This is a genomic window from Anaerobiospirillum succiniciproducens DSM 6400, from assembly GCF_000482845.1.
Taxonomy (GTDB): Bacteria; Pseudomonadota; Gammaproteobacteria; order Enterobacterales; family Succinivibrionaceae; genus Anaerobiospirillum; species Anaerobiospirillum succiniciproducens.
Genome location: NZ_AXWV01000014.1, coordinates 1 through 92,107 on the forward strand (window position 1 = coordinate 1; position 92,107 = coordinate 92,107).

Sequence of the window (92,107 nt, forward strand, 5' to 3'; positions counted from 1 at the left end):
ACTAAGGCAAAGGCTACTACTGCAACCAAGGCCAGTGCAGCAAAGACCACCGCTACTAAGGCAAAGGCTACTACTGCAAATAAGGCCAGTGCAGCAAAGACCACTGCCACCAAGGCAAAGGCTACTGCAAGCAAGGCCACTGCAGCAAAGGCTAAGACCACAGCCGCTAAGACAAAGACTACTGCAAAAACTAAGAAGTAGTCTTGTATTAGAGCTTGAGCGGGCGATGGATTGATGCGCTGCCTTGAGCAAACTGTTTTTAAAAGGGGATAAGTAGTGCTTGGCCCCTTCATGCGTTTTGTTAGGAATGTAATTAATGCAACTGCAAAAGAAGAGTCGCAATCGTGAGCTTGTTTATGGCATCAGCGCTGTAGAGCAGGCTATCGAAACCTCTCCAGATATGATCCTTTCTGCATGGGTAGTAAAGGGACGTGAAGATGACAAGCGTATTAGTAAACTGATCCGTGATCTGTCCATCTACGGTATCGTGCCTCAGACTGCTATGCGCCACTTCATTGATGAGAAGGCCGAAGGCGGTGTGCATCAGGGCATCATCATTGAGATGAAGGCTACTCCTCCTAAGAATGAGCAAGATCTTTTAGATTACTTAGATGAGCTTGAGCAAAAGCAAGAAGTTCCATTCTTCGTGATCTTAGATGGCGTTACAGATCCTAGAAACTTAGGTGCCGTAATGCGTTCTGCTTGGGCTGGTGGTTGCCATGGTGTTATCGTGCCAAAGGACAAGTCAGCAAGCTTAAACCCTGCTGCACGTAAGGCTGCTGCAGGTGCTGCTAGTGCTGTACCTTTCTTTGCTATCACCAACTTAGCTCGCGTAATGGACGATCTTGAAGAGCGCTCAATCCGCTGCATTGGTATGGATGGTAGCGCTGAGCAGACTATTTATGAGACCGACTTTAACGGTGGCCTTGCTATCGTTATGGGCTCAGAAGATAGTGGCATGCGTCGTTTAACTCGTGAAAAGTGCGCCGCTTTAACCAAGATTCCTATGGCAGAGGGTGTAGATTCACTCAACGTATCTGTAGCAGCTGGTATTGCTGTCTTTGAGGCAGTACGTCAGCGTTCTGCTAAATAATTAAGCAAGCTAAACTAAGGTCACTATGCCTGTATTAGGCAAGGTGTAAGTTTAGATTGTTATTTCTTAAGCCGTCTTAGTCACATAAGGCGGCTTTGTTGTTTTTAGGTAATGTTATTTTGGGGGTAAGGCTTAAAGTTAAAGTCTGTCAAACGAGGTCGGAGCAATTAACAGATTTAAGATCTTATGATCTTATAAGCGTATTTTGCTTGCTTACAGATGTTAGTTTGCAGTGATCTTGGTGAGTTTTTAAGATCTTTTGGGTGTAAGTGGCAAGATCTTGTGGCGATCTTAAGGCTGTGATCTTTTTTAAAATGGCTTGTATATGATGGTTTTTACGCATCGGGGCTGTTGTAGGCTGGAACTTGCTAAAAAATGTGATTTATATCTTGCATTACGGCCAAAATCAGGTAGAATACAACGCACTTCAGTCATGTAAGCATACTCATGAAGGGATGCTACATCAGCTTCCTTGTCTAAAATACGACTGAAAATTTTAGACTTTTACCGTAAGGGGCATTTCATGCGTCACTACGAAATCATTTTCTTGGTTCACCCAGATCAGTCAGATCAGGTACCAGGCATGATCGAGCGTTACAAGGGCGAGATCGAGAAGACTGGCGGCAAGATTCACCGTCTTGAGGATTGGGGCCGTCGTCAGCTTGCTTACCCTATCTTAAAGCTTCACAAGGCACACTACGTTTTAATGAACGTAGAGGCTGAGCAAGAGGCTATTGACAGCATTGAGAACAACTTCCGTTTCAACGACGCTGTAATCCGTAACTTAGTCATCCGCACTTCAGGCCCAGTTACCGAGCCATCTCCAATGATGAAGGCTCGCGAGGACCGTCGTGCAGCTCGTGAGGACAACGACACCCGTCGCCGTGGCGACCGTGACGAGTCTTCTGATGCTGAAGTTTCAGCTGTAGAAGCTTAATTTGGAGGACTAGTAAATGGCCCGTTATTTCCATCGTCGTAAGTTCTGCCGTTTCACCGCTGAGGGTGTTTCCGAGATCGATTACAAGGACGTAGCTTTATTACGTAACTACGTAACCGAGTCTGGCAAGATCGTTCCAAGCCGCATTACTGGCACCAGCGCCAAGTACCAGCGTCAGCTTGCTACTGCTATCAAGCGTGCTCGCTTCTTAGCTCTGTTACCTTACACCGATCTTCACAGCCGTTAATTCACTCTTTGTTTTAATTGGCTTCAAAGATTAAAAGGAATTTTCTAAATGGAAGTTATTCTGCTCGATAAGATCGCCCACTTAGGCGGTCTCGGTGACAAGGTTAAGGTACGCAACGGTTACGCTCGTAACTTCCTGTTACCACAAAAGAAGGCTGTTTTAGCTAACGAAGAGAACTTAAAGAAGTTCGAAGAGGATCGCGTTAAGTACGCTGCTAAGATCGCTGAAGAGTTAGCTGCAGCTCAGGCTCGTGCTACTAAGCTCGAAGAGCTCGGTTCTGTTACCATCGGTTCTAACGCTGGTGACGAGGGCAAGTTATTCGGTTCTATCGGTACTCGTGACATCGCTGAGGCATTAACTGCTGCTGGCGTTGAGGCTCACAAGTCTGAGATCCGTATGCCAGAGGGCGTTATCCGCTCAATCGGCGAGTACGAGATTGCTGTACAGTTCCACGCTGACGTTAAGACTGTTGTTAAGGTTAACATCGTTCCTGCTAAGTAATAGCTCTTACGTAAAAGCGAACTAAAGAATTATAGATAAGGCAGAACCTGCAAAGGCTCTGCCTTATTTTTTGCCTGCAATAAATTATGTAATAATGGTTGTGTAATTTATTTTTATGATTGCACCGCTAAGCTAGTTTTGTAAATACAGCTTTTAAAGACTCTAATGCGTCGTGCACTAATGGAGAGTCGCAAAACATGCTTTAGTTAATTTTGTGGAGGGTAGTTTTTTGTTAGGCTAATTTTGCAAAGTGTGACAAACATTCAAGTTTTAGGCTATTATTATTGAGCCTTGGGGCAGGAACATTTCCAGCCTTATCAGGTTTAGAGCACTTTGTGCATGATTATTTATTTTGAAGCTGAAACCTATGTCATTAGAACACCTTGATAGCAAGACTCAAGAAGAGCTCGAAACTAAGTACATGACAGTTGAGGTTAGTGAAGAGGCTAAGAACTCTGACATGACCTTACCAAACCTCGAGACTATGCCGCCTATAAAGCTGGTTGCTTTAGATATGGACGGCACTACCTTAAGAGAGGATAAGACTTTCTCTGAGCGTCTCATTAAGGTTGTTCATAAGATTCAAGAAATGGGTGTTACTGTAGCCATTTGTACTGGTCGTGCACCTGAAAGTATTCAAGGCTTTGCTAAAACCTTGGGTCTTGATAAAGGTCATGGCTACTGTGTCTGCTTTAATGGCGGTTCCTTAATTAATCTTGATGACATCAATCAAGATCTCGAAGTTAGCTATCTTGCTGCTCAGGACATTATTGATCTTGAAGCTGCTGCACGCCGCGCTGATTGCGTTATCCACGCATACTCTACTCGACGCTTCCTCTTAACCGAGAGCAATATCATCTTTACTGAGATGGAAATTGCCTCCTCCATGCAACCTTTTGAGTTCATTGATTTCCCTGATGGCCTTAATAAGGAAGAAAAGGCTTACAAGGTCATTGCTGTAGGCGATGAGGATAAGCTTGATCGCATGAGAGAGTCACTCCCTGCAGACTTTGAAGAGCGTTTTACTATTGCCCGCACTCACCCAAACTTCCTTGAGTTTATGATCAAGGGCTGCAATAAGGGTACAACCTTAGCTAAGCTGTGCAAGATTCTTAATATCACCCTAGATAATGTAGCCGCCTTTGGTGATGCTGAGAATGATATTGAGATGGTGGCTGAGGCTGGTGTTGGTGTAGCAGTAAGTAACGCTATGCCTAAGCTTAAGGCTGTGGCTAAGTACCATACCTTCAACTACTTAGATGATGGTGTTGCTTGCTACTTAGAAAAGCTCTTTAAACTGCCACCACAGCTTTAATCATAACGTTCGATTTGTTATTTAGGTGAGCTTTTCTTACCTTACATGCCGCGCCGTTGAGCGCGGCTTTTTTCTATGTCGTACAAAAGAGCGGGGCATTTTGCCATGTCGTGCTAAAGAACAGGGCATTTTGCTGTGTAGTGCGAAAGAACTGGGCATTTTGCCGTGTCGTACTAAAGAGCGGGGCATTTTGCTGTGTGGTGCGAAAGAACTGGTGTTTTGAGGGCACATCTAAGGTGTAACTATCTTTGTTGTGGCACAATAGATTTCCTCAAACAGAACATATCCGTTTTTATGGACCATTCGCTGGTCTTGTAACCTTCTTAGTTGGAGAGAGTCTCGATGGGTGAGTCTCCTGAAAAGCTAGATTCAAAAGTAAGTGCTAGTGCCAATAGCGCAGCAAATACTGCAAGTGCTGCTCAAAAGAGCCAGGGCTATGGTACTGATAGTTTGCCACTGAAGATAACTTTAATAGCTTTCTGGCGTATGTTAGTGAGCTATTGGGGTTGCCGTGATTCTATGAAGTCATGGTTCTACTTAGTGTGTATCATTTCGCTCACAGGTGGCTCTGTCTATATCGCTACCTCTATCAACACTTGGTACAAAGACTTCTGGGATACCATTCAAAACTACGATATCGACGGCTTTAAGCAAAAGCTTGTAGTCTTTGCTACCTTGGCATCGATTCACGTGTTGGTAACAGTCTATAACGCTTATTTAAAGTCATGTCTTGCTATCAATTGGCGTAAGTGGCTGACCGGTAAGAGTATGGATCGTTGGCTGAGCAACGATAATTACTACAAGCTGCAGTTAACTGACAAAAAGACTGATAACCCTGATCAGCGTATCGCTGAAGATCTCAATCTCTTTGTTTCTTCAACTATTGGTTTGATCTTAGGTACTGCAACTGATTTAGCCATGATGGTTACTTTCGGTATTGTGCTGTGGAATTTATCCTCAGCTGTAGATATCACCGTCTTAGGCTATGAGCTCTCTTTGCCTGATGGCTATATGTGCTATTTAGCCTTGCTCTATGCCGTCATCGGTACTGCCTTAACCTTCTATTTAGGTAAGCCATTAGTTAAGCTCAACTTCAGACAACAGCGTTATGAAGCTGATTTCCGTTTCTCCTTGATTCGTGTACGTGAGAATAGCGAGTCTATCTCTATGTACAAGGGTGAGGAGGAAGAGAATAAGTACTTACGCCACAGCTTTAGTGATTTAGTAACTAACTATATCAAGCTGATTGTCTGCACCAAGCGCTTAGGCTTCTTAACCTTAGGCTATGCTCAGACTGCGGTGATCTTCCCAATGCTGATCTCAGCACCGCTCTACTTTGCCAAGATCATTACCATGGGTTCGATTATGCAGATTAGCTCTGCTTTTGGTCGGGTTCAGGATTCGTTATCTACCTTAGTTTCTAACTTCACTGCATGGGCCTCATGGAAGTCTGTAGTAGACCGTTTATCCTTGTTCTACATCTCTATAGAAGAGGCTGAAAAGCTTAAGTGCTTAAAGGTTGAGCGTGATAGCGACAAGATCGAGATTAAGAACTTAACCGTTAATAGCCCACGTCATCTGCTTCTGCTCGATAAGCTCAACTTAAGCTTAAGCTCAGGTGAGTCACTGTTAATTCGTGGTCCATCAGGCTGCGGTAAGTCCACCTTATTAAAGGCTGTGGCTGGTATTTGGCCTTATGCTGACGGTGAAGTGCATTACATTAAAGATTCAAGTTGCTTATTCTTAAGCCAAAAGCCTTATTTACCTCAAGGCTCCTTGCGTCTTGCTGCGTCCTACCCAAGTGTTCCTGAGACAGAGGGTAAGACCGAAATGTACTTCAAGCTCTTAGGTTTAGAGCATCTGATTGCGCACTTAGATGAGGTGGATACATGGAATCATATCCTCTCTTTAGGCGAGCAGCAGCGAGTTGCTATCGTGCGAGCCTTGCTCAACAAGCCAGACATTCTTTTCTTAGATGAGGCAAGCTCGGCTATGGATGAAAAGAGTGAGGCACTTGTTTATGACGTCTTAAAGCAAGAGCTCAAAGATACAGTGATTGTGTCAGTAGGCCACCGCTCTACTCTCATTAACAAGCACGATCGAGTCTTAACCTACACTAAAAACTCATCGTTTGAGCTCCAAAACAGCTCGGAGGCCGTAGCCCAATCCTTCTAGGCGTAAGCTACAAGGCTGCTCTTAGGCTGTAGCCGAGGCTTTATCGTATAAAGCTCTAAAACAGCACCGATGCTGTGGATCGATTCTTCTAGGCTAAAGCTCTAAAACAGCACCGATGCTGTGGATCGATTCTTCTAGGCTAAAGCTATAGAACAGCACCGATGCTGTGGCTCAGTCCTTCTAAGATAAAGCTCTAAAAGGCCGTCTGAGATCTTATGATCTGAGGCGGTCTTTTTGTTTTCAAAGCTATAATCTTAGCGATGCGCGTTTGCTGCGCTTGATATCAAACGTAGTTTTCTTGTATTCAAGCAAAATAGCCGTGATCTCACTAGCCTTATTAGATATGGATAGATCGATGTAACGCTCAAGGGATGCCTTAGTTTTAATCTTGCCACGCTTAATGAACTCAATTAATAATGATCCTAAGTTTTTGGTAATGCATTTAGATATAAGAGAGGACATAACTGCTGGTGCTATTTCTAAACAGTCAAAGATCTCAAACAAAAGATCAGAGTGCTCAGTAAGTAAGTTAGTAAGAATACGCTCAGAGAGGCGAATCTTGGCATTATCCTCGCGTAAGTAGCTTACTAATTGAGAAAGTCCATTATTTTGTGTTTGAATAGTGTGTTTAACGGCTTTTTCATAATCGTAATAAGGAAGATGCCCATCCACATAGCTGTAGAAATCAGTAAATACAGCTCCTTTAGTTCGCAAGAAAGACGCGATCTTTTGCTCCCCTTCCATCAATGCAAAGAAACACAGTATGCTTAGTTTTGCCTTATCGAGTATGAATCTTTGAATCAGCAGTTGTATACAGTCAATACGCTGCTCCTCACTTAAAGGATGGCGATCTCTAAGCTCGTCATTCTCTGTTACTGCGAGATCTTTAGACACGTCATATGAGCAAAAATGTGGATAGCCAGAGCAAAATAAATACAGCCTCGTATTGAGAAAATAATCAATGCTAGTAACCGGAGCTTCTTTGGTTTTTGCACTACAAAACTTCTGCGTATCAAGCAGGGCTTTTAGCTTATTGACGCCACCATAACGACAGGCTACAGCTAAGATCTGTGCTCCGTTATAGTGTGCTCTATGGCCATATTCCTTGTGTCGGCCCCAAAAGTCGTAATTTGAGGTATCCAGGGTAGTACGAACTTGCTCGTCAGTTCCATATATAACTGCATCAAACAGATATCTACATGCATCCTCTTCGCAACTTAATGGGCGGTCTTTTAAGAGCCATTTGTCCCATATGCTTTTGTATGCATCAATAACATTAGATAGCTTATGGCCAAGAGCGTATTTGTGCAGAAAAACTTCTTCCGTTGCTAAGATTTCTTGGCACTTGTGAGCTTGGACTTCATCAAAGAGTTGAGGCTCAAGGCAATAGCCTAAGGCTACTTGTCTTGAAACATAATTCTTCACCTCATCTAAGTTAAGCTTTGGCGCGATCAGTATGGCAGGAGGGGCGTCCTCATAGACTTCTTTTTCTCTAAGGTATTTATCGACGCGTGTGACATTAGGAAGATAAAGAGCCACAGTTTTGTTCTGAAGCTCCTTGGCGCAATAAACAGTTTTAGTAGAAAGAAAATCGCCATGAAACTCAGCTTTGATAAGCTTAGTTTTAAGGTATTGAACTGCAGCGTAGCTGATATTGCATTCTGCATCTTCAAAAACAATATTGGCTGTACTCTTAGATGGAACGCCTAACAAGTAGCGCTTATCTTTAGAATACAAAAGTCCATCACGTTCCGAGTAAACTACGTTATCCTCATGGACTTTGTAGCTTATAAGATAGGGCAATTGCATGTGGCACAGGTAGGCATAAAGATTATTATGCTGCGCACTTAGATCGGTTCGGCCCTCATCATAATATCTTTTTACGACCTTTTGCTCTTTTTCAGACCATTCAAAGACATAGCGATAATAATACGGACTGTAGTGATGGCCAATGAAGCTTTTAGGCAGAAAGATGCTCTTAATTCTAGTTTTGGAGCTAAAGACATCATGCTTAGCTATAAACTTAACGCCTTCAGGGATTACAACATCACCACCTTTGCCATGATATTTGATGAGCTCACCTTCAATAGTAATTTCAAAATCCATGATGCCCTCCGCGATGCCTAACGCAAGATGTAGATAGCGCCCCAAAATAACAGACTAACTGCCACCAAATAGTTAGTAATACGTTGCCAGCCTAGTAGAATCACTGCAGCCACGAGATGAGAGAGCCTGATGGCATTGCAGCAGATGCTTAACAAATGGTCTAGCTTCATTGTACAAATACAAAAGCCGCTATAAAAGCGGCTTTTGTATGCGCAGTGATTGCGCTTATGAATGAGAGAGTACTTAATTAATCGTTGCGATCGTTCTTCTCTTCGATGTAGTCTTTTGACATAGCACGACGCATTACAGCCTGCAGGTTGGCAAAGCGGTTAGTGAGTACTTCAGATGGACCAAATAATGGACGTACACCCTTTAAGTACTTATCGTCGTAGTCAGAGACCGCACGAGTTACTAGCTTATAAAGACCGATAACAGCCAGAATGTTAGGGATTACCATGAGGCCGTTAAACATGTCGGCAAGCTCCCACACTAAGTCTACTTCTAAGAATGAGCCCATTAATAAGAAGCACAGTACTAGAACTGAGAACATATTGAGGTTGCGGTAGCCGAAGATGTATTTGAAGTTTTGGGCTGCAAAGAAGTACCATCCAATAATGGTGGTAAAGGCCGCAAAGAACAGACACACGGCCACAAAGCCTGCACCTGCCTCACCCATGCCTTTAATGAAGGCAGTCTGGGTTAACACGATACCAGTGGTAGTGCCATCAAGAGAGCCAGTAACTAAGATTACTAAGGCAGTAGCGTTGAGCACGATGAAGGTATCAATTGTAAGGCCGATAATAGCAGCTAAGCCCTGCTCAGCTGGGTGATTTACACGAGCAACTGCGTGAGCGTGAGGGGTAGAACCCATACCAGCTTCGTTAGAGAACAGACCACGAGCTACACCATAGCGGATAGCTTCTTTAATGGAAGCACCGATAACACCACCAGTTGCTGCCTCAGGATTAAATGCACCAATGATAATGGCCTTAAATGCAGGCAGCACCATGTCATAGTTGATGAGCATGATGTAAACAGCGCCAAGAACGTATACACCTGCCATGAAAGGAACAATCTTCTCGGCAAAGGAAGCAATACGCTTAATACCGCCGATGAAGATAAAGCCAGCAAGACAGATTAAGATCATGCCGGAGAACCAGTTAGGTACGTTAAATGCGCTAGAGAAAGCTGTAGTAATGGAGTTTGCCTGCACCATGTTGCCGATAAAGCCTAAGGCAACAATGATGAGGATGGCGAAGATGATGGATAAGGACTTTAAGCCTAAGCCTTTATAGATGTAGTAAGAAGGACCGCCGGTGATATGACCTTGACCGTCACGAGTACGGTAAACCTGTGCTAGTACAGCCTCAGCAAAGATAGTAGCCATACCAAAGAATGCAGCAACCCACATCCAGAAGATAGCGCCTGGGCCGCCCATAACCATAGCAGTAGCCACACCAGCTAGGTTACCAGTACCAACTTGTGCAGCAATAGAAGTAGCTAAAGACTGGAATGAGGTCATACCATGTTGACCGGCCTTCTCACCACTAAAGGAGAAGTTGCCAAACACGTGTCTAAAGGCACGACCAAATTGTCTAACTTGAACAAAGCGGGTCTTAAAAGTAAAGAAGATACCGGTACCAACTAAGATAGGAATAAGGCACCAAGGTCCCCATAAGATAGAGTTAATATCACGGACTATTTCAGTAATCTGATCCATTGTCATAAGTAAGCTTTCCTAGATTTGTTAGGCGATCTTCTCTATTTCACAATTTTTAGGTAGTAAAAAGTCTATCGAGCAGGTGACATTAACAGTGCTACGTTTCGTGTAAACGTAACTTAATCCATGTACGCAAAGACTACGTATTGAAGAGAAACGTAGATAGCTCTTTGATAGAAGTTTTTACAAAGATGAAGATACAACCATGTCACAAACAGGAACAAGACCTCATGCACTATCCATCAACTCGATGGTATTAGTGCCCCTTATGCTGCGCCTTTCACCCGCATCAGTTAAGTACTGATTGCAAAAGGTATGGGTAGTTCCGAAATTTAGCGAAGTTTAGACGCTTAAGGTAAACAAGATGCTTAACACTGATGCGTCTTAGAAGTTCTTGCATAAGCCATCAAAGAGGCTTAAGAAGCGGGGCTAATGATACCACATGATCAAAAAGTATCACCAAGATGGTGCGGATTTGACTCGTAAATGCTAGCACTTTTGTTTTGTGATCAAAAAAGGTGCTAATAGCAAAAATAAGCGAAAAGTTCGCTTGAGACCTGTTAAAGATAGTGTGTATGCGGCCTGGATGAATTTTGTAAACCTTAACGTTAATTGTTAAGTGCAGTTTGGGTGAAATGAGCTATGCACTTCTGGGGCGCGAGATTAAGTGCTGCTGATGGCATTGGATTGGGCGTGAGATTAACAGCAGCCGATACCAATGGATAGGTATGTGCGGCTGATGACAACGGATGGAGGCATGAGAATAAATGCTACGGATGGCAAGGGATTGGTGCTTTGGGTTTGTAGTTGAGGTAGATATGAAAAAGCCGGCATGAGCCGGCTTTTTCAAAGTGCACGTGAGTACGTAAGCTTAGTTAGGCTTTTTGTTAACTGATACTGGCTTAGGAGTGCCAATTGAGGCAAAGTTCTTTTCTACTTTGTCTGCCTCTTTATGCTCAAGCTCGTCCTCAGATGCATCGCCTTTATCTGCACTTTGTGTTGAGGTTGTAGAGTCTTGCTTGGCAGCTTGCTTAGCAGCCTCTTGTCCAGTGCACTCGCATAAAGACTCGCCTTTAACAATCTTTGCAGCCTGCTCACGGGTAATTGGAGTAGTAGGCTCGCAATTGCAGTTAGAGTCATCAGAAAACTTTGACATCTTAGAGTGGAAACGCTTCTTTAAGTAAATGATGAGAACTACAGCAAATACTAAGAAGAGAGCTGCATAGATCATAGTCTGTACGTCTTTTACGTACTGCATTAACAGATCTAAGTTATCAGCAAAGAAGTAACCAAGATAGACCCATACTGGTACAGAGATAATTGCGGCAAAGCCGTCAATTAATACAAAGGTAAGATATGGGATACGGCGGCTCATACCGGCAACGAGGAAGATTGGGGATCTTAAACCAGGTAAGAAACGGGCAATGAATAATAAGGAAAGGCCGTATTGTTTAAACTTTCTTTGAATATGGGAGAAGCGGCGTGGGGATAAGATCTTTCTAAAGGTGCGAATACGTTGGATACGATAACCAAACACTCGTCCGGCAATAAACATAGTGCTATCGCCAATTAACACACCGGCAAGACCAACAATCACCATGGTATGAGGATTTGCTAAATCCAGACCTGCAATAACACCACCAGATACTAAGGTAATATCTTCAGGGACAGGGAGACCAAAGCCACAAAGAATTAAGATGCCAAATACGGCCATGTAGCCATAGTCAGTAAAGAAGGAGATTAAAAAGTCTAACACTTCAGATCCCTTTGAGCGAAACAGTAATCTACCCAATAGCAGCATGTAAGAGCGGGTATCGCATGAGTGTGAACAAGCGATAGCAACTCTACTTACTGCACTGTATACCTAAGCTACATCAACAAACTATCAAGGCTTTGCTTGAGATACTCATGATTAAAGTCATCATTAAAGCTGACCTTAACGAGCCGTGTGTTGAGTAAATGCTTAGCTTTATACAAAGCTAAACACCGGATACAGCATGCAAGCGGTCATTAGCAAACGCAATGATCAGGTTGCCACTCTAGCTTTTGTACCAGTGCTTAAGTTTTAAGAATTAAAACCACATTGGTATCTAACTAGTTTGAAAAAAGCATATCAACCTTAATAGTTTAGCGCACATTTGCCTAAGCTGTTAAATATTTGATGCAAAGCTACAGCGCTTTGCAGCTAAAAGTTGATATACAAGCGCATAACGACTCTTAAGTAGATGCCGTGATTCGAAGATGCAAAACAAACATAGGCATTAAAGCAATCATTAGAGCTAGTTATCTAAATAAATGCTCTTTTCAAACTGTAGCTTGAAAATAAGCTTGCCTTACAAGAGGACTGCAGTTTGATGCTTAATGCAAGCACAGTGCAGCTCTGAACATTAGAGCGTCAAAGCTTAGTGTTACGCGATTAATAAAAAGGTAACTTTCTGAGTTTATCAAGATTCGACACTAAAAACAGATTTTTCGTAAGTTTTTCATAAAAATCGACGTGTTCTAATGTGTTTTTACCAAAAATTTTTAAAAATTACACAACTTTTCATATTTCCATCAGGGCATGTAGCGTCATTTCTTTACTAAGAGTAAACAATCCTTTAACCACTCATCACTATATCTTGTGGTTAACTTTTGCCTTTAGCCCATAAAAGGCAAATTCATGTTTATTAAGCCATCAGAAAAGACTTATGAGCACGAAAGTTTAAGTAAGTTCACCACTGCTAGCCGTGAGTGCAAATTGAGATGTGTAGGTTGCTTTATACATGTAGTGTTACGGGCGTTGTTTATGTTGCAAGATTAAAAGGCATGTCGCTAGATAAGTGACTTTTTACATAATCTTGAAATTTGTTTGCAAAGTTGTGGGCGGATGCTGACTTTTACGGTGTCTTTGTTCTTTCTAAAGAGGCTAGGATGCCGTATACTTTTCAGTTTCAGAAAAAGCTTTAGGGCATTACTTTGCCTAAAGTTTTTTTCATGGATTTTTGTCAAAAGGTTTAGGCATGCGTCTTATGCAATAAAGCGCATGCCTAAGCGTTTTGTATCTTAGTGGTGATGCCAAGTCTAAGAAATACAAGCTACTTTTCTGGCTCTAAAGCACAGTGCTTTTTAGTTACAGCTTGTAAAGCTTAGATAACGGTATGACAAAGGTATCGGATAGGAGATTGAAGTATGGCTGCTTCACAAGGGGCGCATGAGAAGGGTGCTCAGCGTAGTCCACTACGCAAAGTGCTGTTCATGTTAAGTGTTGGACTGAGCTTATTATGTGTCTATTTCTGTTTAGACTTCCAAAGTGGCTCTTCTGCTCGTTTGAGTGGTGAGCTCATTGTAGGCAAGGTAGACACTGCAGGTTATGGCGATTCCGACTCCTCAGTAGCCAGCTTTTTCTTTGAGCATTTTGGTGCTCTTAGCTATCTGTTTTGTTTTGCTATTGTCTATGTGGGCTATTTCATTTTATTAAAGCCTGTAGATATCTGGCGTGCTGATTTTTACAAAGCAGGTCTGCGCATCTTAGGTTTTAACTGCGTGTTAATTGGCGCTGCAGGTATTCTCTCTCGCTTTGCCGATTTAGGCTCCACCGGTGCAGGTGGCTTGCTTGGCGACATGCTCAATATCTTCTTTGACCTCTTTGTTCCAAATATCCTCACTGTTTTAACTTTTGGTTTAGTGATGATAAGCGGCATTGCCTTTATGTCAGGTAGTACTCCGTTTGCTTTGTTTGAGCGCATTGGTGAGTTGTTCTTCAAGGTGGTGCCATCTGGCAGCGAAAAGACCAAGAAGCGTACTGAGATTACCGATACTGACAATGTGTCTTTAGATCCTGCCTTAACTGGTGCAGGTACTGTTGCAGCCCTTTCTGTAGGCGCAGCCATGGCAACAGATGCACATGCTAGCGACGAGTTATCCGATATTGTTGCTGACGGCGAGCTTGAGGATATTTATACCGATACCAACGAAGAACAGCCTCTTACTGAGCAAGAGCTCATGGAGCAACCAAACGCCTTTACTAGCGAGTACGACTCAGATCCTGATGAGATTGATACCTCTAAGTATGACTTTAGCAACAGCATGCAAGAAGGTGCTCAGGGCGGTATTGAGCCAGTCTTTGGCGATGATATGGCAGCTCAAGGTGCACAGGGCGGCGCTCCAGACTTCTTTGCTGGTGTAATGTCTAGCATCAATAATGAGCAGACATCCGACGATACAATGGGCGATGGTGCCCTTCAAGCTGATGGTTCTTACCAGGCACAAGATGGTGAGTTCCACTCTGAGGACAATTACCTCGGTGATGATGCTGCTTACCAAGCTCAAGACAGCGCTTATCAGTCTGATGACAATTACCCAGGTAATGATGCTGCTTACCAAGCTCAAAACTCCATGCCTTATCAGAATGATGTTGAGCCAGGATATGAGCAAGAGGGCAATGCTCAAAGCGATGCTTACTATGAGGCACAAGCTAGTGACTCACAACAGTATGCTCAGGAGCAGGGCGCTCAGGCTTATGAGCAGGGTGGTGAAGCTGCAGCTGATGAAAATGTAGGTAGCACTAGATCTAATCTGCGTTCACAAGATGATGCTTTTATGGAGCAGTCTTATGAGCAAGAAGATCTCGTACCTCCTATGCCAATCCCTGGTGATACTGATAGTGAAGCCATGCTTGATCCGGGCAGTGAGGTTGCTGATGCAAATAATGAGGCCGCCCCTGCCGTTGATATTAGAAATAACATGTTATCTTCAGATGAGAGTGAGCAAGGTGCTGCTTTAGCTGCAGCTGTACGCTCTGTTGCATCTGATGAAGGCTCAGACCTCTCTGCTGCTGAGGATATTGCAAGTGCAGTATCCCAAGAAGCTACTAGTGCTGCTTTAGCTTCTAGTGCCGCTATTCCTGCAGCTGCCAGTGTTGGTGCTCCTGCTGCCGCAGCAGGCGCAGCTATTCCAGCTGCAGCAGCAGCCACTGGCGCAGCTTTAGCTGCTTCTTCTGCAGCTATTGATAATGCTATGAGCGGTTTAAGCTCTGCTCTTAAGGGTGCTTTAGCAGCTGGTAATCAGTCTGCAACCGCTCAGCTCAAAGCTGCCGATGGTAAGGCAGAAGCAGCTGATGAGCAGGAAATGAGCAATGAAGAGCGCGAGGCGATTAACGAGAATCTACGTAAGGTAGTTTTAGCTGATGTATCCAAGGTAAAGTCATCTGGCGATCCATACGCAATTGCCCAAGAGCGCTTAAAAGCAAAAGACCAAGAGCAATCTCAAGAACAAGCTGCTTCACAAAAGAGCGATGCACAAGATAGCTCTGCTCAAAGTGACATTAGCGAAGACCGCCCATATGGTTATGGCACTTATGCCGCTAAGCACTTTGATGAGGATCCAGCTAAGGAAAGTGATAAGTCTCAGGACGATAAAGAAGAGGCCAAGGATAGCGCTGAGGAAGAAGAGGGTGTGGTTCATACCATCGTTCAGCGTACCGATCCTAAGGTCTTTGCAGCTCAATTAGAGGCTCAGAAGAAGGCTCGTGAAGAAAAAGAGCGTGCTGAGCGTGAAGAGGCTGAAGCAAAGGCTAAGGCTGAGCAAGAAGCAGCCGAGGCTCAGGCTGCCCAAGAGGCTGAAAAAGAGGCTAGTGCTGATCTTAAGAGTGAGGAAGATGACGGCCCTCACTATATTGGCACTTATGCCGATGGTATCGAGAAGGCTAAGGGCGAAGCTCCTAAGTACATCACTCCAGGTGTTGTTGATGAAGACAGCAAACATGAGGAGAAAGATGATGAGGAGGATAAGGGCCCTGGCACTATCATTCGTGATACTCGTAAAGAATTTGCTGCAGCTCAGGCTGCACGTGCCGCAGCCAAGGCTGAGCAAGAGCGTTTAGAAAAAGAGCGTTTAGCTAAGCAGTCTCAAGAAGAAGAGGCCAAGGCTCAAGAGCAGCATGCCCAAGAAGAGATAGAGCAAGCTACCGATTCAGACAAGAGTGTAGCTGAGGATAAGGCCGAAGATGAGCAGTCAAGCTCAAACGATGAGGCCAAGGCTAAGGATGAGGATAAGAGTGAAGATGATGGCCGTGTCTCCACTGTCATTACTCGTACTGTAATCACTCGTCAGATAGCTCCAGCTCCAGTTGAAGCCCCAAGCGCAACTAGCAACGAGGCTAATGCTGATGCAAATAAGGATGTAGGAGCAAGCGTTGATGCCGCTCCGGTTGCCGATAGCGCAGCTTCAAGTGAATCTAACGCAGCTTCAAGTGAAGCTACCGCAGCCGTATCTTTAGATGCAAAGAGTGCCAATGATGCTGCTCTTGCTGCAAGTGCCGCCGCCGCTCCAGATAAGGCTGATGTATTAAAGGCTTTAAGTTCTTTAGCTAGCGAGATTGATAGCGCCGCTGCAGGTGTAAAGCTCGCTCATGAAAGTGATAGTGCTTTAGATTTAGATAAGCAAGAGAGCTCAGATACCGATAGCTTTGAGCCTGAGCATGCTTATGACTTCTCTGATGGCCACAAGGCAGGTGCTGTTAATGTAGATTTAAGTCAGACTAGCGACTCTGATGAGGATGACTTTAGCGAGTTTGTCTCTGGTCATGTTCAAAAGAAGGCCAGCTCAAGCTTTGACTTTAGCCGCTTTAATAAGTCTGACAAGGGCTCATCTGATCACATCTTTAGTGAAGAGAGTAAGTTAGACGAACAGCCAACAGCTCTAGTCGATAACAGAGAGCACAATGACAACATTATCTCCTTTGATAATGTGAAGAGCTTTGAGGTTGGTGGTTTAAGCTCAGCCTTTATTCCAATGCCAGGCGAGGAAAGTGCCAAGGTACGTCACTCATTGCGTGATGATGATGCACAGCAAGCAGCTGTTAAGGCTGAACGCGAGGCTGCCGAACAAGCCGCACGCGAGGCAGCAGAGATGGCAGCACGTGAAGCAGCCGAGCAGGCAGAACGCGAGGCGGCCGAACAAGCTGCACGTCAGGCGGCCGAGCAAGCTGCACGTGAGGCAGCAGAGCAGGCAGAACGCGAGGCGGCCGAACAAGCCGCACGTGAAGCGGCTGCTCAGGCTGAGGCTCAACGATTAGCCCAAGAGCAAGCTGCTCGTGAGGCCGCTCAGCACAATGATTTACCAGCTTTTGGCCAAGAAGAGCCAATTGATGATCAAGCCTTTGGTGGCAGTGCAAACAATCATCGTGCCGACATAACTCGTGGCTTTAACTTCAGCCAGTTTGATAATGCTGAGGATGATGTTGAGATTGAAGACTCTTTTGGCAGCTCCGATAGCTCTAATGTCTTCAATAGCGCCCACGATGACTCTCTATTTGGCAAGTTCGATATTGATGATGAGTTTGGCTCCGATATTGTCTCCGGCAAGTCACAGCGTCAGGCTGGCTTTGGATCAAGAGAGCAAGAAGAGTCAGACAATCATGTGGCTGCAGGCTTTGGTGCAAGTCAGTCAAATGGCAAGCAAGAGCTTGCTGACCTCAACTCATTTATTTCCTCAGAAGATGATGAGGATGTTTATGACAATGAGTCTGAGTCCGATGACAATAGCGCTGATGAGAGCTATGAGAACAATGCCACTTCTGTAAATGAGCAGCAACAGGCTGATAATAGCTCCATGACAAATATGATGGGTCAGGGCTATCAGGGTATGCCTAACATGCCAATGCAGCAGATGCAGGGTATGAATCAAAATGGTATGCCAATGCAATCCATGCCTGGTATGGCTCCAAACGGTCAAATCATGCAGCTGCCAAATGGTCAGTATGTACAGGTAATGCCAAATGGCATGATGTACCCTGCTAATGGACAGGGCATGATGCCAAATATGGCTGCTATGGGCCAAATGGGTGTAGGCCCAATGGGGCAGTACATGCAGCTACCAAATGGTCAATTTGTCCCAATGATGCCTAATGGCATGCCGATGATGAATCAGATGGGCATGATGGCCAACAATGCTATGCAGCAAGGTATGCAGCAGGGCATGATGTATGGCAATAACATGGCTATGAACCCTCAAGCTAATGCTATGACTCCATTTGCCCAGGGCGATGCTCAGGCAATGGATAACTATCAAGCTGAGGATGTAGCTCAAGAGAGAGATGACCAGCATAACTATGAGAGCGCTCAGGAGAATGCTTTAAATAACTATGAGCAGCCTCAGCAGTTTGCTAGCCAAGAGCATACACAGAGCGTAGATCATGCAGGCCATGAGCAGCATGCTGACAATGCCGGTCATTTAAATCAGAACGTTGGGGTAAATGGCTACCAGGGCAATAATATGTCCGAGGCTGGCAATGCCTTTATGGGTGCTCACAATAGCTCGAGCTCTAATCTGCCATCTTATATGGCAGGTGTAACCCAAGCTCCAGTTGCAAGCTTTGAAGATACTGGCTCTAAGGCTTTATGCACAGTGCCACGTCATCGCTATGACTCTTGGCGTCCATCTTTAGATTTACTGGCTCGTTCTGGCAGCAAGGTAGAGATTCCACCTGAGGAACTTGAAAAGACTGCAGAGCGTATTAATGAAGTCTTAGCCTCTTACGGCGTTAAGGCTCAAGTTGCTGACTACTTAACTGGCCCAGTTATTACTCGCTTTGATTTAGAGCTGGCACCAGGTGTTAAGAGTAGCGCCATTTCATCAATTGAAACTGAGCTGTGCCGTAATCTTTTAGTGCCTAATGTACGTGTAGTGCCAATTATCGATGGCTCTTCATACGTAGGTCTTGAAGTACCAAACCATCAAAGACAGTTTATTACCTTAGCTGATATGGCCTCTTCTCGTGAGTTTGAAGAGACAAAGGCAGTACTGCCAATGTGCTTAGGCGCATCGGTAGTGGGTAATCCTGTGGTTAAGGATATGGCTGAAAGCCCTCACTTACTCGTGGCTGGTACCACTGGCTCTGGTAAGTCAGCTGGTCTTAACACCATGCTCATTTCCATGTTGCTCAAGAGATCCCCAGCTGAGTTAAGACTCATCTTAGTTGATCCTAAGCAGCTTGAGTTCTCCATTTACAAGGATCTGCCACACTTAATTACTCCTGTAATTACTGATGTAGCTGAGAAGACCCCAATTGCTCTGAATTGGTGTGTTGACGAAATGGAGCGCCGCTTCAAGTTAATGAGCTTATTAGGCGTAAGAAAGCTTGCTGAGTACAACGATCTGATCCGTGATGAGGCTGCCAAGGGTCGCTCCGTTCCAGATCCTTTATGGACTGCTGAAATGGGTGGTCACCCAACTGCACTTGAACCACTGCCATGGATTGTAGTTGTGGTTGAAGAGTTTGCTGACCTGATGGCACAAAGCGGTCGCAAGAAGGATAAGGATGGTACTCCAGAAAGCCTGATTGCTCGTTTAAGTGCTAAGTCTCGTGCTGCAGGTATTCACTTAGTACTAGTAACCCAGACTCCTCGCTCAGAGGTTGTTACCGGCATGATTAAGGCTAACTTCCCATCACGTGTGGCCTTTACCGTGCAAAACCGTATCGACTCAACTATTGTGCTCGATGAGAAGGGTGCTGAGTGTCTGCTTGGTAACGGCGATATGCTCTACAAGTTCACCGGATCAAGCACTGCAACACGTGCTCACGGTGCCTTCACTAGCAACGACGACGTTAAGGCGGTGGTTGATGCTTGGCGCGAGTATGCTGGTGCTCCAGAGTATCTTGAGGATGTTATTGCAGTACCTGAAGAGCCTGTTGAGGAAAGCGCTGATGAGAAGCCACAGAAGCTCGATGAGAAGTTTGATAAGGCTGTAGAGTTAGTCCGTGAGTTAGGTAAAGCTCCAACTGTTTCAGACTTACAAAGCTGTCTGTCAATTGGTTACCCACGCGCTAAGAAGCTCTTACGTCAATTAGTGCTTGAGGGCATTATCGACTAATTCAAGAGTGAACTAGCGCATTACATCAGTAGTGCTATTTTTTATAAAACCCGGATTAGAGGTGTACATCCTTGTCCGGGTTTTTTGTTATGAGACTAAGGTGAATGTGCTAAGCTTTTGCTAGGTATATCTTGTGTACAATGGCATCTTAAGCACTTGGTGATTATCTTTTATGATGGGGTCATAGCATATGATCGCTATGTGCTACCCATGTGATAGCAAGCATTAGCTGCAAAAGACCAAAGCTAATAAAAACACTTAATTTTTCTTAAGCGAACTAAATGAGGTAGGCGCTGTCTGTCATATCAATGCTAGGACGTGCGCTAATTATGATTATGACATCGATTCGTACTATGGCTTTAGCCGCTGTTGTTGGTGCTGCAGTTTGTCTTGCAGCTCCTGTAACCATTCAAAACGCATATGCTGCCAATGCAGCTGCCACAGTAAATGCTGAGCAAGCTAAGCAAGAGCTTAAAGATATGCTCTCAAAGTTAAGTGCATTTTCAGCCAAGTTTCGACAAGAGCTTAGCGATGGTAATGGTGGTTTAATTGCTGATGGTAGTGGTGAGCTGTACTTAAAACGCCCACATAGCTTCATCATGTACACCGACTCACCTGATGTCACCGTACTCTACACTAAGGATAAGGATATCTACTTTTACGATGAGGTCGTAAATCAGGTATCTATCTTCTCTACAACTGCCATTAGCTCCAATCCAATGATGTTACTTTCTGGCAACGATGAGAGTGTTTGGAACGATTACAATGTCACCCGCGATGGCAATCGTTTTACCTTAACTCCTGTTTCAGGTAGTGACATTCAAAGTCTGACCATCTCTTTTGTTACAGAGGCCAAAAGCAAAGGCTCAGTACAATTGCTTGAGTCTTTAACCTTACGCATGGATGATGGCAACACTAACTTCTATCTTTTCACCAAGCAGTCAGCAAATGCTGCTGATGAGAAGTTTGATTTCAAGCTGCCAAAAGACGTTGAGGTAGACGATCAGCGTTAAGACCCCGGGCAACTAAAGCAAGTGATACTCATCAATTGTCATCTTGCTGATGCGCGGGCGCTGCAATTGTGTATCCGGTGTGCTGCAATTGCTGATGCGCGGGCGCTGCAAATACTCTAAGCTTCAACGCTCAAGAGCTAAGCTGCAGCACTTGAGTAAGTGATGTGGCAGTGCTGCTAGATTAGCCTATCCTTAATAGGCATGAGTCCCATGGTCAAAGCCATGGGCAGTGGTCATTTTTTTAGGATGAATAGGTTTCGCAATGGATTCTCTCAAGGACTCTTTTCTTGGTGCTCTAGATGATGACCTCAGAGAGTCAGATAGCAATAGCTCTGCATTTAAAGGCTCATCAACTAGTAGTGCTAAAGTCTCTATGCCTGAGTTTACTGTGACTAATGGCAGTGGCGCTGGTATGAGCGAAATAGCGTCTGAAAAAGATAGCGCAGGTGCTGTTGCTACTAGTGCAATGGTGGATAAAGATGCAGCCTATGATCCTTTTGCCCCACTAGCAGCGCGTTTAAGACCACGTAATTTAGATGAGTACATTGGCCAAAGTCATTTAATTGGTCCTGGTAAGCCACTGCGTCGCGCTCTTGAGCGTGGACAGTGCTACTCCATGATCTTTTGGGGACCACCAGGTGTAGGTAAAACTACCTTGGCTCATATCATCGCTAATAGCTCTCATGCCGTACTAGAAGAAATCTCAGCTGTAGCTGCAGGTATCAAGGATATACGCGAGGCTGTAGAACGAGCTAAAGATCGCCGCCGCCGTGGTATACGTACCATGCTCTTTGTCGATGAGGTGCATCGTTTTAATAAAGCTCAGCAAGATGCTTTCTTGCCGCATATTGAGAACGGTACTGTCATCTTTATTGGCGCTACTACTGAAAACCCATCATTCCAAGTTAACTCAGCGCTCTTGTCACGTGCTCGCGTGTATGTCCTCAAAAAGCTTAGTGAAAAAGAGCTTTCAGACCTTATTGATTTGGCATTAAGCTCAGAGCATGGTCTTAAAAAAGAGAACCTTACTTTTGATGATCGCGTGCGTAATGCACTCATTCAGCTATGTGATGGCGATGGACGTAACTTACTAACAACCTTAGAGATGCTTGCTGATGACGCCTCTCCATTACCTGATGGGCGTAATGTCATTACTTATGCCATGGTAGGAGCAGTCGCAGGTCGTCGCCTCATTAGTTACGATAAAGGCGGTGATGCTTACTACGATCTCATCTCTGCTTTCCATAAGTCAGTACGCGGTAGTGCCCCTGATGCTGCTTTGTATTGGTATTCACGTATCTTAGAGGCTGGCGGTGATCCTCTGTATGTAGCAAGACGGCTGCTTGCGATCGCTACTGAAGATATTGGGCTTGCGGATCCTCAAGCTATGCAAGTGGGTCTTAACGCCTGGGATATCTTTACTCGTGTAGGTGAGGCCGAAGGCGAAAGAGCGATTGCTGAGGCAGCGGTCTATATGGCTATGGCTCCAAAGAGCAATCATCTGTATAACGCTTTTAATACGGCGCGTGCAGATGCTTCAACTCTGCCTTCATTTGATGTGCCGCTCTACATTCGTAATGCCCCAACCAAGCTCATGGAATCGCTTGGTTATCATGATGGCTATCGTTATGCCCATGACTATCCAAATGGCTACGCTCCGGGAGAGTGTTTTATGCCTGAGGAGTTACATGGCCGTACTTACTACACTCCAACTAATCGCGGCTACGAGCAGTATTTACTGCAGCGTTTAGATTACTTACGTAAGCTTGATGAAGCTGCTCCAAATGAACAGCGTTTTACTCGTGAACATGCCAAACACATGCTCTCAGAGCTTAAGCGCCGTTACCCTGACCTTTTTGGTGCTGACCAGCGCAAGCCTGGCCACGACTAACTTAGTTAACTCGTATCCATGGCCACGACTAACTTAGTTAACTCGTATCTATGGGCACGACTAGTTTAGTTAAATCGGATCCATGGCCACGACTTGCTTAGTTAAATCGTATCCATGCTCAAGACTAGCCTTATCCAATCGAAACAGGCTAAAAATGGTTGTGCTCAATTGGCTCTGTATTTCCGACAACTTTTGTTTAGTTTAGTTGTATGCCAAGGGGGGGGGGTACAAACTATGGTGGCAAAAATTAATAGAGGGATGGGTACAAGCTGTCAAACGGCGTGTAGAGTAGCTTGGCAAGCAATTGTTAAAAGCATGAGCTAGTAATTTTGTTGCACCTTAGTTTGTTGAATAGGAACTCGGGCGGGCTTTAGAGTCTAATTCGTGATAAAATTCTAAGATTTTATACGACAGGATGATCATCGCTATACATTTGAGCAGTATATGCACATATACATGCTTAATTTGTATGGGTCTATTGCCTAACTTTCTATGTAAAGTTAGACCTTCTTTAGGCATCTAAAGTGAGCCTGTGCAAAAGTTCGTCAAGGATGCAAGTTAGCTTGTAGCTAGTTGCAATGCGAGTTTTTGCACAGGAGCACTTAAGATGGCTTCTTGTCTCAACCTAGAGTTTTGAATTTATTCAGCGAGCTTGTCATGCTTGATTCTAAATATATCCGCAACGATTTAGCCAAGACCAAAGAGATCCTGGCAACTCGTAATTTCAACCTTGATGTTGATAAGTTAAGTGCTCTTGAGGAGCAGCGTAAAGACCTGATGGTTCGTACTCAAGATCTGCAGGCAAAGCGCAACTCATTATCCAAGTCCATCGGTCAGGCAATCCGCGAGGGCAAGGACGTAAGTGCTATCAAGGCTGAAGTTAGTGCTATTGGTGATGAGCTTGATACCACCAAGAAGCAGCAGGATGCAGTTTTAGCTGAGATCGAGTCTATCGCTCTTACTATTCCTAATCTCCCTCACGAGTCTGTTCCTGTTGGTGCAGATGAGGAGGCCAACGTTGAAGTTCGTCGTTGGGGCACTCCACGTACCTTTGATTTTGAAATCAAGGATCACGTTGCTTTAGGTGAGGGCTTAGGCCAGCTCGACTTTGAAAACGCACGTAAGATTTCTGGTGCTCGTTTTGCTCTCATGAAGGGCCCAATCTGCGCCCTGCACCGTGCTTTAGTGCAGCTGATGATTGATCTGCACTGCAACAAGCAAGGCTACACTGAGGTTTATGTTCCATACTTAGTGAACATGGACTCTTTATATGGCACCGGCCAGATGCCAAAGTTTGGTGAGGACTTATTCTTAACCAAGTTATCTGGCAATGCTGATGGCGATGATGTAAATCGTCAGTTTGCTCTGATTCCAACTGCTGAAGTTCCACTTACCAACATGGTTCGTGGCGAAATCATCCCAGAAGATGAGCTTCCAATTAAGGTAACCGCTCACACCCCTTGCTTCCGTTCAGAGGCAGGTTCAGCTGGTCGTGATACTCGTGGTCTTATCCGTATGCACCAGTTCGACAAGGTTGAGATGGTTCAGATCGTTCGCCCAGAGGACTCTTATGAGGCCTTAGAGCAGCTGACCAACGACGCTGAGTCTGTACTGCAGGCTTTAGAGCTGCCATATCGTGTCATCACCTTATCTACTGGTGACATGGGCTTCTCTGCTGCTATGACCCACGATCTTGAGGTTTGGTTACCAGCTCAGAACACATATCGTGAGATTTCTTCTTGCTCTAACTGCACAGACTTCCAAGCTCGCCGTATGCAAGCCCGTCTGCGTCGTAAGGATGGCAAGATTGAGCTTGTACACACTCTTAATGGTTCTGGTCTTGCTGTTGGCCGTACTTTGGTTGCAGTTATGGAAAACTATCAGAATGCTGATGGCTCTATCACTGTGCCTAAGGCTCTGCGTCCATACCTGAATGGTCTCGAGGTTATTTCTAAGTAATGCTCACAATAGCCGATTGGCTAATCCTCGGTGTTGTACTGATTTCAGGCGGCCTCTCATTATTAAGAGGCTTTGTTAAAGAGGCAATTTCACTAGTTGCTTGGGTGAGTGCCTTTATCGTGTCCAGCCGCTTCTATGAGGCGCTGGCACCTAAGCTTGAATTTATATCAGCCGACGATGTAGTCAGAAAATCAGTAGCCGCAGTGGTTCTGTTTATCGCCACCTTAATTGTGGTAGGTCTGTGCGGAGCCATTTTGCGTTCGATCATTGAAAAGGTCGGACTATCTGGAACCGATCGTCTTTTAGGCATGGTGTTTGGTATATTACGTGGCATTTTAGTTGTTTGCGTAATATTGGCACTGATGCAGATCGGCTTCAAACTCCATATCTTAAGTTTTGTTGCTGATTCACCTTTCTACAGAGATTCTTTATTTATCCCTGAGCTGCAGAGAATCGTTAACTGGTTCTTTGCTAACGGACCGACTGCCTCTAACGGCATCGACTTCAATTTAGGAGCCTAATATGTGCGGAGTAGTGGGCATTGTCTCCAACTCACCAGTTAACCTGACAATCTATGATGCCTTAACCGTTTTACAGCACCGTGGTCAGGATGCAGCTGGCATTATTACTCTTGATGAGGGTAACTTTAGACAGCGTAAGGCTAATGGCTTAGTTAGTGATGTCTTCGAGCAGAAGCACATGAGACGCCTCAAGGGTAACACCGGTATTGGTCACGTTCGTTATCCAACTGCTGGCTGTTCATCAGCTGCAGAAGCTCAGCCTTTCTACGTTAACTCACCATTCGGTATCGCTTTAGCGCACAACGGTAATTTAACAAACAGCCGTGAGTTAAAGGAAAAGTGCAATGGCATCTTCCGTCATGTAAATACTACCTCTGACTCCGAGATGTTATTAAACATCTTTGCTTGGCACTTACAGAAGATTACCGACTGCCAGAGACTGCCAACTCCTGAAGACATCTTCAATGCTATTCGTGGCGTTGATAAGGAGATTTCAGGTGGTTACGCTGTGATTTCTTTAATCATCGGTGTAGGCGTAGTTGCTTTCCGTGATCCATTTGGTATTCGTCCATTAGTCTTAGGTCAGCGCCAAGGCGAGGATGGCTTTACTGAGTACATGGTTGCATCTGAGTCTTGCGCTCTTACTGTATGTGGCTTTGAATTAGTACGTGACATTGCTCCAGGTGAGGCTGTTGTAATCGAAGAGAATGGCACCTTACACAGCAGCATGTGTGCAGACAATGCTAAGCTGCAGCCTTGTATTTTCGAGTACGTATACTTTGCACGTCCAGATTCAGTTATGAACGGTGTTTCAGTATATGCAGCTCGTGTCAGCATGGGTACTTTCCTTGCTGAGAAGATCAAGCGTGAGTTTAGCCACCTCGATATCGACGTTGTTATCCCAATTCCAGAGACTTCATGCGATATCGCTGTGCAGATTGCTCGTATCTTAGGTCTGCCATACCGTCAGGGCTTTGTGAAGAACCGCTATATCGGCCGTACTTTCATTATGCCTGGTCAGAAGCAGCGTAAGAAGTCAGTACGCAATAAGCTCAACCCAATTCCAGCAGAGTTTAAGGGTAAGCGTGTACTGCTTGTTGACGACTCTATCGTGCGCGGTACTACCTCAGGTCAGATCGTTGATATGGCCAAGGAAGCAGGTGCTGAGAAGGTTTACTTCGCTTCAGCTGCTCCAGAGGTGCGTTATGCCAACGTTTATGGCATCGACATGCCTACCAAGAAAGAGCTGATTGCTCATGAGCGTACCAATGAAGAAATCGCTCAGATGATTCATGCTGATGCCCTCATTTACCAAGACTTAAAGGATCTTGAGGCTGCAGTACGTCAAGAGAATCCAGCACTTACTGTATTTGAAGAGTCTGTATTCACTGGTGAGTACATTACTCCTGGTGTTGATGAAGAGTATTTTGAGTACCTTGATCGCCAGCGTTCAGATGACGCTAAGGCAGATAAGGCTTGGAAAGACTCCTCTGAAGATCTTGAGATCTACAACATCTAAGCTTTTTACAAGAGCTATGCATGACTTTCATCATGCATAAAGAAAAAAAAGGCCACCCCAGAGCAATCTAGGTTGGCCTTTTTTCTTTGGCTCATTTCAAGAGCCAATTTACGTGTTGAGCTTCATTTCATGAGGCCAACAAAAAAGCCGCAACCAATATGGAAGCGGCCTTTTGCGCTAATGAATATTAGCACTGAGCATAGGGCTTAGATAAACCTAACCGATAGGTTTAAATTTACCCAGCAGATAGGTTTAGATTAACCCTTCTGGATACGGTTGATCTGCTCGTTTAATAAGGTGATCTGCAGCTCATTCATCTTGCTAAGCTCATCACGGATAGCGTTCTGATCCTCTGGAGCAGCCTCAGCTAAACGTGCCTTTGCATCTTCGATGTCCAGCTTGATCTGAGCTAAGCACTCGTCGATCTGAGCATCAGATAACATGTCTGGGGTAGCAACCTCAGTACCCTGAGAGGCAGCAGCGGTTGGGCTTAAGAGCATGTTAGCGAGGAGAACACCAGCACCTGCACCAGCTAATGAGGAGATGAATGAACCACCCATACCCATGCCGCCAGTTGGGGCAGCCTGTGGGGCATTAGGAGTGTTCTGCTGGCCTGGACGCTGTGCGGTAGCTGCGTTGTTCTGAGCTGGGGCCTTGGTGTCAGCTACTGGACGCTTTTGTGCAGTACGAGTTGAGCTTACACTTCTCTTAGGAGCGCTTGAACGTGAAAAAGAACGGCTACCACCGCGACGTGCGTCGAACTGAACGGTAGCTGCGTCCTTAACAAAGCCTGAAACTAAGTCGGTAATTGGGTTTGCCTGTACACCTTGTGAAGTAAGGGCAAAAACAGCAGTTACAGCAGAGGCAATAAGAGTCTTCTTGAACATTCGTTAACCTAAAAAGTAATCTGGACTAACTAGACGATGGTGTGAGCATATCACAAGTGAATTAGTGAAGAATTAGGACTAATTTTATGTGTCGGTATGCCCTGAACTAAGCCATGAAAAGCATTGCTGTAGTAGCAGCTACGGCTAATATGATCAAAGCAACAAACACAAAAGCGAAAAACTTAAGCATCTCAATCCTAGTAGATAAGTTAGAGCCTTAGAACTATGTCTAAATTCAGCTCCGTAATTCTGTAGTGTTGCATAAGCACAGCACACATATATATGTGCACTTGCTAGATGCTAATAAGATTAGTAAAACCTTAACATTATAAAGAGAGTTGCACTAAGTCTAGGTGCATCGTTAGTCCAAAATAACAGATCAAAAACTGCATAAACTTAGTAAGCATGGATGCTAAGGCTGCCTTGTGCTTCATCACACACATCTTGTCTTAATAGATGAGTATCTAGAATCACAAGCCATGATGCAAGATTTTGCGCTCAAACTTGCTGACACGATCAAAAAGACTCGATTAATATGCACAAACTAAAAGTAATGCAACGCCATACAGAGGCTAAGGATAGGAAATAGTGGATATGAAATAGGGTGATAGGGAATATGAAGATAGGATTTTTGGACACAAAAAAACAGCACAGGCCCGCATCGGGGAATTTTGGGCACAAAAAAAAAACTGGCACAGGCCCGCATCGGGGAATTTTGGACACAAAAAAACCGGCTGAAGCCGGCATCGAGGAATTTTGGGCACAAAAAAACCGGCTGAAGCCGGCTGCGTGGATGGTGCGCCTTAGTGGACTCGAACCACCGACCCCCACCATGTCAAGGTGATGCTCTAACCAAGCTGAGCTAAAGGCGCATGTTTTAGAACCTAAGTTCAATCAACAGGAGTGCATTATATAGATGAGCATGGTGAGGTGCAAGAGTTTTTTTAAACTTTTTGCAATTGGATGTTAAGGATACGTTTGTCAATTGCTATTCATTTGCTTTACTTTGGCTTGCCGTTGCTGTTTAAAGCGCATAAATCGCTCTATTGTTCTTACCTTATTGATGGCAATCTATGATGGTTTTAGAGCATTGATAAAGGCAGTAAGCTATTCAATAGAGCATTGTTAAAGGCTGCACTGCCATGCAGTAGAGCGGGTATAAACGTGCGATCTGATGGCTTTCTAGCGTGGCTTATTTTATGGTCAGCTCTTAAGGTCGTCCTTTAGCAAGGTAGGGCGAGGTGGGTATTTGCATTGGTTTTTGAAATACGGTGATCTTATTGATTGGAAAACAGGAAAAAATCCACTTTGGTTAAGCGCAAAGGTCAATTGAGGCGTATACTGTACAGTCTGATGGTTCGCACGGGATGGCGCTAACGAGTTAGTTTGCGCATGGTTGCGTTCGATCGTTAATGTTTTTGTTTTTCTATTGAGGACCGTAAGGTGCATCGTTAGCACCGTCAGGTTGTTTAATATGCCAAAAATTACTCTTCCAAATGGCGCAGTCAAAGAGTTTGATAGCGCAGTCTCAATTGCTGACATTGCTGCCAGCATCGGCCCAGGTTTAGCTCGTAGCTGTGTTGCTGGTCGTATCGATGGCGTTTTACACGACGCTTGCGACTTAGTAACCGAAGATGCAAAAGTAGAGATTGTTACTCCAAAGGACAAGGATGGTCTTGAGATCATTCGTCACTCTTGCGCTCACTTATTAGGTCACGCCATCAAGCAGCTGTGGCCTGACACCAAGATGGCTATCGGCCCTGTAGTTGATAACGGCTTCTACTACGACGTAGATATCGACCGTAAGTTAACTACTGAGGATATGGAAGCTTTAGATGCACGTATGCACGAGCTTGCCAAGACTGACTACAAGGTCATCAAGGAAGTAGTTGATTGGCAACGCGCCCACGATGTTTTTGATGAGCGTTCCGAGCCTTACAAGAAGCTCATCTTAGAAGAGAACATCGAGAAGAGCGATCACCCAGCTTTATATCACCACGAAGAATACACCGACATGTGCCGTGGCCCTCACGTACCACACATGTCTTTCTGCCAGCACTTTAAGCTCACTCACTTTGCAGGTGCTTACTGGCGTGGTGATTCTAAGAACAAGATGCTCCAGCGTATCTACGGTACTGCTTGGGCTAGCAAGGAAGAACTTGCTGATTACATTAAGAAGCGTGAAGAGGCAGCTAAGCGCGATCACCGCGTATTAGGTAAGAAGCTTGATCTGTTCCACTTCCAACAGGAAGCTCCAGGCTTAGTATTCTGGCACAACGATGGTTGGACCATTTACCGCCTGATTGAGAACTACATGCGTACTCTCCTCCACAAGTACGGCTATATTGAGGTTAACACTCCTCAGATTATGGATCGTGTACTGTGGGAGCGTTCTGGTCACTGGGATAAGTATCAGGAGAACATGTTCACCACCTCTTCTGAGAACCGCGACTACGCTATTAAGCCAATGAACTGCCCAGGCGCAATTCAGATTTTCAATAGCCGTACTCGTTCTTATCGTGATCTGCCAATTCGTATGGCTGAGTTTGGTAAGGATCACCGTAATGAGCCTTCAGGCTCTCTGCACGGTCTTCTGCGTGTACGTGGTTTCGAGCAGGATGACGCTCACGTATTTATTACTGAGGATCAAATTCTTCAGGAAGTTACTGAGTGCATTAAGTTCGTTTACGAAGTTTATGATAACTTCGGCTTCCACAAGGTTGACGTTAAGCTCTCTACCCGTCCTGAGAAGCGTATTGGCTCTGATGAGATTTGGGATAAGTCTGAAAAGGACTTAGCTGATGCATTAGTAGCAAACGGTCTTGAGTTTGAACTGCAGCCAGGTGAAGGTGCTTTCTACGGTCCTAAGATCGAGTTCACCTTACACGACTCTTTAGGTCGTGCATGGCAGTGCGGTACCATTCAGCTCGACTTCTCGCTGCCACAGCGTTTAGATGCCCACTACGTAGGTGAGGATAACAAGGATCACGTTCCTGTTATGATTCACCGTGCAATGTTAGGTTCTTTAGAGCGCTTCATCGGTATTCTTACCGAAGAATTTGCTGGTGCATTCCCTGTATGGCTCTCTCCTGTTCAGGCAGTGGTTATGAACATCACTTCTAATCAGGTTGAGTACGTTAAGGAAGTTACTCGCAAGCTTGATGAGGCTGGCATCCGTGTACGTTCAGACTTACGTAACGACAAGGTTGGCTTCAAGATTCGCGAGCATACCTTAATGCATACCCCTTACATGCTTGTCTGTGGTGACAGAGAGGCAGAGAACGGTCAAGTAGCTGTTCGTACAAGAAAGGGTGTTGATTTAGGTGCAATGTCGATTGATGATTTGATCGCAATGATTAAATCTGATATCATGTCGCGCAAACTTTTTTCCAAGGCCGATGAAAAGCCTGAGGAAAAGAAGTAGCAAATAGCTGCATCAAGTCGCGTAAACATGGCTTTGATGTAACAAAAGAGCACTGAAAGTAAATATCCTTTTATGCTCTTTTGTTATGTGTCAGGCTCAACACATGTATGCAGCCTGATCAGTGATCTTTTTGGATAGTAGGAGTCTGCTATAAATAGCGCAAGAAAGACCGGTAGGCCACAGCCTAAGAACCGGGTAAATGGTGATATCAGATGCCGTGAAGTGCGTCTGCTTGGTCAGGATAACGAAGCAATTGGCGTTATGCCTACCGTAGAAGCTCTACGTTTAGCTCGTGAAGCTAATGTGGATCTTGTAGAAATCAGTCCTAATGCTGATCCGCCAGTTTGTCGCTTGATTGAGTATGGCAAGTACCTCTACGAAAAGAGCAAGGATCAGAAAAAGAAGAAGCAAAAGGTAGTTCAGATTAAGGAAATCAAATTCCGTCCTGCTACCGATGAAGGCGACTATCAGGTTAAACTACGCAACCTGGTCCGCTTCTTAGAAGAGGGCAACAAGGCTAAGGTGACCTTACGCTTCCGTGGACGCGAAATGGCTCACCAACACTTAGGTATTGAAGTCCTCAAGCGCGTAGAGCACGATCTATGCGAACAAATGGGTTTAGCTACAGTTGAAAGCGCCTCACGTGTTGAGGGTCGTCAGGCAACTATGGTTTTAGCCCCTAAAAAGAAATAAGGATTTTAAGGGACTACAAGCCTCACGTTCAGTTCCATAAAGCAGCCACTGACTAGTTTAGTGGCAGCTACTGACATGAGCTCCTTACTATCTTCATCATAACAATGCGGAGTTATAAATAATGGCTGGAAAAGTCAAGGTCAAGATGAAGACCGACCGTGGCGTTGCAAAGCGCTTCAAGAAGACCGGCAGCGGTCACTTCAAGTGCCGTCACCAGAACTTACGTCACATCCTCACCAAGAAGAGCCGTAAGCGTAAGCGTTCATTACGTGCTATGAACATCGTTCATAATTCAAATGTACGCGCAATTATGCGTCAGTTACCTTACGCCTAATCTTTGGAGGATATCTAAATGGCAAGAGTTAAGCGCGGTGTTACCGCACGTGCCCGTCACAAGAAGGTTTTAAAGGCAGCTAAGGGTTACTACGGTGCACGTTCCCGTACCTACCGTGTTGCCGTCCAGGCCGTTACCAAGGCTGGTCAGTACGCATACCGCGATCGTCGTCAGAAGAAGCGTCAGTTCCGCGCTCTGTGGATCGTTCGTATCAATGCTGCTGCTCGTCAGTACGGCTTAAGCTACAGCAAGTTCATGAACGGTTTAAAGAAGGCCAACATCGAGATCGACCGTAAGGTTCTCTCCGAGCTCGCTATCAACGAGAAGGCCGCATTCGAGACCATCGCTAACCAGGCTCGTGCTGCTTTAGGTCTGTAATCAGATTTAAAACAGCCACTTAGGTTGCAAAGAGGGGCCATAGCTCACGCTATGTCCCCTTTTTTATGCCCCAAAATCTATAGCACTTCACGCTGCAACTGCAGCAAACTCCCATCAAACGGACAAAAGGCCAGCATCTTGCCCACGTCCTTTTAACCCCTTCATCACTCATCCTCAAGCAGTCATATCTTTTAAGAAGCCACTAGAGCTTTGCAATCTCATGCACCTCTAAGCCTACATCTACTAAGGTTAATAATGTCTGCGCAGTGCATGCTGCTTCTAGAGCAAGAGCAAGAGCAAGAGCAAGAGCAAGAGCAAGAGCAAGAGCAAGAGCAAGAGCAAGAGCAAGAGCAATAGCTATGTTTATTTAGGCCCGTATCGCATCGCAAGCCATAGAGGTAGTAGCCTGTTTTAGGGGTGAGCGACGTATATGGTTCTTGAAGGGTGTATTCAAAATGCAAAAGCCCACGACTATGCGTGGGCTTTGATTAAACTATGTGCACTGAAAGCTAGTTAGAGATGTTTTGCTAGCTTAGGTAGCAAGTGGTTTGAGCTTGGGTTTAGCGCTCGTCCATGGCGATAACATGGCGCTCTGGAGCACCGATGTAAATCTGACGAGGACGACCGATACGGCTCTCTTCCATGTTCTGCATTTCGTTCCAGTGAGAAATCCAACCAATGGTACGTGACAGAGCAAAGATAACGGTAAACATAGAAACAGGAATACCGATAGCCTTGAGGATGATGCCTGAGTAGAAGTCAACGTTAGGGTAGAGGTTACGCTTAACGAAGTATTCATCACTCAGAGCAATCTGCTCAAGCTCAGTTGCAACCTTTAACAGTGGGTCATCAACAATCTTCAGCTCTTGTAAAACCTCATGGCAGGTCTCACGCATTACTAATGCACGTGGATCATAGGTCTTATAGACGCGGTGACCAAAGCCAGAGAGTCTGAATGGATCGTTCTTATCCTTAGCACGCTTAATGAACTCAGGAATACGCTCTACAGTACCGATCTGCTCAAGCATACGCAGACAGGCCTCGTTAGCACCACCGTGCGCTGGACCCCATAAGGAGGCAATACCAGCAGCGATACAGGCATATGGGTTAGCACCAGATGAACCTGCTAAACGTACAGAAGAGGTAGAGGCGTTCTGCTCGTGATCGGCGTGCAGAGTAAAGATACGATCAAGTGCTCTTTCGATTACAGGGTTTATCTCGTACTTCTCACATGGAGTTGCAAACATCATGTGCAGGAAGTTACCAGCGTAACTTAAGTCGTTACGTGGGTAGATGAATGGGTGACCGATAGAGTACTTATAAGCCATGGCAGCTAAGGTTGGGATCTTAGCAATCAGGCGAATTGCGGTAGCTTCACGGTGCTCAGGATCGTAAATGTCGAGGTTACCGTGATAGAAGGCAGACAGAGCGCCAGCGATACCACATAAAACAGCCATTGGGTGAGAGTCACGACGGAAAGCCTTGAACAGGGAAGAAATCTGCTCATGGATTAAGGTGTGGTGCTGAACTTTGTACTTCCAATCGTCGTATTCACGCTTGCTTGGCATCTCACCTTTGTACAGTAAGTGACAAACCTGAAGGAAGTCAGCCTTTCTAGCTAAGTCAGCAATTGGGTAACCACGATAGAGCAGTACACCTTTCTTACCGTCAATGAAAGTAATTCTGGAACTGCAAGCAGCAGTGGAGACAAAACCAGGGTCGTAAGTGAAGTAACCTTGCTTACCTAATTCGCGGATATCAATGCATTCGGGTCCTTCAGTGCCTCGTAACATAGGCAGCTGAATAGGATCATGTCCTGGGATATTTAAGATTGCTACTTTATCTAGGACGGTAATGTCTTGCATGACGTCGCTCATAGAATGCTCCTTTGCAAATAATTGCAGATTGACCAAAAAGAATATAACCGTTGATCAAACAAATGTGCTGTTTTTACTCAAAATGAACGTTTGTAGTGCAAGTGCTATATTCATCGCATTCTATGGTGCAATGGTGGGGCAAAAGTGCCCAAAAGTGCCGTAAACTTAGGTTTTATTTTGGTGCAGATATCGCGCCATAGCTCAAATATTTGTGTAAATTTGCCGACAAACTGATCCAAAAATGTGCATAATTAGCCTATGCAAACTAGCTTGTCACTACGTGTTTTGGCGATCTTTTGTCTTTTTTAGCTACCTGTATTGTCACTAAAGGATGTAAGAGGATGCTAATCAAAAGATAGAACACACTCGACATTCAAGCTTATTAATTGCTATACAGAGCTGAAATATGCAATTTAGCCACGTATGACCTAATGAAATGGATCACGATTGAGCAGCATATAGAAAATTTCCATCATGTATAAAAGCAGGCTCTGCTTTCTGGTAATATCAAAAGCTTAACATCAGATCTGATAGCTAAGTGGTGTCATTTTAGAGCCTGATCTTGCTATGAGCAGATAGCTCTTTTATCTACTTGCTGCCTATTAAGATCTAATTTGCATGTGCTTTTTCGCTTAGCTCTGTGGCAACAGCTAGGCGGTTAAATAAGTACATTAATTCAATCTCACTCCTAGACATACGAACAGATAATCCTAATTAGTTGTAGCGTACATTTATATCCAATGGCTCTTTAAGTGTTCGTTTTGTACATTAGGAATACTGTTAGGAGATGGGAATTGGGGATATGAACGATCCAGCGCTGGATTCCTGCAAGTCAGGTTCCGCAGGTATAGAAATGCAACAGAAGATTTTATTAACTGAGTGTACAGACGAAACTGGTTTGATTGCTAAGGTGTCAGCTACCTGTTTCGAGTTTGGCCTGAACATCATTCGTCAAGATGAGTTTGCCAGTGAAGACAATCGCTTCTTCATGCGTACTGTGCTTGAGGGTGACTTTAGCAAGAATCACGAGAGCAAGTTCTTACGTTGTGTTAGTGCAAAGCTGCCAGATGATGCTGTAGTCCGTTTAAAGGACAAAGGTACGCTCCCACGTATCGCTGTATTAGTTACCAAGGAAGCACACTGCCTTGGTGATCTGCTCATTAAGAGCTACTCAGGTTCTCTGCATGCTGAGATCGTGATGGTAGCTGGTAACTACCCAGACTTAGGTGACTTAGTTGCCAAGTTCAATATCCCTTATCACGTAGTTTCCCATGACGGTATCTCACGTGATGAGCAAGAAGAGCGCATGATGAAGGTTATTGATGAGTACGATGTTGACTACATCATCCTTGCTAAGTACATGCGTATCCTTTCACCTAAGATGGTTGCTCACTATCCTTTAGGTAAGCTCATCAACATTCACCACTCATTCTTACCAGCATTCATTGGTGCAAAACCTTACAAACAGGCCTACGATCGTGGCGTTAAGATCATCGGTGCTACCGCTCACTTTGTAACTGACAATCTCGATGAAGGCCCAATCATTCAGCAGGACGTTATTAAGGTTAACCACCGCTATAGTGCTGAGGACATGGCTAAGGCTGGTCGTGACGTTGAGCGTATCGTGCTCGTACGTGCCTTAAATAAGGTTTTTGATAACAAGGTATTCATCCACGGCAATAAGACCATTGTGTTCTAATCGCTAATGATCTTTTGCTAAGTTTTACACCTTGTAAACACAACAAAGCCCCACTAACAGCAATGTTTGTGGGGCTTTGTGCATTCTACAGCTAGCGATCTTATCCTTGTGCCATGATCTTGTGAGAGCCTTTAATGGCAGTTCTAGATAGGCCATGATCTTGCGTACACCATCGATGGCTGCTCTCGATAGTGCCGTGATCTTGCCTACACCATCGATGGCTGCTCTCGATAGTGCCGTGATCTTGCTAGGCACCATCGATGATTGTATTTAGCTTGGTGGCGTGATCTTGTTAGATGCCCTTAAGATCAGGTTTTTGATTGATGGCAGTAATGTGGAAAATAGGAAGCTCTGCTGCAGCACAGACCTTATCTAAACGGCGATCGCGGGCTTTGCGATCTGAGCGAAAATGGGTGGGATCATCAAGCTCAATGACGCAGGCAATGCGATCGGTGCCTTTTTCAATGAGCATAAAGTCGAAGCTCATATTGTGGCACTTTTGCGCAAAGGTACGGCGATCTTGGAGCGAGAGACTCGAAACATCAGGGTTAACGCCAAGAGCCGAGCCTACACTTACCTGGCAGTAAATCTCATAGCGGTCACCAAACCACAAACGCAGCTTTTCAAGGTACTGATGCTCAAAATCGGTAACTAAGAAAGATTTCTTTTTTACCGCGCCTGCCTTAAGCATGACAGTAAAGATTTTATCGAGCTCATCGACGTCTTTTTCTTTGAGATTACTGGCAGGTCCTGCCTTACGTAGCTCTTTGTAGTAGTCAGTGACCTTGCCATGTTTAAACTTTGTTATGCACTCATCTTGAGAGCTTAAAAAGTCTAATTTTGAGCCAAGATTATTGCCGTTATCGCTACGGCTCTTATCCTCATAGCCATTGATACTACGCTTACGCATCTTAGAGGCAGATGCATTTTTATTACTCTTAAAAAAGCCAAAACGTCCTTGCTTAGAGCTTGATCGCTCTTTGCTGCTATAAGCCTTCTTATTGTTTTTAGAAAAGGAAGAAAACCTTGTCTTAGCTTTAGAAGTGTAACGGGATGTTTTTGAGGTGCTCTTTGCACTAGTAGCCTTGCTACGCTTAGACGAGGTAAATAGTCCACGTGCTATACGTTTAAAGATCTCCGGTACTACTATAAGTAGCATGAGTACACCAACAGCTAAAGCTGCATATAAGACTAATATATGCAGTGGCTGTGACTTTAGAAAATCGAAGATCTCATTCATGAAAGCGTATCTCAAACCTATTACAAGGCAGCCTATGCTGCCTTAGGACGTATATGCTATCAGAATACTTTCTAATTGAATTGCCTGCTACTAGCGAAATTGCCTAGGATCCTGAAGATAATTCTTCTTTTAGGTTGTTTGTACGCTTGATAGCGTCTTAAGCTACAAGATAGATTGCTCAAGACGTGTAATCAATGATTTCTTGCCACTAAGGAGCAAGACGATGGGTAGTCCAAGTGCCGTCTTCTTGCAGATCATAGATAAAGCGATCGTGGAGTCGGTTTTCACGCCCTTGCCAAAACTCTACTTGATGGAAAAAGACACGGTAGCCGCCCCAAAAAGATGGTAGAGGCACTTCACCGTTTTTAAATTTCTCTTTCATCTGAGCAAACTTGCTCTCAAGAATAGAACGGGCAGAGATGCGTGAGGACTGATGCGAGGCCCAGGCACCTAATTGGCTATCACGTGGACGAGAATGGAAGTACTTTAAGACCTCAGGTAAGCTTAGCTTTTGTGCAGTGCCGACAAACATTACCTGTCTTTCAAGGTAGTACCATGGAAAGAGCATGCAGATCTTATTGTTCTGCTCAAGATGTTGAGCTTTACGTGAGCCTAAGTTAGTAAAGAACACTAAAGATTTTTCATCATAGTTCTTTAAAAGAACCATGCGGGAGTACGGTTGGCCAGTTGGATCGACGGTACTTACCACCACGCCGTTAGGATCGTAGAGCTTGGAATCAAGCATATCTTTAAGCCAGCGTTCAAATAATGGAATAGGTGTTTCAGTCAGATCCTTCTCATCTAATCCATTCATAGTATAGCTACGACGTAGAGGGCCAACATCAATCATCAGTAACTCCTTGCTAATAGCGAGAAAAATCGTGTCCACAAACAAGCAGATGCATAAGCAGATACACATACACATACACATACACATACACATGCACATGCAGATGCAGATGTCCTGAGCATGCAACTCACACCTTGCCGGAGTGATAAGTTTAGCGCTATTTGACCTCAAAGGTTTAGCTAATTGCGCTGCTGCCTATCCTTAATGCAAGTTTGCGCTTTGCAAGTGCAGACATGGCTCTTAATCAGCTCGTATTGCTAGCAGTCTACGACCTTGTGTCGTACATAACTTAATGCTTGATTTGGTGAAGTGTTATTGGCTTGCATCATCAAAACTTATACATAGCTATTTACTTGTCTGCATTGTGGGCGCAAATACGATAAATAAAGGTTTTTGTCCTTAGGTGGTCATTGTCTTGCTGTACTAATGGCAAAGATGTGAGTGGTCAGTTGTGCTGATGGCGGGCGGGATATTTGTCGGATTATTTGAGCTCTTGTAAGCCGTGGTGTATATCTTATTAATAAGCAAAACTTATGATTGCATTGTATAAAAATGGCATTTAATTTGACCGATGGCGTAGATACCGTATTTGCAAGATAAAGTTTGTGATAAAAATTTTTTGTGATTTAATATAGTGACTTATTAAATAGGGTTTAAGATAGATCATCTCATCAAAAAGTAGCGATCTGACTAGTAATAGTGCGGATATATCACTTTCTTGGCACAAGCAATGTGTTTTTCATTTGCCTGAATTGTGACAAGTGCATGATTTTAGCAAGGGAGTGCTATAAAACACCGATGCTATAATGAACGAATTAGCACCGCTTTTAAATCGTTGTTTAAGCCACTTTTCAGGTCTTCAATGATGAGCCTTAGGCTTTAATTAAGAGCGTTTAATTACCAAGCTTATGATCTTTTGCTCAAAGCTTTGGTATGAGCTTTCAGAATTCAGTCTCAATCTAGCGCTTTAATATGGTGCAAGATTAAAGACACCAAATTTATGAGTGGTTCTCTTATGAGAGCCATGATCTTTTTAAGTACAGCTATGCCACGCATCGTGACAAGTTTGGGTTTTGTTTAGTCATCTGGGTCTTTTATGTCTAACTGCGTTTCAAAGAGTGTATTAGTAATCAACTGCGGTAGCTCCTCAGTTAAGTTTGCCATTATGAATCCTGAGGATGGTCAGGTTTACTTAAGCGGTATTGCTGAGGCAATGAACCTGCCTGAGGCTTTCATCTCATGGCGTTTTGGTGATAGCGACAAGCAGAAGGCTGAGATCTCAGGTTACAACCACGAGCAGGCTTTATCCTACTTAGTTGACAACATCTTAAGCACCGATAAGCAGCTCCTCGAGTCTATCGTTGCTTGCGGCCACCGTATCGTTCACGGCGGCGAGTACTACAGCGCACCAACCTTAATTGATGACGAAGTTTTAAAGAACATCGAGAAGGTTATTCCTTTTGCTCCACTGCACAACCCAGCTCACATCCTGGGTATTAACGCAGCTCGTGCTTCTTTCCCTAACATTCCTCACGTTGCTGTATTCGACACCGCTTTCCACCAGACCATGCCTCCAGTAGCATACCGTTTTGCTATCCCAGAGGAGTACTACACCAAGGGTGGTATCCGTCGTTACGGCGCTCACGGTACCTCTCACATGTACTTAGCTCAGGAAGCTGCTCATTTACTCGGCAAGAAGCCTGAGGATACCAACGTAATTACCTGCCACTTAGGCGGCGGTGCTTCTGTTTGTGCTGTTAAGGGCGGCAAGTGCATGGATACCTCCATGGGCTTAACTCCACTTGATGGCCTCATCATGGGTACCCGTACTGGTGAGATCGATCCTTCAGTTGTATTCTTCTTATGCGATCCTAAGAACGACGGTCTGACTGTAGAAGAAGTTAAGGATATCTTCAACAAGAAGTCTGGCTTATTAGGTCTTTCTGGTATCTCTTCTGACATGCGTCCTATCTGTGAGGGCTACGAGAAGGGTGAAGAGAAGTGCACCTTAGCTTTAGAGGCTTTCTCATACCGTTTAGCTAAGTTCATCGCTTCTTACTTTGTTCCAGTTGGTCGCGTTGACGCTATCGTATTCTCTGGCGGTATCGGTGAGAACTGCTGGGAAGCTCGTAAGCTGACCATCGACTACTTAAAGGATTGCTTCGGTATCGAGCTTGATAACGACTTAAACCTCAAGGCTTTAGGCCGTTTAGGCTTCGAAGGTGGCTTAATCTCCACTCCAGAGTCTAAGATCCCAGTTATGATGATCCCAACTAACGAAGAGTTAGTTATCGCTCAGTCAGCTGTTAAGTTCACCAAGTAATAACAGCTACTAGTTACCTCGCCTAGCTGCTTATGCAGCAGGTTAAAAAAAAGCAGCCAAGTTAATCGCTTGAGCTGCTTTTTTTATGCCCCAATAAACCTCCCATACACAGATAAAGTGCCCATAAGCGGCTAAATAGCTCACAATACGGATAAAGTGCCAATAAGCGTCTAAGGAGCTCATAACGTTGTTAAAGTGACCAAACAGGGATGACGCGCAGATGCGTTTAACACCAATAGAGCGTTCAACAGCAATAGGCGGTCAAGATCAGCATCCAATTACAGATGGTCAATATGGTTGATGAGCTTTAGCGCGTGCACATTGGGTTGAGAGCGGAGTGCACATGGGGTTGAGAATGCTAGGCGAATGGTCATAGCCTTGATAGGCGGCTGTTGGCAGAGTGTCTAAGAATGTTTGATAAGTAAGGATGGGATTATTGGCAGGGATATGATTGGCAGGAGGTTAACAGGTGAACACTCCTGCCAGAAAGTAGAGCGTAAGAGCAATGGAGCTTAGCTATTGGCTCTTAGCTCTTAACACTTGATGATTAGTTGCTACTTTTCTTTGTCCTGTGAGGACTCGTTAGAGTCAGTAGACTTGGCACTAGCTTGAGGGTCAGACTCATTGTCGCTGGTAGAATCAGCTCTATTAGCATCATCTCTCTTAGCATCAGCCATCTTAGCGTCGGTAGCCTTGGTATCTTGTGCTGATGTCTTGGTAGCCTCTTCTCTTGCATTAGCCTTAACGCTGTTGACTGGAGCAAGCTTGATGGAGCGTCTCATTGGGTGGAACATCAGTGAGATGACAGCAAAGAATACTGGCACCATGATAAGACCAAGGGTAGTTGCTGCAACGGTACCACCAAATACACCAGTACCAATGGATTGCTGTGAGGCTGAGCCTGCACCATCAGCATTTAAGAGCGGTAGCACGCCTAATAAGAACGCAACTGAGGTCATCACAATAGGACGGAAACGTAATGCTGCAGCTTCTTGAGCAGCACGCAGTAAAGTACGTCCTTGCTGTCTAAACTGATGGGCGTATTCAACAATCAAGATAGCATTCTTAGCCGATAAGCCACCCGTCGTTAGCAGACCCACCTGTAGATAGATGTCGTTCTCCATGCCTCTAAAGTACACAAAGAGCAGTGCACCAAAGATACCAATAGGCACAATGAGAATAACTGCCATTGGGATAGACCATGACTCATACAGAGCAGCAAGACACAAGAATACCACTACAGCAGAAATTAAGAAGAGCATGCCTTGGTTTGAGCCGCTAAGCTTTTCTTGATAAGACAAGCCGCTCCAAGCATAACCATAGTTACCAGGGTGCTGTTCAATGATACGCGCGATTTCATCCATAGCCTCACCCGAGCTGACGCCTGGAGCAGGATCGCCTGAGAGTGAAATCGAGGAGATACCATTAAAGCGCTCTAATTGCTGTGGGCCATAAGTCCATTCGACCTTACCAAAGGTATCGAATGAAACCATCTTGCCCTCAGCGTTCTTAAAGTACAGTTTGTTAAGATCAGATGGCAGAGATCTAAACTGAGCATCAGATTGGACATAGACCTTCTTAACGCGACCACGGTCGATGAAGTCGTTAACGTAGGTACCACCCCAAGCAATTTGTAAGTTCTCATTGATGACCTGAGGATCGAGCAAGAATTGACCAGCTCTCTTATCATCAATGCGAATGTTCAGCTGCAATGCATCAGCCTGAGCATTAGAGCGTACGTTGTACAGACGTGGGTTTTCGCGAGCAATACGAACGATATCAGCGACATCTTTCATAAATTGATCGTGCGATGAACCCATGATGTTTTGTACATAGACGCTAAAGCCCGACGAGCCACCCATACCTGAAATTGAGGCTGGCAGATACATACGCACTTCGGCATCTGCGTAATTATCAAAATACTTCTTGGCGCGGGCGAGAATAGCTTGAGCGCTATTTTCTTGGCCTACACGCTGCTCCCATGGAATCAGACGGATGCTAGCGTTAGCAGTGGCTTGACCTTTAGAGCTACCGCCGGAACCTAACGAGAGCAACATGCCTTGAATATTATTGACCTCATGCTCGAGGAAGTAGTTTTCCACATCACGGCCTACCTTAGCTGTTTGGGCCATGGTAGATGAGGATGGCAAGATGATACGAACGGAAATTAAGCCTTGATCTTCTACAGGTAAGAAAGAGCTTGGGATCTTAGCAAAGAGCCAACCAGTAGCACCGCAAATAGCAAAGAAGAACACCATCATAAGCATCTTTTGATGCAAACAGAAAGCGTTGATCTTGACGTAGCCGCGATAGAGCACATTGAAGAACATATCAAACCAAGATAGCGGGCCTGAATGGACACGCTTGTGTGGATTGACCTTCTTAACCACCAAAATCGAGGCACATAAGGATGGGGTAATGATTACCGCAGTCACAATGGACATCAGCATTGAAGCAACAATAGTTACTGAGAACTGACGATAGATGTTGCCTGTAGCGCCAGAGAAGAATGCCATTGGAGTAAATACAGCAGCGATTACCAAGCCAACACCAAAGAGCGCTGAGGTAATTTCCTGCATGGACTTAACCGAGGCCTCATAAGGACTTAGACCCTCTGAGTACATAATACGGCTAACGTTCTCTACCACCACAATAGCGTCGTCTACTAAAAGACCAATGGCCAAGACCATGGCAAACATGGTGAGTGTATTAATCGAGTAGCCAAAGGCAAATAAGATTACTACAGTAGCAGCGAGCACAATTGGGATAGTCAGCGACACAATTAATGTGGAGCGGATATCTCGTAAGAAGAGCAAGATAACTAAAGACACCAAGATAAGAGCTTCAATTAAGGTTTTGCCCACCTCATACAAGGAGGCCTTAACAAAAGGAACGGTGTCATAAGGAATAGCGTACTCAAGATTTTTTGGAAAGAGCGGGCGCAGTCTTTCAAGCTCTTCGCTGACTAATTTCGCTACTTCTACAGCATTGGCACCATCTGCAAGGCTAACTTGCAAAGAGGCCATTGGGCTTTTATTGTAGTTACCAAAGTAGTTATAAGAGCTACGGCCCATTTCAATACGGGCAATATCTCTAAGGTAGACAGCAGCGCCTTCTGCTGTAACCTTAACCAAGATATTTTCAAAATCACCGATGTCTTTTAACAGCTCTCGAGACTTAACTGTTACGTTAATGGTTTGATCGGCAATGGCAGGAAGCGAGCCTAACTGACCTACAGAGATTTGCTTGTTTTGATTCTTAATCGATTGCACAACCTCAGATGGGTTGAGCTTGTATTGATTGAGTTTGTTTTGGTCAAGCCAGATACGGAGCGCATAGCCAGCACCAAAGATGGAGGCATCACCAACACCATTAATGCGCGAGATTGGATCTTGAATTGCGGTAACTAAGAAATCTGCAATGTCTTCTTGAGACATGGAGTCGTTTGTAGTGTAAAAGGCAATGGTCTGCAGTACGTCATCAGAGACCTTACGAACTCTTACACCCGATCGTTGCACAGGATCAGGCAGGCGCGAGAGCACGCCACTTAAACGGTTTTGCACCTGCATTTGTGCAATATCTACATCAATGCCAGTTTCAAATGACAGTCTAAAGCGAGCATTACCATCAGAGGTGGTAGAGGTAGAAAAGTAGATAAGGCCATCAAGACCCGTCATCTCTTGCTCAATGACTTGAGCTACCGAGTTCTCAACGGTTTGAGCAGATGCGCCAGAGTAGGAGGTGCTTACAGAAATAGTCGGAGGAGCGATTTCAGGAAAGCGAGCAATCTTCATGCGTGGCAGGCATAAGCAGCCTGCAATCACAATCATAATTGCGATCACCCATGCAGCTACTGGTCGGTCAATGAAAAACTTACTGATCATCTGCTGTCTTGTTCCTTGGCAGAAGGATAATCTTAATTACGCTAGTAACAAACTCATCTTTGTAAAAAGTCTACTTGTGCTGTTTAAGCGATGAAGTTCGGCACAATAAGCATCAAAGCTCAAAAGAGTAAGCACCTAATCTGTGATACTGCTTATCCATGCATCTAAATGTGCAGGTTCTCGAATCTAGTGCTTGCTACAAGTTGCTACTGACAGTACTAACGTTTTCTTGGCTGATAATTAACTTTATCGTGAGCTGGGGGCGTTGGCTGAGCTTTGCTCAAGACCTGATGCGGTAGTAGTAGGATTCACTACTGCTTGTACGGCAGCATCAGTATTCTTTTCCTGTTCGCCCATTTGCGCAGAAGTAGGATTGAGGTTGACGCCATCACGTGAGACTACCTTAATCTTGGAGCCGTGACGTAATGAGGCAGAGCCTGAGATAACCACTTCATAAGAGCTATCTAAGCCATCTAAAATTTGCCAACCATCGATAAAGAGCTCGCCTAAACGTACTGGAGTAGATAACACACGATCTTCTTGTACGGTATATACAAAGGCATTGCCCTTAGGATCGCGCATAACTGCTTTAGCAGGCAGAGTCATGATGTTCTGTTTAACACCGCCGTTGACCTTACATACTACAGCCATACCAGGTAGTAAGAGGTGGTCAGGATTATCAAATATGGCGCGTAAGGATAAAGAGCCGGAGCCTTCATCAACTAATACTTCAGTTAAGCTCAGTACACCTAGGTTGGAGTATAAGGTGCCGTCCTCGAAGTACAAAGATACATCGTAGGCGCGGTCATTAAGATAGATAGAGCCATCTAAAAGGCCTTCACGTAAACGTCGCCACTCAAGAGAGCTTTGCTCCATATCAACATAAACCTTATCAAGATCAATGATGGTAGCTAAAGGAGTGGTTTGGTTGGCGTTTACTAAAGCGCCACGAGTGATCTTAGAGGTGCCGATGATACCTTTAATTGGAGCTCTTACAGTGGTGTAGTTAAGTGCAATTTGAGCTTGCTCAAGTGCAGCTAAGTAGAGCTTTTCATCAGCTTTAGCTAAGTCGTAAGCCAAGAGCGCATCATCACGTTCTTTTTCAGATGCACTACGACGCTTATATAAGGCTGCAAAACGCTCATAGTCCTTATATGCCATCTTACGTTGCACAACGGCACGCTCATAAGAGGCCTTAGCATGTTCAAGTTTGGCAAGGAAAGGAGCAGGGTCAATAGTGTACAGTGGGGTGCCCTCTTCGACCTCAGCACCTTCTTCATAAAGACGGTCGAGCACAATGCCATCAACTTGTGGTCTAACATCAGCACGGGTAAATGCACCTACACGACCAGACAGGCTATAAGAGCGCTCACGATTTTTAAATTCAGGATGGATGGTGCTGACCTCATAAACAGCTTCGGCAGCCGAAATTGTTTTAACGGTAGCAGTATCCTTTTGGCATGCAGTAACGAACAAGAGCGTCATTATAGCTATTAATGCGCTCATAGGTCTTAGGAGAACAGAGTTGTGTGTTCTGTGCCTATGTTTTGAGGTATGCATAGCTCTAATCCCCTTGCCACATGTACTGACCAAAAGCATCTCAGTAGATTTGAGTACGGATAACTCGCAATGTTTAGTTTAGCTAGGGTCTGTTAAGACTCACAACAGACACTGCAAACAAAGCAAGCTTATGAAATATAGCGTAATTAGACGATAGGCCGCAATACAAAGCCCGATAAAGTTGAGAAATGATCACGACAGTGCAATTTACGCCGCAAAAAATGCGTTAAAACTGGGTAAAACTGGTAAAAACTCAGCAAAACTTATCAATAGTAACGTCAAAGCACGAAACTTTAGCAAACCAACACATTGAGCCTTAAGCGCTGCTACATAGCTCTGATTAACAAACAGCCCTGCCATAACATCTAGTTACAGGCTTGCAGCCATCTTAATAGCAATTAACAGCAAAAACCGCAAAGGCCGATAATGCATTCATCTGGGCATATGCTTAAGAGTCGACAAGCTGTGCGCAGATATATAACTGCAGAGTAAAGCACAGCTATTAGAAGCTACAAGTACAATGCTAGAAGCTAGTGAAGTTACTGTTCATTAAAAGCATGAAGTTAGCTAAAGCATATGCAATTTGCTTGTGCTGAAGCTAAAAGCATAGTGAATTCTATCAATAAGATAGCGCCTAAGATAAAGCGTTGTGAGTACCATCATATGATGGCACCGATATTAGACAAGTTTGGTAAGCACCACAGTTCAAGTAAGTGAACTTAAGACATAAAAAAGGCCTTGTCATTACTGACAAAGCCGTTTTGATCTGAATATGCGCTTACGTTCTTTAACTATCGGAACGTGTATACAGAATATCCACAAAAACTTAGCAGTCACTTAGGAAACGACTAAAAATGCAAACTTTTTTAATCAGTATCCTCAAAGATAGACAATATCGGTGTTTTTGTCAGTCCATCAAGAACATGTTTTTTGATGCAGCTAGCCTTGTCTAGTGTGGTGGCTGCATCATATTAAGTTTGTTGTGAATAGTTTATGTATAGTGCGCTTAGCTTAAGCGTTCTAAGGTAGCCTTTAAGATGTCATAGACCTGCTCGGTGTGCTTAACAGAGCAGCACTCATCTGGAGAGTGGGCGCAGCGTACGGTAGGGCCTAATGAAATCATCTTGAGCTTTGGATTGGCCTTAGCAAAGTAGCCAGTCTCTAAGCCAGCATGGATAGAAGTAATCTTTACATCAATACCACACTGCTTTTTGTACTCATCCTTGAGGATGTCAATGAGATCACTCTCAGTTGGGGATGTCCAGCCAAAGCTACGGCCTTGGAAACCAACCTCAACATTGTCGAGTAAGGAGCAGATGCTATCAATCTTGTCGATAACATCGTCTAAGCCATGGTCACGTAAAGAACGTGGTAACAGGGCAATAGTAATAGCATCACTCTTAGTGCGTACAGTTGAAAGGTTGCAAGAGGTCTCAACCACGCCCTTGTACTCACTAGACATACGCATTACGCCATTAGGCAGAGCACGCAGCAGTGAGATGAGGTTTTGTGATGAAGTGTAAGACAGTGCATTAGCTTGCAGCTGGCATGAGCCTAAGATAAGGTGCATCTCAGGGTCGCTATCTGAATAGAGGTCTTGATAGCGAACCATAGCAGCACGAGCAGCATCCTTAAAGCTTGCAATGGTATTAGTTGGAACAGCTAACTCTACATAAGCAGAGGATGCAATAGAGTTACGGATTTCACCGCCGTGGAACTTCTGAATAAAGAAGTCATTAGAGTCAGAAACCTCAGCTAAGATACCGCAAATGATATCGATAGCATTACCACGACCTAAGTGAATGTCACAGCCTGAGTGACCGCCACGCAGACCTGTGAGATTTAAGGTGATTGGGGTGCAATCTACAACCTTAACGAGCTCAGGGATGAAGGTTACATTAGCATTGATGCTGCCAGCACAACCAACAAAAAGCTCGCCATGATCTTCTGAGTCTAAGTTTAAGAGGTAGTCACCTTGCAGGTACTCAGGATCTAACTCAATAGCACCCTTCATGGAGCTTTCTTCTTCAACAGTGAAGATAGCAGTGATAGGGCCATGGCTCAGCTCTTTATCCTCTAACAGGGCGAGCATCAGGCACACGCCTAAACCATCGTCAGCACCTAAGGTGGTATTAGTAGCGGTGATATATGGACCCTCGCAGATCTCAAGCATCTTCTTGTTTACATCTGCAGTATTCTCATCCATATAACGAGGGACGATAGGATCTACTTTAAAGTTGTGCTCATAGCCATTGCGAGCAACAGGAACCATATCGATATGGCCCTGTAAAATAAGAGATGGGCTATTCTCACGACCAGCTGAGGCCTTTTTCTTGAGAATTACGTTACCGCACTCTTCAAGCTCACACTCAAGACCATGTTGCTGAGCAAAGTTAATAAGATACTTAGCAACACCACGCTCATTGCCTGATGGATGTGGAATATTGCATAGGTTTTGGAAGTGTGTGAAGACAGCCTGAGGGGCCAGATCTTTAATTTCCATACTTGAGATCCTAAAGAGACGGTGATCTAAGCAACAGCACATAGATGCCGTTCGTTAAACACATCGTGTTCTCAAAACATAAAGAGCACAAAGAGAACGGTATGATAGAGTTTAAGCAAGTCTTTGACAAGCAAAAACGTGTCTATTTTTCCCCTTGGCTACCAATGGTTCGGGCCATTATACCGCCGCTAGATATCAAATGATCCCAATAGCGCAACCAAATTGATATAGCTCATATAAATGCCGTTTCAGTGCAAATGACAATCAGGTATAAGACACAACGAAAACTCTTTTATTGCCAAAGTAGATGCTTATATGGAATCTCGTTGTATAGCAAAATGGCTCTAGTGAAAACACTAAGATTTGTTTCCCAATAACTATGGCATTGCCAAAGGCCATAGCATGAGCTTGCGCTGCCTAAAGGCGTGCTTTACATGCCAAATTAGCAATAAAGTTATGACTAGGCGTTCACGCAAAAGAAAAAGGCCGTTAATACAAGTAAGAGGCAGTTCAATGTGCTATGGCCAAATTACATTTTGCTATGAGCAAAGTACATCTTGCTATATCTTAAGTCCACTTTGGATAGTTGAGCTGTTTGCTCAACGACCTAAACATAGATAGGTACTGGCACTTGTAAGTGCCTGCAGTGCTTAACTTTAACCATGCTTATTTATGAATCTTCTATTAGCTTGCACTGTAGGCTTTGGCATTGCTGCCACGATTGCCTTGCTCAAAAATGATGACTGCATCTAATGAAGACTAAGGGCTCTAAACATCTTTAGAACTTGGCACTTTTCTTAAAACATAAGCTTGAGCACAACTGATAAGCACTGATCTTAGATGTTCAAAAGAAGAGTGTTTCTCTTGCATCAGCAAAACTTAAGTAAATAGCTTTGAAATGGCGATTCGTACCTAAGGGGGCGATGATCTCTTACACCTTGTTTTGTAAGAATAGATGTGACATAAGAATGTAAAGATGTAACTATAGTGACTACAAAATCCGCTATACATCGACGGTGTAGAGATTGATTGAAAAAATGTGATCTGCAACAAGTAGATCTCAAATTAGCTAATCTAGGTACATATATATAGCCTATACTCAAAGCTAAGAGACATAGTCTTAGGACTATTTTTTCATCCACTTCTGTAGACAAGGCATAAATCTAAGTTAATTAGACACAGTCTTTGGATCTTAATGAAATCTGTATATACATAAGCCGTTTAGCGACATCATGCGCCGCTATGTAATAGTTAAAACGGTGTTGATTGCCCATTTAGGGCCATAGGAGCCTTTATGATAATAAGAGCTTTTGCATTCTCTCCAATTCGCTACATCATGATGCTGTTCGCAGCCTTTGTGGTTGCATTTACCACAAGTGGTTGTGGTATGAGCTCAGACGATTACGTAGGTACCTGGATGGGACTTGATCAACATGGTGGCAACTCTCATGTATATCAGTACGAAATCGAAACTAGCGAAGATGGAGAAGGCTACATTATTCGTGTTACTCAGTTTAATTACAATGTCGATATGACACAGACAACTGCAGTATGGAAAGAGTCTGCTCCTCACTTCTTTAGAGCACGACTTGATAAGGGCAACTTAGTCTCAGACATTGGTGTGATTAAAGCCGATCCTGCTAACTTCAGATTGCTTTATGGCAACATTCCTTTAGTACGTAAAGCTAAGAACACTGAGCTCAAGCTTAAGTATGTTGTTCGTGGTGAAGTTGAAGCTAAGTACCCAGGTATTGAAGTCTTAGACTAGTTTGACTGAACGCTTAGTTAATTAGTCCTTGCACTAGGGATTATTTTTTAATAAAAGAAGGCAGCTTAGGCTGCCTTTTTGGATCTTGTGCCAACCAAAAATAAGTCAGCAAACGCCACGCCTCACTACCATCTATGCGGCTATATATGCTGCAGAACATAAGCCTTAGAACCAAACAGCAATTCATCACAAAATTAGTACCATAGCGCCATGGTCTTGAGGGGATAGCTATAGGTTCATAGCGACGTGATCTTGAGGGGATCGCTATAGGTTCATAGCGCCGTGATCTTGAGGATATGGCAATAGGTTCATAGCGCCTTGATCTTGAGGGGATAGCTATAGGCTCTTACCGCTGTGATCTTTATTGTGTCGCTACGAGCCTTATGGGCGTGATCTTAGGTAGGCGTGCGATGATCTTGTGATCTTAAGATATTTGGTGCTGCTCAATTTGAGCTTTGGGCTAAATGCCATTGCAACAACTAATAATATTGGGTGTCGTCACCTTGGAAGATGCTCATGCCTAGTTTGAGGCGTGATTGGCTATGACGAATCGTACTCATGACAATAGTGCTTAGCTGCAAATGAGCAGTGCTTTTTAGTGAGGGAAAAGTTAGAAGATGTATGCTTTAGAAGATTGGATGGATTGATATAGCCCGTATGTGCGGGCGCTGATGGGGCTTTAGTGTGGCAATAAGGGGCGCACAAAAAAAAGTAAGGCAGGTACTATGACCTGCCTAGAAGATAGCTATTTCTTATCAGAGAAATCTGCGCTATCTGCTGCCTCAGATTCTGCTTTTTGCATGCTGAGGTTTTCTCTAAGATTCTTGAGAGACTTCATAGCTTCAAGATCTTTCTTACGACGAACCAGCTTTGGAATGAAAACCAAACGCTGTGGACCGTCAGAGCGGTATACATGGTAACGCTTGAGGCCTGGGTACTGTCTTAAGAACTCCTCGTAGAATTCGATAAGACCATATTTTTCCTTGCCCTGTACGCGACCAACGGAAGTAGAGCTTACACGAACTGAACGCTTACGATCAGCATCCCATCTGTTCTGGTAAGTACATACGTAGTATCCGCGATTGGAATCGCCGTTCGCAATGAGCGGAGGAATGTCTGGAAGCTTGTTTTGGTTATCTTGAGTCATATGTTTATCCAGTCGTGAACTACCTTCAAGCAAAAGCTTGTGTGGTTTCCTACTTCATCGAGACGGTGCTCTCCGTAGGCGTCGTTGAGGGCTGCTTTTAGCAACTCTCTTTAGGTTTGGCACGTCCCCGTACCTACCTTGCATATCTTGTAACGTACAAACTTACGTTAGTTTAACTTTGGCATTGTCAAATCATCTTAAAAAGCAAGATGGAACATGTCGAGCAAAATAGCGTAGAGATGGGATTACTCTGCACTAACAATAAACAAGATAAGCAATTATCAGCTCGTACTTAAGCAGCGTTCTATGTAAGGGCATGGCCTTAAGGCTATTGTATCAGCTTTGAAATAAAGTAACACAATTTTCTTTACAAAGAATATTGCTTAGAAGCACTCGCTTTCTGATTAAGTTTTTTTTAGGTACTTGGAAAAATTGGTGCCATAGGTACATGGCACTTGTAGAAGTTAAATCGTACAAGCAGCAAACGCTTGTTATGGGCATTGCTGAGAGACAGAAATGCTCAAGATTTAGTTTGATATTGTACGGCAAAAATGATGTGAAGTGGGAAAAATTGATCTTTTTGTTTGATATTTCTTTGCCACAGCACGTTCATGTTGCTACTTAATAGCATAACTAGATATAGAGTTTCATTGCATATATGCCATTAATTTATGTTTTAAAAATGTGATGCAGTGTTGCAAATTTTCATCATCTTATGCTCTAAGAAAGCCATGTCTAACTGAATTTTAAGAAAAGTTTCAACACTAAGATTATAGCTATGCACAAGAGTTGTTCATTTGCATATTATTGCGGCTCGATCATCACTACCTACATCATGGTTGGTTCCATAGCTATCACATAGTTATCATAGATTAGCCTGAAAATAAGTCACATAGTTGATTGAGAAATGCTAAACATGATAAATAAGCCAAATTTGCTAATCTTATACTTTGAAGCTATGTATCTATTTGAATTAAGGTGATGGTTTTAAATGATCAGTAACGCTTAAGAATTATGCGTTTGATGATCTAAATTAAGTCATGCTGCTTAGTGCAAATGAGATGTTTCATGAGGTCAAGCAAATTTGACTATTTACCTAGCAAAGTTAGTGTGTGCTATCTAGCGTTACCTTAACAAGCCATCTATGTGCTATCTAGGCCCGAGAGCAGAGCGATTGCAAAGCAAGGTCGTGCACATTGCTAAGCAAAGAGGTTTTAGCTGTTTAGTGTGCTGTAGCTTTCTAGGTTAAGAGCTCTTAGCAACTTATTTTGTTGTAGTTTTCTAAGCGAAGAGCTCTTAGCAATTTAGTTTGTTGTAGCAGCTAAGAGCTCTTTGCGAATGATAAGGTTAGGTCTATTAGTTAGCCAAGCTTGCCTCTAAACAAGGCTACAGCTGTACCCATACTTAGAGCGCCTAAGCCAAAGAGCGGGATCAAGAGATGAATAACATTCATAAGTTCTTGGCCCTCTAAGTAGATGCGTCTTAACGCCTCTAATCCATAGTAAAAAGGGTTCACTAAAGTAAAGTACTGCATCAGCTCAGGCATAGCTGAGCGTGGGGTAATCATGCCTGAGAGAATGATTGATGGCAGCACAATGGTAAATGAGATTACTACCGATTGTTGTGAGGTGGAAGATAGCGCCGATATGGCCAATCCAATGCCCACAGTACAAAGACTAAAAGTGGAGATGACAAAGATAAAAGAGAAGAAGTTGCCTTGGAAAGCAATGTCAAACCACAGTACGCAAATTAAGAAGAGTGCTAATCCTTGAGTAATGGCGACAATGGTTGGTGGCAGTGCTTTACCAATTAAGATCTCCACTGGATTAAGTGGAGCTAAAAGCATCATGTCAAAGGTGCCTTCTTCTCTTTCGCGAGACACCGACAAGGAAGAGAGCATCATTACTTGAATCATAGACAAGGCTAGGATCATGCCGGTAAGAATGCTGTACTGCGTGATGTTGTTGACGTTGTACAGATAGCGGTGCTCAACACTGATGCCACCATAGATGCCTTTAATCTGTTTTTGCTCATTGTTATAAGACGCAACAATACTTTGCACATATGAAGCTGCAGTATTAGCTGAGGCTGTATTGCGAGCATCAGTAGCAATGAAAATAGTCTTGGTCTTATGAAAGTCAGAGGCGATAAAAATACCAAGCAAAGCATCGCCATGATCTAGCGTTTGCTTATAGCACAGCTCATCTTTGCAGTACTTAACTTGAGCAAAAGCAGGGCTATTGCTGACGCGTCTAACGATCTCAGTTGCCACCTTGTCATTGCTATCTTGGTAGATAACAAAAGGTACATGCTCTAGATTAAAAGTTGCACCATAGCCAAAGAGAATTGACTGAATGATGATAGGTAACACCAAGATCTTACGTGTGCCTTTATCCATCAGCATCACAACAAATTCTTTGTAGATCAAGGCCATGAGGCGCGTAAAAGCTAACTGAAAGTTACTCATTGCTACCCTCCTTTTTGAGCTCAGATTGTCTATCTTGGCTTAGCTCTGATCTTTGCTCGTGCTGACTGTTCTGATCTTTTAGATGACTGCTATGATCTTGTAGATGACTGATGTGATCGTGTAGCTGACTGCTCTTGCCTTGCTGCTGATTGTTTTTAGCTTGGCTATCATTGTTGCCTATTGTGATGTCTTTTGCTTGTGGCGATGGAGTAGCTGCAATGAGTTTGGTAGGCGGAGTGCGCTTAAACTCGCCGTGTAAAACTAGGTAGCATGCTCCACTGAGAATGGCCGCAAAGATCAGCATGATAAATAGGTTTTTGAAGATGATGTCTTCACTGCCACCCGATAAAAAGCAGATCTTGGCCGACTCTACAGCATAGGTTGGCGGAAAGAGGTGCGCGATAAATGAGATCGCAGGGGCGATAGCTCGCAAGTCAAAGACGGCACCTGAGAGCAAGATAGACGGTAAGAAGCTCAAAATGATGGCAAACTCAGATGCGAGGAACTGATTTTTAGCAATGGCAGAAATTAGAAGACCAAGCATAACTGAGACATACAGATACACTGCCATAGTTAGGATGAATAAGATCGCCGATCCTCTAAAGGGCAGATTGTACATAAGCATGGCGCTGAGTATGGCAAATACTGCTCCTAAGATTGAGAGTAAGTAGTACGGCACGATCTTAGAGATCAAAAACTCTGCTGCATTGATATTGGTAGCCTTTAAGCCAGTGATAGTACCGCGCTCAAACTCTCGAGCGATCACGATAGAGCACATGAATGCAGACATAAGCGTAACGACACCGACAAGCTGTCCTGAGAGCAAATACCATGTGGAGGTATTGGCCTCGTTAAACCAATTGCGGGTGGTTATTTGTACTTCTTTGTATGCAGCATTAGCTAATGAGCCCGATGCCTGTGCATTTTGCGCATTCATGCTTCTAATGTAGCTTACCTGTCTACTAACTCCTTTAAGTGCAGGGCCAGATAGCACTAGAGCCTCAAGATAAGACTTAGCTGCAGTTGCTGCCTGTGAGTCAGAACCATTGAGCGTAATCATGATAGAGCCTTTATGGTGGAGAGCTCTTTGCGAAAGATTTGGTGGCACCACAATGTAGGCTGCAATGTCATGATCTAGCAGCATCTTTTGAGCATCTAACTCGTTATTAACAGTACTAAGCTCAAAGTAGTCTGATCCTGCTATAGCAAAAGCTATTTCTTTAGAGATAGGATCATCGATCTTGTCTGTCACCAATGCTACTGCCACTGGCTTGACGTCCATACGCATGCCGGCACCGTAGAGCACTACGAGCAGCAATGGAATTACAAAAGCCACAATCAGCACTGACTTATCAGCAAGGATTTGCTTTAGCTCTTTGAAAACAAGAGCTTGTATATGGGAAAGATTAACTAAAGACATCACTTAACCCCTCCATTGCGACGATCGTTAACGCACTTGACGAAAGCCTCCTCAATTGAGATGCGCTTGTTGCCTTGCAAACAGATTTCATCAGGTGTGCCTAAGATTAAGATCTTGCCCTGATCCTGAATCAAGAAGCGATCGCAGTACTCAGCCTCTTCCATAAAGTGAGTAGTTACAATCACCGTAGTGCCATTAGCAGCTAGCGAAGCAATCATTGACCAAAAGGCACGACGCGAGGTTGGATCAGCACCAGAGGTAGCTTCATCTAAAAATAAGATGCTCGGGCTATGGATCAGAGCACATGCCATGGATAGAGAGCGCTGAATGCCGAAAGGTAGGTTTTCAGAAATCTCATTTAAAAATGGCTCAAGCATAAAGACCTTGCTTACCGCGCTAATACGCTCATCTAAGATCTTGCCTTTAAGTCCATAGCTTTGCCCAAAGTAGGTTAGATTTTGCATCGCAGTGAGCTTGCGATAGAGACAAAACTTCTGTGCTACATATCCAATGGTGGCACGTACTGAGCTTTTGGCATGTTTAAGCTCTAAGTTATTAATTAAGATGGTGCCGTGGCTAGGATTGAGCAAGGAGCAAATCATTCTGAAAGTAGTGGTCTTGCCAGCTCCATTTGGTCCTAGTAGACCAAAGATCTCGCCTTTGTACACCTTAAAGTTCGAGTCATGTACAGCCGTAAAAGATCCAAAGTCTTTTCTAATGCCATCCACACTAATGACTACCTCACCGTTGCCCTCAAAAGAGGTGCTTTTAATGCCTGAGGCGTCATAGCCATCCGAGTCATGGCCATCTGCACGCAGATTAGATAAGAGTTCAGAGGCGTAGCTGCCAGTATGGCGATCATAAGTAAGATCGATATAGGCGTCCTCTAAAACCGATGGGCGCTTTAATAGCGTAAAGTTATCGGCTACTGCACTAATGGACTTATCTTGAGCTTTGGCAAAGAGAGTCTTGAGATCTTGAGTAATGCTTTGGACACTTACATCATTCTCAGCAAGCAGCTCAATGCGTCCCATACGAGGGCAGATGTCTTTTAGCGATGTAAGATCGCTAAGATGACACATCATATAGCGTGAGAGCTTTTGATAAGAGATGTCATCATGCAAATCAATGTAATAGCACTGATTGGCAACATCCTCACGTAATTGAGCTGCAGTACCAGCAAAGAGCAATTTGCCCTCTTTGATAAAGATCGTTAAAGAGGCTTTATCTGCCTCCTCAAGGTAGAGTGAGGAAAAGAGACAATAGCTGCCAGTATCACGGATATAATCTTCAATAATGGCCCATAGCTCGCCACGTGAGATCGGATCAACACCCACAGTAGGCTCATCTAAGAGTAACAATGCTGGTTTGGCGCTAATGGCACAGGTTAAGGCTAGCTTTTGCTTCATGCCTCCAGAGAGTGAGCCAGCTTTGTAATCTTTAAACTTGATTAAGCCTACCTTTGCAAGCAAGTCCTCTAAATAGAGATCAAGTGCAGCCTCTATATCATCGCTGCTAGTAGATTGCGGCGAGTTGGTGTGTTGACCACTTATATTGAGAAGCGATCTTGCGTCAATGTCGCGCAAGGTGGCAAAGAGCCTTAGATTAGTCATGACCGATAGATCTTCGTAAAGACCTAAGGTTTGCGACATGTAGCCGATCAACGCTCCTGATCCTTTAGGCTCAAGGTTTAATGAGCAGATGCCCTCATCAGGCGCAATTAATCCTGCAATCATCTTGAGTAGCGTAGATTTACCTGAGCCATCTGGTCCAATTAAGGAAATCATATGATGCTCAGATCCAATCTCAAGATTAAGCGCATCGACTGCCGCAAAGGCACTACCATCTTGTTTTTTGAAGATCTTGGTCAGATCTTTTAATGACAACAGTGCACTCATAATCACGTCCTTTGATCTTTAACTCTAGGCAATCAGGCCATAAAGATAAGATCGTCACTAAAGATAGTGGCTTTTAGATTAATAGCCGTAGCTATAAGGATGCTGCCATGATACGTAGACCAACGCCTGATTTAGGTGGGGCGATTAATTGGATCATGGAGCTTATAGCTACGATTGAAGGTGTCACTTATCTTATAAGTGAGCTACTTTAGATCCTATTTGAGGGCTTTGTTGCTGTTGTCAGGAGCCTCACCTTTTAAATAGACAGTGATAGCTTGGCCAAAACGTAGCACATGCTCAGGATCTTCAACTTCAACACTGATCTCATAGATAAGATCGGCTCTAAGATCTTCAGTCTGTACGCTTTTAGGTGTGAACATGGCTGTAGGACTGATAAAGGAAATTTTGCCTACCATTGGAGGGCCATATGGGCGTTCTACGCTCACGGTATTACCAAGCTTAGCCAAGGTTAGCTGAGCATCAGATAGGTAAATACGGATCTTCTTAACGTTCTCATCGGTAATGGAGAAGATCGTCTCTCCAGCACCAACAAAGTCAGATAACTCATGAGTACGTGAACGGATGGTGCCGCTAAAGGGGGCGACGATATTGCCTTGGGAGTTGATTTGGTAGTTAAGATATGAAAGTTGCTCTTTGCATGCAGTAACCTTAGAGGCTTGAGATGAGATGATCTCTTCACGATAGCCACGCTTGTATAAAGCAAGCTGAGCTTCAGCTTCTTTTAATGTGGCTTTAGCTTCATCGTAGGCAGCCTTGGAGCTATCAAACTCTTGTTTGGAGATGGATTTGCTCTTGAGCAATGAGGCGTTACGCTCATAAGTAATCGCAGCTAAGTTAACTGCTGCCTGGCTCTTTTGTACTGAAGCTTCAGCTGAGGCAAGCTCTTCACTGAGGTAGCCGTTTTGATACTGTGTCAAGAGTGCTTCTTCAGCTTGGCAATTGGCGTACTGAATACGTAAACGATGGTCGAGATCTTGGGCATCAAGTGAGGCAAGGATAGCGCCTTTTTGAACCTGCTGGCCTTCATCAGCTGAAAGTTTGATGATCTTGCCTGAACGCTCAAAGGACAAGAGACTATCTTTAATGTCGACAGTACCATGTGCTTTGTATGGGTTAAGGCCTTCATGTGAAATCAGGGCATAAGCTAGAACAGCTAAGAAAGCGACAGCTGCAGCTATGATGAAAAACTTCTTGCTCATTGGACACCCCCAAGACAAAATCGCGATGCATGCATATGCATAAAAGATCTTGTGCCTGTATAAGGAACTGCTCTAATTAACGGTATTACTATAAGAGCAGTAGCTGATGTTTGTGAATAAACAGCACTACCAAATCCGCTTCAATAATTCTGTTCAAGCTATAAGCATCAAAGCAATAAGCATCAAGCTTAAGCCACCCGCCATCTAGGCTTTATCGCTAAAGCTATATAGCTTGCAAAGAAGTGGCGACATGGCACGGCTTGTTTACAGTTGCTATGCAAAGAGCCATTCGACGCGCCTACAAAAGAATGCGCGGTTACGTGGATAAAGCATATGCAATTAGATGCTTATGTATCGCTAACTTTGAGGCAGCCAATGCCATAACATCTCTCTAGAGCAAGTGGCTACGACAATGCGGTCTAAGCGCTATGTCCAATAGTACGTATTGGCTATTTAAGCGAATTTAAATAGGCTCGTACGCACTAAAAATAGGATGCACTAAGACTCAAGCAAGACAGAATTAACGGATAACACCATCTAAGTTTAGCACCTTGTATGAATTAATGATCAGTAATCATTGTGTTTAGTTGTTTGTGCTAAAAAAATGCCTAACCATTAGTTCAAATTACTTTGTAGCTGTAGAGCAAAACTAAAAAAGGCCTTTGCTAGCTAAAGTCAAAGGCCTTTTGAAATGGATAAATGGACTAATGGAAATCTTAACAATTAGTGATTAACTGCGCTCTCGCACTTACACCTGCATAGGAGCACTTATTCCTGTGTATGAGCACTAGCAGCATCTGAGTTAACTGTGGTGGTATTGAGTACGTACAGATCGGCATTGATGTAATCTACGATCTCCTCGCAAGTATTGCCGATAAGTGCAGCCTTAACACCGGAACGACCATGAGAGCCAATATAAACGGTAGCAGCATTCAGTCGCTTGCACAGCTTTGGCAGAACGTCATCTGGCATACCCTCTGCGATATGGCAGTTCTCCTCAGGGATATTATGTTTTTTAGCAAAGTCTAAAATGCGCTTCTTGTGTTCGGCTAAGACGCTTTCAGCATAAAGCTCAGGAGCATAGTTAGGTACTTCGAGCATTACTGTAGGCAGTACCACAGGGGCACTGTTTACAATGTGAATTGGTGCCTTAGTAATGGTTGAAAGTGCCTGAGCCTCACGTAAGAGCAGTACATTGAGGATCTGTTTTTCGTTAGACGTAAAATCAACTGCAATAACGATTGAGCTTTTCTCTGACCACTCGTGTTCTTTTGCAATGATGACCGGAATGTTGGCGTGACGGAGCAAGTTCCAATCATGTGGAGTAAAGATGATTGAATCAAGGATGCCATGATGATTTGCGCCCTTGATAATCAAGTCATAATTACCACTGTTAGCCTCAACGAGCATGCCCTCTGAAACATCACGTGTCCACTTGACAAGAGTCTTAATGCGAGAGGCAACATCGGCGCTCTCGTGATGTTTTTCAAGAACAGACTTCACGATGCTATCGAGTTCTATTTTGGTAACTTCCTCGACGTCATGATGTGTGGTTATTTCGCTCTTCTTGCCAATAAATGGCACATCGTTGGAGAAGTCGTAGATAAGACGCAGTGCTGTGATGGTGACTCTAGGATTGTAGTGAATAATCTCTATAGCTCTCTCAAGAGCAAGCTGGCGGTCTTTCTTAGGCTCTATGATGACCAGGATGTTGTTGTACTGTCTCATAGCTTTCTCCTTAATGGTGCGGAGGGATGATAAAGTGCATGACGGACATTGCTGACCATTGACCCTAAGCCGCAACATCTGATGCAAAGCGACACCATAGTCTTATATTATGACAACAAAAGGTCTTGGGCGGATTTTCCTCTAAGAGCATGTTGTAATTTGTGATATAGAACTAAAAAAGCTTTGCGCTTTAACAAATATGGCGCTCAATTGCCCTCAAAAAATCTTAGCTTACGGCTATACCAAGTTGAGCTACAGCTAAGATACAGCGCCGCAGCAATGTATATGTGGAATGTACCTTTAGTTCTCTTTTGACTAACAAAGAGACTGTATGCAGATACAAGTCTTTTAGTGGGATATAAAAATAAAGCCCTGCAAGATACTTAATCTGCAGGGCTTATCTATTAGTGAGCTTAGAACACTTGAAGTAAGGCGCGATTAGCTCATATAAATTGTTAAGTGCTCTTGTTTAAAAGTAGTTGACTACATCTTGATATGACGTGGACGAATACCAAAGATCAAGCAGCAGCTAGCAAAGACCACCGCACCGCCTAAGATAAGGCCGCTTAAGTAGAGCACAGACATAAGAGTAGTCATTTGTGTCCACTCATTAAACTCAGGTGATACGTAGCGTACTGATACCGCCATGATTATGCCAGCTGTAACTGCTTTTAAAATAAAGAATATGGTGGTCTTAGATACACGGTAAATGTTGCGCTTGTACAGCAGATATAAAAGTTGACCTGCATTAACAAAAGCAGCTAAGGCTGTTGAGAGAGCTAAACCAACGTAATCTAAAGGCCAGACTAAGATTAGATTGAAGACAATGTTAGCTGCAATGGCTACTACAGAGCATCTCACTGGAGTCTTAGTGTCTTGAATAGCTGCAAAGCCCTGAACTAACACACGTACTAACATGATGGCGCATAGGCCAGAGACGGATGCTAATAAAGACTGTGAGCTCAAAAATACGTGCTCTTCAGTGAAGGCACCACGCATGAAGATCACGCGCAAGATAGGCTCACGAAGCGCAATGATACCCAAAGCTGATGGGATGCCTAACAGCAGCACGAGACGCACGCCCCAATCTAAAGTCTTTTCGTAAGTTTCATGCTGAGTTTTAATGTCAGCGCGAGACAGGGCAGGCAGAATCACAGTGGAAATAGCAACTGCAAAGATACCGATTGGAAACTCTAAAAGACGGTCAGAGTAGTACAGGTATGAAATTGAGCCAGTAGCTAAGAACGATGCAAGTACAGTATTAACCAAAAGATTCAGCTGACTTGCAGATACGCCAAATAAAGCTGGGATCATCAAGGTACGAATACGAACTACACCAGGATGGTGCCAATCCCACTTAGGCACAACGAGCAAGCCTAACTTATAGACAAAAGGTAATTGGAATACAAGCTGTACCACGCCGCCTACAACCATACCAATGGCCAAGATCTCATTAGGATCTTCAAATTTAGGAGCAACAAAATAGGCCGTAGCAATCATCACAATGTTAAGCAAGCATGGAGTGATTGCAGGAATGGCAAAGCTGCCATGTACATTCAGTACAGAGCTGCACAATGCAGTTAAGGTAATAAAGAAGAGATATGGGAAGGTAATTTCAAGCAAATAACTGGCTTGAGTAAATTTAGCCGCATCTGGCTCATTGTTTAAGTAAGCCTCAAACCAGCCCCAACCAAAAATGGCAGTCACCACAGGAGAGGCGAGCATGCCAATTAAGGATATACAAAAGACAATGAGGCCTAAGGTTCCGGCCGCTTTGGAGATTAAGTCCTTTAATTCAGATGCGCTTTGTTCCTTACTAGTTTTTGTAAGTACAGGGACAAAAGACTGAGCAAAGGCTCCCTCTGCAAACAAACGGCGGAAGAAGTTAGGAATACGGTTAGCAAAGAAGAATACGTCCGCAGTAAGACCGGCACCCAAGAGTTGAGCAACGGCAATATCACGGACCATTCCAAGGATACGAGACAGGAAAGTGGCAGCAGCAGTAACCACTCCTGAGCGCAAAAGGCGCGATTTTTTCACTACAGCAGTCATAGGCAGTGATTGTACTCGCAATGAGTACAAAATCGCTATCTGCTTTCAAACAATGCAAATTTATTAACCAATGGCAGCGCCCAAAGAGCCCTGCCAAAAAGCTACGGCTTAGCCAATGGCAGTGCCACAAGAGCCGAGCTATCAAAGCTGTGGCTTAGCCAAGGGCGGTATCTAACACCATCATGACGACAAAGCCGGTCATTACGGCGATAGTTCCAAGATCTGAGTGCTCGCCTAGTTTGGCCTCAGGGATAAGCTCTTCTACCACTACATAAATCATGGCACCGGCAGCAAATGATAAAAGCCATGGCATGACAGGAATAAAGTAGGCGGCTAAGGAGACCACGATGATAGCTGCAATTGGCTCTACGATAGCCGACATCGATCCGAACACAAAAGCTTTGAATCTGCTCATGCCGCAGGCATTAAGTGGTAAGGATAGAGCAGTACCCTCTGGAAAGTTTTGCAAGCCCATACCGATAGTAAGTGCAATGGCTCCAGAGTAGGCCTCAGGCTCGCCAACAGCAGCTGCAGCAGCAAAGGCGATACCTACGGCCATACCTTCTGGAATGTTGTGCAGAGTTACAGCTAAAAAGAGTAGCTGATTACGACCAAGCCGTGTGTGAGGTCCTTCTGTTTCAGTTGAGCTAAGGTGCATGTGAGGCAAAATCTTATCCATTACACTTAAAAAGATGGCACCAAGTACAAAGCCTCCTGCAACAGGGAGTACAGGAGAAGCACCACTTTTTTCTACTTGCTCAATTGCAGGTGCAAGTAATGACCACATGGATGCTGAAATCATAATGCCGGCAGCAAAACCTAAGGAGAGCTTAGTAAAAAGATCTGAAGGCATTTTCTTAGTAAAGAACACCACGGCTGCACCCAAGGCAGTCATGCCGAAAGTAAAGAGGGTAGCCAGTGTTGTATGCACTAATGCATCCATGAATTACATCCTTAGTTTGATGAGCGGGCGTCGATATACACTTTTAAGCAGCTAAGCTGTTGAGAAGCTGAATCTTAATTAGCTGTTAACCATAACTACATAGAGCGCCTTTAAAATCTTTTATGTAGCTCAATTTATTTCCAAGCTCCTTATTAAAGAAAGTATCTTTAGTTGTGAGCTTTTATGAACTGCCTGAGGTAAAAACATAAGTGTAAGTTTAAAGGTGTTTTGGTTAGCTATAGCTAACTTAGTATTCATAGTACACGATTTTCCCTTAGGTGCAAGAGGTGCGTTTCTCATTTGAGAAATGAGATTAACTTAGGCTAACAATGGCGTATGTACAAGCTTTGTCAGCTTAGTTTGATAGCTTATAAGCCCGTTAAGAACTGATAACATCTAGTCTCTTTGAGTGTTTGTGATGTAATTTATCAAGTGATGTCTATTTGCATATTTCAGCTCTATAATGAGCTCATTCAAGTTTCAGACACAAAAAAGTCTCTAAGCACACAATAATGTGCTACATTGATTTAGATCCATTCGGATCTAATCAAACAGATTTCATGATTTAGTTTAGCCAAGGATCAAATCCAGTCTGGGAACAAGTCAGACAAGCTAAATAAATCATTAACCGGTTTGGTTTTTATCTTCATAAGCATGCTAGCTAATTTCTTATCAATTGATAAAGCTAGTTTGCTTCAATAGGAGTATCAAGATGTCATTCATCAACAAGGAAGTTGGCGACTTTTCAGTTCAGGCCTTCCAGAACAACGATTTCCACACCGTTACCAAGGCTGACTTATTAGGCAAGTGGTCTGTATTATTCTTCTACCCAGCTGACTTCACTTTCGTTTGCCCAACTGAGTTAGAAGACTTAGGCAACAAGTACGAAGAGTTCAAGAAGATCGGTTGCGAAGTTTACGGTGTATCTTGTGACTCTCACTTCGTTCACAAGGCATGGGCTGACACTTCCAAGACCATCAAGGCTCTGAAATACCCATTACTGGCTGACCCAACCCACGTTTTAGCCAAGATGTTTGATGTTTACATCGAGGAAGCTGGTTTATCTGAGCGCGGCACCTTCATCATCAACCCAGAAGGCAAGGTTGTTGGCTACGAAGTTATCGCTGGCAACGTAGGCCGTAACGCTGACGAGTTATTCCGTCGCGTTCAGGCTTTACAGTTCGTTGCTGAGCACGGCGACCAGGTTTGCCCAGCTAAGTGGCAGCCAGGTGCAGAGACCTTAAAGCCATCTGTTGACTTAATCGGCGCTCTGTAATTCACTCCTACGCACTCGCGTAGTAGCTGAATAAAGAATTAGCAAGTTTACTTGCTCCAAGGAAGCCTCCATTTTGGAGGCTTTCTTGTTTTTGCTTGATGCGCAAGAATATGCAGGCCAGTATGCAAAAGCATATGCAAAAGCATCTAAAAGTCCATGTGGACACTCCCGCCTAAAAGCGCTGTGCTCTAACAACACCACTTCTAACAGCACCGCTCTAGCACCACCCCTTACCAAAGTATCCGCTCTTAGCAACAACACATCTTATTTTGCAGCAATTGATTGCTTGTAGCATTGCTGCGTGCACATTCAAATTTTTAACAAAGTGTCTATTAGGTTTGAAGTAAACGACCTAGCACATTTGTTTCGTGGACTTATTCTTACAATAGCACGTTACTCTGTGATAAGTTTATTAGATTACTTTTGAGTTTATGAAGATAAATGCCTTAAATAGGCTAATTATAAGTAATTGTTAGCATATGATAACTTGTATACAAGTGATACTAAATATTGCTCAAAAGCATAGATGATGTGCTATGATTTCTTTTGTATTACACAATGTAAATGTAAACAACAGTTGAGTTTTTCCTGTTGTTAAATTCTGTCCAAATTGATTGGCAATTTTATGAGATCGCTATGATGAATTAAGCTCTGGCGATCTTAGCAGTTAACAGCAGCTGCACTAAAAGGCAGTCTTATAAGACGACAAACGTTTAAGATCTGAAGGCAAATTGCGTTTGTAAGTGAACGTCGACCTAAGGCGATGAGAATAAACTTAGCTTAGGTTTATGACTGCTTTAATGATGCTGTACCGAATTATTAACCTTCTAAATGGAGCAGATGTTGCCCCTTGTTATGACTGAGTAATCGTCTTACCTTTTATGAAGATCATTATCTTTATAAGAGGTGCAAGTGGTGACGCAGTTTGTATATGAACGCAAACAACAATTTATTTGATGCCATTATCGTTGGCGGTGGTCCAGCTGGTTTAACTGCTGCCTTATATCTGGCTCGTGCCCGTTACCGTGTTTTAGTTTTAGAAAAAGAGCGCTTTGGCGGTCAGATTACTATCACACATGAGGTTGTAAACTACCCTGGTATTGCAAAGACCTCTGGTGAGGCTCTTACCGATACCATGCGCCGTCAGGCAATGGATTTTGGTGCTGAGGTTAAGCTTTCTGAGGTTGTGGATCTCAAGCTTGAGGGCGATATTAAGGAAGTTATCACCTCTCGTGAGACCTTACGTGCTTTCTCAGTATTAATTGCTACTGGTGCAAACCCTCGTCACATCGGTTTTGAGGGTGAAGAGAAGTTCCGTGGTCGCGGTGTCGCTTACTGTGCTACTTGCGATGGCGAGTTCTTCACTGGTAAGGAGCTGTTAGTTATCGGTGGTGGCTTTGCTGCTGCTGAAGAGGCTATGTTCCTGACCCGTTATGCAACTAAGGTAACTATCTTAGTTCGTAAAGATCAGTTCTCCTGTGCTCAGAGCATTGCCGATGAGGTTATGCAGCATCCTAAGATCAGTGTGCTCTTTAACCACGAGCTGCAAAGCATCGCTGGCGATGAGATGGGCATTACCTCAGCTAAGCTGGTTAACAACAAGACTGGCGAGACCTATGAGTACAAGGCTAAGGACAATGACACCTTTGGTGTATTCGTTTTTGCTGGCTATGTACCAAACACTTCATTAGTAAAGGATAAGGTAGAGCTCAACGATCAGGGCTACATCATTACCTCCCCAGATCAAGAGACCAATGTACCAGGTGTATTTGCAGGCGGTGACGTATGTATTAAGAACCTGCGTCAGGTTGTAACTGCAGTTTCTGATGGTGCTTTAGCTGCTTCTTCCATGGAGAAGATCGCCGCTGTAATGCACAAGAAGACTGGTTTAGTACCTGAGGTTCCAAATGCAGTTCGTAAGGCTCCTGAAGAACCACGCGCATCTGTTGCTCCTGAGGTTAAGGCCGGCAACTTCATTTCACCAGAGTTTGTACCTCAGTTAAACGCTGTATTTGAGCGTATGGAGTCTGCTATCACCTTAAAGGTACACTCTGCAGGTGATGACAAGGGCAATGAGCTCGTAGGCGCTATGAATGAGCTTGCTAATCTTACTGATAAGCTCAAGGTAGAAGTTACCTCTGAGGGTGAGCACTTACCATTTGTTGAGTTCATCCGTGCTGACGGCAGTGCCACTGGTATGGCTTTCCACGGTGTTCCTGGCGGTCACGAGTTCAACTCATTCATCTTGGGCTTCTACAATGCATCTGGCCGTGGTCAGCCAATCGATGAGGCTGATTTAAATGCAGTTAAGGCTATCGATAAGCAATTAGACTTAAAGATCTTAATCTCCTTATCATGCACCATGTGTCCAGACTTAGTAGTAGCTTCACAGCGTATGGCTGCACTCTCTCCTAAGGTTAAGACTCACGTTTACGATGTAGGTCTGTTCCCAGATCTTCGTTCACAGTACAAGGTAATGTCAGTTCCTTGCATGGTTGTAAACAACGAGACTGTTGCCTTCGGTAAGAAGAGAATGCCTGAGTTACTCGATTACTTAAAGAGCATTGATGCTATCTAAGAGCATCGCTTAGTGCTTTTCACTAAGTAACTTTAAATTTTCGATCGATTTGAGAAGCCTGCTGTCATTAGATTGCAGGCTTTTTTCGTTCATGGAGCTACCAAACAATAAAGCAATCTTTCCCCAAATTAAGATTGCCAGCACGTAAGGACAACACCCGCTAGTGAGTGCAATGGATAAAAATCACCCACAATAATTAAAGCAACCTCAACTAATGTGTAGCAAAACAGAGCAGTTGGTACAGCTTGAGTTAGCCTGGGCTAACAAAAATGTGAGCATGGACAAAAACTTGTAATCGCATTTTAGAAATCAGAGTTGAAACGAGAAGTAACTTTTTTCACAAAAGCGGCGAAAAACAGCAAAAAGTGCCTAAAAAGTGATAAAAAAAGCCGCAAAATCGCATAAAACTGTGCATTATTCTCACAATATACTTTCTATCATTATTACTGTTGACAGTGGAAATTGACTTAGTTAGCATATGCTAATCAGGATGTTGAAGGGCACAAGAACAGCAACTTGTGTTTATCCTGAACTTTTTCCATTGTATCTCCTAGGACTCCTATGACTGGCGGCTTTCACAGCAAAAGGCCTTCAGTGATAGGGGTCTTTTTTATTGTCCAAAGCAAAAGTTATAACCTCACAAGCTAAGCGTTTTCCATCAGCGCAAAGCTTGCCCATCCTGCAAACAATCTGGCGATCCAGCCAGCTAGCCCAAAATCAGTCGACTTTCCTGCCAATCAACTAGCCGATTTACTAGCAATCTATATCCAGTTGCTTAATGGATTGCGGCTAGGTATGCAGCTGTAAAGTGTTGTGATGGCGTGGGCTAACTTTAGTTTTTAGCAAATCATGAAGATAGTATTGTCATGTTGCTTTAGAACGCGTGCTAGAATGTGAAGATACTGAAAAACTATCGTAATGCCATGTTAATCCACACGTGCAATAACTGCGTGATCTTGTGCTAAGGCATAGTCTGATGGCTATATCTTTGGGGTGGATTGATATTGCTTAGATAGTTTTGTAGATGCTTTAGCTAAAGATGCTACGCACACTTCAGAGTTGGGGGTTGAATATGAGCGACAGTACAAACAATGATGTCAACTTAAGTGAAATCTTGTTCAAGCCAAAACATGATTACATTGAGACCTCTTTAATTTCAAACTCTGGATGCCCACTGCCAGATATCGGTGACGGATTACATATGATGGGATCTCACTTTAGATCTCTGTGGTACCGTCCGATTAACCGTTATACCTGGACTTATTTAGGTGCTAACTGCCTCGATGTTGATTTGGCTCTGTCTAATATCGTCATGAGCAAGAATCCACGTACCCGTGCCGAGTGTTTTGACACTATTGAACAATATGGCCCAGGTAACTGGATTTATGAGTTTAGCTCCATTGCGCAAAAGCGTGTAATGCAAGCTCGTCTGTGTGAAGAGAGTGGTAATCTTGAGCAGGCGTCTCATGAGTATCGTATGGCATCTCGATACTTTGCCATTGCATCTTATCCAAATTTAAAAGGTGACGTACTAGCAGCTCAAGCATCGCTGCTTGGTCGTAAGGCTTATCGTAAGATCTTCAATGAGGTTAGCCGTACCGGTCATTATCAAGAAGAAGAGTTCACCTTCAAGGGTGAGAAGATCTCAGGTTATCTGCACTGTGTAGATACTAAAAAGCTTCAGCCTTGTGTTGTGGTGGTTGCTACTTACGAGTCAACCTCAACTGATTACTATCGTCTCTTCAAAGATTACCTGCGCAAGATGGGCATTGCCTTATTCATTATCGATATGCCAGGTATGGGCTCAGCTCAAAAACTCGTGCTTGATGAGCAGAGTTCTGATCTAGTTGAGGCTGCTATTGAGCATCTGCAAAAGCTTAAGTTCATCGATACCACCGCAATTGGTTTGTATGGCTATCGTTTTAGCGCTAATGCTGCAGCTAGACTTACTCTGCTTCGACCAGATTTAGTTAAGGCCCTTGCCTTAGTTAGCCCAGCAATTCACAGTGCCTACTTAAATCAGAAGGTACTCAATAGCATGTCCTTAGCTACACGATCCTCTCTTGCTAATCGTCTTAATGCTGATGCTAGCAATTGGGCTGTGATCGTGCCTCAGCTGCAGACTCTATCATTAAAGGTTCAAGGTTTAATTGGCTACCATGCCTCTAACAAGACCCCAACCTTATCCATCTACACTCCAGTTGATCTTAAGTACAATGACGATCGTGATATGGTATCTAAGGCCTTTAGTAACAACCACGATATTGTCTTTAAGCAGATGCGTGTAAGTGAGTTTGTGCCACGTATCTTCACTGAGATCTCAGAGTTCTTTAGAAAGAATCTGCTCTCATAGCAGCTAATGCATATACGCGATAAGTATTGAGCACAAGCAAATAATCGTTGTGCAAACACCAAAAAATGGGGGCCTAGGCCTCCTTTTTTTTATTGGGCATGGGGTCGTTTTACGAGAGCAATTAACAGATTTAGGCACATGTTTGTGCCGTAAGGATCAAGGCATCCACGTCAAGGTATTTTAGATGGATATAAGCCATGAGCTGTGATTTTGCTGAGCGTATATTTAGTTACCAATTACCATATTGTTGCATCCTTGCTGCACAAGGGTGAAAATCGAGTACTGATCAGCAAAGTAGGGCGCTTTTAGCTATACTGATGCTTCATCTTTACCAACTCCCATGGGCAAGCCCATGGGGTTCCTGCGTATCAAGGTTAAGCGTTTTCAGGTGCAGCCATGCATGCGCCTATAGAGAGTAAGTTTTTTAGTTCGGGTGACAAAACATGTCAAATCACAAAGATAAGCATAAGAGCGCCAAAGAGTCAGTAGAAAATTCTAAGAGCATTGTAATTAAGCTCGGCACTAGTACTTTAACTCATGGCGGCAAGAAGCTTGATCGTGCTCATATGCTGGAGATTGTGCGTGTAGTAGCTAAGATGCGAGAGGCAGGACATAAGGTAACTTTAGTCTCCTCTGGCGCTATGGCTGCTGGTCGTGAATTAGTCGAAAATGCTTACTCTTTACCGCCCGTTTTAAGCTCCAAGCAATTACTTGCATCTGTTGGTCAAGGTCGCCTGATTGAGGTATGGGCATCTTTATTTGCTATTTACAATATCCATATTGGTCAGCTGTTATTGACCCGAGCCGACTTAGAAAACCGTGAGCGCTTTTTAAATGCTCGCGATACTCTTTTTGCCTTGCTTGATAATGGTATTGTTCCAGTCATTAATGAAAATGACGCTTTATCAACAGCTGAGATCAAGGTAGGCGATAACGATACGCTAGCTGCGATCACAGCTTGTGCTATTGAGGCTGATCAGCTCATTTTACTCACCGATCAAAAGGGTCTTTTTGATGCAGACCCACGTTCTAATCCTGATGCCAAGCTTATCTCTGAGGTTAAGCACATTGACGATAAGATCTTCTCTCTTGCCGGCGGTTCAGGTACTTCCTTAGGTACTGGTGGTATGTACACCAAGGTCAAAGCTGCAAGCATTGCAACTAAGGGTGGTGTAGAACTAGTCATTGCCTCTGGTAGCGATCCTTTAGTGATGCTTGATCTTATTGAAGATCATGGTGAGGGTACTTTCTTTAGAACCGACGCAAGTCCAATGGAGCTAAGAAAGGTATGGCTATCCTCAACTACCAAGCCATCTGAGGCTATTGTGATTGATGATGGTGCCGTTAGCGCTCTTAAAGAACGTGGCTCTTCGTTATTACCATCTGGCATCGTAGCGATCAAAGGCGAGTTCTTACGTGGTGCAGTTGTCTCCATCACTACTAATACAGGAGAGATCATCGGTAAGGGCATCGTGCGCTATAGCTCGGGTGAGTGCGAGCAAATTTGTGGCTGTAAGTCAGATGAGATTGAAGAGCGATTAGGATTTTCTAATGGCGTGGTAATTCACCGTAACGATTTAGTGGTGAATGATTAGTTACAAGGTTATGCTTTACTCTTTGTCTTTTTGCTTAAAGATCAGGCCCTCAAGGCGATATATACAGCACAATTAGGCACAAAAGGACAAACTTAATACCACAATCAAGAACATAACTGATACACTAGAGTTTACTGCTCATGGTGTTGCTATGGCTTATGGTAGTTATGAAAGAATATTTGTGCGACATTAGATCGTAATCGGAGAGGGGTTGTGTATGAATTTTTCTGTAGATATGCATAAGCTTGGCTATAACGCAGCTACTGCTGCGCAGTCACTAGCTATTGCAGGCACTAATGAAAAGAACGAGGCCCTAGCCGGTATTGCTGCAGTCCTAACTAAGATGAAGTCTTTCATCATGGACGTTAATGCCAAGGAAGTATCTGATGCAAAGGCTCGTGGTTTACCAGCCCCAATGATCGATCGCATGACTTTAACTGAGGCCCGTTTCGATGAAATGATTCAGGGCATTCACAATGTAATCGAGCTTCCTGATCCTGTTGGTCGCATTCTTGATGGCCATATTGAGCCATCTGGCTTAAATATCATTCGTAGAGCTGTACCTTTAGGTGTTGTCGGTGTGATTTATGAGTCACGTCCGAATGTAACCGTAGATATTGCGACTTTATGTATTAAGTCAGGTAACGCCTGTATCTTACGTGGCGGATCAGAGTGCTTCCAAACTAACCTCACTATGTATGAGCTTATTCAAGAAGCATTAACTAATAGCGCAATTCCAGCTTCATCCGTAAATCTGGTTACCTCAACTGAACGAGAGCTGGTTAATCAGATGCTCACCTTGAGTGATTTTATTGATGTAATCATTCCTCGTGGCGGTGAGGCTTTACACCGTATGTGTGTTAAGCACGCTACTGTACCAGTCATCACTGGTGGCTTTGGTGTATCCCACATCTATGTAGATAACACTGCAGATATTGAGCGTTCAGTAGATATCATTATCAATGCTAAGACTCAAAAGCCTTCTGCATGCAATGCCTTAGATACCTTGCTTATTCACTGTGAGAAGGCTTCAACTTTGCTGCATAACTTAGCTCCAGAGCTTGAAAAGCATGGTGTTTACGTACACGCTCACGGCGTTGCTGATGACTTATTACGTGATTATCCTTTCAAGGCAAAATGCTCCGAGGCTGACTTTGATACTGAGTTCTTAGGCTTGCATATGAATGTGATGATCGTTGAGAGCGTATCCGATGCCATTTTGCACATTCGCAAGCACAAGGCGATTCACTCAGATGCCATACTCACTGAGACAATCAAGAACGCTAAGATCTTTGAGCGTTCTGTACCCTCAGCCTGTGTCTACATCAACTGTTCTACTCGCTTCTCTGATGGCGGTCAGTTCGGTATGGGTGCAGAGGTTGCGATCTCAACTCAGAAGCTGCATGCCCGTGGTCCAATGGCTCTAGAGGCTTTAACCACTTATCAGTATGTTTGCCACGGTGACTACTTAGTGCGTAAATAAGTAACACTAAGCTCATAAGTTAACCAAAGAATTCAATGCGCCCCATGACTACCTCCGAGTGTGGTATTCACGGGGCGTTTTGTTTTCAAAAAGCATCAAAAAGATCACGGCTTAGGATCGTAACTTAAGGATCACAAAAATGAGGGTCATGGCCACGCATGATCTGCTAGCTAGAGCAGATATAACTTATGGATTGCCTAGATCATGGGAGAGCTAGCGTTAGCACTAAGATCATGACTGAGCTTGCGTTAGTACTGAGATCACGGCTTAGCAAGCGTTAGCTATAGTGTGGCTAAGCTAGCGTTAGCACTGAAATCACGGGTGAGATAGCGTTAGTACTGAGATCATGTGAGATCTTGCGTTAGTACTGAGATTCGACTGGGCTAGCGTTGACGCTGAGATCATGACTGAGTTGGCACTAAGAGCACGGGGGCATGTGGTTCGGTATGGCATTTAGGCAAGGCTTGGTCACGCGGTTGTGCTATGCGTTGCAAGGCAAGGTAGTATGCGTTTGCTTATCTTGAGTAGATAGGCGTGAGCTTCAATCATCTTTTAGTGAGTAAAAATGAGCAAAAGTGGTGTGAAGTGCAGTGTCTTATATTTAATTGGCATGAGTATGGGCGGGATTTAGCTGCTTTCTTTGTGTGCAATTAACGTACAGCATTGTGCAAATTTAGCCAAATACATGAACAAACTGTGATGAGTGAATCCTTGTTGGCAAAAAGACCGTATGAATTGAGATGTAGGGCGGAAAAATGGATAGTTCGCTTAGGCTAATCTGACTTGCTTTGTCATAATGAAGTTGTAAGCAATAGCTTTCTCTGTTTATGAGAAGTAAGGAGGAGTTTATGTCCTATAAGGTTGTGGTGCTGATTAAGCCAAAAGATGAGCAGCCAGCCCTTGATCGTGCAGCAGAATTTGCGCGTTTTATGCCAGATCTGGAGGTAGTTGCTGTACGCGTTGTTAATGAGTTTACCGAGGATAAGAAGCAAGCCCTCGAGCAAACTTACACTCGCGAGCTTATCAATCTCAAAGGTCGCTATCCAAGCATCGAACACTTTACCCCAAAGGTACTGTTTGCTGAGGACGTAGCTGAAGGTTTCTGCGATTTTGCTGGTTGTGCATCTCATCAGTTCGATCTGGTAATCATTTCAGCCAACAAGCGCAATACTTTAAAAGATCTGTTCTTCTCCACTATCGACTCTCAGATCATGCGCAAGGTTCCAGTGCCTCTCTTAGTAGTTAAGGATGCACAGGCTCCACAGCGTCTTAGCAGAGCTATTGTTCTTGCAATCGATTTTGAAGAAGACAATCACGACAAGTTTGTTGATGAGGTTTTATTCGAGTCAGCTAAGATCTTTGCTGATAACTTCAATGGCGAGGTTCACGTCTTAAATTGCGTACCACCACGTCATACTAGCCTCATGGGTGGCAACTTAAGTCAGTCTGTTATCTTAGGTAACAAGAAGCCTTTATCTCGTACCGATGTTCATGCTCAGGCTCTGTGCGCTTTTGCTGAGCGTCATGGCATCCCACAGGAGAACTGCCATATTGCAGAAGGCCGTGTAGATGAGATGATCCCTAAGGTATGTGAAGGCCTTGAGGCTCGCATGGTATGTATGGGCACCTCCAATAATGATGGCATCTTAAGTGCTATCGACCAGGGCGCATCTGAGCTCGTATTAGAGCAGGTTAAGGGTGACCTCTTTATCGTTAACCGCCTTGTTAAGCTCGAGAATCTTCGTCCAAAGAGCTAACGCATAATAGCTAAATTAAGTTTTAGCTTGCTCTGTTAAATATAAAGGCCTCACTTTAAGTGGGGCTTTTTTGTTGGAGCAATTAACAGCGCAGAGCAAATTAAGCTGCGTCTTAGCTTAGTAAGTTTCATTGCTGCGTTTAGTTGCTAAGTTTCGCATCACTTTTGTGATGTAAAATAGTCCGTGAGTGGATTAAAATAGTATCCAAATTTAAAGGAGTTGAGACGCCGCTAGAGCCATGGGGGCTGTTTTATCATTGTTCTGTAGTGTGTTAAGCCATGGTGGCTTGGATGTTTGGTGCTACAGATAGTGCGCGTCGAAAAAAGTTATGTCTAAGGCAAGAATTAGAGCATTCGATTGGGACAAGGACATCAAAGAGGCAATTAGAATCATTTACGATGTGTGGTTTTTTGATATTGAAAACCCACTTGTAGGCCATATGTGCAGCAACTACTTCTTAATGCATTATTTAAGACAGAGCACTTTTCTCATGGCAGCAGTAGATGACAACGATAAGCTGATTGGTTTCCTTGGTTTAACCGATAAATGCTCCAAGAGAGAATTTGCCAAGTGTAAGTGGCTAGACTTTAAAGCTGCTGTGTTTGAGAAGATTTCTTTAGTTGGTATGTATGTACTGCCAGGCTCAAAGACACCACGTTTATTTGATGGTTTGTTCTTCTCGAATTACGACAAATTAAGAAAGATGGTGCCAAACAAGGATGCACCTGAGTTCTTAGTCTTGATTGCCGATCCTAATGCACGCGGTATGGGCGTGGGTAAAACCTTAATGATTGAAGGTGAGCAATACTTAAAGCAAGCTGGCTTTAAGAGCTACTACCTTATCACTGACTCAAGCTGCGACTATGGCTTTTACGATAAGTTTGGTATGGATCGCGTAGTAGATGTTTCAATGAGCTTTAATATCAATCACGTTGAAGATTACGATCACTACCTCAACTGCTTCTTACGTGGCATGGTCTACGTAAAGGGCCTATAGGTTAGATAGCTTGATAGCCTTTGCTTAGCTATGGCCTATAGGCTAGATAGCTTGATAGCCTTTGCTTAGCTAGGGGCTTGTAAATAAAAAATCCCCAGTTCATGTTGATGAGCCGGGGATTTTTTGCATATATGAACTTAGATGTTGCTAAGTCCAAGCTTACTTAAGTAGCTTATACGTTGAAGAGGAACTCGAAGAGATCGCCGTCTTGAACGATATAGTCCTTGCCCTCAGAGCGCAGCTTACCAGCTTCCTTAGCGCCAGCCTCACCGTTGTACTTGATGAAGTCTTCATAGGCAATAGTCTGAGCACGAATGAAGCCGCGCTCGAAGTCGGAGTGAATCTTACCAGCTGCCTGTGGAGCGGTAGCACCAACCTTAACAGTCCATGCGCGAACTTCCTTTACACCAGCAGTGAAGAAGGTCTGCAGACCTAAGAGCTGATAGCCAGCGCGAATCACACGGTTTAAGCCTGGCTCTTCAAGACCCATGCTCTCCATGAACTCCTTACGATCCTCGTCTTCCATTACAGCTAAGTCAGCTTCAATAGCTGCAGACACAGGAACAACAATGGACTTCTCTTTAGCAGCGTACTCACGCAGTCTCTCGAGGTACTCATTGTTCTCAAAGCCGTCTTCAGATACGTTAGCAATGTACATCATTGGCTTTAAGGTTAAGAAGTTAAAGCCCTTCATAGCGGCTAAATCTTCTTTGGTGAACTCAACAGCACGCAGCATTAAGCCTTGCTCTAAAGCTGGCTTAACCTTCTCTAAAGCAACAACCTGAGCTAAAGCCTCCTTGTCGCCACCAGTGCGAGCACGCTTCTCTAAGCGCTGCAGAGCCTTGTCAGCAACTTCTAAGTCAGCAATAGCCAGCTCAGTGTTGATAACTTCAACGTCATCAACTGGATCTACCTTACCGTTGACGTGAATAACATTAGGATCGTCAAAGCAACGTACTACGTGAGCGATAGCATCAGTCTCACGGATGTTGGATAAGAACTTATTACCTAAGCCTTCACCCTGTGCAGCACCCTTAACAAGACCTGCAATATCCACAAATTCCATTGCTGTTGGAATAGTCTTTTGTGGCTTTACGATCTCGGCGATCTTATCTAAACGTGGATCCGGCACTGGAACGATACCAGTGTTTGGATCGATGGTGCAGAAAGGGAAGTTTTCAGCAGCAATACCGGCCTTGGTAAGTGCATTGAATAAAGTTGACTTACCTACATTAGGTAAACCGACGATACCACAGTTAAAACCCATGTTTTAAACCTCTGTCAGATGGTGGCTATAAGCCAAGCAGGCGGTCTTTGCCTTAATTGGTTAAGACATATGAAAAAGTCGAGCGCTTAAATTAAGTGCTTTATCAAGCCTAATCTCAACTTTAACTTGTCTATGTCTCAGGCATATCAATACAAAGTCTATTGTCTAAATTAGTCGACGTTAAACTTTTGTGGCTTGAAACCATTAATGATGGTAGTAGCCTTGGTAATGCCTTGAGAGAAAATCTTGTCGATATTGACGCAGGCGTAATCTAAAGCCTCGTCAATGAGAGCCTTGTCAGCTGGTGCAGGACGACCTAATACCCAAGAGTAGGTGTCAGGACCTTTACCGATGCCAATACGCAGACGGTAGTAGTCTTTGGAGTTCTTAAGATGAGCGCTAATGGACTTAAGACCATTGTGACCTGCTAAACCACCGCCGAACTTAAGCTTCATTTGACCTGGCAGCAAATCAAGTTCGTCGTGTAAAACCAGGATCTCTTGAGGCTCGATTTTAAAGAAGTTAGCGAGCGCACCAACGGATCTACCAGACTCATTCATGAAGGTGGTAGGGAAAATAAGATGTACTTCCTTACCCTCAATAAAGCCTTTGCCATACAGTCCTGAGTATTTGCTCTGAGGCTGCAAACCAATGTTGTAGCGGCGAGCAATCATTTCAAGGAGGTCAACACCCATATTATGGCGGGTGTGATCGTACTTGGCACCTACGTTGCCGAGACCTACGATAAGTCTAATGTTTGCGTTGTCAGCCATGGTGTTAAATACACTCTGATGTAGGAACCACTAAAGGTCCAAGTTTGGAAATCCCGTCTAGATCATTTGGATCTAATAACTTGAGCGCTGCGCTTACAGTATTGCCTGTATCAGGAAAGATAAGGTCAGGTGCAATTTCATTAAGCGGTACTAAGACAAAGGCTCGCTCTTGTGCGCGTGGATGTGGCAGCAGAATATGCTCGTCATCAGATAAGATCTCATCGCAAACAATGACATCTAAATCTAGAGTTCTAGGTCCATTTTTAAACAGACGGACTCTACCAAACTCAAGCTCTAGTGCAGCTAGTTTATCGTACAAATGAGCAGGGGATAGGGTGGTGCGGGCGATGAGAACAGCATTAGTAAAGTCATCTTGATCAGCATAGCCCACAGGCTTAGTGCGATACATAGATGATGCTTTGATAACGCTTACTTCATCAAGTGCATTAATAGCATTGACTGCCTTTTGTAAGGTGTCAGCACTCTCACCCATATTAGAGCCGAGCGCTATCACCGCGCATGAAATTTCACTTGTCATATTTACATGCGCAAGGCCAAAGCTCTATTTAGGAACTTTGGCCTTGCCTAGCGTATAAAACGCCTTATCTATCAATTTTTAATGCACAGCAATAAAACTTTGATTCAAGCTTTGCTGCTGTGCTCTTAAAGCGCTTAAGAGCAATTTGCATCTCTACGGCTCGAGATTCATAGCCTTGCGCCAATTGCGAGCCTTGCTCATGCGATTGCGCTTATCAGCTGCGGTCTCGTCAAAGTTTACGTTAGAGCCACGCTCGTCATGGTCACGAGATGCGCGTACTTCATCACGGTCTCTATCGCGACGGTTACGACGGCCACGGCGCTCGTCACGAGCAGCACGGTTCTCATCGTAGTTACGACGACGACGCTCTGCATCAGCCTTGCACTGATCGTAGTAAGGCTGCCAGAACTCAACGCGGGATACTAAGTTCTTGTCAAAATGTGAACGTAACTTGAACAGGTCGAATGCTGCTCTAAAGCCCTGATAAGAGATAGTCTCGTTAACGTACTTCTCTGGCTCCTTAGACTCAAGTAAGAACTGCAGACGCCACAGCAGTGCGATAGAGCGAATAATTTGCTCTGGCATTGCGGTTAAGCGGTACTGCTCGATTACTACTTGAGCGGCTAAGAATGAGATTAAGGACTTGTAGTTGATGTTGTTAGCGCTGAACATTAAATCGTCGCGCATCTCATAGAAGTCCCAAATAAACTCATTCCACAGCACGATGGCGTATAAGAAGTGAGGCTTATTACACTTACCCTCATGGAAGCGCTGATCGGTGCTAGCAAAGGCGTGATTTAAGAAGTCACGGCAGGTGCTAGATTTAAGCAGCATATCAGAGAGGGTGAACAGGTGGCTAAACAGACCTAATGCAGTTAACACCTTGAAGCTAGCCTGAGCATGACCAGTTAAGAACATCTTGTTGACTTCGTCGTACATACGAGCAGGAGCAACAGACTGCAGCAGGTCAGCACAAGGAGCAATCTTGTCTAAGGTGCGCTTGGAAATCTTAAAGCCGAGCTTAGCGCTAAAGCGAGCAGCACGCAGAATACGTACTGGATCTTCACGATAGCGAGTCTCAGGATCGCCGATGATGTCGATAACGCCGTGGGTCAGATCATAAAGACCGCCGTGCATATCGATAAGCTCACCAGTTTGTATATCTAAGTAGATAGCATTAATGGTGAAGTCACGACGACGAGCATCGTCTTCAAGACGCTTACCGTAACTATTGTCACGAACGAGCATACCCTGTGAGGTTACCTGAACCTCAAAACGCTTGCCCTCACGTGGGATAGCGGACTCAACCTGAAGCTGAGATGGATTGCCACCACGGAAAGTAGTTACTTCAATAATGTCATTGTTAGAGTAAACAATGTGAACGATCTTGAAGCGACGACCGATGATGCGGGCATTAGAGAACAGACGACGAACCTGTTCTGGGGTTGCATTAGTGGAAACGTCAAAGTCTTTAGGAGTCTTGCCTAAAAGTAAGTCACGTACACCGCCGCCAACTAAATAAGCCTTAAAGCCAGCTTGCTTTAAGCGCTTGATGACTTTGATAGCGTACTTAGAGATCTTTTCAGTAGGAAGCTGATGCTGATCTGCACTTAAGACAAGCTTCGCTTGGCCTGTCTTGGCTACTAAAGCTTTGTTCTTCTTTAAAAGGTCCTCAAGACCCGGAAGTAAGGTAGAAATTTTAATGTACCTCAAGTCTCACAGAAGTACGGTTCTCCTAATATTTTACTCCGATCCTTTCAGCACCATAAAAATCTCATGCAAGGCTTAATTAAGCGCCAACGCATTTACCTTGGGGTCAAAAAGATCCGAGTAAAATATCAGAAGAACCTGAAAATTCATTCCAAAAATCACCTGTGGCCGCAACTGCTAATTGCCGTCAACCGATTGTGAGCGTCGCGTTGAGAGCAGTTGTAGATGCAGTGCGTACACATCCAATTATTGTTATTATCAAAAGCTTAGACATCGTGTGCATCAAGATGCTGCTTGGCCTTAGCTACTTATAGTAGCTCATGCCATTGTTTGATGTTGTTTTATAAAGAAAGCTTCAAAAGCCCTCTTGTCTGAAAACAGGCGCGATTGATATGAATTATGGATTGCTGATTTGACGAGGCAGAGCTAAATCTCTTCTTAGATTTGCATGTTGCAAATACTTTAAGAGCAAGGTACCAGGTCATGACCTATGGCATTAAATGCCATAAGCTTGGAATGATTGCCTGGGCAATTAGACACATGAGCTGCGCATAATACATGCTCAAACCTAAGAAAAACTTATCTTAAGATAACAACACTCATTGCTTATGAGTTGTATGTTAAACAAAAGTAAAGCTTGTAAAAGCACTTGTTTTGTAGCTTGGAGCTTAGATGTGAGCGTGCTTGCAGCTAACAATAAGCTGCAGCGCAAGGCACTTTATTTGTGTCTATGCCTGAAATCAGGCCGCATTATATCACAATGCTTTGCTTAGGCATGGAACAAGCACTAAAGGTTTTACTTATACAGTAAATAAGCTCTTGCATTGCGCTGCGATAGTCTTGTGCTGCATAGAAAATCTTAGTCAACTCACGCTCAGTAACATGTACGGCTAAGGCGCGACCTAAAGCACTTGGCTGAGCAATAGCACTAAGTTCATTACGTCCATGGCATCCTATGGCACAAGGTGAGTTATATCTTGGACCGTCGCAATGACCTGGAGCGGCACAAGTTACTCTGCTAGAGGCATCATCTTCTGCTAGAGAGTGTAATTGCTCATAGAGGCGGTGAGAGTCAATTTTCTTGTTAAAGCATTGATAGCTTAGGCTCATGATGCCGTTAGTGATAGCAGCAGGGGAGAGTTCCATATTACCAGCTAGCAATTTCTCGCCTTCTGCTTCAGCATAGCGAGTAGTAAGCTGATTGGTAAATAAATGGGTAAATGAGGCTAACTCTTCGGCTAAATCATTAGCCTTAACTGAAATCTTTTGATTGAGCAGTCTGCAAGTATGTAATAAAGCCTCATGTGGCAACATAGATGCTAGTACAGGAGCTGCCTTGTTTTGCTTAGAAAGCTTGTTGCCATTGTGGTCCACAATCAGAGGTACGTGTAAAAACTCTGGAGCCTCATAGCCAAGCACTTTGTAAAGACATAACTGTACGAAGGTGGCATCGAGCATATCCGCACCACGCACTACCTCGCTAATGCCCTCATCATGATCATCCACGACACAAGCTAAATTATAGGCAATGATGTCATCGGCACGCTTTAAGACTAAGGAGCTTGCAAGGTGATCTTTGTAATCTGACTGCAGGAGCTGACCTAAGTTAGCATCGTTAAAAGATGCAAACTCAGGAAGAAGCTTGTCTAGATTGATGCGAATGGATAGCTGCTTTGCTTTGTCAGAGTTGCAATTTGAGCCGCTGCACTGACTAGTACCATCAGAGCACTCCTCATGGCTGCACTCACATGCTTGTGCATGGCTCTTGTTGTGGATACGAGGATCAACAGAGCGGGTATCGCAGCTTTGTAAATTGCAATTGTCTGGCTTTAAGTTAAGACCTTCACAAGGGCATGGTCTCTCTTTAATCTGTGCACGGGTGCACTGGCAGTAGTAGGCAACTCCTGATCTTAATAGAGAGTTAATAACCTCGTCATAGCGTGGCAGATTGCGGCTTTGAATTACGGTACTCTCGTCGCTTTCTATGCCTAAAAGCTCGAGCTCCTCTAAAATTACAGGAGTGTTAGAGATTGGGCAGCGTGGAAAATCGAGATCCTCAATACGCAGAACAAAAGAACCGTGCTGCTCTAAGGCGCGAAGGTAGGAGGCGTATCCGGCGATAAGAGAACCTTGATGCAAGCGACCGCTTGGGGATGGGGCAAAACGTCCGCGATATTCCATAGCCACCTCACTTTCTATCTTCACAGCACACAAGAAAACAAACGAGCAAAACCGCTAGATCAGATCTCCATAGCTAAGCATGTTTGTATACATTCAGATGAAATAGTGCCAGCTAAAGCATGTCCAAGAATGTCAAAGAAAACTATCAATGCTTGATTGGCTCATGTTCTGTCCATGATGAGGGGCAGCTTACTTTGAGTTATTTCTAATAACTTAAGTGCATGATCAGTGCATTGAGGTAGTTTTTTTAGATGGAAAGCTGATCAAATTTGCTCGCAAACTTAGAGTAAAAGTTGAGCTTAGATTTGCTAGTGCCAAAGAAAAGTGTCTATGCTCGAGACAAGCAAATAGTACGTCTTAACTTGTAAAAGTTAAGCAAACTAAGTCAAAACTAAAGTCTTAACCATAGACTAGCTACAAAATGTAATGATAACAAGGCTTAGCAAGCGTTATCGTTATGAAACGCGTGTAGAGTCACGTTTTTTGTGCTGTAGCGTACATTATGAGCCATCGAACACACCAAAAAGTGCCATGTACACTAGCTTGACGGCTAAATACTAAATGAGTTTGACACTTTAACAATAGGCCATTAGTTAACTACATATGCAGCATTTTCACTCAACTAAAATCAAATACAATCAGCTATAAATTTTAGTTAAAGCATGTGGTGCAGAAGGCAAAAACAGGGGCGGCTGTAAAGGTGGGATTTTACAGATCGGAATGGTACAGATAGGAGTTTGTAAAGGTAAGTTGTTGCGGCTGTGGTTTTGGTAGGGTACAAAAAAAATCAGGCGCAACTTTAAATAAAGTGCGCCTGATCTAGGCAGTAAGCCTAGTTAAGAGGGCTAAAAGTCTTATCTAAAATAAGCTAAGAGCCCATGTAAAAGCTTAGATTAGTCACCTAACTGCTTTTCTTTGATCTCGGCTAATGACTTGCAGTCAACGCACAGGTCAGCAGTTGGACGAGCTTCAAGACGCTTAATGCCGATCTCGATACCGCACTGCTCGCAGTAACCAAACTCGTCTTCGTCGATCTTGTGGAGGGTCTTCTCAATCTTCTTGATGAGCTTACGCTCGCGGTCACGAGCACGTAACTCTAAAGCAAACTCTTCTTCTTGTGATGCGCGATCAACAGGATCTGGGAAGTTAGCAGCTTCGTTCTTCATGTGACCAACGGTACGGTCAACTTCAGAGCGCAGCTGGTCACGCCATGCAGTTAAGATCTTGCGGAAGTGCTCTTTTTGAGCATCATTCATGTACTCTTCACCGCTCTTCTCGACGTATGGCTTTACGCCAGCAATAGCGAGAGGAGACATGGAGTCATAATTTTCCTGTGCTGTGTTACTCATAACCCTGTCCTTGTATTAATTTAGCAAACAGCTTTTGACAAGCTAAGTAATAATTCAATACTTAGTGTTCCAAGATGCCAATCGATTACCATCTTGATTGGTCATAAGACCGTTTGCAAAAACTAGTCGCGTCCGCAAAACGGACTGTCCTCCGAAAGATCATGAGCCTAGGATGCATGCAAGCTTGAGATAGGCTAATAAAGTGCCATATCTTGTGTACTCTTAAGCAAGCTAGCTTGTTTTAAAGAGCAAGAGTTTTTTTGATGCAGCTCTTGCCAATTAACCGTTCTCTTTCGGTCTTGCCACAAACATCAAACGATATTTGTGAGCTATAGATTAACGAGTTAAGCGGTAGGGCCATTGGTTTTACCAATTACCAAAAGCTACTACCTTTCCTGATAAGGATTTTGCAGTATGCACACATTGCACGTTTGCTGCAACTAATCAGGTGTAGAACCAGTGGTTCTGCCTAATCTTGTGACAATAGACCTTGTAGCAAGTATCTATCGTTGAGTTATTTTTTTGCTTCGCATTAAGAGGGTTTAACAAAGTTTTAACCCATTGCGAATCTCGCTTAAACAAGCGGTTAAAGACCTTAGCAGGTCATTTTAAGGCCGCCATTATCCATATTTTGTATGTCTGTATCAAGCCATATATGTCTAACATGTGAGAAAGTTAGCTAATTTGTAAAACAAGGTATGCCTCGCCTCTCGTTTTAGCAAAATATTAGACCCCTAAAAATACCGACAATCCCCAGGCTTTTAGCACTCTTTGAAGTGCTCTTTTACCATCACAAAGGAAAAGGATAAGAGCACCTACAAAGACATGCACGCTGAATTAATGTTTTAGCCTACAAACTCAACAGCACTGATCTTTTATCCTACAAACTTAACAGCACTGATCTTTTAGCCACCGCGTGTTTGAAAAGGACCGTATTATTTAGGTGCAAAGAGCGTTTCTTAACACGTTAAACATTCAACGAGGGGAATTTTGTTGACAAATGGAGTGGCTATTGTGTTGGATTGCTGACTTTTTTGGTTTGTAGCGCTGATAACTAAGGGTATTGAGCTCTTGCTTTGATATAATGCGTGGAATTTTTCATCTTAGACCTGAGTAAGGTCATGTAAGTTAATCAAGCCTGATAGTTAACAAGTTTGCTATGAGTCTTAGCAAGATGATTAGGCTAGTGGGTAATGTGGCTTATTGCACTACAGCGAGCTCATGGGCATACATAGGCCCCGGTTTGGCAAGTATGGTCGGCTGCAACAATTGCGCTCGTTGACAGGGGACACTTTAGGATTATGCAAGACAAGCATGGTAGACAATCACACGGCCTGAACGATCGTCAGGAGCCGACTTTCGGAGGTCGTTTAGAGCCTACCTTTGGTGGTATGCCTCAGGATCAGAGCGCAAACACTGATAACTTACCGCTCTTTGAGGCCGGTAACTTTAGCGCTACTGATACATCTGCAAATACAAATGCAAGTCATGCGCATCAGGCTAAATTCCATCAAGTCCCATCAGCACAGACTCCACCACGCGCTGAGCAAAACTACACTCAATATCAAAAAGCTCCCCATGCAGCTAATGTCGCGCTAGACAATCAAGCTAACGCCGCACAAGCCGCTGCTGAACAGTCACGTGCTATGGCACAACACGCTCAAGATCAAGCTACTAAAGCAAGAGCAGCTGCAGCCAAAGTAAGAACTGGTGGTGCTAATGCCGCTGCCTTAAGTGCAACTACTTTATCTAGCAGTGCTAAGAGCGCAAGCTCTTCAGTGCCAGGAGCTAGTAACGTTAGCACAGATAAGCCAATGGCTCGCTTTTTAAAGCGCAAAGCTGCTGAGGAAAAGGCTAGTGCTAATGCACTGCACGATAAGATTGATAACCCATCAAATGAAGATGAGGGGAAGCGCTCATCATTTGCCTCTCAATTACTAAATCGTGCCACTGCAGCTAAAGAAGCCGCTCAGGCTAAGCTTGAAGAGCTCAAAGATAAGAGTGCCAAGCTATCTTCAAAGAAAGATGCAAACTCAAAAGAGCAAGAGAGCAATGCTTCTGATGCTTCCTCACGCCATGCAGTAAGTTATACCGACGACAATGAAGAGGAGATTGAGGGTAATTTCCTTTATCAGTGGCGTGAACGCCGTCGTATGCGTAAGGCGCGTAAGGCTCAGGAAAAAGCCGATCGTAAGGCAGGCTTAATTCCACCTTTAACTATTGGTCAAAGATTAGGTCGTATTACTCGCTATTGCATGTCCTTAGGCATCAAGCTTGGTATTGTGGGTTTAGGTCTTGCTACCATGATGTTTATCTACTTTGATAACATCGTGTATTCAGGTTATGAAGTGGACGACAAGTGGGTCTTACCTGCAGTTGTCTACTCACGTCCTTTAGAACTTTATCCAGAGCAGCGTCTGTCTTTAGAGCAGATGGTCTATGAACTTAAGATGCTGCAGTATCGTGAGGTAGCATCGCCTAAGAAGCCTGGTGAATACGCCGTTAACAAGAAAACTGGCCGTGTTGTTTTAATTAAGCGTCCGTTCAAATTCCCAGACGGTGAAGAGCTGGTTCTGCCTGTTATGGTTGAGTTTGATGGCAAGCGTGTGAATCGCATTTTAAATGCCCAAACTCTCCAAGAGCTGGCATTCATGCGCATGGACCCAGTTTTATTAGACCGTATTAACCGTATCAACCCTGAAGAGGATCGTATCTTCATTTCCTTAGATGCGGTGCCACAGCAGCTCATTACTACCTTAATTGAGATTGAAGATCGTGCCTATTACGATCACTTCGGCATCAATCCATTAGGCATTGCCCGTGCTGCGGTTAAGAATGCGATTGCAGGCCGTGTGGTTGAGGGTGGTTCTACTATTACGCAGCAGCTTGTTAAGAACTACTTCTTAACTAATGAGCGTAGCTACTCTCGTAAGATCAAAGAGATCTTCATGGCCATTGCCATGAATCATCGTTACACCAAAGATCAGATCTTAGAAGCCTATATGAACGAAATCTACCTCGGCCAAAATGGCAATGCAGGTATTTATGGTTTCGGCTTAGCTTCTTATTTCTACTTTGGCGTACCAATTTCCGAGCTCTCTTTAGATCAGATGGCTCTGCTAGTTGGTCTTATCAAAGGCCCTTCATATTATGACCCATGGCGTTATCCAGATAATGCTTTAAGCCGTCGTAATACTGTGCTTTCAGTACTGCGTACTCGTGGTCATATCTCTGAGGAGCGTTGTGAAGAGCTGCAGGCCAAGCCTTTAAATGTAATTAAGCGCGGTCAGATGAATTACTCTAAGACCCCTGCATTTATGGGCTTAGTAAAGACTGAAATTGGCTATCGCTTCAAGGAGGAAGAGGATCGTACTGGTAAGGACTTCTTATCTGGTAATGGTATCCGTATCTTTACCTCGCTTGATCCTCAAGCCCAGTTTGCCGCAGAAAAAGCGGTAACTGAGCAGATCAAGGCCATTGAAAAAGAGCGTAAGAAGACCAATTTAGAAGCCGCTATGATCGTCTCCTCATGGAGAACAGGTGAGGTTAGTGCTTTAGTAGGATCATCTAACCCTAAGTATGACGGCTACAATCGTGCTTTAGATTCTCGTCGTCAGGTAGGCTCGCTGATTAAGCCATTTGTTTACTTAACTGCATTCCACCAAGGCTATCACTTAGGCTCTGTGGTTAATGACAGTCCAGTACAGGTAAAACTGCCAAATGGTGATATCTGGTCGCCTAAGAATGATGATAAGCAATACCGTGGTCCAATTCGCGTTATCAATGCAATGGCTAAGTCATTAAACGTGCCTACAGTACGTGTGGGCATGGGCTCTGGCCTTGATAATGTGGTGAATACCTTAAAGGCTGCTGGTTATAAAAGAGATATTCCTTTATATCCATCTATAGTCTTAGGTACTCCTGAGATCTCTCCATACGAGCTCAATTCTATGTATGTGGGTATGGCTACTGAGGGTATTTATCGTGACCTGACCACCTTACGTACCATTGAGAAGGATGGTGAAATTGTTTACCAGCGTGGTAGTAACCGCTCCCCTCGTACCTTAGATCCAAAGGATACATATCTGGCCATCTACGGTATGACTGAGGCTACTAGAAGTGGCACAGGTCGTCGTATCGGTAATATGTTCCCAGGTGTAACTATCGCCTCTAAGACCGGTACTACCAACGACTTCCGTGACTCTTGGACTGTGGGTATGGACTCTGATGAGCTGGCCACTATTTGGGTAGGCTATGACAATAACAAGTCCACTGGTCTGTATGGCTCTACTGGTGCGATGCGTTTATACCAAGCTTACTTACAAGAGCGTGGTGTGAACTCTTTAGAGCTTAAGCGCCCAGAGGGTATTGTCTTTGCCAACTTTGATAAGGCCGGTAACGTTCTAGCTGCAGGCTGTGAAGAAGTAGGTATGGATTCTTATCCTGCTCGTGAGGATCGTATTCAGTACATCAAGCAGTGCAATAACTTTGGTGAGGCTGGCTATGAAGAACTGCCATATGCAGTTCCACAAAATCAGCAGCTGCCTGAGAATTATGCTCCTTACCAGGATCCGCGTTTACAAGGCCAAGCTCCAAATGCGCAAATCCCAGGCAATGCTCAAATTCCAGGTCAGGGCAATATGCCTCAACCAGGTCAGGGCAATATGCAGCCAGCACCTCAAGGCTCACTCTTTGCTCCTGGACCTGCGCTACCAAATGTCGGCATAGCTAACAATGCAGCTCAACAGAATGCGCTGCAAGGTAGTGGTATTGAGGATTCTGGTGCTAAGGATGTAGAGCCAGTGGAGCCTGATGATAAGGCTCAGCCAACTCAGCAAAGCTCTTCAAATATTGAGCGTCAGGCAGATGCCTTTGAAGATGAGCTTCTAAACATTTTCTAATGTGACGGTGCAAGACATAGCTCTTGCACCTAGGTACCAGCAAAAAGCCCCTGCAACTAAAATGTTACAGGGGCTTTTTTACACCACAAACTTAACTAGCACTATAACGCATACGAGGATGTAACAAGTGCTAGAGAACATATGCGTAAGCTTGGGCACTGCTGCTTAGAAAGTGCATTTGTCTCTAAATCTTAGGCATGCTTATGCGACGTTGCTTGGGCAACAAATGCTTGGTCGCCTTTAGGCATTGATATTAATGGCGCGACTGCCGTCTGCACGAGTATACGACTGAGGTGTCTTGCCTTGCAGAATGTAGCTAAAGGCTAAGATCTGCGCAATAACTTCAAACAACTCGCGTGGTACTTCCTCGCCTTCTTTGAGGCATTTGAGCTGATTCAACAGCTGCTGATCTTTATGCACATAGATGCCGAGCTCGTTAGCCATCTCCACGATAGCGTCAGCCATAGCGCCTTCACCTTTAGATGAGATCGTAGGTGTAGTGCGCTTATCTTCATCGTAACTAATGCCGACCGCCTCATTGATCTTGGCCTTGCGATCATATCCTGATGCAGACTTGCGTGAAAACATCGTATTCCCTCGTATGAAGTAAGCTTTTTAGAACTAACGCATATTGCATTAGCTTAATTAGGCCTCAGCGTTAAAGGCATTGCCCTCAAACTTAAATGAGGAGTTTTGGCTACTTGAACTGCCCTCTGATGAGATGACATCATCAAATGAAACTGAGCCTAAGCGTGCACTTGATCCTGTGGAGGTCAGGCCAATTTCTTTGAGCTTAGCATTGAGATCAGGCATTAAGGATTGAACCTTTTGCAAGGTCTCAAAGCGCTCAGCCACAAATGACATCTGAATTTCAGGGAAGCGCAGCTTAACTTTAATATGCAGTGCACCCATGTTCTCAAGATCAAACTTAAAGTTAAGATGCCAGCTAGTTCCGCCGTCGCTATCTTGTTCTTTGCGAGCACTCATAGAGCCCTCTTTACCGCCCTCATAATTTGGTGGCAGTGGGATATAACGCGGAATAGCTTGATCTTGAGAGAGTGTCTGGTTTTGCTGCATTCTCTCAACTTGAGTAAAGGTGTCCTTTAATAGCTCATGGCTCTTGTTAATGGCGGTATCATCCATGTCCTGAGCTAAAGCTTTGTGTTCTTTAATAGCAGGTTCTAATTTTGCCAGCTTCTCAGGGCCACCATGCTTCTTTAAGAACTTATCGATGTTCTTACCGATTTGCTCAAAGCGGATACATAAGAGCATAAATGCCCATTGATGCATTGCAACAGCTTGAGGTGATGATGGTGACATTGGGCCTGTTACAAAGTTCAACCATGATGAGACTGAGGATAAGTCAGATACAGGGTTGTTTAAAGCCTTCATTAAGTTTTGAGCTTGTTCTTGAACCTTTGGTGGCAATGCCTGATCGCTTATTGCACTCTGCAGTCGATTGATTAAGGTATCCAGTGAGTTCATGCGTAGATTGTTTTGCATGACGTTCTGGCTCATCTTGGCATCAGATGACTCACCTGACTTAAACTCGTTGAGCGCAGCCTTACTTGGATCAATTGGTTTGCCAGTAGCATCAACAGGGCCCATATCACCGTCTTCCTTGCGTGAGAAGAACGATGCTAAGCGGCGTAATAAACCGCTTTCTTTGGCTGTTGATGAGGTTACATTGCTCTCAGCAGGGATTGGTGCATTTTGACCAGTAGTAATCTGAGCTGCAGCAGTTGCCTGATTAAAGGTTGAGAGCGGATCGCCCTTGCCATTATCAGTAATGCCTGCAGTAAAGAGATGATTTAAGCTATGGTCATGCAGACCGTTTAAGTCAGTATCAGCAACTACACCAGATAAAGCTTGCTCGCCAAGTGCATTGCCTCTGAGGCTAAACTCATCAAGCTCATCAGATGGCACAGTGTGCATAACATTCTTGATGATCTCATCTTGCAGAGTTTCTTCATCAAGTGTGGTCATATTGGTAAAGCCAGCTGCACCAGGCATAAAGATAGAACCGTGGTTGCCAGTCATACCAGTCATGGCCTGAGATGCATTCAGAATGTTATTAGCGTTACCGCCTAATTGCTGCACAATCTGAGCTGCAGCTTGCTGTGCTGCCTGCTGTGTAACATTGTGGCCAGTATGATGAAGTTTATTGGCAGCCTGATTAACTGCCTGCTGTAGAGCCGCTTGTTGCTGAGCTTGCTGTTGGGCATTAGCCTGCTGCTGAGCCTGAGCTGATTGCTGAGCTTGCTGCTGGGCATTTACCTGTTGCTGAGCCTGAGCTGATTGCTGAGCTTGCTGCTGGGCATTTACCTGTTGCTGAGCCTGAGCTGACTGCTGAGCTTGCTGTTGGGCATTTGCCTGTTGCTGAGCCTGAGCTGACTGCTGAGCTTGCTGCTGAGCATTTGCCTGTTGCTGAGCCTGAGCAGATTGTTGAGCTTGCTGATGGGCATTTGCCTGTTGCTGAGCCTGAGCTGACTGTTGAGCATTAGCCTGTTGCTGTGCGTGGGCGTGCTGTTGGGCTTGGGCTTGCTGTTGCTGCTGTGCAGCCTTATCAATAGCTTGCTGCGCTACAGTCTGCTTAGCATCTGCTGCATCTTGAGCGGCGGCTTGTTGCTGAGCTTGCTGCTGGGCATTAGCCTGTTGTTGAGCCTGTGCTTGCTGTTGCTGAGCAGGAGCCTTTATATCCTTAGTGGCACTTTGCTCTTGAGATGCATTTTGAGTGCGTGACTGATGATCTGTAATAGCCTGATTAGTAGACTTTAAGACGCCTTGATCTGCACTAGCTGCAGCTTTATCTTGGGCTAGCGTTTTGCCATCAGTGCCTTGTGGTAAAGACTGAGTATTGCCCTTTACATCCTTAGTGGCAGCATCTTGAGAGCTAATAGTGGCCTTATCTTGGACTACTGTACCCTTGCCATCGATTGCAGCCTTGATCTCAGAGCGTAATTGCTGCTGATGTTCAGGATCATCAACAGAGGTGATGTTCTTGTAGATCTTGGCAAATTGCTCTTTATCTACAGACAAGGTGTCATAAGCACTTGCAGTACCTGCTGCGCCATTAGCCTTGCCTTGAGCTCCTTGAGCTGCAAGGTTAGCAGCGATTTGTGCAGACTTATCGACGTTGTCGCGCATGGCAGCTACTAACTTCTCGTTTTGCTGCTGCTTAAACTCTTCAAACTCTTGACCGGCTTCTTTAATACGCTCAGCACGTTCAGCCTTTTGCTCAAGTCTCTTCTCTACAACTTGCTCGTTCTTAAGCTGTTGTTCTTTAAGATTTTCAGCACGAGCCTCTTTAGTCTTAGATTGTGTGGTCGCATCTAAAGTTTGGGCACGATCAGGAGCTTTGATCTCGGTGCGGTCCTTTAAAGCCTGTTCACGAGAGATTACATGTGATCTATCACTAGGAGCATCCTTACTTGAAGATGCATCCTTGGTCATAAGATTGGATACGACCTTAGGTGGCTCTTGGCTCTCCTTAGTGATGATGGTGTTTGGCTTGATCTCAGGCAGTGGGCCCTTAATATCCTTAGTTACAGTGGCCTTGTCAGATGCAATTGGAGCCTTATCTGGAACGCCAGGGAGCTTATTATCCTGAGCAATAACCTTGTCGCTGGAGGCGGCCGGAGCCTTGTCAGCAACAGGAGCCTTGTCAGCTACTGGTGCTTTTTCTGGGGCAACAGGTAGTTTGCCATCCTGTGGAGGTACAGGAACCTTAATGTCCTTGGTTACATGGGCCTTGTCAGATGCAACTGGGGCCTTATCTGAAGCACCAGGGAGCTTATTATCCTGAGCAATAACCTTGTCGCTAGAGGCGGCCGGAGCCTTGTCAGCAACTGGAGCTTTATCTGAAACTGGGGCTTTTTCTGGGGCACCAGGTAACTTACCATCCTGTGGAGGTACAGGAACCTTAATGTCCTTGGTTACAGGGGCCTTGTCAGATGCAACTGGGGCCTTATCTGGAGCACCAGGGAGCTTATTATCCTGAGCAATAACCTTGTCGCTAGAGGCGGCCGGAGCCTTGTCAGCTACTGGGGTCTTATCTGCAACCGGTGCTTTATCAGATGCTGGGGCTTTTTCTGGGGCACCAGGTAACTTGCCATCCTGTGGAGATACAGGAACCTTAATGTCCTTAGTTACAGGCACCTTGTCAGATGCAATTGGGGCCTTATCTGGAGCGCCAGGGAGCT

At 44.2% G+C, this 92,107-nt stretch carries 54 protein-coding genes and 1 tRNA gene; 28 read left to right on the forward strand and 27 right to left on the reverse strand.

The genetic code is table 11. The features are described from left to right. The 7 genes from H524_RS17400 to H524_RS13625 form a co-directional block, all read left to right on the forward strand. A partial coding sequence (locus H524_RS17400; protein ID WP_044121239.1) for a hypothetical protein occupies positions 1-201 on the forward strand: 201 nt, incomplete at its 5' end. A gap of 115 nt (positions 202-316) precedes the next feature. Then, positions 317-1,093: a 23S rRNA (guanosine(2251)-2'-O)-methyltransferase RlmB gene (rlmB, locus tag H524_RS0101450; RefSeq protein ID WP_027938951.1), complete on the forward strand. Its 777-nt coding sequence runs from the start codon at positions 317-319 to the stop codon at positions 1,091-1,093. Positions 1,094-1,616: 523 nt separating this feature from the next. After that, positions 1,617-2,030, forward strand: coding sequence for a 30S ribosomal protein S6 (rpsF, locus tag H524_RS0101455; RefSeq protein ID WP_027938952.1), 414 nt, complete (start codon positions 1,617-1,619; stop codon positions 2,028-2,030). Between the two features lie 16 nt (positions 2,031-2,046). After that, entirely contained in the window at positions 2,047-2,277 is a 231-nt protein-coding gene (gene rpsR / locus H524_RS0101460) for a 30S ribosomal protein S18 (protein ID WP_027938953.1), read from the forward strand. Between the two features lie 48 nt (positions 2,278-2,325). Further along, on the forward strand, positions 2,326-2,778 hold the full coding sequence (gene rplI / locus H524_RS0101465; protein ID WP_027938954.1) for a 50S ribosomal protein L9: 453 nt from the start codon (positions 2,326-2,328) through the stop codon (positions 2,776-2,778). 367 nt (positions 2,779-3,145) lie between these two features. Next, positions 3,146-4,093, forward strand: a complete 948-nt coding sequence (locus tag H524_RS0101470) for a Cof-type HAD-IIB family hydrolase (protein ID WP_027938955.1) — start codon at positions 3,146-3,148, stop codon at positions 4,091-4,093. Positions 4,094-4,435: 342 nt separating this feature from the next. Beyond that, positions 4,436-6,268 (forward strand): ABC transporter ATP-binding protein/permease, encoded by a 1,833-nt coding sequence (locus tag H524_RS13625; protein WP_084281584.1) that lies wholly within the window; start codon positions 4,436-4,438, stop codon positions 6,266-6,268. Between the two features lie 246 nt (positions 6,269-6,514). Here H524_RS13625 and H524_RS0101480 read toward each other — a convergent pair whose 3' ends face one another. The 3 genes from H524_RS0101480 to H524_RS13630 all read right to left on the reverse strand — a co-directional run bounded on the left by H524_RS0101480 (position 6,515) and on the right by H524_RS13630 (position 11,850). Next, complete coding sequence (locus H524_RS0101480) at positions 6,515-8,374, reverse strand: hypothetical protein (RefSeq protein ID WP_027938956.1); 1,860 nt, start codon at positions 8,372-8,374, stop codon at positions 6,515-6,517. Between the two features lie 247 nt (positions 8,375-8,621). Continuing rightward, positions 8,622-10,094: an alanine/glycine:cation symporter family protein gene (locus tag H524_RS0101485; RefSeq protein WP_027938957.1), complete on the reverse strand. Its 1,473-nt coding sequence runs from the start codon at positions 10,092-10,094 to the stop codon at positions 8,622-8,624. 871 nt (positions 10,095-10,965) lie between these two features. Next, on the reverse strand, positions 10,966-11,850 hold the full coding sequence (locus tag H524_RS13630; RefSeq protein WP_084281586.1) for a DedA family protein: 885 nt from the start codon (positions 11,848-11,850) through the stop codon (positions 10,966-10,968). 1,415 nt (positions 11,851-13,265) lie between these two features. On the opposite strand from H524_RS13630, the gene H524_RS13635 reads away from it, so the two are divergent. From H524_RS13635 to purF, 6 genes are all read left to right on the forward strand, one after another. Then, on the forward strand, positions 13,266-19,949 hold the full coding sequence (locus H524_RS13635; protein ID WP_044121226.1) for a DNA translocase FtsK 4TM domain-containing protein: 6,684 nt from the start codon (positions 13,266-13,268) through the stop codon (positions 19,947-19,949). Positions 19,950-20,278: 329 nt separating this feature from the next. After that, positions 20,279-20,962, forward strand: a complete 684-nt coding sequence (gene lolA / locus H524_RS0101505) for an outer membrane lipoprotein periplasmic chaperone LolA (protein WP_027938958.1) — start codon at positions 20,279-20,281, stop codon at positions 20,960-20,962. A gap of 466 nt (positions 20,963-21,428) precedes the next feature. Further along, positions 21,429-22,853 carry a replication-associated recombination protein A gene (locus H524_RS13640; protein ID WP_156907505.1) on the forward strand — a complete coding sequence of 475 codons (1,425 nt, stop codon included), beginning with the start codon at positions 21,429-21,431 and terminating at the stop codon, positions 22,851-22,853. A gap of 657 nt (positions 22,854-23,510) precedes the next feature. Beyond that, complete coding sequence (gene serS / locus H524_RS0101515) at positions 23,511-24,812, forward strand: serine--tRNA ligase (protein WP_027938959.1); 1,302 nt, start codon at positions 23,511-23,513, stop codon at positions 24,810-24,812. Further along, positions 24,812-25,333: a CvpA family protein gene (locus tag H524_RS13650; RefSeq protein ID WP_044121229.1), complete on the forward strand. Its 522-nt coding sequence runs from the start codon at positions 24,812-24,814 to the stop codon at positions 25,331-25,333. Before serS ends, H524_RS13650 begins: the two co-directional genes overlap by 1 nt. A 1-nt stretch (position 25,334) precedes the next feature. After that, positions 25,335-26,852 carry an amidophosphoribosyltransferase gene (gene purF, locus H524_RS0101525; protein ID WP_027938960.1) on the forward strand — a complete coding sequence of 506 codons (1,518 nt, stop codon included), beginning with the start codon at positions 25,335-25,337 and terminating at the stop codon, positions 26,850-26,852. Positions 26,853-27,109: 257 nt separating this feature from the next. Here purF and H524_RS0101530 read toward each other — a convergent pair whose 3' ends face one another. Beyond that, a complete protein-coding gene (locus H524_RS0101530; protein WP_027938961.1) occupies positions 27,110-27,739 on the reverse strand; it encodes a DUF2076 domain-containing protein in 630 nt (209 codons plus the stop codon). 794 nt (positions 27,740-28,533) lie between these two features. Beyond that, positions 28,534-28,611: transfer RNA gene (locus H524_RS0101540), tRNA-Val, on the reverse strand. Positions 28,612-29,213: 602 nt separating this feature from the next. Here H524_RS0101540 and thrS point away from each other — a divergent pair. The 4 genes from thrS (at position 29,214) to rplT (ending at position 32,568) form a co-directional block, all read left to right on the forward strand. Then, positions 29,214-31,163 carry a threonine--tRNA ligase gene (thrS, locus tag H524_RS0101545; RefSeq protein WP_027938962.1) on the forward strand — a complete coding sequence of 650 codons (1,950 nt, stop codon included), beginning with the start codon at positions 29,214-29,216 and terminating at the stop codon, positions 31,161-31,163. A gap of 150 nt (positions 31,164-31,313) precedes the next feature. Continuing rightward, a complete protein-coding gene (gene infC, locus H524_RS0101550; RefSeq protein WP_084281588.1) occupies positions 31,314-31,856 on the forward strand; it encodes a translation initiation factor IF-3 in 543 nt (180 codons plus the stop codon). 121 nt (positions 31,857-31,977) lie between these two features. Further along, positions 31,978-32,190 (forward strand): 50S ribosomal protein L35, encoded by a 213-nt coding sequence (rpmI, locus tag H524_RS0101555; protein ID WP_027938964.1) that lies wholly within the window; start codon positions 31,978-31,980, stop codon positions 32,188-32,190. 18 nt (positions 32,191-32,208) lie between these two features. Beyond that, on the forward strand, positions 32,209-32,568 hold the full coding sequence (rplT, locus tag H524_RS0101560; RefSeq protein WP_027938965.1) for a 50S ribosomal protein L20: 360 nt from the start codon (positions 32,209-32,211) through the stop codon (positions 32,566-32,568). Positions 32,569-33,128: 560 nt separating this feature from the next. On the opposite strand, the gene H524_RS0101570 is transcribed toward rplT, so the two are convergent. Next, on the reverse strand, positions 33,129-34,445 hold the full coding sequence (locus tag H524_RS0101570; protein WP_084281589.1) for a citrate synthase: 1,317 nt from the start codon (positions 34,443-34,445) through the stop codon (positions 33,129-33,131). An 853-nt stretch (positions 34,446-35,298) separates the two neighbouring features. Here H524_RS0101570 and purU point away from each other — a divergent pair. Beyond that, positions 35,299-36,144 (forward strand): formyltetrahydrofolate deformylase, encoded by an 846-nt coding sequence (gene purU / locus H524_RS0101575; protein ID WP_027938967.1) that lies wholly within the window; start codon positions 35,299-35,301, stop codon positions 36,142-36,144. A 292-nt stretch (positions 36,145-36,436) separates the two neighbouring features. Here the strand turns inward: purU and H524_RS0101585 are convergent, their stop codons facing one another. Together H524_RS0101585 and pdxH are read right to left on the reverse strand one after the other, a co-directional pair. Then, positions 36,437-37,384, reverse strand: a complete 948-nt coding sequence (locus H524_RS0101585; protein WP_027938969.1) for a DUF2726 domain-containing protein — start codon at positions 37,382-37,384, stop codon at positions 36,437-36,439. 208 nt (positions 37,385-37,592) lie between these two features. Continuing rightward, the gene (gene pdxH / locus H524_RS0101590) at positions 37,593-38,234 is read right to left on the reverse strand and encodes a pyridoxamine 5'-phosphate oxidase (protein WP_027938970.1); all 642 of its coding nucleotides are present in this window, start codon (positions 38,232-38,234) and stop codon (positions 37,593-37,595) included. 1,096 nt (positions 38,235-39,330) lie between these two features. Between pdxH and H524_RS0101595 the strand changes: the two genes are divergently transcribed. Then, the gene (locus tag H524_RS0101595; RefSeq protein WP_027938971.1) at positions 39,331-40,557 is read left to right on the forward strand and encodes an acetate kinase; all 1,227 of its coding nucleotides are present in this window, start codon (positions 39,331-39,333) and stop codon (positions 40,555-40,557) included. 554 nt (positions 40,558-41,111) lie between these two features. Here H524_RS0101595 and H524_RS13655 read toward each other — a convergent pair. The 3 genes from H524_RS13655 to pepD all read right to left on the reverse strand — a co-directional run bounded on the left by H524_RS13655 (position 41,112) and on the right by pepD (position 48,504). After that, positions 41,112-44,441: an efflux RND transporter permease subunit gene (locus H524_RS13655; protein ID WP_084281590.1), complete on the reverse strand. Its 3,330-nt coding sequence runs from the start codon at positions 44,439-44,441 to the stop codon at positions 41,112-41,114. 246 nt (positions 44,442-44,687) lie between these two features. Next, positions 44,688-45,926: an efflux RND transporter periplasmic adaptor subunit gene (locus tag H524_RS13660; RefSeq protein ID WP_052338836.1), complete on the reverse strand. Its 1,239-nt coding sequence runs from the start codon at positions 45,924-45,926 to the stop codon at positions 44,688-44,690. A gap of 1,081 nt (positions 45,927-47,007) precedes the next feature. Next, positions 47,008-48,504, reverse strand: coding sequence for a beta-Ala-His dipeptidase (gene pepD, locus H524_RS0101615; protein WP_027938972.1), 1,497 nt, complete (start codon positions 48,502-48,504; stop codon positions 47,008-47,010). Between the two features lie 1,294 nt (positions 48,505-49,798). On the opposite strand from pepD, the gene H524_RS0101625 reads away from it, so the two are divergent. Beyond that, the gene (locus H524_RS0101625; protein WP_027938973.1) at positions 49,799-50,272 is read left to right on the forward strand and encodes a hypothetical protein; all 474 of its coding nucleotides are present in this window, start codon (positions 49,799-49,801) and stop codon (positions 50,270-50,272) included. A 745-nt stretch (positions 50,273-51,017) separates the two neighbouring features. Here the strand turns inward: H524_RS0101625 and H524_RS0101630 are convergent. From H524_RS0101630 to H524_RS0101675, 8 genes are all read right to left on the reverse strand, one after another. After that, complete coding sequence (locus H524_RS0101630; RefSeq protein ID WP_027938974.1) at positions 51,018-51,419, reverse strand: hypothetical protein; 402 nt, start codon at positions 51,417-51,419, stop codon at positions 51,018-51,020. Positions 51,420-52,779: 1,360 nt separating this feature from the next. Further along, the gene (locus tag H524_RS0101640) at positions 52,780-53,886 is read right to left on the reverse strand and encodes an ABC transporter permease (RefSeq protein WP_027938975.1); all 1,107 of its coding nucleotides are present in this window, start codon (positions 53,884-53,886) and stop codon (positions 52,780-52,782) included. After that, a complete protein-coding gene (locus H524_RS16190; RefSeq protein ID WP_027938976.1) occupies positions 53,879-55,306 on the reverse strand; it encodes an ABC transporter permease in 1,428 nt (475 codons plus the stop codon). Before H524_RS16190 ends, H524_RS0101640 begins: the two co-directional genes overlap by 8 nt. After that, positions 55,306-57,204, reverse strand: coding sequence for an ATP-binding cassette domain-containing protein (locus H524_RS0101650; RefSeq protein WP_044121231.1), 1,899 nt, complete (start codon positions 57,202-57,204; stop codon positions 55,306-55,308). Before H524_RS0101650 ends, H524_RS16190 begins: the two co-directional genes overlap by 1 nt. 215 nt (positions 57,205-57,419) lie before the next feature. Then, positions 57,420-58,424 (reverse strand): HlyD family secretion protein, encoded by a 1,005-nt coding sequence (locus H524_RS0101660; RefSeq protein ID WP_027938978.1) that lies wholly within the window; start codon positions 58,422-58,424, stop codon positions 57,420-57,422. Positions 58,425-59,192: 768 nt separating this feature from the next. Beyond that, positions 59,193-60,152: a universal stress protein UspE gene (gene uspE, locus H524_RS0101665; RefSeq protein ID WP_027938979.1), complete on the reverse strand. Its 960-nt coding sequence runs from the start codon at positions 60,150-60,152 to the stop codon at positions 59,193-59,195. Positions 60,153-60,635: 483 nt separating this feature from the next. Beyond that, on the reverse strand, positions 60,636-62,204 hold the full coding sequence (murJ, locus tag H524_RS0101670) for a murein biosynthesis integral membrane protein MurJ (protein WP_044121233.1): 1,569 nt from the start codon (positions 62,202-62,204) through the stop codon (positions 60,636-60,638). Positions 62,205-62,358: 154 nt separating this feature from the next. After that, positions 62,359-63,147, reverse strand: a complete 789-nt coding sequence (locus H524_RS0101675; protein ID WP_027938981.1) for a ZIP family metal transporter — start codon at positions 63,145-63,147, stop codon at positions 62,359-62,361. A gap of 712 nt (positions 63,148-63,859) precedes the next feature. Here H524_RS0101675 and ahpC point away from each other — a divergent pair. From ahpC to H524_RS16195, 7 genes are all read left to right on the forward strand, one after another. Next, a complete protein-coding gene (gene ahpC / locus H524_RS0101680; RefSeq protein ID WP_027938982.1) occupies positions 63,860-64,423 on the forward strand; it encodes an alkyl hydroperoxide reductase subunit C in 564 nt (187 codons plus the stop codon). 931 nt (positions 64,424-65,354) lie between these two features. After that, positions 65,355-67,001, forward strand: coding sequence for an FAD-dependent oxidoreductase (locus H524_RS0101685; protein ID WP_027938983.1), 1,647 nt, complete (start codon positions 65,355-65,357; stop codon positions 66,999-67,001). Positions 67,002-68,073: 1,072 nt separating this feature from the next. Further along, the gene (locus tag H524_RS0101690; protein ID WP_027938984.1) at positions 68,074-69,354 is read left to right on the forward strand and encodes an alpha/beta hydrolase; all 1,281 of its coding nucleotides are present in this window, start codon (positions 68,074-68,076) and stop codon (positions 69,352-69,354) included. A gap of 443 nt (positions 69,355-69,797) precedes the next feature. Continuing rightward, the gene (gene proB, locus H524_RS0101695; RefSeq protein WP_044121235.1) at positions 69,798-70,949 is read left to right on the forward strand and encodes a glutamate 5-kinase; all 1,152 of its coding nucleotides are present in this window, start codon (positions 69,798-69,800) and stop codon (positions 70,947-70,949) included. A gap of 217 nt (positions 70,950-71,166) precedes the next feature. Continuing rightward, positions 71,167-72,432 (forward strand): glutamate-5-semialdehyde dehydrogenase, encoded by a 1,266-nt coding sequence (locus H524_RS0101700; protein WP_027938986.1) that lies wholly within the window; start codon positions 71,167-71,169, stop codon positions 72,430-72,432. Between the two features lie 848 nt (positions 72,433-73,280). Continuing rightward, positions 73,281-74,189 carry a universal stress protein gene (locus H524_RS0101705; RefSeq protein WP_027938987.1) on the forward strand — a complete coding sequence of 303 codons (909 nt, stop codon included), beginning with the start codon at positions 73,281-73,283 and terminating at the stop codon, positions 74,187-74,189. A gap of 328 nt (positions 74,190-74,517) precedes the next feature. Then, a complete protein-coding gene (locus H524_RS16195; RefSeq protein ID WP_027938988.1) occupies positions 74,518-75,186 on the forward strand; it encodes a GNAT family N-acetyltransferase in 669 nt (222 codons plus the stop codon). A gap of 172 nt (positions 75,187-75,358) precedes the next feature. Here H524_RS16195 and ychF read toward each other — a convergent pair whose 3' ends face one another. From ychF to dksA, 6 genes are all read right to left on the reverse strand, one after another. Continuing rightward, positions 75,359-76,453, reverse strand: coding sequence for a redox-regulated ATPase YchF (gene ychF, locus H524_RS0101715; protein ID WP_027938989.1), 1,095 nt, complete (start codon positions 76,451-76,453; stop codon positions 75,359-75,361). A gap of 170 nt (positions 76,454-76,623) precedes the next feature. Then, complete coding sequence (gene pth, locus H524_RS0101720; RefSeq protein WP_027938990.1) at positions 76,624-77,226, reverse strand: aminoacyl-tRNA hydrolase; 603 nt, start codon at positions 77,224-77,226, stop codon at positions 76,624-76,626. Between the two features lie 4 nt (positions 77,227-77,230). Next, entirely contained in the window at positions 77,231-77,764 is a 534-nt protein-coding gene (gene folK, locus H524_RS0101725) for a 2-amino-4-hydroxy-6-hydroxymethyldihydropteridine diphosphokinase (RefSeq protein ID WP_044121237.1), read from the reverse strand. 153 nt (positions 77,765-77,917) lie between these two features. Further along, positions 77,918-79,477, reverse strand: coding sequence for a polynucleotide adenylyltransferase PcnB (gene pcnB, locus H524_RS13680; protein WP_052338837.1), 1,560 nt, complete (start codon positions 79,475-79,477; stop codon positions 77,918-77,920). A gap of 747 nt (positions 79,478-80,224) precedes the next feature. Next, a complete protein-coding gene (gluQRS, locus tag H524_RS0101740; RefSeq protein WP_027938992.1) occupies positions 80,225-81,655 on the reverse strand; it encodes a tRNA glutamyl-Q(34) synthetase GluQRS in 1,431 nt (476 codons plus the stop codon). Positions 81,656-82,548: 893 nt separating this feature from the next. Continuing rightward, entirely contained in the window at positions 82,549-83,004 is a 456-nt protein-coding gene (gene dksA, locus H524_RS0101745; protein WP_027938993.1) for an RNA polymerase-binding protein DksA, read from the reverse strand. 1,301 nt (positions 83,005-84,305) lie between these two features. On the opposite strand from dksA, the gene mrcB reads away from it, so the two are divergent. Continuing rightward, positions 84,306-87,905, forward strand: coding sequence for a penicillin-binding protein 1B (mrcB, locus tag H524_RS16200; RefSeq protein WP_052338838.1), 3,600 nt, complete (start codon positions 84,306-84,308; stop codon positions 87,903-87,905). Between the two features lie 240 nt (positions 87,906-88,145). On the opposite strand, the gene H524_RS13690 is transcribed toward mrcB, so the two are convergent. Both H524_RS13690 and fliK read right to left on the reverse strand, forming a co-directional pair. Then, positions 88,146-88,493: an EscU/YscU/HrcU family type III secretion system export apparatus switch protein gene (locus tag H524_RS13690; protein ID WP_044121238.1), complete on the reverse strand. Its 348-nt coding sequence runs from the start codon at positions 88,491-88,493 to the stop codon at positions 88,146-88,148. A gap of 57 nt (positions 88,494-88,550) precedes the next feature. Continuing rightward, positions 88,551-92,107, reverse strand: a 3,557-nt coding sequence (gene fliK / locus H524_RS17545; protein ID WP_027938994.1) for a hypothetical protein, incomplete at its 5' end; no start/stop codon positions are given.

Coding starts and splice junctions, on each gene's coding strand:
- gluQRS (WP_027938992.1), bottom strand. CDS start 81,655: ATGGAATATCGCGGACGTTTTGCCCCATCCCCAAGCGGTCGCTTGCAT.
- murJ (WP_044121233.1), bottom strand. CDS start 62,204: ATGACTGCTGTAGTGAAAAAATCGCGCCTTTTGCGCTCAGGAGTGGTT.
- H524_RS0101640 (WP_027938975.1), bottom strand. CDS start 53,886: ATGAGTAACTTTCAGTTAGCTTTTACGCGCCTCATGGCCTTGATCTAC.
- purU (WP_027938967.1), top strand. CDS start 35,299: ATGCAACAGAAGATTTTATTAACTGAGTGTACAGACGAAACTGGTTTG.
- H524_RS13650 (WP_044121229.1), top strand. CDS start 24,812: ATGCTCACAATAGCCGATTGGCTAATCCTCGGTGTTGTACTGATTTCA.
- H524_RS0101705 (WP_027938987.1), top strand. CDS start 73,281: ATGTCCTATAAGGTTGTGGTGCTGATTAAGCCAAAAGATGAGCAGCCA.
- pth (WP_027938990.1), bottom strand. CDS start 77,226: ATGGCTGACAACGCAAACATTAGACTTATCGTAGGTCTCGGCAACGTA.
- H524_RS13655 (WP_084281590.1), bottom strand. CDS start 44,441: ATGATCAGTAAGTTTTTCATTGACCGACCAGTAGCTGCATGGGTGATC.
- H524_RS13690 (WP_044121238.1), bottom strand. CDS start 88,493: ATGTTTTCACGCAAGTCTGCATCAGGATATGATCGCAAGGCCAAGATC.
- ychF (WP_027938989.1), bottom strand. CDS start 76,453: ATGGGTTTTAACTGTGGTATCGTCGGTTTACCTAATGTAGGTAAGTCA.
- thrS (WP_027938962.1), top strand. CDS start 29,214: ATGCCAAAAATTACTCTTCCAAATGGCGCAGTCAAAGAGTTTGATAGC.
- mrcB (WP_052338838.1), top strand. CDS start 84,306: ATGCAAGACAAGCATGGTAGACAATCACACGGCCTGAACGATCGTCAG.
- H524_RS0101595 (WP_027938971.1), top strand. CDS start 39,331: ATGTCTAACTGCGTTTCAAAGAGTGTATTAGTAATCAACTGCGGTAGC.
- H524_RS16190 (WP_027938976.1), bottom strand. CDS start 55,306: ATGTCTTTAGTTAATCTTTCCCATATACAAGCTCTTGTTTTCAAAGAG.
- H524_RS0101625 (WP_027938973.1), top strand. CDS start 49,799: ATGATAATAAGAGCTTTTGCATTCTCTCCAATTCGCTACATCATGATG.
- serS (WP_027938959.1), top strand. CDS start 23,511: ATGCTTGATTCTAAATATATCCGCAACGATTTAGCCAAGACCAAAGAG.
- dksA (WP_027938993.1), bottom strand. CDS start 83,004: ATGAGTAACACAGCACAGGAAAATTATGACTCCATGTCTCCTCTCGCT.
- rlmB (WP_027938951.1), top strand. CDS start 317: ATGCAACTGCAAAAGAAGAGTCGCAATCGTGAGCTTGTTTATGGCATC.
- uspE (WP_027938979.1), bottom strand. CDS start 60,152: ATGAGACAGTACAACAACATCCTGGTCATCATAGAGCCTAAGAAAGAC.
- H524_RS0101530 (WP_027938961.1), bottom strand. CDS start 27,739: ATGTTCAAGAAGACTCTTATTGCCTCTGCTGTAACTGCTGTTTTTGCC.
- H524_RS0101630 (WP_027938974.1), bottom strand. CDS start 51,419: ATGACTCAAGATAACCAAAACAAGCTTCCAGACATTCCTCCGCTCATT.
- H524_RS13640 (WP_156907505.1), top strand. CDS start 21,429: ATGGTGGATAAAGATGCAGCCTATGATCCTTTTGCCCCACTAGCAGCG.
- H524_RS13635 (WP_044121226.1), top strand. CDS start 13,266: ATGGCTGCTTCACAAGGGGCGCATGAGAAGGGTGCTCAGCGTAGTCCA.
- pepD (WP_027938972.1), bottom strand. CDS start 48,504: ATGGAAATTAAAGATCTGGCCCCTCAGGCTGTCTTCACACACTTCCAA.
- H524_RS0101700 (WP_027938986.1), top strand. CDS start 71,167: ATGAATTTTTCTGTAGATATGCATAAGCTTGGCTATAACGCAGCTACT.
- H524_RS0101480 (WP_027938956.1), bottom strand. CDS start 8,374: ATGGATTTTGAAATTACTATTGAAGGTGAGCTCATCAAATATCATGGC.
- H524_RS0101585 (WP_027938969.1), bottom strand. CDS start 37,384: ATGAATGAGATCTTCGATTTTCTAAAGTCACAGCCACTGCATATATTA.
- H524_RS16195 (WP_027938988.1), top strand. CDS start 74,518: ATGTCTAAGGCAAGAATTAGAGCATTCGATTGGGACAAGGACATCAAA.
- rplI (WP_027938954.1), top strand. CDS start 2,326: ATGGAAGTTATTCTGCTCGATAAGATCGCCCACTTAGGCGGTCTCGGT.
- purF (WP_027938960.1), top strand. CDS start 25,335: ATGTGCGGAGTAGTGGGCATTGTCTCCAACTCACCAGTTAACCTGACA.
- H524_RS0101675 (WP_027938981.1), bottom strand. CDS start 63,147: ATGGATGCATTAGTGCATACAACACTGGCTACCCTCTTTACTTTCGGC.
- rpsF (WP_027938952.1), top strand. CDS start 1,617: ATGCGTCACTACGAAATCATTTTCTTGGTTCACCCAGATCAGTCAGAT.
- H524_RS0101485 (WP_027938957.1), bottom strand. CDS start 10,094: ATGGATCAGATTACTGAAATAGTCCGTGATATTAACTCTATCTTATGG.
- pdxH (WP_027938970.1), bottom strand. CDS start 38,234: ATGATTGATGTTGGCCCTCTACGTCGTAGCTATACTATGAATGGATTA.
- rplT (WP_027938965.1), top strand. CDS start 32,209: ATGGCAAGAGTTAAGCGCGGTGTTACCGCACGTGCCCGTCACAAGAAG.
- rpsR (WP_027938953.1), top strand. CDS start 2,047: ATGGCCCGTTATTTCCATCGTCGTAAGTTCTGCCGTTTCACCGCTGAG.
- H524_RS0101650 (WP_044121231.1), bottom strand. CDS start 57,204: ATGAGTGCACTGTTGTCATTAAAAGATCTGACCAAGATCTTCAAAAAA.
- H524_RS0101685 (WP_027938983.1), top strand. CDS start 65,355: ATGAACGCAAACAACAATTTATTTGATGCCATTATCGTTGGCGGTGGT.
- H524_RS0101690 (WP_027938984.1), top strand. CDS start 68,074: ATGAGCGACAGTACAAACAATGATGTCAACTTAAGTGAAATCTTGTTC.
- ahpC (WP_027938982.1), top strand. CDS start 63,860: ATGTCATTCATCAACAAGGAAGTTGGCGACTTTTCAGTTCAGGCCTTC.
- H524_RS13625 (WP_084281584.1), top strand. CDS start 4,436: ATGGGTGAGTCTCCTGAAAAGCTAGATTCAAAAGTAAGTGCTAGTGCC.
- H524_RS0101570 (WP_084281589.1), bottom strand. CDS start 34,445: ATGAGCGACGTCATGCAAGACATTACCGTCCTAGATAAAGTAGCAATC.
- rpmI (WP_027938964.1), top strand. CDS start 31,978: ATGGCTGGAAAAGTCAAGGTCAAGATGAAGACCGACCGTGGCGTTGCA.
- H524_RS13660 (WP_052338836.1), bottom strand. CDS start 45,926: ATGACGCTCTTGTTCGTTACTGCATGCCAAAAGGATACTGCTACCGTT.
- lolA (WP_027938958.1), top strand. CDS start 20,279: ATGATTATGACATCGATTCGTACTATGGCTTTAGCCGCTGTTGTTGGT.
- proB (WP_044121235.1), top strand. CDS start 69,798: ATGTCAAATCACAAAGATAAGCATAAGAGCGCCAAAGAGTCAGTAGAA.
- folK (WP_044121237.1), bottom strand. CDS start 77,764: ATGACAAGTGAAATTTCATGCGCGGTGATAGCGCTCGGCTCTAATATG.
- H524_RS0101660 (WP_027938978.1), bottom strand. CDS start 58,424: ATGAGCAAGAAGTTTTTCATCATAGCTGCAGCTGTCGCTTTCTTAGCT.
- H524_RS0101470 (WP_027938955.1), top strand. CDS start 3,146: ATGTCATTAGAACACCTTGATAGCAAGACTCAAGAAGAGCTCGAAACT.